This window comes from Maridesulfovibrio spiralis (SeqCode) (genome assembly GCF_048571135.1).
In the GTDB taxonomy this organism is placed as follows: domain Bacteria; phylum Desulfobacterota; class Desulfovibrionia; order Desulfovibrionales; family Desulfovibrionaceae; genus Maridesulfovibrio; species Maridesulfovibrio spiralis.
In genome coordinates this window covers 1,089,218-1,204,560 of the sequence record NZ_CP182344.1, presented here as the reverse complement: position 1 = coordinate 1,204,560, position 115,343 = coordinate 1,089,218, and the positions used below count along the sequence as shown (strand labels likewise).

The 115,343-nt window shown below is 51.4% G+C and carries 107 protein-coding genes (2 of these 107 running past the window's edge); 56 read left to right on the top strand and 51 right to left on the bottom strand.

Annotated features, from left to right (window positions below; translation table 11 throughout):
* From ACNI29_RS05435 to ACNI29_RS05360, 16 genes are all read right to left on the bottom strand, one after another.
* A protein-coding gene (locus tag ACNI29_RS05435; RefSeq protein WP_419781182.1) for a methyl-accepting chemotaxis protein crosses the window boundary here: on the bottom strand, positions 1-1,055 show its 5' end (the start). It extends 1,090 nt beyond the left edge of the window; only the first 1,055 of its 2,145 coding nucleotides appear in the window; its start codon is at positions 1,053-1,055; its stop codon lies beyond the left edge, outside the window.
* 51 nt (positions 1,056-1,106) lie between these two features.
* Positions 1,107-2,132 carry a molybdopterin-binding protein gene (locus ACNI29_RS05430; protein WP_419781181.1) on the bottom strand — a complete coding sequence of 342 codons (1,026 nt, stop codon included), beginning with the start codon at positions 2,130-2,132 and terminating at the stop codon, positions 1,107-1,109.
* A 15-nt stretch (positions 2,133-2,147) separates the two neighbouring features.
* The gene (locus ACNI29_RS05425) at positions 2,148-3,710 is read right to left on the bottom strand and encodes a BCCT family transporter (protein WP_419781180.1); all 1,563 of its coding nucleotides are present in this window, start codon (positions 3,708-3,710) and stop codon (positions 2,148-2,150) included.
* A 25-nt stretch (positions 3,711-3,735) separates the two neighbouring features.
* Complete coding sequence (gene yqeC, locus ACNI29_RS05420; RefSeq protein ID WP_419781179.1) at positions 3,736-4,551, bottom strand: selenium cofactor biosynthesis protein YqeC; 816 nt, start codon at positions 4,549-4,551, stop codon at positions 3,736-3,738.
* A 2-nt stretch (positions 4,552-4,553) separates the two neighbouring features.
* A complete protein-coding gene (yqeB, locus tag ACNI29_RS05415; protein ID WP_419781178.1) occupies positions 4,554-5,363 on the bottom strand; it encodes a selenium-dependent molybdenum cofactor biosynthesis protein YqeB in 810 nt (269 codons plus the stop codon).
* A 272-nt stretch (positions 5,364-5,635) separates the two neighbouring features.
* Positions 5,636-6,262, bottom strand: a complete 627-nt coding sequence (locus ACNI29_RS05410) for a nucleotidyltransferase family protein (RefSeq protein WP_419781177.1) — start codon at positions 6,260-6,262, stop codon at positions 5,636-5,638.
* A gap of 19 nt (positions 6,263-6,281) precedes the next feature.
* Complete coding sequence (locus ACNI29_RS05405) at positions 6,282-7,265, bottom strand: FAD binding domain-containing protein (RefSeq protein ID WP_419781176.1); 984 nt, start codon at positions 7,263-7,265, stop codon at positions 6,282-6,284.
* On the bottom strand, positions 7,265-9,634 hold the full coding sequence (locus ACNI29_RS05400; protein WP_419781175.1) for a xanthine dehydrogenase family protein molybdopterin-binding subunit: 2,370 nt from the start codon (positions 9,632-9,634) through the stop codon (positions 7,265-7,267). Before ACNI29_RS05400 ends, ACNI29_RS05405 begins: the two co-directional genes overlap by 1 nt.
* The gene (locus ACNI29_RS05395; RefSeq protein ID WP_419781174.1) at positions 9,634-10,131 is read right to left on the bottom strand and encodes a (2Fe-2S)-binding protein; all 498 of its coding nucleotides are present in this window, start codon (positions 10,129-10,131) and stop codon (positions 9,634-9,636) included. The genes ACNI29_RS05400 and ACNI29_RS05395 overlap by 1 nt, the downstream gene beginning before the upstream one ends.
* A 170-nt stretch (positions 10,132-10,301) precedes the next feature.
* Positions 10,302-11,231, bottom strand: coding sequence for a DMT family transporter (locus tag ACNI29_RS05390; RefSeq protein WP_419781173.1), 930 nt, complete (start codon positions 11,229-11,231; stop codon positions 10,302-10,304).
* 423 nt (positions 11,232-11,654) lie between these two features.
* Positions 11,655-13,019, bottom strand: a complete 1,365-nt coding sequence (locus tag ACNI29_RS05385) for a sigma-54 interaction domain-containing protein (RefSeq protein WP_419781172.1) — start codon at positions 13,017-13,019, stop codon at positions 11,655-11,657.
* A gap of 126 nt (positions 13,020-13,145) precedes the next feature.
* Entirely contained in the window at positions 13,146-13,367 is a 222-nt protein-coding gene (locus tag ACNI29_RS05380; RefSeq protein ID WP_419781171.1) for a hypothetical protein, read from the bottom strand.
* Between the two features lie 357 nt (positions 13,368-13,724).
* A complete protein-coding gene (locus ACNI29_RS05375; protein WP_419781169.1) occupies positions 13,725-14,018 on the bottom strand; it encodes an ErpA-related iron-sulfur cluster insertion protein in 294 nt (97 codons plus the stop codon).
* A gap of 27 nt (positions 14,019-14,045) precedes the next feature.
* Positions 14,046-14,540, bottom strand: a complete 495-nt coding sequence (locus ACNI29_RS05370; RefSeq protein WP_419781168.1) for a C-GCAxxG-C-C family protein — start codon at positions 14,538-14,540, stop codon at positions 14,046-14,048.
* Positions 14,541-14,561: 21 nt separating this feature from the next.
* Positions 14,562-15,455: a glycyl-radical enzyme activating protein gene (locus ACNI29_RS05365; protein ID WP_419781167.1), complete on the bottom strand. Its 894-nt coding sequence runs from the start codon at positions 15,453-15,455 to the stop codon at positions 14,562-14,564.
* Positions 15,456-15,507: 52 nt separating this feature from the next.
* The gene (locus ACNI29_RS05360) at positions 15,508-17,961 is read right to left on the bottom strand and encodes a glycyl radical protein (protein WP_419781166.1); all 2,454 of its coding nucleotides are present in this window, start codon (positions 17,959-17,961) and stop codon (positions 15,508-15,510) included.
* A 334-nt stretch (positions 17,962-18,295) separates the two neighbouring features.
* Here ACNI29_RS05360 and ACNI29_RS05355 point away from each other — a divergent pair, with 334 nt between their 5' ends.
* Positions 18,296-19,795 carry a sigma-54 interaction domain-containing protein gene (locus ACNI29_RS05355; protein WP_419781165.1) on the top strand — a complete coding sequence of 500 codons (1,500 nt, stop codon included), beginning with the start codon at positions 18,296-18,298 and terminating at the stop codon, positions 19,793-19,795.
* 36 nt (positions 19,796-19,831) lie between these two features.
* On the opposite strand, the gene ACNI29_RS05350 is transcribed toward ACNI29_RS05355, so the two are convergent.
* Complete coding sequence (locus ACNI29_RS05350) at positions 19,832-20,566, bottom strand: sulfite exporter TauE/SafE family protein (RefSeq protein WP_419781164.1); 735 nt, start codon at positions 20,564-20,566, stop codon at positions 19,832-19,834.
* A gap of 6 nt (positions 20,567-20,572) precedes the next feature.
* On the bottom strand, positions 20,573-21,133 hold the full coding sequence (locus ACNI29_RS05345) for a DUF4125 family protein (RefSeq protein WP_419781163.1): 561 nt from the start codon (positions 21,131-21,133) through the stop codon (positions 20,573-20,575).
* Between the two features lie 585 nt (positions 21,134-21,718).
* On the opposite strand from ACNI29_RS05345, the gene ACNI29_RS05340 reads away from it, so the two are divergent.
* From ACNI29_RS05340 to ACNI29_RS05290, 11 genes are all read left to right on the top strand, one after another.
* Positions 21,719-23,221 carry an APC family permease gene (locus ACNI29_RS05340; protein WP_419781162.1) on the top strand — a complete coding sequence of 501 codons (1,503 nt, stop codon included), beginning with the start codon at positions 21,719-21,721 and terminating at the stop codon, positions 23,219-23,221.
* A gap of 785 nt (positions 23,222-24,006) precedes the next feature.
* On the top strand, positions 24,007-25,206 hold the full coding sequence (locus tag ACNI29_RS05335) for an MFS transporter (protein WP_419781161.1): 1,200 nt from the start codon (positions 24,007-24,009) through the stop codon (positions 25,204-25,206).
* Positions 25,207-25,486: 280 nt separating this feature from the next.
* The gene (locus ACNI29_RS05330) at positions 25,487-26,830 is read left to right on the top strand and encodes a Na(+)-translocating NADH-quinone reductase subunit A (RefSeq protein ID WP_419781160.1); all 1,344 of its coding nucleotides are present in this window, start codon (positions 25,487-25,489) and stop codon (positions 26,828-26,830) included.
* 4 nt (positions 26,831-26,834) lie between these two features.
* On the top strand, positions 26,835-28,034 hold the full coding sequence (locus ACNI29_RS05325) for an NADH:ubiquinone reductase (Na(+)-transporting) subunit B (RefSeq protein ID WP_419781159.1): 1,200 nt from the start codon (positions 26,835-26,837) through the stop codon (positions 28,032-28,034).
* Positions 28,027-28,806 carry a Na(+)-translocating NADH-quinone reductase subunit C gene (locus ACNI29_RS05320; protein WP_419781158.1) on the top strand — a complete coding sequence of 260 codons (780 nt, stop codon included), beginning with the start codon at positions 28,027-28,029 and terminating at the stop codon, positions 28,804-28,806. Before ACNI29_RS05325 ends, ACNI29_RS05320 begins: the two co-directional genes overlap by 8 nt.
* Positions 28,799-29,416: an NADH:ubiquinone reductase (Na(+)-transporting) subunit D gene (locus ACNI29_RS05315; RefSeq protein WP_419781157.1), complete on the top strand. Its 618-nt coding sequence runs from the start codon at positions 28,799-28,801 to the stop codon at positions 29,414-29,416. The genes ACNI29_RS05320 and ACNI29_RS05315 overlap by 8 nt, the downstream gene beginning before the upstream one ends.
* A gap of 9 nt (positions 29,417-29,425) precedes the next feature.
* Positions 29,426-30,034, top strand: coding sequence for an NADH:ubiquinone reductase (Na(+)-transporting) subunit E (gene nqrE / locus ACNI29_RS05310; RefSeq protein WP_419781156.1), 609 nt, complete (start codon positions 29,426-29,428; stop codon positions 30,032-30,034).
* Between the two features lie 57 nt (positions 30,035-30,091).
* A complete protein-coding gene (gene nqrF, locus ACNI29_RS05305) occupies positions 30,092-31,318 on the top strand; it encodes an NADH:ubiquinone reductase (Na(+)-transporting) subunit F (RefSeq protein ID WP_419781154.1) in 1,227 nt (408 codons plus the stop codon).
* Positions 31,319-31,477: 159 nt separating this feature from the next.
* Positions 31,478-32,509, top strand: coding sequence for an FAD:protein FMN transferase (locus ACNI29_RS05300; RefSeq protein WP_419781153.1), 1,032 nt, complete (start codon positions 31,478-31,480; stop codon positions 32,507-32,509).
* An 11-nt stretch (positions 32,510-32,520) separates the two neighbouring features.
* On the top strand, positions 32,521-32,724 hold the full coding sequence (locus tag ACNI29_RS05295) for a hypothetical protein (RefSeq protein ID WP_419781152.1): 204 nt from the start codon (positions 32,521-32,523) through the stop codon (positions 32,722-32,724).
* A 21-nt stretch (positions 32,725-32,745) separates the two neighbouring features.
* Positions 32,746-33,207, top strand: a complete 462-nt coding sequence (locus ACNI29_RS05290; protein WP_419781151.1) for a hypothetical protein — start codon at positions 32,746-32,748, stop codon at positions 33,205-33,207.
* 98 nt (positions 33,208-33,305) lie between these two features.
* On the opposite strand, the gene ACNI29_RS05285 is transcribed toward ACNI29_RS05290, so the two are convergent.
* The 3 genes from ACNI29_RS05285 to ACNI29_RS05275 all read right to left on the bottom strand — a co-directional run bounded on the left by ACNI29_RS05285 (position 33,306) and on the right by ACNI29_RS05275 (position 38,285).
* Entirely contained in the window at positions 33,306-34,340 is a 1,035-nt protein-coding gene (locus ACNI29_RS05285; protein ID WP_419781150.1) for a tRNA dihydrouridine synthase, read from the bottom strand.
* A gap of 100 nt (positions 34,341-34,440) precedes the next feature.
* Positions 34,441-35,850, bottom strand: a complete 1,410-nt coding sequence (locus ACNI29_RS05280; protein WP_419781149.1) for a sigma-54-dependent transcriptional regulator — start codon at positions 35,848-35,850, stop codon at positions 34,441-34,443.
* Positions 35,850-38,285 carry a c-type heme family protein gene (locus ACNI29_RS05275; protein ID WP_419781148.1) on the bottom strand — a complete coding sequence of 812 codons (2,436 nt, stop codon included), beginning with the start codon at positions 38,283-38,285 and terminating at the stop codon, positions 35,850-35,852. Before ACNI29_RS05275 ends, ACNI29_RS05280 begins: the two co-directional genes overlap by 1 nt.
* A gap of 137 nt (positions 38,286-38,422) precedes the next feature.
* Between ACNI29_RS05275 and ACNI29_RS05270 the strand changes: the two genes are divergently transcribed.
* Positions 38,423-38,767: a hypothetical protein gene (locus ACNI29_RS05270; protein ID WP_419781147.1), complete on the top strand. Its 345-nt coding sequence runs from the start codon at positions 38,423-38,425 to the stop codon at positions 38,765-38,767.
* Positions 38,768-38,878: 111 nt separating this feature from the next.
* Here the strand turns inward: ACNI29_RS05270 and ACNI29_RS05265 are convergent, their stop codons facing one another.
* Together ACNI29_RS05265 and ACNI29_RS05260 are read right to left on the bottom strand one after the other, a co-directional pair.
* The gene (locus ACNI29_RS05265; protein ID WP_419781146.1) at positions 38,879-39,133 is read right to left on the bottom strand and encodes a hypothetical protein; all 255 of its coding nucleotides are present in this window, start codon (positions 39,131-39,133) and stop codon (positions 38,879-38,881) included.
* Positions 39,134-39,213: 80 nt separating this feature from the next.
* On the bottom strand, positions 39,214-40,965 hold the full coding sequence (locus ACNI29_RS05260; protein WP_419781145.1) for a YeiH family protein: 1,752 nt from the start codon (positions 40,963-40,965) through the stop codon (positions 39,214-39,216).
* A 346-nt stretch (positions 40,966-41,311) separates the two neighbouring features.
* On the opposite strand from ACNI29_RS05260, the gene ACNI29_RS05255 reads away from it, so the two are divergent.
* Complete coding sequence (locus ACNI29_RS05255) at positions 41,312-41,701, top strand: hotdog domain-containing protein (protein WP_419781144.1); 390 nt, start codon at positions 41,312-41,314, stop codon at positions 41,699-41,701.
* A 69-nt stretch (positions 41,702-41,770) separates the two neighbouring features.
* Here ACNI29_RS05255 and ACNI29_RS05250 read toward each other — a convergent pair whose 3' ends face one another.
* From ACNI29_RS05250 to ACNI29_RS05240, 3 genes are all read right to left on the bottom strand, one after another.
* Positions 41,771-42,745, bottom strand: coding sequence for a glycyl-radical enzyme activating protein (locus ACNI29_RS05250; protein ID WP_419781143.1), 975 nt, complete (start codon positions 42,743-42,745; stop codon positions 41,771-41,773).
* A 282-nt stretch (positions 42,746-43,027) separates the two neighbouring features.
* Positions 43,028-45,418, bottom strand: coding sequence for a glycyl radical protein (locus ACNI29_RS05245; protein WP_419781142.1), 2,391 nt, complete (start codon positions 45,416-45,418; stop codon positions 43,028-43,030).
* Positions 45,419-45,445: 27 nt separating this feature from the next.
* Complete coding sequence (locus ACNI29_RS05240; protein WP_419781141.1) at positions 45,446-45,847, bottom strand: GlcG/HbpS family heme-binding protein; 402 nt, start codon at positions 45,845-45,847, stop codon at positions 45,446-45,448.
* Positions 45,848-46,256: 409 nt separating this feature from the next.
* Between ACNI29_RS05240 and ACNI29_RS05235 the strand changes: the two genes are divergently transcribed.
* Both ACNI29_RS05235 and ACNI29_RS05230 read left to right on the top strand, forming a co-directional pair.
* Positions 46,257-48,140, top strand: a complete 1,884-nt coding sequence (locus tag ACNI29_RS05235) for a PocR ligand-binding domain-containing protein (protein WP_419781140.1) — start codon at positions 46,257-46,259, stop codon at positions 48,138-48,140.
* Complete coding sequence (locus tag ACNI29_RS05230; RefSeq protein WP_419781139.1) at positions 48,133-49,548, top strand: sigma-54-dependent transcriptional regulator; 1,416 nt, start codon at positions 48,133-48,135, stop codon at positions 49,546-49,548. The genes ACNI29_RS05235 and ACNI29_RS05230 overlap by 8 nt, the downstream gene beginning before the upstream one ends.
* Positions 49,549-49,578: 30 nt before the next feature.
* Here ACNI29_RS05230 and ACNI29_RS05225 read toward each other — a convergent pair whose 3' ends face one another.
* From ACNI29_RS05225 to ACNI29_RS05205, 5 genes are all read right to left on the bottom strand, one after another.
* Positions 49,579-50,508 carry a glycerophosphodiester phosphodiesterase gene (locus ACNI29_RS05225; RefSeq protein WP_419781138.1) on the bottom strand — a complete coding sequence of 310 codons (930 nt, stop codon included), beginning with the start codon at positions 50,506-50,508 and terminating at the stop codon, positions 49,579-49,581.
* 14 nt (positions 50,509-50,522) lie between these two features.
* Positions 50,523-51,803, bottom strand: coding sequence for a TRAP transporter large permease (locus tag ACNI29_RS05220; RefSeq protein ID WP_419781137.1), 1,281 nt, complete (start codon positions 51,801-51,803; stop codon positions 50,523-50,525).
* 3 nt (positions 51,804-51,806) lie between these two features.
* Entirely contained in the window at positions 51,807-52,298 is a 492-nt protein-coding gene (locus tag ACNI29_RS05215; protein ID WP_419781136.1) for a TRAP transporter small permease, read from the bottom strand.
* A gap of 54 nt (positions 52,299-52,352) precedes the next feature.
* Positions 52,353-53,360: a C4-dicarboxylate TRAP transporter substrate-binding protein gene (locus tag ACNI29_RS05210; protein WP_419781135.1), complete on the bottom strand. Its 1,008-nt coding sequence runs from the start codon at positions 53,358-53,360 to the stop codon at positions 52,353-52,355.
* A 67-nt stretch (positions 53,361-53,427) separates the two neighbouring features.
* Positions 53,428-54,465: a LacI family DNA-binding transcriptional regulator gene (locus ACNI29_RS05205; protein ID WP_419781134.1), complete on the bottom strand. Its 1,038-nt coding sequence runs from the start codon at positions 54,463-54,465 to the stop codon at positions 53,428-53,430.
* Positions 54,466-54,667: 202 nt separating this feature from the next.
* Here ACNI29_RS05205 and ACNI29_RS05200 point away from each other — a divergent pair, with 202 nt between their 5' ends.
* The 5 genes from ACNI29_RS05200 to ACNI29_RS05180 all read left to right on the top strand — a co-directional run bounded on the left by ACNI29_RS05200 (position 54,668) and on the right by ACNI29_RS05180 (position 58,996).
* On the top strand, positions 54,668-55,966 hold the full coding sequence (locus ACNI29_RS05200) for an MBL fold metallo-hydrolase (protein ID WP_419781133.1): 1,299 nt from the start codon (positions 54,668-54,670) through the stop codon (positions 55,964-55,966).
* Positions 55,967-56,165: 199 nt separating this feature from the next.
* Positions 56,166-57,113 (top strand): DMT family transporter, encoded by a 948-nt coding sequence (locus ACNI29_RS05195; RefSeq protein ID WP_419781132.1) that lies wholly within the window; start codon positions 56,166-56,168, stop codon positions 57,111-57,113.
* A 211-nt stretch (positions 57,114-57,324) separates the two neighbouring features.
* The gene (locus tag ACNI29_RS05190; protein WP_419781131.1) at positions 57,325-58,011 is read left to right on the top strand and encodes a hypothetical protein; all 687 of its coding nucleotides are present in this window, start codon (positions 57,325-57,327) and stop codon (positions 58,009-58,011) included.
* Positions 58,012-58,149: 138 nt separating this feature from the next.
* Entirely contained in the window at positions 58,150-58,611 is a 462-nt protein-coding gene (locus tag ACNI29_RS05185) for a Fur family transcriptional regulator (protein WP_419781130.1), read from the top strand.
* Between the two features lie 157 nt (positions 58,612-58,768).
* Positions 58,769-58,996: a hypothetical protein gene (locus ACNI29_RS05180; protein ID WP_419781129.1), complete on the top strand. Its 228-nt coding sequence runs from the start codon at positions 58,769-58,771 to the stop codon at positions 58,994-58,996.
* A 55-nt stretch (positions 58,997-59,051) separates the two neighbouring features.
* On the opposite strand, the gene ACNI29_RS05175 is transcribed toward ACNI29_RS05180, so the two are convergent.
* The 6 genes from ACNI29_RS05175 to ACNI29_RS05150 form a co-directional block, all read right to left on the bottom strand.
* Positions 59,052-59,537 (bottom strand): YbaK/EbsC family protein, encoded by a 486-nt coding sequence (locus ACNI29_RS05175; protein ID WP_419781128.1) that lies wholly within the window; start codon positions 59,535-59,537, stop codon positions 59,052-59,054.
* 21 nt (positions 59,538-59,558) lie between these two features.
* Positions 59,559-60,437 (bottom strand): M14 family metallopeptidase, encoded by an 879-nt coding sequence (locus ACNI29_RS05170; protein WP_419781127.1) that lies wholly within the window; start codon positions 60,435-60,437, stop codon positions 59,559-59,561.
* A 155-nt stretch (positions 60,438-60,592) separates the two neighbouring features.
* Positions 60,593-61,351 (bottom strand): DUF362 domain-containing protein, encoded by a 759-nt coding sequence (locus tag ACNI29_RS05165; protein ID WP_419781126.1) that lies wholly within the window; start codon positions 61,349-61,351, stop codon positions 60,593-60,595.
* Positions 61,352-61,507: 156 nt separating this feature from the next.
* Positions 61,508-62,359 (bottom strand): choline utilization transcriptional activator, encoded by an 852-nt coding sequence (locus ACNI29_RS05160; RefSeq protein ID WP_419781125.1) that lies wholly within the window; start codon positions 62,357-62,359, stop codon positions 61,508-61,510.
* A gap of 143 nt (positions 62,360-62,502) precedes the next feature.
* Entirely contained in the window at positions 62,503-62,769 is a 267-nt protein-coding gene (locus ACNI29_RS05155) for a hypothetical protein (protein ID WP_419781124.1), read from the bottom strand.
* Positions 62,769-63,854 carry a hypothetical protein gene (locus ACNI29_RS05150; protein ID WP_419781123.1) on the bottom strand — a complete coding sequence of 362 codons (1,086 nt, stop codon included), beginning with the start codon at positions 63,852-63,854 and terminating at the stop codon, positions 62,769-62,771. Before ACNI29_RS05150 ends, ACNI29_RS05155 begins: the two co-directional genes overlap by 1 nt.
* Before the next feature lie 752 nt (positions 63,855-64,606).
* Between ACNI29_RS05150 and ACNI29_RS20130 the strand changes: the two genes are divergently transcribed.
* The 19 genes from ACNI29_RS20130 (at position 64,607) to ACNI29_RS05050 (ending at position 81,335) form a co-directional block, all read left to right on the top strand.
* Positions 64,607-65,221 (top strand): BMC-T shell protein, encoded by a 615-nt coding sequence (locus tag ACNI29_RS20130; RefSeq protein ID WP_426803763.1) that lies wholly within the window; start codon positions 64,607-64,609, stop codon positions 65,219-65,221.
* 108 nt (positions 65,222-65,329) lie between these two features.
* On the top strand, positions 65,330-66,817 hold the full coding sequence (locus tag ACNI29_RS05135) for an aldehyde dehydrogenase family protein (RefSeq protein ID WP_419781122.1): 1,488 nt from the start codon (positions 65,330-65,332) through the stop codon (positions 66,815-66,817).
* A gap of 31 nt (positions 66,818-66,848) precedes the next feature.
* Positions 66,849-69,404, top strand: coding sequence for a choline trimethylamine-lyase (gene cutC / locus ACNI29_RS05130; protein WP_419781121.1), 2,556 nt, complete (start codon positions 66,849-66,851; stop codon positions 69,402-69,404).
* 67 nt (positions 69,405-69,471) lie between these two features.
* Positions 69,472-70,401, top strand: coding sequence for a choline TMA-lyase-activating enzyme (gene cutD / locus ACNI29_RS05125; RefSeq protein WP_419781120.1), 930 nt, complete (start codon positions 69,472-69,474; stop codon positions 70,399-70,401).
* Between the two features lie 95 nt (positions 70,402-70,496).
* The gene (locus ACNI29_RS05120; protein WP_419781119.1) at positions 70,497-71,147 is read left to right on the top strand and encodes a BMC domain-containing protein; all 651 of its coding nucleotides are present in this window, start codon (positions 70,497-70,499) and stop codon (positions 71,145-71,147) included.
* Between the two features lie 16 nt (positions 71,148-71,163).
* Positions 71,164-72,609 (top strand): acetaldehyde dehydrogenase (acetylating), encoded by a 1,446-nt coding sequence (locus ACNI29_RS05115; protein WP_419781118.1) that lies wholly within the window; start codon positions 71,164-71,166, stop codon positions 72,607-72,609.
* Positions 72,610-72,713: 104 nt separating this feature from the next.
* Positions 72,714-72,998: an ethanolamine utilization microcompartment protein EutM gene (gene eutM / locus ACNI29_RS05110; RefSeq protein ID WP_015850358.1), complete on the top strand. Its 285-nt coding sequence runs from the start codon at positions 72,714-72,716 to the stop codon at positions 72,996-72,998.
* Between the two features lie 113 nt (positions 72,999-73,111).
* Positions 73,112-73,783, top strand: a complete 672-nt coding sequence (locus ACNI29_RS05105) for a phosphate propanoyltransferase (protein WP_419781117.1) — start codon at positions 73,112-73,114, stop codon at positions 73,781-73,783.
* A gap of 124 nt (positions 73,784-73,907) precedes the next feature.
* Positions 73,908-74,723, top strand: coding sequence for an ethanolamine utilization protein EutJ (gene eutJ, locus ACNI29_RS05100; protein ID WP_419781116.1), 816 nt, complete (start codon positions 73,908-73,910; stop codon positions 74,721-74,723).
* Between the two features lie 126 nt (positions 74,724-74,849).
* Positions 74,850-75,449 (top strand): hypothetical protein, encoded by a 600-nt coding sequence (locus tag ACNI29_RS05095; protein WP_419781115.1) that lies wholly within the window; start codon positions 74,850-74,852, stop codon positions 75,447-75,449.
* Between the two features lie 10 nt (positions 75,450-75,459).
* Positions 75,460-75,729 carry a EutN/CcmL family microcompartment protein gene (locus tag ACNI29_RS05090; protein ID WP_419781114.1) on the top strand — a complete coding sequence of 90 codons (270 nt, stop codon included), beginning with the start codon at positions 75,460-75,462 and terminating at the stop codon, positions 75,727-75,729.
* 3 nt (positions 75,730-75,732) lie between these two features.
* The gene (locus ACNI29_RS05085) at positions 75,733-76,281 is read left to right on the top strand and encodes a BMC domain-containing protein (RefSeq protein ID WP_419781113.1); all 549 of its coding nucleotides are present in this window, start codon (positions 75,733-75,735) and stop codon (positions 76,279-76,281) included.
* A gap of 2 nt (positions 76,282-76,283) precedes the next feature.
* Entirely contained in the window at positions 76,284-76,628 is a 345-nt protein-coding gene (locus ACNI29_RS05080) for a hypothetical protein (RefSeq protein ID WP_419781112.1), read from the top strand.
* 24 nt (positions 76,629-76,652) lie between these two features.
* Positions 76,653-76,937, top strand: coding sequence for a BMC domain-containing protein (locus ACNI29_RS05075; protein ID WP_419781111.1), 285 nt, complete (start codon positions 76,653-76,655; stop codon positions 76,935-76,937).
* Between the two features lie 106 nt (positions 76,938-77,043).
* Positions 77,044-78,153, top strand: a complete 1,110-nt coding sequence (locus tag ACNI29_RS05070) for a 1-propanol dehydrogenase PduQ (protein WP_419781110.1) — start codon at positions 77,044-77,046, stop codon at positions 78,151-78,153.
* A 145-nt stretch (positions 78,154-78,298) separates the two neighbouring features.
* Positions 78,299-79,624: a 4Fe-4S dicluster domain-containing protein gene (locus ACNI29_RS05065; RefSeq protein WP_419781109.1), complete on the top strand. Its 1,326-nt coding sequence runs from the start codon at positions 78,299-78,301 to the stop codon at positions 79,622-79,624.
* 115 nt (positions 79,625-79,739) lie between these two features.
* On the top strand, positions 79,740-80,291 hold the full coding sequence (locus ACNI29_RS05060) for a BMC domain-containing protein (protein ID WP_419781108.1): 552 nt from the start codon (positions 79,740-79,742) through the stop codon (positions 80,289-80,291).
* Positions 80,292-80,455: 164 nt separating this feature from the next.
* The gene (locus tag ACNI29_RS05055) at positions 80,456-80,806 is read left to right on the top strand and encodes a BMC domain-containing protein (RefSeq protein ID WP_419781107.1); all 351 of its coding nucleotides are present in this window, start codon (positions 80,456-80,458) and stop codon (positions 80,804-80,806) included.
* Positions 80,807-80,912: 106 nt separating this feature from the next.
* Positions 80,913-81,335 carry a EutP/PduV family microcompartment system protein gene (locus ACNI29_RS05050; protein WP_419781106.1) on the top strand — a complete coding sequence of 141 codons (423 nt, stop codon included), beginning with the start codon at positions 80,913-80,915 and terminating at the stop codon, positions 81,333-81,335.
* Positions 81,336-81,476: 141 nt separating this feature from the next.
* On the opposite strand, the gene larB is transcribed toward ACNI29_RS05050, so the two are convergent.
* The 4 genes from larB to ACNI29_RS05030 form a co-directional block, all read right to left on the bottom strand.
* Positions 81,477-82,229 carry a nickel pincer cofactor biosynthesis protein LarB gene (larB, locus tag ACNI29_RS05045; RefSeq protein WP_419781105.1) on the bottom strand — a complete coding sequence of 251 codons (753 nt, stop codon included), beginning with the start codon at positions 82,227-82,229 and terminating at the stop codon, positions 81,477-81,479.
* A gap of 171 nt (positions 82,230-82,400) precedes the next feature.
* Complete coding sequence (gene larE, locus ACNI29_RS05040; RefSeq protein WP_419781104.1) at positions 82,401-83,201, bottom strand: ATP-dependent sacrificial sulfur transferase LarE; 801 nt, start codon at positions 83,199-83,201, stop codon at positions 82,401-82,403.
* Between the two features lie 120 nt (positions 83,202-83,321).
* Positions 83,322-84,611, bottom strand: a complete 1,290-nt coding sequence (gene larC, locus ACNI29_RS05035) for a nickel pincer cofactor biosynthesis protein LarC (RefSeq protein WP_419781103.1) — start codon at positions 84,609-84,611, stop codon at positions 83,322-83,324.
* Between the two features lie 61 nt (positions 84,612-84,672).
* Positions 84,673-85,866 (bottom strand): aldo/keto reductase, encoded by a 1,194-nt coding sequence (locus tag ACNI29_RS05030; RefSeq protein WP_419782088.1) that lies wholly within the window; start codon positions 85,864-85,866, stop codon positions 84,673-84,675.
* 441 nt (positions 85,867-86,307) lie between these two features.
* On the opposite strand from ACNI29_RS05030, the gene ACNI29_RS05025 reads away from it, so the two are divergent.
* The 8 genes from ACNI29_RS05025 to ACNI29_RS04990 all read left to right on the top strand — a co-directional run bounded on the left by ACNI29_RS05025 (position 86,308) and on the right by ACNI29_RS04990 (position 94,033).
* Positions 86,308-87,537 (top strand): patatin-like phospholipase family protein, encoded by a 1,230-nt coding sequence (locus tag ACNI29_RS05025; protein ID WP_419781102.1) that lies wholly within the window; start codon positions 86,308-86,310, stop codon positions 87,535-87,537.
* Positions 87,538-87,636: 99 nt separating this feature from the next.
* On the top strand, positions 87,637-88,545 hold the full coding sequence (locus ACNI29_RS05020) for a hypothetical protein (protein WP_419781101.1): 909 nt from the start codon (positions 87,637-87,639) through the stop codon (positions 88,543-88,545).
* Positions 88,546-88,602: 57 nt separating this feature from the next.
* A complete protein-coding gene (locus ACNI29_RS05015) occupies positions 88,603-88,809 on the top strand; it encodes a hypothetical protein (RefSeq protein ID WP_419781100.1) in 207 nt (68 codons plus the stop codon).
* Positions 88,810-88,876: 67 nt separating this feature from the next.
* Positions 88,877-89,539, top strand: a complete 663-nt coding sequence (locus tag ACNI29_RS05010; RefSeq protein WP_419781099.1) for an HAD family hydrolase — start codon at positions 88,877-88,879, stop codon at positions 89,537-89,539.
* Between the two features lie 132 nt (positions 89,540-89,671).
* Positions 89,672-90,895, top strand: coding sequence for an HDOD domain-containing protein (locus ACNI29_RS05005; RefSeq protein ID WP_419781098.1), 1,224 nt, complete (start codon positions 89,672-89,674; stop codon positions 90,893-90,895).
* Position 90,896: 1 nt separating this feature from the next.
* Positions 90,897-92,534: a sensor histidine kinase gene (locus ACNI29_RS05000; protein WP_419781097.1), complete on the top strand. Its 1,638-nt coding sequence runs from the start codon at positions 90,897-90,899 to the stop codon at positions 92,532-92,534.
* 97 nt (positions 92,535-92,631) lie between these two features.
* Entirely contained in the window at positions 92,632-93,036 is a 405-nt protein-coding gene (locus tag ACNI29_RS04995; protein WP_419781096.1) for a response regulator, read from the top strand.
* Entirely contained in the window at positions 93,029-94,033 is a 1,005-nt protein-coding gene (locus ACNI29_RS04990) for an ATP-binding response regulator (protein WP_419781095.1), read from the top strand. Before ACNI29_RS04995 ends, ACNI29_RS04990 begins: the two co-directional genes overlap by 8 nt.
* A gap of 59 nt (positions 94,034-94,092) precedes the next feature.
* On the opposite strand, the gene ACNI29_RS04985 is transcribed toward ACNI29_RS04990, so the two are convergent.
* From ACNI29_RS04985 to ACNI29_RS04940, 10 genes are all read right to left on the bottom strand, one after another.
* Entirely contained in the window at positions 94,093-94,764 is a 672-nt protein-coding gene (locus ACNI29_RS04985) for a D-lyxose/D-mannose family sugar isomerase (protein WP_419781093.1), read from the bottom strand.
* A 22-nt stretch (positions 94,765-94,786) separates the two neighbouring features.
* Entirely contained in the window at positions 94,787-95,671 is an 885-nt protein-coding gene (locus ACNI29_RS04980; RefSeq protein WP_419781091.1) for a PfkB family carbohydrate kinase, read from the bottom strand.
* 300 nt (positions 95,672-95,971) lie between these two features.
* Positions 95,972-96,811 (bottom strand): carbohydrate ABC transporter permease, encoded by an 840-nt coding sequence (locus tag ACNI29_RS04975; protein WP_419781090.1) that lies wholly within the window; start codon positions 96,809-96,811, stop codon positions 95,972-95,974.
* Between the two features lie 3 nt (positions 96,812-96,814).
* Positions 96,815-97,933, bottom strand: a complete 1,119-nt coding sequence (locus tag ACNI29_RS04970) for a carbohydrate ABC transporter permease (protein ID WP_419781089.1) — start codon at positions 97,931-97,933, stop codon at positions 96,815-96,817.
* Positions 97,934-98,025: 92 nt separating this feature from the next.
* Positions 98,026-99,288: an ABC transporter substrate-binding protein gene (locus ACNI29_RS04965; protein WP_419781088.1), complete on the bottom strand. Its 1,263-nt coding sequence runs from the start codon at positions 99,286-99,288 to the stop codon at positions 98,026-98,028.
* Positions 99,289-99,497: 209 nt separating this feature from the next.
* Positions 99,498-100,595 (bottom strand): ABC transporter ATP-binding protein, encoded by a 1,098-nt coding sequence (locus ACNI29_RS04960; RefSeq protein ID WP_419781087.1) that lies wholly within the window; start codon positions 100,593-100,595, stop codon positions 99,498-99,500.
* Between the two features lie 13 nt (positions 100,596-100,608).
* Positions 100,609-101,661 carry an aldose epimerase family protein gene (locus ACNI29_RS04955; protein ID WP_419781086.1) on the bottom strand — a complete coding sequence of 351 codons (1,053 nt, stop codon included), beginning with the start codon at positions 101,659-101,661 and terminating at the stop codon, positions 100,609-100,611.
* A complete protein-coding gene (locus ACNI29_RS04950) occupies positions 101,661-102,683 on the bottom strand; it encodes a LacI family DNA-binding transcriptional regulator (RefSeq protein ID WP_419781085.1) in 1,023 nt (340 codons plus the stop codon). The genes ACNI29_RS04955 and ACNI29_RS04950 overlap by 1 nt, the downstream gene beginning before the upstream one ends.
* 1 nt (position 102,684) lies before the next feature.
* Positions 102,685-104,019, bottom strand: coding sequence for a galactokinase (locus ACNI29_RS04945; RefSeq protein ID WP_419781084.1), 1,335 nt, complete (start codon positions 104,017-104,019; stop codon positions 102,685-102,687).
* Between the two features lies 1 nt (position 104,020).
* The gene (locus ACNI29_RS04940; protein WP_419781083.1) at positions 104,021-105,067 is read right to left on the bottom strand and encodes a UDP-glucose--hexose-1-phosphate uridylyltransferase; all 1,047 of its coding nucleotides are present in this window, start codon (positions 105,065-105,067) and stop codon (positions 104,021-104,023) included.
* Between the two features lie 646 nt (positions 105,068-105,713).
* Between ACNI29_RS04940 and ACNI29_RS04935 the strand changes: the two genes are divergently transcribed.
* The 8 genes from ACNI29_RS04935 to ade all read left to right on the top strand — a co-directional run.
* On the top strand, positions 105,714-106,289 hold the full coding sequence (locus ACNI29_RS04935) for an RNA polymerase sigma factor (RefSeq protein ID WP_419781082.1): 576 nt from the start codon (positions 105,714-105,716) through the stop codon (positions 106,287-106,289).
* Between the two features lie 38 nt (positions 106,290-106,327).
* Positions 106,328-106,678, top strand: a complete 351-nt coding sequence (locus tag ACNI29_RS04930; protein ID WP_419781081.1) for an anti-sigma factor family protein — start codon at positions 106,328-106,330, stop codon at positions 106,676-106,678.
* 193 nt (positions 106,679-106,871) lie between these two features.
* Positions 106,872-107,534, top strand: coding sequence for a flagellar hook assembly protein FlgD (locus ACNI29_RS04925; RefSeq protein WP_419781080.1), 663 nt, complete (start codon positions 106,872-106,874; stop codon positions 107,532-107,534).
* A 27-nt stretch (positions 107,535-107,561) separates the two neighbouring features.
* On the top strand, positions 107,562-109,151 hold the full coding sequence (locus ACNI29_RS04920) for a flagellar hook protein FlgE (protein WP_419781079.1): 1,590 nt from the start codon (positions 107,562-107,564) through the stop codon (positions 109,149-109,151).
* 299 nt (positions 109,152-109,450) lie between these two features.
* Positions 109,451-111,535 carry a flagellar hook-associated protein FlgK gene (flgK, locus tag ACNI29_RS04915; RefSeq protein WP_419781078.1) on the top strand — a complete coding sequence of 695 codons (2,085 nt, stop codon included), beginning with the start codon at positions 109,451-109,453 and terminating at the stop codon, positions 111,533-111,535.
* 9 nt (positions 111,536-111,544) lie between these two features.
* Entirely contained in the window at positions 111,545-113,035 is a 1,491-nt protein-coding gene (locus ACNI29_RS04910; RefSeq protein WP_419781077.1) for a flagellin N-terminal helical domain-containing protein, read from the top strand.
* Positions 113,036-113,046: 11 nt separating this feature from the next.
* A complete protein-coding gene (fliD, locus tag ACNI29_RS04905) occupies positions 113,047-114,783 on the top strand; it encodes a flagellar filament capping protein FliD (RefSeq protein WP_419781076.1) in 1,737 nt (578 codons plus the stop codon).
* 93 nt (positions 114,784-114,876) lie between these two features.
* Positions 114,877-115,343, top strand: the 5' end (the start) of a protein-coding gene (ade, locus tag ACNI29_RS04900) for an adenine deaminase (protein WP_419781075.1). The gene runs 1,231 nt beyond the window's last position; 467 of the gene's 1,698 nt are visible here — the first part of the coding sequence; it begins with the start codon at positions 114,877-114,879; its stop codon lies beyond the right edge, outside the window.

Sequence of the window (115,343 nt, the reverse complement as noted above, 5' to 3'; positions counted from 1 at the left end):
GCGGCAATTTTGAGGATCGGCCGGCTGATCATCCCGCCTAGCAGAAACAGAATGGCAAGGAGAGCGACAACTGAGACCGCACTTACTATCATACTGTTGTGTGCAATGGCGTTGGCCTGAGCCTCGACCTTTTTCATCGGGATGACTAGTGCAATACTCCATGGAAAAGCGGTTTTACCCACTTTAATGGGGGCATATGTGACAAATTCCCTTTTCCCGCTTTCAGGGGAAACACGCACATATGAATAATTCCGGCCGTTTTTAATGGCCCGCAGGATGTCGTGCTTCTGCTCTTCGCGCATGAAATCGTTAATATTCTTGGCTTGAAGTTCTTCATCCGGGTGGGCAACAATATTCCCTTTGTTGGTAACCAGAAATGCGTATCCGGTTTCAAAGGGTTTGATTGCAAGAACGTCTTCCTGCAAATCATTGAGATAAAAATCAACGCCGACACAGCCGATGTTGCGGCCGTTTTTCTTGATGGGATATCCGGTCGAGCTGAGCCAGTATGTTTTGTCACCAACTTTCCACGGGTACGGCTCGGTCAGGGTTTCAACATTACCTGCCATGGGGGCTTTGAACCATGCCGCCTGTTCCATTCCCTTGCCGCCGGTAAAGCGTTCGGCAATGGTTCCGTTTTTGCGGTGATACCAGTTCAGGTAAGTACCCTTGTATTTATCCATGTACTTTGCTTCGCGGCCGTCAAACTGGTTCGGCGGGAAGCCGCACCAGATCGCGGCCAGTCCGGGATGCATTTTCAGGGTTTTTACGAGTACGGAGTCCAGATATTCCCTGTCCGGAATGGGATCATAGTTGGTTCCCATCTCGAACATGGCGGCGATGGTTCTTGTTGCGGTCAGGGCCTTGCTCAAGGTTTCCGCAATTTGGTAGCCGTGTCCTTTGGCGATAGCTTGTGCATTTTCAGTAGCCTGCTTAACGGCTAAGTCGCGGGCCTGAGTGGTCATTATCCATGTGCTGGCCATGAGGATAGCGACGACCACAAAGAAAGTGGGGATAATAATTTTGGTTTTTAAATTCCAATCTCTAAATTTCATTGATTTACCTTTCCCATCTCCTATCCAATGATTCAGGATCTGGGGCTGTTGTTAAATTCCTTTGCCGAAACCGCAGACCGGGTAGCGGCATTCAGCGCATCCTTCGCAGTAACCGCCATGACCGAGTCCGATGATGTCTTCACGGGTGACTTCTTTCCCGGCAATTATGCGCGGCACGATCAGGTCGAAAATGCTGGCCTTGTAGTACATGACGCAGCCGGGCAGCCCCACGATGGGAACATCGCCGAGTCTGGCGTACATGAACATGGCCCCGGGGAAGGTGGGCGCACCGTAGGTGATGATTTCCGCTCCGGTGGCACGGATGGATGCCGGGGTCTGGTCGTCGGGATCAACTGACATTCCACCGGTAACGACGATGAAATCGGCTCCCTGGGATATGAAATCTTCAATAGCTTTGACTGTCATTTCCTGTTCATCGGAAACAAAGGTCTGGCCGACGATCAAGCTTCCGTAACTTTCGAATTTTTTTCTGACTACCGGACCGAATTTGTCCTTGATGCGTCCATTGTAAACCTCGCTTCCGGTAGTGACGATGCCGACCTTGCAGCTCTTCAACGGGCGGACCTGAATAAGCGGGGGATACCGGCGCAGAATTTCTTCCGCTGCCCGGATGGTGTCTTCATGCACCACCAGCGGGATTACCCTTGTTCCGGCAAGACCGCGCCCCTTTTTGACCAGCTGGTTGTTATGGATGGTCCCGAAGATCACATCCTGCACTGAGTTGAGCTTGAACAGGGTGTTGGTGTCGATATCCAGCAGCCCGTCACAGGCAGCAGTGAAGTTGATTTTGCCTTCACTGGGAGAGCTGAGTTCAATGCCCGGTCCGGCGGCGGCTTCGGCGATGCGTCCGGCGGCATCGTCTTCATGCACGTAGCCGTCTTCAGGATCGAAAACATAAAGGTGTTCCTTGCCGATATCGAGCAGGTTCGGAATGTCATCTTCAGTAACAATATGGCCTCTGCGGAAAGCAGGGCCTTTGTCCTCTCCGGGTACGATGCGGGTTATGTCGTGGCAGAGGACTGTGCCTATGGCGTCTTTTACATGTATGGTTTTCATTATTTGTCTCCGGTTCTAACTCTTGCAGCGTGTTACCACCCAGCCGGTACGCTGGTATTCCTTCAGGAACGAGGCCACCCCGATGGCGACAATGCCCAGTACCGGCAGTCCGACTACGATGGATGCGGTCTGGAGTACCGAGAGCGGACCGTCGATGAGCATGATTCCGGTGGGGACCATTCCCAGTGATATCGCCCAGAACAGCCTGTTCCAGCGGGCAGGTTCTTCTTCCGGGGAGAGCATGGTCGTGGTTGTGGCGGCAAGGGCGAATGAAACAGCATCGAAGGTGGTCGCCATGGAAATAGCTGTCACAGTGGCGAAAACCAGTTTGTAGAGCGGGGCAAAGGGCAGGAAATCGGCAATGGCCATGATCACGGTGGCCCCTTTCATCTGGGTAACCATGCTGACGGCATCAAGCTGTCCGGTCATTTGCAGGAACAGGCCGAAGTTACCGAAGATGAGATAGAAACATCCGCAGCCGAAAGAGGCGATGATGATCGGCCCGAGCACCACCTGCCGCACGGTGCGCCCGCGTGATATTTTGGCGATGAACAGGCTCATGAACGGGGCATAGGCCACGAACCATGCGTAATAGAAAATGGTCCAGTCCTGAGTGAACCCTTTGCCGCCTACCGGGTCCATCCATGTTGCCATGGTTATGAAGTTCGAGATCATCAGTCCCAGCGAGGAAATCGCCATGTCAGTGAGGAATACCGTCGGTCCGGCAATAAAGACGAAAAGCATCAAGCCCATGGCGATGTAGACATTGAAATCGGACAGCCTGCTCAAGCCTTTTTTCAACCCCAAACAGGATGTTACCGAGAAAATGAGAGTCACCAGCACAAGAATCCCGAATTCCAGCAGGAATGAGTGGTCCATTCCGGTCACTGACACAACCCCGGCGGCGACAATAGGAATGCCCAGTCCCAGCGCGGTTGCCGACCCGGCTACCAGACCGGTCATGAACATGATGTCGATGACTTTGCCCTGCCAGCCGTGGACCTTGTTTCCCAGCAAGCCTTTGCAGGCCTGTGAAATATTCAGGATGGGGACTTTTTTTACGTAGTAGCTATAGCCGATGGGGATGGCGAGGATGGCGTAGATGGACCAGCAGACAGGCCCCCAGTGGAACATGCCGTAGGCAGTGCCCCATTCGGCAGCTTTCCACGATCCGGCTGGTTCTCCATGCATGGGGTAGGCCATGTAGTAGGCCCAGTCGATGGAGCCGCCGAACATGATCCCGGCCCCGACCCCGGCGCAGAAGAGCATGCCGATCCATGAGAAGGTCGAGTATTCAACTTTGTCGCCCAGCCTCTTGGAGCTCAAGGGACCGAAGGCGAACCAGAGAATGAGTGAAAATGCTCCCAGCGCGGCAAGCATGTACAACCAGCCCATTTCCACAGTGATGAACTTGAAAAGTGTGTTGATGACCTGTTTTCCCTCAGCCGGGTAGAGCATGAGCGGAATGCAGGTGGCGAGGATGAGCGAAAAGGCCCCGTAAAAACATATTTTACAGACTCCGCTTTGGCCTGTGGGACAGGTGGCGATCAGTTCTTCGGTCTTTTTTGGATGGTCCATAATTACTTTCTCCCTTTCAGAGCAATTATGAAAATGCAAGCTGCATTTCCCGTTCAAGCGGCAGTTCCGGGTCCGTCTGCGAAAGCGCGAAAATTTTCTTGTCACGTACGCTTCCGGCGAACCACTTTATGTCCGGCCTGTTTGTTTCCGCTAAATGGCGTATAAATTCATCCGCCAGCTCCATTCCTCCGGGGCTGTCGGTTTTGTTAAGGAAAACCGCTTTTGAGCAGTCCGCAGGAACCCCTTTGAATATTCCCACCTCGGACTCCGCCAGTTTGATCAGGTGGCGCGGCCTGATCACATTCCTTTTGTCTGCTCCGGTTATTTTTGCGAAAATCGTGCTGCGGTGTACGCTGCTTTCGCTCAGGATGCGGTAAACCGCATCAAGACCCATGACACCGATGCAGAGGTCTGTTTCATGCGGGATTACCGGCTCATGATCTGCCGGGGCTTTCAGCGGCTTGCGGGCCGCTCCGTCACCTTCAACTAAAATTACATCCGCCAGCCTTGAATTATGCAGTTTTGAAACTGTCTCCCGGCTGATGCCGAGCAGTTTTCCTGAATCCGGGTCGTAGTCGCGGGCAATTGTGAATCCTGAAACAGTGGCAAAGGCGGTCCGGACCCGATCGATTAAATCGGGACCGTCCGCCTCTAAAACAATATGGCCTCCGCTGGGCGGGAGGATTTTCGTTGTAGTAGTGGTTATGGCTCGCTTTCTGTTTGACTTGAAAAACGATTCCAACCAGTGCGACAGCGAAGTTTTTCCTCCCGCTCCGGTGAGGGTGATCAGCCTCTGCTCAGGCTGTATGAGTTCATTAAGACCTATGCTGTCCAGACCCATTGTCAGTCCTTGGAAAAAATGTGCGCGCAGACTGCTTCCAGTATCCCGCCGCCGATGGAGAGTGCTTTGTCCGAAACCTCCCCGCAATATGATTTGCTGGCCCGGGGATCTATGTCGCCCAGTTTGGTTCGCCTGCGCACCGGAGTGCCGTTGCGCAATATGCCCCGGAGTACCCCGGAAATTTTGGCAATCACCGGGGTTCCGTCCACATCCCCCAGCCTGTCGCCTTCTGAGATTTCGTCGCCGATATCAAATGTGGTGCTGAAAACACCGCCATGTTCAGCCCAGTAGACCCGCTCGACAGTGAATCCTTTCACACTGCCGGGAATCCCGGTGTTCGGTTCGGCTGCACCTTCATGAATGACCCTGCTCATGTGATGCCCGCGTTTGGTTTCAATGACCTTGTGCACATCTTCCCCGGCGGTGAAGCCCGGACCCAGCCCGATTACCAGCGGGGCCATGTGCTTTTCCGTGCCGAGGTTTTTCTTGGCGATGATGGCGTCAATGAGAACTTCCGGGTTGATTTCACCTATCCTGAGCAGGCAGGGATCACACATGATTGCGATGCCCTGTTTTTCCCAGACGGCAGCGGCTTCTTCCATGTCTTCAGCAAAGATCGCGGAGACGCCTTCAACCTGTACTTCGCCGTGATAAACGGCTTCGGAAAAGGCCACCGTGCGGCGCACAGCCAGCGGATGCCCGGTCTCAAGCATGACGATGCGTTTAAGTCCGGCCCGGTAAAGGCGCATGGCAATGCCTGTGGCAAGGTCGCCTGCGCCGCGAATGGCGATTAATGGTGATTGTTTATTCATGGTTTGCCTCCGGCGGTCCTACCGGGAGTCTCTCCGAGGGCCAAAGAAACTTTTTGGAAAAAGTTTCTCTGGACTCTTCAAAAACTTTTATTAGGGCTTCGCCGATGTGTTATTTAATAGCGCTAGTTATAAGTTAAACTTAAACACTCCCCCAACTAACGCGTTTTGGGAAAGGGGAGAGGAGTCCAGAGGAGAGGGGAAAACACTTTTTGGCGGTAGCAAAAGGGTTTTTCCCTCTCCTCTGGTCCCGCTGAAAGCGCCGCCGGAGGCATCTATGCACTCCGTTCGTAGCGATCCAGTAGTTGCCGGTATTCCAGCTCGGTATCAATGTCGATAAACGGGCCTACTTCGTGAATGCGTACCAGCCTTAAGGCCAGTCCGGGAGCGGCCAGCAGCGGACGTGCTCCGGTATCGCCTTCCAGTTCCAGCGCGCGGTCAAACCAGCTACGGGGAATGGTGATGGGATTGCCGCGCATTCCTTCCTGAATGGGGGCAACCCAGCATTGCGGTTCCTGCGAAAAAGCCCAGACCAGCCTGTCGATTGTTTCCGGCTCGATAAGCGGCTGGTCGCCGAGAAAGAACATGGCTCCCTGTACCCGGTCTTTGACGTTGCGCAGTCCTGCCTTGAAGGATTCGGCCTGGCCTTTGTCGCGCTGCGGGCTGGTGACCACCTCGCAACCTTCAAGGTCGAGGATGCTATGCAGCTCGGATCCTTCCGGCAGCACCACGGTAACGTTGCTGAGTTGTGAGGCCCGCGCAGCGTCGATTACGTGCTGGACCATAGGCTTGCCCCGGAAGGGCAGGGACAATTTGTCCCTGCCCATGCGGGATGCCTTCCCGGCTGCGAGGATAATGCCGGAAGTCTTTGCTATTTCCTGTCTGAAGCTCTGATCTGCCATATGGCTAACCTTCCTGCGCTTACTTGGCGCACTCCATGAGGGTGTCGGCTACGATTGTTTTGGACATCTGGACTTTGTGGATGTTCTGGAAGAGCGGTTTTGCTTCCGCTACTGCCAGTTCTCCGGCCTGTGCCGCCAGCTCTTCGGTAAGGGCATTGCCGATGAGTGCTTCCTCGGATGTTTCACAGCGGCGGGGGTTGTTATGAACCCCGTTCAGGCAGATGCGGGCTGCGCTGATTTTCCCGTCTGTGACGGTTAATGAAGCCGAGCAGTTGACGATGGCGAAGTCGATGGACTTGCGGTAGGCGATTTTCATGAACGCGCTGCTGCTGCCTGCTTCCGGGCGGGGTACGAAGATTTCAGTTACGATTTCATCGCGTTCCAGCACGGTCGATCCTGCTCCGTTTTCAGCGGAGAAGAATTCGTCAATGGGAATCCGGCGTTTGGTGGTGTTGATGGTCGCGCCAAGTGCTACAAAGGCAGGAGCGGTATCGCTGGGGTTTACGGCGATACATTTGTTTACCGCCCCGAAGATGGAATGGAAACGGTGATCTCCGGGTACGGCGAGGCAGCGTTTTCCGCCCTTGCGGACACAATCGATGCGTCCACCGATTTTGTCCGGGTAGCGGTAGTACCAGCAACGGTTTTCCTGACAGATGTTCCCGGCAACGGTTCCCATGTTGCGCAGCAGGGGAGATGCTGTGCGACGGGCCGCTTCTGCAAGGCCGGGCCATGTTTCTTTAACGGCTGTGGATTCGGAGAGTTCGGTGAGAGTCACCAGTGCTCCGATGTGCAGACCGTCATCCTCGACTCTTATCTCATTCAGTCCGGGGATTGTTTTCAGGTTGATGATCGCCTCGGGATATTTCATCCAGAGGTTGTCTTTGAGGCAGCCCATGAGGTCGCTGCCGCCTGCAATTACATAGGAGGAATCTTTGTATTCCTGCAAAAGGGCTACGGCTTCCTCAATGCTGGAAGCATCAAAGTGGTTGAAACGTCTCATTATTTCTTCCTCCTTTTGGGCTGAATCTTGCCGAGGCCCTCAAGGATTTTATCGGGGGTGAACGGGGTTTCGATGATTCTTACGCCGATTGCGTTGTAGATTGCGTTGGAGAAGGCTGCCAAAGAGGGACAGGCCGCACCTTCACCGCAGGCGGTGGCTCCGAAGGGGTGGGTTGGGTCGCCCGGCTTTTCGATAACGATGGGTTCAACGTCGCATTCCATGGCAGTGGAGTGGCGGTAATCAACCCAGTTCGGGGTCATCAGCCAGCCGTTGCGTTTGTCCACGATACAGTCGTTGCCGAGGATGGCGTTTTCCACTCCGTGGCGGGAGGTGGAGAGCTGTCCGGCGACGATTTTCGGGTTCAGGGCCTTACCCACGTTCTGGGCCATGATGACTTTGACGTTGGAGATCATTCCTGTCTCGGTGTCCACATCAAGGGTGATGAACTGCGCGCCCTTTTCTTTGGGGATGTAAACCTGATCTTCCTTGCCGTCTTTGAGGCCGTTGGGATGCGGTGAATTGTTGACGTAGTATCCGGTTACTTCGTGGATACCGCCGTAGTGGCCGCGTGCGCCGAATGCTTCGGCAAAGTTCAGTTTCTTTTCCGGTTCGGCAGTGACGAAAACGCCGTCTTCGCCCATGGAAAGGGTCTGTGCGGGGACTTCCAGCTGTGCAGCGGCGAGGTCGAGGACCTGACGCTTGGCATCAAGGGCGGCTTCGTAAGTGGCCCAGCCCTGAATCCATGTTCCGCAGCTGTTGGCAACGAGTGTTGCAAAGGGGGTGGAGTCGGTGTCGTGGCAGACAAGACCGATTTTTTCATAAGGAATGCCCAGCACGTCGGCGACGATCTGGCACTGAACTGTGTGCTGGCCCTGACCGATATCAGCGACGGCGCAGACCAGTGCGGCAGATCCGTCGGGGTAGATCTTGACCATGGCTTCACTGGAGTTGCCCGGACCGGGGCGTCCTGCGCCCATGGCGAAGATGGCTACGCCCATACCGTTGCGGATACGGCCTTCTTTCTTGCTGGGATGCTGCCATTTGTTTTTCCAGTCGATGAATTCTGCCCCGGCATCAAGGCAGTCGCGGATACCGGAAGAGGAAATGTAGCAGGATTTATAGATCAGCGGGTCCCAGCCGGAGTCGATGTCCCCGGTGCGCATGCAGTTTTTCTTGCGGATTTCAACCGGGTCCATGCCCATCTGTTCGGCGGCGATATCCATGGTGGTTTCCACGGCAAATACGCCTTCGGGTGCGCCGTAACCCTGCCAGCCTGCGGCGGGGAAGCGGTTGGTGTTCACGTAGCGGATCTTGCCGCGCAGGTGTTCGCAGTTATGGGAATACATAACCGCGCCAGTGGCGAGCATGGCGTTTTTGGCGGGATATTTATCGCCGCCTGCCCCGGTTTCCTGCCAGTGGGCGAGGTCCATTGTGGTCAGGGTTCCGTCTTTTTTGAAACCGATCTTTACGTCACCGATGCTGCCGCGAGACCAGCCGGAAACCATTTCCTCTTCACGGGAATAGGGGCAGTGTACGGGCTTCTTGAGGTCAAGGCAGGCCAGACCGGCGATGACCAGATAGTGGGACGCGATGTTGCGGTCCAGCGGGAAAGCGTTCTTGCCGCCGAAGCTTGATCCGGTGAACGGGGAAACATAGTTGAGCATGGTGGCACTGATGCCCAGAGCCTGCGCAAGGCAGAGCTTTTCATCATGCAGTCCCTGAGAGTGGGTGTAGACATGGAGCTTGGTTCCGTCGAAGTTGGCGGAACAGCCGCGCGGTTCCATTGCCGGACCTTTGCAGTAGGCGTATTTGAGTCCTTTCTGTTCGACAACCACGTCCGCTTCGGCAAATCCTTTATCAATGTCGCCGAAACCGTTGTATTCGGCCGGGGTCTTGGTTTTGAACAGGCGAGATTCGGGATCACGGTCACTCAGGATGGCATGGAAAGCCCAGTCCTGACAGTTGTCCACGCCTTCGAAAACCTGCGGGGAGTCTTCTTTGATTCCGTCCTCAATGCTTAGTACCGGCTTCTTCTTTTCGTATTCAACTTCAATGAGTTCCATGGCCTCAAGGGCAATGGTTTCGTCATCGGCAACTACAGCGGCTACAAGGTCGCCAACGTAGTAGAGAGTCTTGCGGAAAGCCTTGGGATAGTTCTCGTGGGTCATGACCAGATGTACGCCTTCCACTTTCTCGGCCGCGCTGGTGTCGATGGATACGATATCGGCAGCGGGGTAGGGGGAACGCAGGATGCGGATCTGGAGCATGCCCGGAAAGATAAAGTCAGCGTAATATTTTGCGGAACCGGTTACGCGGGCCGGGCCGTCCTTCTGGCGGACGGAGGTTCCGATGGAGTTGGTTTTAATCATTAGCACTGTTCCTTGGACATTTTCTTTGCAGCACTGCGCACGGCATTGATGATGTGTTCGTAGTTGCTGCAGATACAGATGTTTCCGCTGATGGCTTCCTTGATTTCATCATCGCTGGGGGCCGGGTTCTTCAGCAGCAGGGCCTTGGTGGACATGATCATGCCCGGAGAGCAGAATCCGCACTGGGAACCGTATTCTTCAAGCCATGCTTCCTGAATGGGATGCAGTTTGCCGTCTTTGGAGAGTCCTTCGATGGTTTCAATTTCCTTGCCCTGCTGTTCCACGGCGAGAACCATGCAGGCGGGCACTGCGACAGAGTCGATGAGCACGGTGCAGGAGCCGCAGGCTCCCTCGCCGCAACCTTCTTTTGTCCCGGTATGACCGCAGTCATTGCGCAGAACTCTGGAAAGGGTCCAGTGCGGCTCTACATGCAGTGAAACGGTCTCTCCGTTCACATTGAGATGAATGAGCTTTTTCTGTTGTTCGTCGCGATTCATTATCCAATTCCTTAAGTGGTTAGTTATTCCTGAACGGTCTTTTCAGACCTTGATTTGATGTGCGGGGGACGCACCCCTCCTGTTCCCGGAGGCATGGCGGCCTCCGGGTGTACAAGGATTCTGGCAGGGCGGACCTCTGGTCTGCCCCTGATCTTATGGAGTCAAGGTGCTTAAGATTCGTTTGTTGCCAGCTCTGCGGCAGTCACTTCCTTTGGACCCCGGCTGGACCAGATGATACCGCCGATGATCAGGATACCGGAGATGAAGTGTACGGAATTCATGGTTTCGCCGAGGAAAACAAAGGCGAACAGGCCGCCCCAAAGGGGAAGGCTGTAGTAGATCATGCCGGAAGTTGCCGGACCTGCGTGTTCAATACCGATGTTCCAGGTCAGCCATGCGATTACGGATGAGCAGACAGCGGAGAAGACGATACTGAAGAAAACAACTCCGTTCATGTTGAAGACCATGCTTGGCTGAGTGGATTCCCAGATAACGCAGGGGATGAGCATGAGTACTGCGAAGAAGGACATGAGAGTCATGACGGTCAGCTGTGACAGTCCTTCGGGGATTTTACGCAGGATCAGGCTGTAGACTGCAAAACCGACAGCTGCGAGCAGCATGAGAATGTCGCCGGAAGCAAAGTGCAGTCCGAGGAGCTGCTGGAGATCGCCGCCGGAAACAAGATAGAAAGAACCGATCAGCGCGATGGTACAGCCGATCCATGTGTTCATGGACTGCTTCTGGCCGAGCACAGAAGATATGATAACGATGAAGATCGGTGAAGTTACTGAGATAAGGGAAAGGTTGATGGCTGATGTTGTCTGGGCTGCAAAGTAGCTCAGGGGGGAGTAAGCCGCCACACCGGTCAGGGCTGCCGCAATAATCTGAGGCAGGAATTTTTTAGCTACGGGCCATTCGCGTTTCACTCTGGGCATGGTGAAAGCACACAGGATGAGCAGGGCAATAAACCAGCGGCTGGCTCCAAGAGTCATGGGTGAAATCTGTCCCACCGCCAGTCTGGCAACAACAAAAGCACCGGCCCAAAGCATTGTCGCAAGCAGGGCACAGGCCATCCCGTAATATCTTTTATCTTTAAACATACAGTCATCTCCCTTGAAAGTTAATACACCTCTTTAATTCGCCGCATACGCTCACTGCTGCGGCTGCCTCCACAAACACAATTGTGATGCTGTTGCCTTATACGAAACCAAACACCCCGTTTGTCCGTATTGAGCCGCTACCTCCATAACAACTCATCTTCCCACGGCGGACATTGCATCTGTCGAATTCGAATATGTGTTAGTGTTACTTGAGCAAGTGATGTGCCAATGAAAAGTTATAGTTTTCACGATCAAAAATGCTTAAAAAACAGAATGTTAAGAGATATAACGGCTGTATGATCATTCAATCAATAAAATTGAATTGAGTCGATTGTGACTCATTATTAAATAAAGCCCTTGTCTGGCGGGTTGTTTCAGGTATTGAGTCTATATTGACTCGGTGAGTTGGAAGCGACTCGATATTTAAGGCTTTGAATTACCGATGTATTTTCTGATCAAGCGGGATGCGCGGGACTGGCTGATCTTCAAGGCTGCGGCAACTTTGCGGCTGCTGCCATGCTTGGTGACTGCGTCCATGATAAGCTGGCGTTCCACTGCCTCAAGGGCATCATCGAGGTTGCCTGCTGATGTAAGCGGCGAAATAGGTATGGCAGTGGTTTCGTAGATGGAAGACGGAAGGTGGTCCATAGTTATGATTTCGTCTTCCACTGTAACGACCAAACGTTCTACAAGGTGGGCAAGTTCCCGTATGTTGCCCGGCCATGAATACTGGCAGAGCAGGTTCTGGGCTTCGGAAGAAAGGCGCTTGCCTTTGCCGTGGGTCTTGCCGTAGCGGTTGAAAAAGTAATGCAGCAGGGGGATCAGGTCTTCCTGACGGTCACGCAGGGGCGGGATGACGATATCAAAGACATTTAAACGGAAATATAAATCCTGTCTGAAGGCTCCGGTTTCGACCATGCGTTCCATGTTTCGGTTGGAGGCCGCAAGGATGCGCACATCGGCCTTAACAGCAGAAGAACTTCCAACAGGACGGTATTCCAGCTCCTGCACGGCGTAGAGAAGCTTGGCCTGCATGGACAATGGAAGTTCTGAAATTTCATCAAGGAAAAGAGTCCCGCCTTCGGCTTTTGCAAAGAGACCGCCACGGGTTTTGGTGGCCCCGGAAAAAGCACCCTCAACGTGTCCGAAAAGCTCTGATTCGAAAAGTTCCTGCGGGATAGCCGCGCAGTTGACGACCACGAAAGGCTTGCCGGATCGGTTGCTGTTGGCGTGGATGAATTTGGCCAGCAGGCTTTTACCACATCCTGATTCGCCCAGCAGCAGGCAGGGTGCGCTGATTGAGCCTACCTTGCGTGCGGCTATGACCGCCTGTTCCATTAAGGAACTGCGGTAAATCAGGTCTTCGGGTTTAGCCGAGTCGGGATCTTCATTGGTTGCAATATCTTCCGGGTGGCGTATGCGCCCTTCATGGAAGTTGTCGCGGATGCTTAGCAGCACGTATTCAACTTCCTGATCCTGATCAAGCAGGGGAACTGCGATGGTCAGAACTTCCAATCCCAGATATGTTTTCTGTTCCTGCTTGGCCGGAATTTTGTTTTCATAAACGATGGGCAGGATCGGACGATCCCATGAGTTGTGCTTTTGCACCACATCCCAGAAAGGCATGTTGATCATTTCCTGCTGGGTGAAACCGTAGTGGCGTTCACAGGCCTTGTTCACGTAGAGCATGCGATAGTTGTTGTCGTAGATGATGATTTCATCATGGAGATTGTCGATAAGTCTCGCAAATGTTTCGAAATCCAGACCGAAATGTTCTGTCTTGCCCATGCTGAATAGCTCCACGTTGTTTGCCGTTAAAAACTACCTGTAAGTAGTTCCGGGTGGAGGAATAAGTCAAATGGCTTTTGCGGATTGCGTAAAGGGGAGATGTCTGCTGCCGTTTGAAGTTAAAAATCAGTCTGTCGTGGAATGCTGTGTTTTGTAATCGTTGAATATGCTGAGTTGTTCTTTATTCATTTGTGTCTTCGAAGCCGCCAGCATGTCCAGTAGTGCTCCGGCAAATTTATTCTTGATGGCAATACTCACAGAGCAGGCCATAAGCAGGCTGGCGATATCGGAATCACGGTTGATGCAGTCTTTAAAGACTTTCAGGGCTTCCTGTGGTGTATAACGCACCGTAGCCAGAGCATAATCATAACCGTGGGCCGTCTGCCCAGCATTGTTCAGCAGAATATTAAAGTGCCACGGTTTGGGATTCAGCTTGTCGGAGTGGCCCGGATAAATGGCTACGTCTATCTAAGTATCTTCTTTGTTGCAGTCGGCTTCGTTATGAATCAGGCATTTGTGCCCTGCCAGTTCAATGCTGAGCGCAAGGCTCAGAAATTTTCAAGATACCAATTACGTAACGCAAGGCCCATCTTATATATAAAGGGGTATCGGCAGGATTCAAAAAGCAAATCCCCCTGAAGGGAGTATCAGGGGGATTATTTGCGAACGGGGTATTCGCGTAAGGGGTGTGCTTTTGCCGTGGATTTATGCGCTGAGCGCAGTAAGCACGACTTCTTTATTCTCGTTGAAAACAAGGGAAAAATCTTTGCCGTACTTGGTGAGGAAGTCCTCTTCGGCGATGAAAGGGACATCGCTTACTTCAATCTGTACGTCTTCGTCTTCATCCGCTTCGTCAATGCCCAGACCGAGCACGATTTTAGCGTGTCAGCCGCCGCCTACCTTGTATTCCCTGAGGCGGACACAGGACTCTTCATCTTCGTCTTCAAGCATGTCCCGCAGCTTATCAAGCATTTCTTCGGGAACGGTAACATTAAACATATTCTCTCTCTCCATTAATGGTTTCGGTTATATCAAAGCGGTTGCTGCCGCTGTTGATTCTTTCTTTATCTGATCCGGTGCGAGCAGAATTTGGGTGCAGATGGCTGCTGCGGACTCCACATAATCAAGGCAGATGCCTTTGTCGCCGGATTCATGGTCGCGTTCCCGGCTCAAAGTCCGGCAGCAGACCGAGCCGTGTTCGGCCAGAAAGCGGTCGTGCAGTTGTTTTGAAAGTTTGCGCACTTGCTCATCGTCAGCGGGGTGCTGCCCTTTGCCGAGGATCAGGGACAAGGCCATCACCGCACCAGACAAAGCTCCGCAGACACAGCCCGCATCACCTATTCCGCCGCAGAAACCTTTACTGAGCGCGAGAGTCAGGCTTTGGCTCAACCCGCCGTCGAAATCACTGTTAACAGCCCAAAGCACAGCTTCGGAGCAGCACATGACATCACTGGCGTAGAGTTCTCTAGCTTCGCGTCCGATGTTTTCGCAGATCAGGCTTCTGGTCAGTGAGCAGTTCATTTTTAATCGCGTCTGTAAAAATTAGATAATTTCGGTCTTCAAACCGTGTTTCTCAAATCTCGCGAAAACCAAATCCAGCTGTTCAGGAGAGTATTCGCGGTCCATTTTGTATTCCCAGCCGAGTGCGGCGTATTTGTTGCGCCCGAATGCATGGCAGGGCATCACTTCGACCTTATTGCGTCCGTACTGCTTCAGGAATTGGGCCATGGCTGCGATGTTCTCGTCCGAGTCATTCATTCCCGGCATGAGCGGCATGCGCACCCGTACTTCTTTGCTGGATGAAAGTGCCGCACCCAGATTGCGCAGGATGATTTTATTATCCACTCCGGTCAGCTTTTTATGTTCTGCCGGGTCCATGTGCTTGCAGTCGAACAGGAACAGGTCTGCAAGCGCGATGGTCTTGTCGAAACGTTCTTCAGGGCAGTAACCGCAGGTGTCCACGGTGCTGTGATAGCCTCCGTTTACCGCAGCTTCGAGCATGTCTAGGAAGAACTGTCCGCCTGAGGTAGGTTCTCCGCCCCCGAAAGTGACCCCGCCGCCGGAGTTGTCGTAGAAGAGGGCGTCCTTGCGCACCACATTCATAACTTCTTCAACGGTCATGGTTTTGCCGGACATTTCGCGGGCCTTGCCGGAACAGTTTTCGGTGCAGGCTCCGCAGTTGGTGCATTTTTCAGTGTCGCGTCCGAACCTGCCGTCAATCTCGGTGACTGCCCCGTTGGGACAGACTTCAGCGCAGTGTCCGCATCCGGTGCAGAGTTCGGAAAAGCACATCATCTGCGGTTTCAGCTGCTGCGATTCCGGGTTGCTGCACCATAAGCAGCTCAGGGGACAGCCTTTCAAAAATACAGTGGTGCGCAGCCCCGGTCCGTCATGGAGCGACATGCGCTGGATATTATAGATCATGCCTTGGGACATGGTTGCCTCCGAGAAAGGAGAGAGTGCGAAACACTCTCTCCTATTATTTATACTAGCAACGGCCAGCGTCGTATTCGGTACGTTTGATGATTTCGTTTTGAACGCCGCAATCGAGGCGGGTGAAGTAGGCACTGAATCCTGCAACACGTACAATCAGGTCTGGGTATTCCTGCGGGTTCTGCTGCGCGTGCTTCAGGGTGTCGGAGCTTACGCAGTTAAACTGGATGTGGGAGCCGCCGAAATCGCAGTAGGTCTTGATCAGGGATATCAGGGTTTTCGCGCCCTGCGGACCTTCCAGAACGGAGGGGGAGAACTTCACGTTGAAGTGGTTAGCGCCGTACCGGACGGTGTCGATTGCTTCAGCACCGGATTTGATCAGTGCGGTGATACCTTCCTTGTCTGTGCCGGGCATTGCGGAAACACTACCGTCAGTGAGGGCTACGCCTGCTTTACGTCCGTTGGGCAGAGCACCCATGAGTCCGCCGAAGTAGTTGTGGTAAGACAGGGAGTATGCATCAAGCGGGGTGCGCTGTCCGAAGCAGTCCGGTCCCTGTGCGTGGTGGATTGCGTCCACGTCACGGTAGAAACGTTTAACAATGGCCTGAACTTCATCGTAGTCGTTGCCGTGCTTTGGTGCGTCAAAGCACATCTGGCGGATTTCTTCGTAACCGTCAAAGTTGGCTTTGAGTGCTTCAAGCAGCTCTTCCATGGTGATTTTCTTGGTGTCGAAAACAAGATGTTTGATGGCGAGAATGGAGTTCGCGGCATCAACACCGGCAGTCATGATCGGGTTAACCTGCGGGTAGCGGGTTCCGCCTGCTTCCTCGCACATGCCTTTTTCGATGCAGCCGTCATACATGGCGGAGCGGAATACACTCGGTACAACCTGAAGGCGGGCCATCTGGCTGAGGTCGGAGTGGGCGCGGGAAATGCGGAACAGGTTGTCCAGCTGGCCTTTCACTGCTTCGTAAAGATCTTCGAAAGTTTCGAAAGTTGTGGGGTCTCCGGTTTCTGCGCCGACCTTCTTCTTGGTCACCGGGCATTTACCGTTGTTGAGCACCAGTTCCACAACTTTAGCGAGACAGGGCTGGTCTTCCTGAGTGATGAAGCTGCCTTTGCCGCATACGCCGGTGGATACGCAGCCGTAGTTACCGCAGTTACGGGCATCTTCGAGGGTGATACCGTCGGGGTACTGGGCGAAACGGGCGAGGGTACGCTGTATAACGGCGTTGTTGTTCAGGATCTGGGGTTGGCCGGAACCGCCGCGGATGCATTCAACAACCTTCTGCATGTAGGAGTCTTTCAGTTTCGGGTGGTAGAGCAGGGTCAGGGTCGGCTGGATGCTCTTCATATTGATCTGGGTTTCGAGCATCAGCTCTTCCAGTTCTGTGGAGGCATCTTCGCCATTGGCATCCACACCGCCGATGGTCATGGACTGTCCGGTGTGTCCGGAAAGGGTCAGGGCGTATGAGTTACCCTGATATTCGCCCAGCTCGAGGTGGCGGATCCACTGGAATTTGAGCATGGTCAGGACCTGCTCACGGGTCAGGTTGCCTTCATCAATGTCTTTCTTGAAGAAGGGATACATGTACTGTCCGTAACGTCCGGGGGAAACTGCGCAGGCCATCTGCTCGGTTGCTACGCAGAGGTGGGTGAACCAGAAGGACTGGATAGCTTCACGGAAGTTGCGGGCCGGGTGTTCGGGAACGCGGCGGCATACTTCTGCGATTTCGAGCAGCTCTTCTTTAATCTTGGGATCGGATTCTTCCGCCGCAGTCTGCTCTGCCAGATCCGCATAACGGTGAGAGTGTTTGATTACCGCGTCAAAGGTGATCAGCATGGAGCGGTAAAGGTCGATCTTATCGCGGTTGGCAAGGATGTTAGGGGTTTCAGTAAGACGGGTTCTTACGTCTTCGATAAGATGGCGGATACCTTTGTTCAGCACCAGACCGTAATCAGCGATACCGGAACCGGAAGCAACGGAAACGTTCTCGTAGTACATGCCTGCTTTGGCGTACTTCTTTGCGCTCTCGCCGTACTTCTCTTTGTACATTTTGTTGTTCTGGTCGATGCAGGTGCGGCCTTTCCAGAGCTTGTAGGTCTTTTCCAGCAGTTCCTGTGTTTCGGCGGGAATCTTCATTTCGCCCAGAGAAGCCATTTTGGCCATCTGCATTTCTTCTTTAATCCAGGAAACGTTCCATTCGGGATAAGCGTAAACACCAGCACGAACACCGGTGAGGGTTCCGACGATGGGGTTGCCGTCGAGAAAGATTTTTTTCTGGGTCAGAACGCGCTCCAGAACTTTTGCGCGGATATATACTACAGGTTCACCCTGATGTTTCTCGTAAATTTCGTTCAGGAACTTGAGACGCTCAGGGTCCATAACCTGCGGAGCGTTCATGAGAAAATCTTTGAGTTCCTTGGCGCGGTCTTCGGCTGTATCCCAGTTAATGCCGTAACCTTGGGCAGTCTGGGTCTCTTCTTTTGCAGACAGAGTAGTATTCATTTCCATCTCCTGTGATTGTGCTATTGTTTTTGGGCTTTTAGGTAGATTGAAAGTGTAAATCGTTCGCTTGTTAATTTCGTCACTAGCACGGGGTGTGCCAGAGATGTGTTTTGGTTCTAAAAAACGTGCTAATATATTGATATAAATGTGTTTAATTATGAACAAGCAAGTGAGTCGGGAGTCTGAAGGGTAAAAAGAGAAAAGAAAGAAATTTTTCTTTTTTGAAAAAAAATTTGATTTGCTAAAAGATATTTTTTTAATTATCGACCCAATCAGCAGCCGGAGGTTTTGGACAGGTTTCAGATTTTCCGGGGATAAATGGAGGTTGTGAAAAATGTATTTTAGCAGGGAAAAATTTCATAATGTCAGTCGGCGCAGTATGCTGACTCCGGAAATGACAGCGATCTGGGATGATCTGGGACTCGGTGTGGCTGTGGTGGATGCTGAAGGATATTGCGAATACATGAATCCCATCCAGCGCAAGGTGGACGGTTTTTCACGGATTCATGTGGAAGGGCAGCACATTACCAAACTCTATGTCCCGCACGAACTTGATTGTATCCCGACCATTGAATGTTTGCGCGAGAGCAGGCCCATTCTCAAGAAAAGTTACCTGTACAAGACAACAAATAATTATCTCGCTGGGACTGTTTCCGACTTTTTTCCACTCTATGACCAGGGCCGCAAAGACGGGGTGCTGACTTTTACCCTCTGGACCGGGGCCGTTCCGCTGGGCGATCCTAACAAGAGGTCGCGCAGGTCCAAAACACGCGATAAAAGCTATTCCTATTACACTTTTGATTCACTCGTAGGACAGGACGATTCGTTACGTGAGGTTCTGGCTGAGGCTCGCACTGCCGCAATGTCTTCTTCGCATGTCATGATCTGGGGTGAGAGCGGCACTGGTAAAGAGGTTTTCGCACAGGCCATCCACATGGAAAGCGAGCGGCGCGAAAAGCCGTTTATTGCCGAGAACTGCGCCGCAATACCGGAAAATCTGCTCGAAGCGATTCTTTTCGGAACTTCGAAAGGGGCTTACACCGATGCTCCTGAAAAACCAGGACTTTTTGAGGAAGCCAACGGCGGAACACTGCTGCTTGACGAGCTGAATTCCATGCCGCTTGGTTTACAGGCCAAGCTTTTGCGTGTGTTGCAGGAAAAGCGGGTTCGCCGACTTGGTTCGCAAAAAGAAATTCCTGTAGATGTGCGCGTGATCAGCATTCTCAACGAAGCTCCGCTCAACGCTGTCAGCGAGGGCATTTTGCGCAGTGATTTATTCTATCGGCTGGCGGTGGTTGGATTGGCCGTGCCGCCATTACGGGAACGCAAGATGGATCTGACTGTGTTGATGCGTTCTTTTATCTCCCGTTCTGAACAGGTCAAAAGTCCCGGTCTGATCGGTGTTGAGCCGGATGTTGTGCAGATGTTTTTCGATTACGACTGGCCGGGTAATGTTCGTGAATTATTGCATGTTATCGAAGGTAGTCTGGCCCTTCTCGGAGAGCGGACATCTATCAGTGTGGAAAATCTGCCCCGCCATTTTCGCGAAGCACACGAGAAATCACTTATGACCGGGCTTTCGCAGTCAGAAACGGCTGTGCCTGATCAGGAAAATGAGTCCATGCTGGGCAAAAACTTTTTCGACTATAACAGTATCAAGCGCAACAGCGTTGTACCGCTTAAAAGCTGCGTGCAGCAGTATGAAACCGAGTGCATCAGGAACGTGCTGCGTGTGACAGGCGGGAACGTCGCCAAGGCTGCCCGGATCATGCAGATCACCGGGGCGGGGCTGCGCTACAAAATCCAGCAGCTCGGCATAGGGGATGATTTTTAGGAAGCATCCGGCGGGACTACCGCCGGATGCATTAAATTACAGAAAAGATCGAACCAGACAGACTATTCCTGCCAAGGCAATTACAGTCATGAGGACTTTGCGGAACAGGTCCTGATTGATGTGTTTGATGACCGGGAAGGAGAGCAGTGTCCCTATGGCGACAGCGGGTGCTCCGTAGAGGGCGTAGTCGATTACAGTCGGGGTGATCAGCCCGGCTCCTGCCTGCAGGATGCAGGTGAAAGTTGCCCTGATGACGAAAAAGACCCCGAGGGTTCCGAGAAATACCCGCGGCTGCCAGCCGACATATAGCCCGTAGGCTCCGATGGGCGGTCCGTCGAAAGATATGGCGGTCCCGAGCAGGCTGGCCCCGAATCCGGCGGCACTGCCCCGCGACCATGATTCCGGGTGGGTCTTTTCGACTTTGTAGGTCAGCTGCCAGTAGACGTAATAGATGAGCAGCGCGCCTACTGCTCCTTGCAGGATGGTGCTGGAGACAAAGGTCAGGATGTAGAGTCCGGCAAATGCACCGGGGATGGAGCCGACCAGCAACGGTTTAAGCGCGGACCAGCGGCAGTGTCGGAAATGCATGGCCGCGATACTGCCGTCCATGATGACATTGAGCAGGCAGGCGAGGGGGACAAGCTCCTGCATGGGAATGAACATGGCCGCTGCCGGAACAGCGACCATGGCCCCGCCGATACCGCTGACACCGGAAACAAATCCGCCGATCAGCCAAAGCAGGAATACTAAAACGTGGGGTGATTCAAACATTAAATTCTACTTTTTGCCGCTGGCAATGGATTCCTCGCAATGGGTGAGAGAATCGTAACCCAGCTTGCGCATGAGAATCTCATATCTTTCGCGTACGAGATTGCCTCCGTTGTGCTGGGTCTTGCGGGCGTAATTGAGGTAAAAGATCAGGGTTTTGGGGGAGTAGGTCTGCAATTCACCGTTAAGGTAGGTGCAGAAGGATTCGTGACCGTCGGGATGCACTGAAAGAGGAAACTGCGCGGAAACTTCTTTGCGCCAGTTACTTTCGATCTGCACCAGCTCAGAAATGGCCTGTGAGTCATTCTGCACCGGGATAATCCCTTCCATGAGCGCGTATTTTTCGGTCATGAGATTGCGCTTGTCGGCCACGGCCTGTTTGAGGTCGGCGAGATATGATTCAAGGTATTCGATAGGCATTACGGCATGGGTCATGTGGCGCATGATGCGAAAAGAATCGGGCTGCTCCTGACATGATGCAGTTCCGCCACGGTTCTTGACAGCGAGGAACATTTCCAGTTCCTGCGCGATTATTTCATCAATTAATTGCAGGCGTGCTTCTTCGGCCATGTGGTTCTCCTTAATGAAAAAAGTAACGAGCTTGGATTTGCAAACCTGATGCCTTTTTATCGTTTTGGGGCAAGATGGTTGCATTTATTTTACTATCATCCCGAATTGATTGCCCAAGTCAAGGATAAAGAGTTTGCGGGTGAGTAGTTGTGTGTCGGTAATTGGGATTTGTGGCTACTAAAAAAAATTTTAAAAAAAGAAAAAAAACTTTCGAAAAAGAACAAATTTTAAAAAATGGTTTATTGACGATGTTGATGGGTTAATTATTTAAACCTGTTATTTCTGGATATTATGGAGTTGGTGAAGAAATTCACGAATTGGCATCGGGTTTGCTTAGGGTAGACGGCGGCAGTGGTAGAACCGCCGATTCAGGTAGATTGAAAGTATTTTAGTAATCGTTCGCTCTTTGGAAGGAGAGGAGGGCCATGTCGCTTTATGCGTGCACATGGCGTGATGTGTCCGGGATGGCTTGTATTTCGGAGCACACAGCAGGCGGCTGTCTTTTGGTTAGAGGAGGAGCAGTCGCCGGGGCTGGAGACTATTTAAGGTTCCTGCCGCGAACTCATAAAACAAAGAGATAATCTGATGTCACAAGAACAACTGGAATTAGAAAAATCAATGTCGCCCTCTCAGGTTTGGGCGCTGGCACTGGGGTCAATCGTAGGTTGGGGGTGTTTTGTTCTTCCCGGGGATATGTTTCTTCCGCAGGCCGGTATTCTGGGTACACTTATCGGCTTCGGCGTAGGTGCTTTTCTTATTTGTTTCGTAGCGGTCTGCTACAGCTACATGATTAAATATGCTCCGGTTGCGGGCGGAGCATTTGCATATGCCTATGTCGGCTTTGGGCCGAGTGCGGCTTTTGTCTGCGGGTGGGCACTCGTACTTGGTTACATAGCCATCATCGGTATCGACGTTGCCGCGTTGGCGTTGATTTTCCGTTTCCTGTTTCCGGGGGTTTTTGAATTCGGGGCATTGTATTCCATTGCCGGCTGGCAGGTTTATACCGGCGAGGTAATTCTGATGACCGCCGCAACAGTGCTGTTCGGCTGGATGAATTATCGCGGAAACAGCTTTGCGGGTAAATTTCAGGTTATGCTGACTTTCCTGCTGACCGTCGGCATTGTTTCCCTTTTTACCGGTTCCGCATCCCTTGAAACCGCTGAGGTCGGAAACCTGCTCCCGCTTTTCGCAGAGCATCGTTCCATGATTTCCTGCGTACTGATTATTTTTGCGATTTCTCCCTTCCTTTTTGCCGGGTTCGATACTGTCCCGCAGGCTGCTGAAGAATTTACTTTTGAACCTGGCCGTGCACGCAACATCATGATTATCGCGATTTTGTGCGGTTTTGTGCTTTATGCTCTGGTGACTCTCGCAGTCGGTGTTGCCATTCCCGTTCCTGAAATGCTGGCTAAGATGGATGCCATGCGTGCTGCCGGAGGTACTGCCTGGGCCACTGGCGAAGTTGCGGCTATGGCTTTTGGTAAACTTGGTGCTGTCATTCTGGCCTGTGCGGTTATGGGCGCGGTCTGCACCGGGATTAATGGTTTCTACATCGCCACTTCCCGCCTGCTGCTGAGTATGGCGCGTGGTGGCATCATGCCCGCTTGGTTCGGTGATATCCACCCGAAGTACCGCACACCTTACAAAGCTATTCTTTTTACCATCGCCATTGTCCTGCTGACCCCTTTTGCAGGACGTTCCGTTATCGTCTGGATTGTTGATATGAGTTCTGTAGGAACAGGTATCGGTTACCTGTTTTCCTGCCTTGCGGCCCGCCGTGTGATTCTCGGTTCTACAGATGTAGACCAGCGGGCAGTGAAGCTGTTCTGCTGTGGAATGGGGACACTGGCTTCCGTTCTTTGTATCGTACTGCTGCTTATTCCCGGTTCCCCGGCTTACATCAGTGAAGCTTCCCGCTGGTGCATGGTCGCCTGGGTTGCAATGGGTGTTTTCTTTTACTTCTCCAACAAGAGTGCTTGGGCAGAACTTCCCGAAGCCCAGATGCGTAAAAATGTTTTGGGCAGTGATAAAATCCCGGTTTTCTACAAAGGAGCCGCTCAGGGCCAGCCCCAGACTGCAACAGAATAATTAACCTCATTCATATATAAACAATGCAAATCCCCCTTCGAATAAGTTCGAAGGGGGATTTTTTGCAATAAATGGAGGGTATCGGCAACTAAACACAAAAAGTTGTGATACATTGTCGGTGTTTCTTGAGCTTTTTTAAACATAATTCAATGTCGTAAAGCTATAAGGAAGGGGTATATTTGTTAAATACTTTCTTTTGATGCTTAAAAATAATTATATTCACTCTCCAGTTCTTTTCTTTGGTTAGTGTAAAGTCATCCCCACGATGCCTTTACAAAGGGAACCCACCCAACGCAGGATTGTAACACAAAAGCAAAAAACGAACCAAGTGGCTTTGCTTTGGAATATCAGTCGATTATGATTCTAAAGACTTTCCTGCTGTGGTTCCTTTTTTCGCGGGTGTTACATAATTATTGTAAAATTCTGCAACGTTCTAGTGTAACGGAAATTGCCTCAGCCCCTTTGTTTAGGGGAGATGAGGGTGTTATTGACTTATTAACACACTTTCCCGGGCTTTGTGAGTCAAAGTGACACCGTAAGCAGATTGTCACTTTTAGGCGTCAGTTCAAGTTTGGTCAGGCAATTAGAAAAGTAGAATTTTTGGGTTATGATTAGTTGTTACAGGTGTTTATGGTTGCTTTGTTTTTGTTAAAATACTCTTATGATTTTGATTGTTAATCTCATAACATAAAAAATGCTGGCATAAAACAGAAAATACTGGCTCTCTTATGCGATGCTGAATCTGGAATTTACGATAGAAATCTTTTGTACGAAGAGTACTGTGAATGAATAATATCGAAGCGTTATTCAGGATGACTGTTCTGCGTGAATGCCATGACTCGAAGCGTAAGGATGCCGAAGGGGTGCTTGCTGCGGCCTTTTTTTCCACGCTCGGAGTCGGTGCTTTTACTTTCGCCCTTTCTTTGGGAGCCCGTTCGGCCGGGGTTTCTGCTGCATGGCTGGGGCTTGCTTTTTCCGGTTACTTTTTTGCCCGTCTGATTTTGGCCCCGTTTGCTGGGTATGCCGCTGATTCCATTGGCTCCCGGCCTTTATTGCTGGGTGCTTCAGGATTAGGGGTGGTAGTGCCCTTCTTTTATATTTTTCATCCGGCAGTGGAGACTCTCGGCATTATCCAGATCTGTTTGGGATTTTGTTCAGGTATAATCAAGCCTGTGAGCATGGGGTTACTCGGTGATTGCGTTCCTGAAAGCAGTCGGGGTCGCTTGTTTGGAGCTTACAATACCTGCATGTACGGCGCGTTGGTGCTTGGTCCGCTTGCAGGAGGTGCGGCGGTGGGCATACAGGGACTGATAGGGGAGCTGAGTCTTCTTTGGCCTGTTCTGGGCATGGGGTTTTCTTTTCTTGCTTTTGCGCGGAGCAGGATGGGAACAGCCCCGGCACGCGATAAAAAAGGTGCTACGCAAAGATTGCCGTGGCGTAATCCTTTTTTTGCGGTTTTGTTACTGGCTGTGCTGGGCAGGACTGCCGGAGCCTCTGTCGTGATAACTTTTCTGCCCCGGCTGATAAATGAATCCTACGGCTTGGACGGTATGCAGGCCGGGCTTCTTTTTGCCTTGCCCAGCCTTGTCCTTATAGCCGTAACTCCGCTCACCGGAAAGTGGGCCGACCTGCGCGACCGGGCCGGGCTTACTTTTTTGGGGATGGGTCTTTGCGCTGCTTGTTTGTTCGGATACGGGCAGGTTGCTCACCTGTGGATGTTTTGCCTTCTGGCAGCGGGAATGGGCCTTGGCTCTGCTTTGTCGCTTCCTGCTTCCATGTCGATGGCCGCTGATATGGGCCGGGGCCGGGTCATGGGAATTTTTCTTGGTGTCTCAAATCTGGGATTCGTTTTAGGCCCTGCTTTGGCCGGTTTTGCAGCTGAAGCCGGGGGCATGGCAGATGCCTTTGAGTTGACAGCATTGTTCAGTGGATTTTGTCTGCTGCCCATTTTTCTGGTTATGAGCCGTAAGCTTTATGTGTCTTGATTTTAGATGTTTATCCAGTTTTAGATTATGGATAAAGAAATATTTCACAACCGGTTGACCTTTTTTCTTGTTCTAGTTAGGAAATAAGTCCAACGCAAAAAAACTTCGTGCGTTTTTACCCCACACTTTCCGGATTTCCTATCTGGAGCGCTACGAAGGTTTAGATTCATTCCATACCCACCCAATCAAGGAGACGTCCCGGCGCATGCGCTGTGGCGAGTTGTTCTGTTGCACCCGTTTTTAGGTCCGTTAACCTTTTCAAGGACAAGGTGTATTCTCCATGATTAAGCTCAAAAAAGGACTTGATGTTCCTATCTCGGGCGAGCCTGCACTGGATATTATCGAAGAAAAATATCCGGGCCGCGTGGCCGTACTCGGAGGCGACTATGTCGGCATGAAACCGACCATGGACGTTTGCGAGGGTGATACGGTCAAGCTGGGCCAGCCCATCTTTTCAGATAAAAAGATCGACGGAGTCGTCTTTACCGCTCCGGGAGCCGGAAAGGTCGTTGCTGTTAACCGTGGTGAGCGCAGGGTATTGCAATCTGTGGTCATCGAACTTGATGAAGCGGCCGGCGAAGTGGAGTTCCCGGCGTATGATTCAGATAAACTGACTTCCCTCGACGGTGATAAGGTTGTCGAGAATCTCGTGAATTCAGGAATGTGGACCGCGTTTCGGACGCGTCCTTTCAGCAAGACTCCGGCCCCGGCTACAAGACCCCGTTCTATTTTCGTCACCGCAATGGATACCAATCCGCTTGCTTTCGACCCTGCTCCTATTCTCTGGAAAGAGTCGGATGCATGGCTGGACGGCCTGCGTGTGCTGACCTGCTTAAGTGAAGGCGCAGTAAATGTCTGCGCTGCCGGAGGGGCGACCCTTCCGCTTATTCAGGAAGTTGATCTGCACATGTTTTCCGGTCCACACCCTGCGGGACTCCCCGGAACCCACATCCATTTTATTGATCCGGTCGGTCCGGCAAAGACCAACTGGCACATTGGCTATCAGGACGTTATTGCAATAGGCAAACTGTTCGCCACAGGTCGTCTTGCTACAGAACGTTACGTGGCTCTCGGCGGTCCTATGGTCAACCGTCCCCGGATTATCAAAACCCGTCTGGGGGCCAGCCTCGAAGAACTGCTGGCTGGAGAACTCAAGAATGGAGCTGTCCGTCCTATTTCCGGCTCAGTGCTTTCCGGCACAAAGGCCGAAGGTCCGCTGGCATTTCTTGGTCGTTTTCACAATCAGATTTCAGCGGTTGAAGAAGGCGGCAAGCAGGACTTCATGGGTTGGGTGGCTCCGGGCCGGGATAAGTTCTCGGTTAAGTCCGTATTCGCTTCAGCTTTCAGCAAAAAGAAAAAGTTATTTGACTTGAACACCCTGCTGGGCGGCAGCCATCGCGCCATCTTCCCCACCGGGGCTTTTGATCAGGTTATGCCGCTGGATATCCTGCCGACCTATCTGGTCCGGGCTATGGCGGTGATGGATACAGACGAAGCCCAGGCTCTGGGCTGCCTTGAATTGGATGAGGAAGATCTCGCCCTGTTATCCTTCGTGGATTGCGGCAAAAACGATTTCGGGTTCATGCTGCGCGAAGTCCTCACTCAGATCGAGAAGGAAGGGTAGGGATATGAGAAAATTACTTGATAAAATGCACGGTGCGGTCACCGGAGACGGGAAATACACAAAGTATTATCCCGTTTACGAGATGATCGATACCTTTTTGTATTCACCCACGGAGACCAGCTCCGGATCGCCTCATGTGCGCGATGCCATCGACCTGAAAAGGGTCATGATCACAGTGGTATTCGCCTTGATCCCCTGTTTCTACATGGCTATGTGGAATACTGGGTATCAGGCCAATGCCGCGCTGGCTTCCATGGGACTGGAGGCCGGAACAGGCTGGCGCTGGTCGGTCATGACCGGGCTTGGCCTTTCCGCTGATCCCGAATGCTTCGGGGCCAATCTCCTGCTTGGCTCGCTCTACTTCTTTCCCATCTACATCGTCTGCAACATTGCAGGCGGCTTTTGGGAAACCCTGTTCGCGGTTATCCGCAAACACGAAATCAACGAAGGTTTTCTGGTAACCGGATCATTGATCCCGCTCATAGTTCCCCCGCATATTCCGCTCTGGCAGGTGGCTCTGGCTACCAGTTTCGGCGTGGTTATCGGTAAGGAAATCTTCGGCGGAACCGGAAAGAACATTCTTAACCCGGCCCTGCTGGCCCGCGCATTCCTGTTCTTCGCCTATCCGGGCCAGATTTCAGGTAACAGCGTCTGGGTTCCGGTGGACGGCTTTTCCGGCGCAACCCCGCTGGCCCTTGCTTCCGAGGGCGGCATCAATGCGGTTACCGCGAAATATTCATGGTGGGACTGCTTCATCGGAACCATCCCCGGATCACTTGGTGAAACCTCCACACTGGCCTGCCTCATCGGCGGTGCTGTGCTGATCATCACCGGAATCGCATCATGGCGGATTATGGTTTCCCTGCTTGCCGGGGCCTTTGCCACCGCAGTAATCTTCAACGGAGTGGGCAGTGCCACCAACCCCATGATGACTGTCAGCCCGCTCTGGCATCTGGTCATGGGCGGACTGGCCTTCGGTATGGTCTACATGGCTACCGACCCGGTTTCATCTTCCATGACGCCTAAAGGGCAGTTCTATTACGGCGCGCTTATCGGGGTCATGATCATCCTGATCCGTACGGTCAACCCGGCCTATCCCGAAGGCGTCATGCTGGCGATTCTTTTCGGTAACGTGTTTGCCCCGCTTATAGACAACTACGTGATGCGGGCCAACATCAAGCGAAGGATGGTGCGCAGTGTCTAACGATTCCACTAAAAAAATATTCACTGTGGCCTTTTCCCTGTGCCTTGTCTGCTCGCTGCTGGTTTCGACTGCTGCGGTGGGACTGAAATCCATTCAGGAAGACAATAAGGTCAAGGAACGTAAGGAAAACATACTCAAAGCCGCGGGTATCTATAACGAAGATGAATCCGTGGATGAACTTTATAAACAGATTGTGCCCAAGGTGGTTGATCTGGCTACCGGTGAATATGTCGACATGGACGCCGCAGCATACGATCAGCGCAAGGCCGCCAAAGACCCGGCCTCAAGCGTTGCCATTTCGTCCGACAATGATCTGGCCGGAATCGGCAAGCGGGCCAAGCTCGCCAGCGTCTACCTGCTCAAGGAAGGCGATAAGCTCAAGCGCGTGGTCCTGCCCCTGCACGGTAAGGGACTCTGGTCCACCATGTACGGATTTATCGCTCTTGCCCCGGACTTCAACACCGTCAAGAACTTCGGTTTCTATGAACATGCTGAAACCCCCGGTCTCGGCGGCGAAGTGGATAACCCTAACTGGAAAATTCTCTGGGTGGACAAGAAAGTCTACAACGACAAGCATGAACCGGTCATCGACGTGATCAAAGGTAACGTCAGCACTACAGATCCGGCAGCGGAGTTTAAAGTGGACGGCATTGCCGGGGCCACGCTGACTGCCAACGGTGTAGAAAATCTGGTGCGTTACTGGCTTGGTAAGGGCGGCTTCGGTCTCTATCTCAAGCGTCTGGCAACAGAGGGAGGTGAGCATAATGGCTAAATTCAGGGAAGTTCTCTTAAAGCCGCTGGTGGAAGATAACCCCATCGCGGTCCAGATCTTAGGCATCTGCTCTGCTCTTGCGGTTACCACTAAGCTTGAGACCGCTTTTGTCATGAGTCTCGCGGTTGTTTTTGTTACCGCAGCCTCCAACGTCTCGGTCAGCTCCATCAGGCAGCACATTCCTTCGAGCATCCGCATCATCGTCATGATGACCATCATCGCGACGCTGGTAATTATCGTGGACCAGTTCCTGAAAGCTTTTGCCTACGGAATCAGCAAACAGCTTTCGGTTTTTGTCGGACTTATCATCACCAACTGCATCGTCATGGGCCGTGCTGAGGCTTTCGCCATGCAGAACACCCCGAAGATGAGTCTTGCCGACGGTATCGGTAACGGTTTGGGCTACGGTCTGGTTCTGGTGACTGTTGCATTCCTGCGTGAACTTTTCGGTTCAGGCAAGATCTTCGGGCTGACCATCTTCAAACTGGAATCAGCAGGTGGCTGGTACGAGCCGAACGGGCTCATGCTCCTGCCGCCCAGTGCCTTCTTTATCATCGGCCTGCTCATCTGGGGCGTTAATGTCTACGAAAAACGCAAGGCTAAACGCTAGGAGGATGCTGTGGAAAACTTAATCAATATATTCGTTAGATCTATCTTCATAGAAAACCTTGCTCTGGCCTTCTTCTTAGGCATGTGCACCTATCTTGCGGTGTCCAAGAAAGTCCAGACATCAATGGGTCTTGGCGTGGCTGTTATCGTGGTCATGACCATCACCGTTCCGGTGAACAACCTGCTCTACAACTACTTCCTGCGCGAAGGCGCGCTGGCCTGGGCCGGGTTCGGGAATACCGACCTGACCTTTGTGGGACTAATCTCCTACATCGGAGTTATCGCGGCTATTGTCCAGATTCTGGAAATGGCACTCGATAAGTACGTGCCGTCGCTATACAACGCGCTGGGTATCTTCCTGCCGTTGATCACGGTTAACTGCGCCATCCTCGGGGCCTCCCTGTTCATGGTCGAGCGTGATTACAACTTCGTGGAATCGGTGACCTTCGGTTTCGGTTCCGGCGTGGGCTGGGCACTGGCTATCGTGCTGCTGGCCGGTATCCGCGAGAAGATGAAGTATTCTGATGTACCTGAAGAACTTGAGGGACTGGGGATCACTTTTATCGTGGTCGGACTCATGTCTTTCGGTTTCCTGTCATTTTCAGGAATTCAGATGTAGGCGGGCCGGGCGTGAATTTAGCCCGTTGTTTTAACCGTTAAACTATGGGGAAGAACCATGGTTGAAATAATACTCGGTGTGGTGATGTTTACCGGCGTGGTCCTTGCGCTGTGCGTGTTCATCCTTCTGGCCCGGGCCAAGCTGGTCCCGAGCGGAGAGGTGAACATTGAAATCAACGGTGATCCGGAAAAGACCGTCGTGGTCCGGCCCGGAAGCAAGCTTCTCGGTGCTCTTGCGGAGAAAGAAATATATGTTCCCTCGGCCTGCGGTGGCGGTGGTTCCTGCGGTCAGTGCAAGTGCCATGTCCATGAGGGCGGAGGCGATATCCTGCCTACTGAAACCTCGTTCATCACCAAGCGTGAGGCCCGTGAGGGAATGCGTCTGGCCTGTCAGGTCAACGTGAAGCAGGATATGAAGATCGAGGTCCCGGCTGAAATCTTCGATATCAAGAAATGGGAGTGCACAGTTAAATCCAACATCCCCCGCGCAACCTTTATCAAGGAACTTACCCTTGAGTTGCCTGCGGGTGAGAACGTTGATTTCCGTGCCGGCGGTTACATCCAGATTGAAGCCCCGGCCCATACTGTCAACTACAAGGATTTTGAAGTTGGCGATAAGTTCCGCGAGGATTGGGACAAGTTCGATCTCTGGCGTTACACCTCAGTGGTTAAGGAACCCATTGTCCGGGCTTATTCCATGGCCAACTATCCTGAGGAAGAGGGCATTATCATGCTTAACGTGCGTGTCTGCCCGCCGCCTCCGTTTGCTCCTGATGCCCCTCCGGGCCAGATGTCTTCTTTCATCTACAGCCTCAAGCCCGGCGACAAGGTGACCATCTCCGGTCCTTACGGCGAGTTCTTTGCCCGCGATACCGATGCCGAGATGATCTTTATCGGCGGTGGTGCGGGTATGGCTCCCATGCGTTCACACATCTTCGATCAGCTCCGCCGTCTCGCATCGACCCGCAAGATCAGCTACTGGTACGGTGCGCGAAGTCTGCGTGAGATGTTCTATGTGGAAGAGTTCGACAAGCTGGCTGAAGACTGCCCGAACTTCACATGGCATGTGGCCCTATCCGATCCGCTGCCTGAAGATAACTGGACCGGATATACCGGATTCATCCATCAGGTGCTTTATGAAAACTATATCAAGGAACATCCCGCTCCCGAAGATTGCGAATTCTACATGTGCGGACCGCCGATGATGGCTTCCGCTGTGGAGAAAATGCTCATGGATCAGGGCGTGGAAAAAGAAAATATAATGTACGACGATTTCGGCGGCTAAGAAGCCTCCGGCGGGCCTCCCGGCGGGCGCTTTCAGCGGGACCAGAAGGCCGAGGGCCCTCTGGACTCCCCGGTAAGGCTTCGCCGCTGGAGGCTCCGCGCCGTACCGTAAAATTGCAAACCGTTTACCCGCGTTCGGGTGGGATAAGAAGGAATTGGAATGAGAAAAGTTTCGGGGTTGCCGCGATGGGCCGTTTTAGCAGGCCTTTTGTTCATACTTGCCGGATGCGGCAGTGATTCAACCCCTGTGAAATTGCAGGGTAGAGCCATCGGCACGACTTATTCCATCGTGGCGTACAATCTGCCGGACAGTCTTGATGCGCAGCAGATGCAGAAAGGCTTGGAGCAGGTTGTGGCCGGTGTGAATTCTGTTATGTCCCTCTTTAATCCCGGTTCCGAGCTGTCCCGTTTTAATGCGTACAAAGGTGAAGACTGGTTTCAGGTTTCAAAGGAACTTGCTGTGGTGGTCAGGACCGCCAAGACCATAAGTCTGCTCACTGGTGGGGCTTTCGATATCACCGTGGCTCCGCTGGTCAATCTCTGGGGCTTCGGTCCGGATGCCCGACCTGAGAGAATTCCGTCAGCTGAACAGATTGCTGCTGCGCAGGGCGGAATCGGATTTGATTTTGTTCAGGTGCGTACTGATCCTCCGGCTTTGAAGAAAGTAAAGCCGGGCATCACCATTGATTTGGCGGCTATCGCCAAAGGTTATTGCGTTGATGCCGTGGCTGATTGGCTGGAGCAGAGCGGAGTCTCTGATTTCATGGTTGAAATCGGCGGTGAAATCAGGACCGGAGGATCAAAACCGGGCAAGACTCCGTGGTTGATAGGTGTTGAAAAGCCGACTTCCGGCGGTCGTGCCGTGCAGGCCGTGATTGAACTCAGTGGGCGGGCCATGGCTACTTCCGGTGATTACCGCAACTATTTTGAGGCGGACGGGAAACGTTATTCCCATATCATCGATCCGGTCAGCGGCAAGCCTGTTTCACATAGCCTTGTTTCGGTCAGCGTGGTGGAGGATTCCTGTACCATGGCCGATGCCTTAGCCACCGGGCTGATGGTACTGGGGCCGGAACAAGGTATAAAACTGGCGGAAAAGCATAAGCTTTCAGCATTTTTTATTGTGAAAACTGCTGATGGTTTTGCTGAAACAGCCACAGGCAATTTCCCTGAACACAAAACATTGAAGTGAGGATAGATTCCATGGAAAATATAATCTTGGCTGCCGTTGTTTTCGGGCTGGTGTTTCTGGCTCTGGCTATCGGGGTCATTTTCAAACGCAATTGCATCCGCGGTTCCTGCCAGGGGTCTATTCAGGCCGGGGACGGATCTGGCTGCCGTTGCGGTAAATATGATTTCGAAAAGAAACTTATCGACAAGAACCATTCGTCACTCAAGCCGCTGTAAAAGCGACCGGGAGAAAATGTTATGATGACAACAATTCAGACTGCAAAGGATGTAATTGAGCAGACTCGAGCTTTTCACAACAGGCTGGTTTCGTTTTACAAAGATCTCTCCTATCAGGTCGATAAGGAAAGGGCGAAACTTCTTCTGGAATACATGAGCCGTCACCACGAAAATCTTGTGGAAATCATGGATGAATACGGTTCAGGTGTTTCCCAACATATTCTGGATACATGGTTCATGTACGTGCATAAGGAGTGCGACTTGTCTCCGTTTTTCAGTGCCGATCTGGGGCCGGATATGACTGCCCAGCAGGTCATGAAGCTTGCCGTTGATCTGGACAAGTGCCTGCTCGAAACATATGAAGCCATGCTCCAGAACGATATTCCTGATGATGTCAGCGAAGTCTTTCAGGGGCTTCTTGATCTGGAAAAGCGGGAAAAAATCAAGATGGCCAAGAGTGCCCTCAAGATCGAAACATTGTAATTAAAACTTAATCCTTCCAAGAAATATGAAAGTGGAAAGCCTCACATTGCGCTGGTGCAATGTGAGGCTTTTTGTTTCTCTTTTTCGCGTCTGGCGGATCAGAGGCTGTATAAATTCATGTTCGGAGTGATGCTGAGTTCCATGTCCGGCCTGATGTGTTCCTTCGCCTTGGAGCGAACATCGTTCATGTCCTTGGCGGTGGAAAAGGTGGCCTGCAGGCTGTGTCCGTACCTGAAGTTGGCTGCGAAATAGATCATGAACAGCCTGAACCGTTTAAGGGCCCGGATGGGATCGAAGTCTTCTTCAAGGGCATCGGCCAGACGGATGACATAATCCTGAAAAACATTCTCATCCGGCGTGAAACCTGCGGTCCATTCCGCAAACAGCCACGGACGGGCCATAGCCATGCGGCCTATGGAAATTCCGTCACATCCGGTCTTGTCGAGCATGCTCCGGCAGTGCTTCGGAGTCGTTACATCTCCATTACCGAAGACCGGTATTGAGACAGCTTCTTTTATGTAGCGGATATGATCAATTCTGGGTGGGCGGGTACGTTTGTCCGGGGCCACACGGGGGTGGAAAACCAGACATCCGGCTCCTGCCGATTCGAAACTTTTTGCCAGATCAACAGCCGGGCCGATATCGGTGGACCATCCGGTGCGGTATTTGACGAAAACCGGGATGGATACGGCTTCCCGCACCGCTTCCACAATTTTCAGAGCCATGTCCGGTGTCTTGAGCAGGGCGGCTCCGGCTTCGCGTTTGATCATGCCTCGTGCCGAGCAGCCCATGTTGATATCAACTCCGAAAAAACCTTCATCTTCAACTCGCTTGGCTGCGATGACCATTTCTTCCGGGGTGGCACCGACCAGCTGGCAGACCAGATTAGGCAGTTCATATTCATGCCAATTGAAAACCGGGGAAACTCCGGGTTTTTCTGTGGGTACAGCTTTGGCGCTGCACATTTCAGTAAACATCAATCCGCAGGAGCCGTAATGGGCAAGAACCTTACGGAATGCACTGTGGGTCAATCCGGCCATAGGGGCCAGCCACAAGCGGTTGGAAACAGTCTTTCCGCCGATGGTGACGGGGGCCGCAAGTTTGCTTAAATCCGGAGCAGTGGAATTGTTCATAGAAGCCGTGAAACAGGTTGCTGGTTAATTGATTGCAGCATTGCGTATACTGTTGCGGCCCGTGGGGCAAGTCCTGTTAGTGTGATAACGGATTTTGCGGTCATACCTGTTTGTTTTTGAAGGTAGCGGGGTCCAGATTAAATCTGGTCAGCATCTTCTGCACTGCGACCCGCGAAAGTCCGGAGTTGCGGGCCGCTTCTGAAATATTGCCGTTGGTCCGCGTAAGAATGTCACTGATATAGCTTCTGCTGAAGCTGTCCACCAATTGCTGCTTGGCGCCTTTAAAAGGCAGGGTGGCAGTGGAATCGGCAGCTGTTTCCAAAGGCATTTTTCCTGCGGCCATGTCTACAGCCAGCATGGTGATGGATTTCCCGGCACTGAAGACAGCCAGCTTGCGCATGGTATTTTGCAGTTCACGCACATTTCCGGTCCATTTCTGGGCACTCAAATGTCCTACAACAGCAGGGTCCAGCTCTTTTTCCGGCAGGCCGAGTTCAAAGCAGGCCTTGCGGGCAAAATAGCGGGCCAGCAGCGGGATATCGCCGGGACGGTCTTTCAGTGGCGGCAAAGTCAGCGGGAGAACATTCAAACGGTGATAGAGGTCTTCGCGGAATGTTTTTTCCGCAACACGCCGGGGCAGGTCCTGATTGGTTGAGGCCAGCACGCGTACGTCGATATTCTTAGAGCGGTCCGAGCCGACCGGCCTGATTTCGCCTTCCTGCAACACGCGTAACAGCTTGGCTTGCGTTTCTAAGGGAATATCGCCGATTTCATCGAGCAGTATCGTGCCGCCGTCGGCGCGCATGAATAAACCTTCGCGGTCACTGTCCGCGCCGCTGAAGGCTCCTTTGATGTGTCCGAAAAGTTCGCTTTCAAGAAGATTGTCCGGGATAGCCGTGCAGTTGACTGTTACGTATGGTTTTTCGGCTCGGGAACTAAGGTCGCGGACCATCTTGGCTACCAGTTCTTTACCTGTACCGGATTCGCCCATGATCAGCACATTGTAGTCGGTGCGTGCTACAGCCCCGATGGACTGTTTTAGCTGCTGCATGACTGGGCTCTGTCCCAGCAACCGGTCTTTGCGCTGTTCGATTTGATCCCGAAGCAGACGGTTTTCCTCAAGCAGACGGCTTCTTTCCAGCCCTTTGTTGATGACCCGGAAAAGGTTTGCCTGTTCAATGGGCTTGGTCACAAAGTCATATGCACCAACCTTGAGTGCTTCGACTGCGGTCTCCACTGTACCGTGGGCAGTAAGCATGACCACGGACAGGGCGTCATTTTTCGCCAGTGCAGTATCCAAAAGTTGCAGTCCGCTCATGCCCGGCATCTGGAGGTCGCTGACCATCAGGTTGATCGGCTGGGCTTTGAGAATGGCGAGTGCTTTTGGGCCGTCATAAGCCACAAAGACTTCGTGTTCGGGGAAAGCTCCTTCAATCAGCCTTTTTATGCCCCGCGCAAAGTCCTCCTGATCATCGACAATGAGTATTTTCTGCTGCTGGATTTCAGCCATTAATCATCCTTTTCATTCAGGGGAAATTTCAGGGTGAAAACAGCCCCGTTCATTTCTCCGTCAATATTGCTGCCGTTTTCCACTGCAATGGAGCCGCCGATATCACTCATGAAGCCGAATACCACGGCCAGTCCCAATCCTGAACCCTTGTTTATTTCTTTGGTGGTGTAGAAGGGATCGAAAATATATTGCAGGTCTTCTTCGGCGATGCCGGGACCGTTGTCCATTACTTTGAGCACCGCCTGTCCCGTGGGATCGTTTTCAAGGGAGATTTTAAGCTTGCCCACATTTTCCGGCACAGCGTCAAGGCCGTTCAAAAGCAGGTTGGCTACAATGTGTTCAAGTGCTTGCGGGGCAACGTTGAGACCCGGAGTAGAGTCATCCAGCTCAAGCGTTATCTCCGCACCCTGCTTATCGGCTTGAATACGGAAAACATCGGCCACATCCTTGATTATTTGAGCAAAGTCGGTCCCGGTTGCGGCCAGAACTTTCGGGCGGGCAAAATTGAGCAGGTCTTTCAGAACCGATTGGGCCTGCCGGGTATGCTTGAGGATTACATCTATATCTTCGCTGCTCTGTCCGCTGGCATCTTTCTTGAGCAGTTCGGCATAGCAGAGGATGACTCCCAGCGGGTTGTTAATCTCATGGGCCAGTCCTGCAGAGAGCTTGCCGACTGTGGCCATTTTTTCGGCCTGAGTCATCTGGGCCAGCATCTGTTTCTGTGCGGTTGTCTCGTGGACGTAGACAACAACCCTGCGTTCTACAGGACTTTCCGCATCGTGGATGGGATAAATGTTTATGGCAAAGGAACGTCCTTCCGGCAGCGATACCTCCCGCGAAATGGCTTCGTTCAGGGACAGGGATTTTGAAATTCCGCAGTTGCCTGAATCTCCGGGGCCGTGGCAGAGCAGGGTCACAACTCCGCCGTCGGTGATGGCTCCGCCGGAAAGCTCCGCACCCAGTTTTCGCGCTGATTCATTGGCGACAACAGGTGTTCCGGTCCCGTCCGCCAGCAGCAGCGGATCACTGATACCTTCGAAAATTGATTGCAGGTTTGTGTTGTGGCGCACGATGCTGTCCAGTGCGGAAATATTATCGGCAGCAATACCCAGCTGACGCCCGATGGCCCGCAGAACGGTCTTGTCTTTTTTGCTGAACGGTTCGTTTTCGCCACAGAAGAGGCAAAGCAGCCCTTCGGCACTTCCCGGAGAGGATTCCACCGGAAGATAGGCCCGGTCATTTTCAACCAGAGGCATTGATTCGGTGAGCAGTTCAACCCAGTTTTCGGGCAGTTCCGGTCTTTGCTGATTGTCGGGGTAGGAATAAAAGTTCCTGCTGGAAAATGTGCATACGTAAGCTGCCCGTTCAAGATTGAATCTCTTGCGGATCAGGGGCAGGGTCGCTCTCCACAACTCCTCGCGTGAGTGGCTGCGGCTGGACCCGGCCAGAAGCTGGACAAAAAGCTCCACGTCAGACTGGCGCGCATGGGCGGCCTTTTCGAGGTCCCCGGTGCGTTCTTCAACCATTTTTTCCAGATTGGCGGCATAATCCTGTAGCTGTTGGCGGGCGTCAAACATGTAATCGCTCAGCTTTTCGATTCCGCCGATCATTTCACCGATTTCGTCTTCCTGCTCCACCTCGCGGAACAGGGCCACGCCTTTTTCATCACTGAAATTGCGCCTGAAATTGGTCGTCAGGATGCGGATGTTGTTGGCGACAATCCGCTTGAAAAGGATGTTGGTGGCTCCGAGATAAAGCAGTACAGCCAGCAGGAACACCCCGATATAGGTCATGATGGTGTCCTGAATGCGGGCCACGGAGGCACTGACCGGAAGGCCGACAAAATCGACTCCGGCGATGCTGTCCACCGGATGTCCGAAACCGCGGTTGCCGTAAAGCTCGACCAGCTCTACCGGGGCGGATTCTATTTTACCGTGGCAACGCAGGCAGCTTTCTTTGAAGATAGCCGGACGGGCCATGATGAAATGTTTTTCCCCGTGGATGTTCGTGTAGCCTTCCCAGAAGTTTTGTCCGGGATTTTTCCGGAAATGGTTGATCAGCTCCAGTTCTATTCCTTTAGCTTCATAATCGGGATTACGCGCTCCTTCGGCAACTCGGCGATAGGTGAATCCTGCTGAGCCGTCTTCTTTCCGGGCCATGATGTTGCGGGTGACAAATGAGGAAGACATGGCCTGAATAACGAATTTGTCCGGCAGTTCTTCATACATCTGGGGCCGTAGCACGCCGCGCACGTAGTTCTGCACCGAATCAACCTGACCGAAAACCATGCGTGCTTTTTCGCGTACCACGTTTTCAAGCACATTGCTCATGTGCATGGAAAAGCCGGCGAACAGAACGCCCCCGATGATCAGGGAGGTCAGGATCAGGCTTAAAAGAAATTTACTTTGAATCGAGTATGGTCTGGGGAGTTTCATACTTTGCCGCATCCTCACAGTTTATAACCGACCTTTGTGATGTCAAGCTGTTAGTCTTGACCGTTAAAGCATGGGCAGGGTATCCTTGTGCAAAACAGGCAATCTATCTTTTGAACTGATTATACGCAGGGGGAGCCATGAACAGTTTTTTTCTTTTTATTGCAGCGGTTCTGGCAGGTATAATCAGTGCGGATATGTTTGTCCGCGCATGGAACGGTTTTCTCGAATGCGCGGCCTGCTTAGTTCTTTTGGTTCAGAAAAAAATCCCGTCCCAAGTGTTTTTCTCCCGTCTGGGAAGATCAATCCCGCTGACAATTCTTTGTTTCCTGCTGCTGATTCTTTGCTTCAAGGTCTACTTTTCCGTGCTTGGATACGGACGGGCAGAGCTTGAGCAGTTGGGCTATTTCCTTGGAGCCGTGCCCCGCACCGGGTTCTATCTTGTTTCAGCAGGCAGAATGATCGACGCCATGTTCAAGCCTTGATTCAGAGGCGGCGAAGCCCAGATAAAAGTTTTAGGAGAGTCCAGAGAACCCTTTTTCAAAAGGGGTTCTTTGGCCCCCGGAGGGACTCGCGGTAGTGCCGCCGGAGGCCAACTATTCCGGTCCTGGACCGTGGGGCAGATATTCCATGGAGCTGCGGGCGTTGTGGTCCGCGTGTCCGACGATTTCCACGTCCGTATAGTAAAATTCACCGGTTTCAATATCCGATTCGACAACGAAATCTGCCAGTGTGCGGAAGGCAGGGGTTGTGTCTATGAGCATTGGCCCTGCCACAAAAACCATGGCCCAGATTACGGCACAGGTGGCGAAGAAAGATGTGATTCTAAAATAGATGCTTTTGTTTTCCATTGTTTTATTCCTCTTTCCTCTGTTCGGGAGGGAGGCGGATGGGGCCTCCCTCCTTAACAGGGGTGAATCAAAATCCGTGGTTAGATTTTGGAAGTAATATCAGGGAAGACTACGTAGAACATGAGGTAAGCCATGACGAGGGTCAGGCACAGGTTGAGGGACTGACCGCATACGTAGAGGATGAGCGGCTTGCCGCCTTTGAAGTAGTGCTTGAGCTCGCGGAAGTTGGTAGCCAGTCCGATTGCAGCAAAGGACAGGCAGAAGAACCAGCCGCGGAAGATGCGGGAGAAGCCGCGCAGCACACCCTGGTCGATCATGGTGAAACCGGCATCGGAACCGAGGGATGAGTATACGATGGAGAAGATTACGGACGCGGTCAGGAAGCCGAGTACGAACTTGGGAAAGCGGTGCCAGATTTCCATGGCGTGTACTTTCTGGCCTTCGACTGCTTCGACCTTGGTGGCCCAGAAGATGGCGATACCGAAAGCGGTTACACCGATGAGTACGTTTTGGATCATCTTGATGGTCGCAGCTACGTAGAGTGCTTTTTCGGAAAGGAATGCACCTGCTGCTGCAACAGCACCGGTGGCGTCAATGGTTCCGCCCATCCATGCTCCGCCGAGGATGAAAGGCATTCCGGTTCCCTTAATGATTGCGGGCATTACAATCATCATGATGGATGTGAATACGAGGGAAAGGCCGATTGCTAGAGTCAGCTCTTCTTTTTTCGCTTTACAGGCTGCCGCCGCTGCAATTGCTGCAGAAGTACCGCAAACGGACATGTCGGCGGAGATAACCATGTTCAAAGTTTTCGAAGGCATCTTGATTACTTTCTGACCGAAAATGAAGGTAGTGATCAGAACTACCGGGGTAACAACCCACGCTACGAAGATACCGGGAATACCGATAGCAACAACTTTGTTGAACAGAACTTCAGCACCGAGAAGAACCAGACCGGTCTTAATGAAGAATTCGACCTGAAGTGCTTTTTTAGCCCATTCCGGTGTACCGATAGTGTTGGAGATGACCAGCCCGATGGCGATTGCCCATGCAGCGTAACCGATACCGTACTGCTTCATGGTTGCCTGGTTGGCCATGAGGTAGGATGCGATTGCAACAGCGAAGACCAGGCCGAAACCTTTGAGGAAGGTCTTGGCGTCGCCGTCGATGAAACGCATACCGATTGCGAAGAACAGTCCGAAGCCGATCATCAGGGCGAGCAGCGAGGGAATCAGGTTAAAAGGCTTGTTTTTGATTTTCTTTTTGGCGGAAGACTCTTTGGCGCGCAGTTTCAGCCATGATTCAATAGAGGCGGAAGTTGCTGTGTTGAGCTCAGCATTTTTAAAACCGGCCTGTTCCGCTTTCAGCTGTGCAGCTAGAGCGGCAGTCTTGGCGGCAGTAGCAGCGGCTTTTGCTTTTTCATACTTAGGCATGGCTGCAGCATTTTTCGCATCAGCCTGTTCCTGAGTCTGGATAAAAGCGTCCAGCGGGTTGGTGGTCCACTTTTTAGGTTTAGCCATAAATCCTTTGATGGCTTTACCTATGGGCTGGTTCTTGGCCTTGATTTTTTCCTTGGCGGTCTGGGCGTCGTACCACGCTACGGTTTTAAAGGGAGCCCGTGCGGCCTCCTCGGTCATGATAGCGTTCTGCTTGGCGAACTTGGCTTCCATGTCCGCAGGTTTGTTATTGAAGAAGATTATTGCGCCGACGGTCAGGATCAGGAATCCCAGCCAGATGGCCCAGTAATCTTCTTTTTTCCAGAGGTCGGACCATGAGCTGGTTGCCTTGTCGACCACAACATTGTTGTCTTGCTGAACTGCATTTTCTGCCATTTCTAAACATTCCTCCAAATTTTATTTGAAAACAGGCCGAAACCTGTCTGTCTCTTTGCAGGCTCATATAGGCAAAACGCGGGCCAGAATTTAGCAACTCTCAACATGTTGTAATTTAATGATAAGTTAATAGGGATATGCTTACTGCTGATTGCAGTGGCAGGGTGTGGGGTGTAAAGTCAGGTTTGCAGTTTGCGGTAGGCAGACTATAGTTTTCCGGAATCTAATCATCGAAATAGTCGCGATTTGCGTTTATCATATGTGTGGACATGAAAAGCACAAGAAACCGCACAGCCGCCTGAATTGTATTCAGTATAATAAATAAACAAATTGGATGGAGAAAATTATGGATATTAATACACATGAGCAGATTGACCGTTCGCTGTGTGGTGAACCGGTAGCACTGGCGGAAGGAAGCAGTGAAGTTCGTCTTATATGTACCCAGAAAATGGCTGCGGATAAGAGCGGGCTGGTTCACGGCGGCTTTATCTTCGGCATGGCCGATTACGCAGCGATGCTTTCTGTGAACCATCCCAACGTGGTACTGGCCGGAGCGGAAAGCCGTTTTCTGAAGCCCTCCAAGGTCGGTGATGTTCTGGTTGCCAAGGCAGAGGTGCAGGAAAAAGACGGTCGCAAGCATATCGTTAAAGTAGATGTGTCCTGCGGTTTCGAAGTGGTTTTCAGCGCTACTTTCACCTGCTTCGTGACTAAAGAGCACGTTCTCGCCGGTGCGTAACGTTTTTTTTATTAAATGAAAAAGCCGAAGCCCGTTTACGGACTTCGGCTTTTTTGCTGTTTGCCTCTGTTAGCCACCCACTGAAACATTAGCACAGTGAGGAACTACAAGTTCTTTCAGAGCAAGAACATGCTCCCGTTCGGGAGGCTTCACCCCGCTTAATAAATATTCGCGGTCCAGCTGTTCCCATTTGGGTTCGCCAAGGCGGTGGTAGGGCAGGATATCCAGACCCTCTACGCTGTCACCCAGCGACTCAACAAATTTCGCAGTGGCTTTGATGTTCTCTGCCGAGTCATTGCAACCGGGGATAAGCGGAATCCTGATCCTTAGTTTTTTGCGCATCCGGGCCGCCATGCTGATGTTTTCAAGAATCTGCTTGTTAGGCATCCCGGTCAATTCTTCATGTTTACCGGAATCCATGTGCTTGATGTCGGTCAGAACAAGGTCGGTGTGTTTCAGCACTTCCTGAAAAGTTGCCGGGGCGCACATGCAGCAGGATTCAATGGCCGTATGCAAGCCGCGCTCTTGGGCGTCCTGCAAGGCTTCGATCAAGAATGCGGACTGCATGGTCGGTTCGCCGCCTGAAAAAGTAACTCCGCCCTGCGAAGTGTTATAGAAAGGACGGTCCCGTTCAACCTCTTCCATCAGCTCATCAACTGTCAGGTAACGGCCCACGATAGTCATGGACCCGGCGTAGCATTTTTCCACGCATTCGCCGCAAAGGTTGCATTTATCGCGATCAATGAAGACCCCGTCTTCCCGGTATTCAATGGCCTGTTCCGGGCAGAGGGATGCACATTTCACGCAGCTGATACAGTGGTGCGGAATACGCATGATCTCGGGCTTGATGCTCATGGATTCAGGGTTCTGGCACCATTTGCAGCTCAAAGGACAGCCCTTCAAAAAGACCAGTGTCCGAATACCGCCGCCGTCATGCACCGCGAAACGCTGAATATCAAAAACCAACCCCGTAAGATCGGCCTTGTTTTTGTCGTCCAAACTAAATTTATGCTGCCGCTCTTTCCATCTCATAGATATACTCACTTTTGAATGCCTCCGGCGGCCCTTCGGGGACCAAAGAACCCTTTTGTAAAAGGGTTCTCTGGACTCTCCTAAAACTTTTATTAGGCTTCGCGTCCGTTGCTCGTTAAGTTGTGACGATTTTCAACTCAAAATTTATATTGGGGATAATTTTTCTCCACCCCTGTACAAAACCTCCGTCCCCAGCGGCGAAGCCCTATTAAAAGGTTCTGAAGGGGATGGGGTCTGGGGAAGGGGAAACTCTTGCAAGAGTTTCCCCTTCCCCAGCCGCCGGAGGCATCTTCTTTAGAAGTTCTGTTCAGTTCTTGCCAGGATGTCATCCTGCAGGGATTTATCGAGCGCGGTGAAGAATGCGCTGTATCCTGCCACGCGGACAACGAGTCCTTTGTGTTTTTCGGGATTGGCCTGTGCATCGAGCAGGGTGTCCCGGCTGATGACGTTGTACTGAACGTGGAATCCGCCGTTCTGGAAATATGCTTCAGTAACGGCCTTGAGGTTTTCCAGTCCCTTTTCGCCTTCGATTGCGGAGGGGTGGAATTTCTGGTTCAGCAGAGTTCCGTTGGATGCGATTTCGTGGTCCAGTTTGGCAACCGAGAGAACGGAAGCGGTGGGACCGCAGGAATCGTAACCGGAGATCGGGGATACGCCGTCTGCCAGAGGAGACCATGCTTTACGTCCGTCGGGGGTAGCCATAACCACGGAACCCAGAGGTACGTTTGCGGATGCGGGATACAGACCGGGCTGGAATTTACCGCCACGGGGGTTGGTGTATTTGTTAACTTCTTCGCAGTAGATGAGTGCTGCGTCTTTGGCGATTTCATCAGCGTAGTCGTCATCGTTGCCGTATTTGGGAGCGCGGTTGACGAGCATCATGCGCAGGTCTTCCTGACCTTCAAAGTCATTGGCCAGTGCTGCGTGCAGGTCTTTAAGGGTGATTGCTTCTTCATCGAAAACGAGCTTCTTGATAGCGGTCAGGGAGTCACCGGCGTTGGCAACACCTACGCCCTGAGGTCCGGTGAAGTTGTAGTGCGCTCCGCCTTCCTGCAATGATTTTGCATCGGCGATGCAGTCGTCGACGAGAGAGGAGAGGAAAGGCAGCGGGCAGTGCTTGCCGTGGGTCATGTCCACAGCGTTGTCGGCGGCAGCCATGAGCTTGACGAAGTAGGAAGTCTGCTGGGTGTACGCCTCCATGACGTCATCAAAGGATTTGAACTTATCCATCTTACCGGACTTGGGACCGATCTGCTTACCTGTGCGTTGGTCAACGCCGTCGTTAAGAGCCAGTTCGATGATTTTGGACATGTTGTAGAAAGCTGCATCATGCCAGCCTTCGGTCTTGCCGCCCACCTGAGGCTCAACACAACCGATGATACCGTAGTCGCGGGCATCTTCACGCTCAAGGCCACGGGCCAGCAGCGCGGGGACGATCACGCGGTCATTGTAGTATGCGGGGTAACCCATACCCATGCGGCTGAGTTCTGCTGCTTTTTTGTACAGCGGATCAGGGGTGCCTTCGTGAATGCGGATGGACAGTGAAGGAGCGTAAAGCTTGGTGTTCGCACCAGCCTGCAGAACGAGGTAGGACATGGCGTTGGTGGCATCTGAACCGTCACGTTTCTGTCCGCCAACGATCAGGTTCATGAACATGGGGTAACCAGCGAAGGCCATGGTGGAGTTTTCGTCGCGGACCTTGTTCAGTTCTGCGAATTTGATCCAGAGCATATCCAGCATTTCCTGAGCCTGTTCGATGGAGATATTGTCTTTCTGCAGGAAGGGGTTCATGTATTGGTCAAAGCGCATGGGGGAGATGGAGTGACCGTTGGATTCGATCTGGATAACCAGATGTACGAACCAGAAAGCCTGCAATGCTTCCTGAAAGTTCTCGGCAGGCTGTGCCGGAACCTTGCGGCAGATGCGTGCTATTTCATTCAGTTCAAGTTTGCGGGTCGGCTCTTCGCATGCGGAGGCCATCTTTTCAGCCAGCTCGGCAAAACGTTCTGCGAAAGCAACAACTGCTTTGTTGGCGGTGATGACAGAGTTGAGGAAATGCATCTGGTTCAGCTGTTCGCCGTCTGCGAAATCAAGTGTCGCCAGTTTGTCTTCAGCCTGCTTGATGATGGCATCGATACCGACATTGAGAACTTTTTCGTAGTTGGCGGAAATATGGCCGACGCCGTTGTAGAAGTAGTTACCGACGGTGTAGACAACGTCGTTGTGGGCTTCGAGAGATTCGGCAGGCATGAGCTGGGATGCGATTTCGTTAACGGTCTTGCCGTCCCAATAGGTAAATGCTTCGCGCAGTTTGGATTTTACGTCTTCGGAGATGAGGAAAACGTCAGCGGTTCTTTTTTCGAGGCGGTCCAGTTCGTCTTCAACCCATTTGCAGGAAAATTCAGGGAAAATGGGCGCGGAGCGGGGCATGGAGCACTGGTTACCGACGATGAGTTCATCGTCCTGAATGAAGATGGACATGCCGGAAAGGATCTTTTCCAGAGCCTTTGCGCGACGGATAGGCATGGGCTGGCCTTCGGTTTCCTTGTACGATTCGGTGATCAGCACCGCACGTTCCGCGCAGACAGCCGGGGCTGTATTCAGGAAACGGTCAAGGGTTTTGGTAACTCTGCCGGATGCGCCTACTGTTTTGGGGATTTCAACACTGGGTTTGTTCTTAGTCATTTTTCCATTCCTTATAATTGATAAAATTTATTTAAAAGCCGCAAGACCTGCTTCCGCACAGGCTGTGTCTTGGGCCACACTTCCACCACTGACACCGATTCCACCGATGACTTTTCCGTTTTTTTCAATGGGCAGTCCGCCGCCGAAAATGACAATGCGTCCATTGTCTGCGTTGTGGATGCCGTATAGTTCTCCGCCGGGTTGACTCACCGAGCATAGGGTTTCGGTGCTCATCTTGGCGGCTACGGCGGTGTAAGCCTTGTTTATGGACAGGTCGATGCTAACCAGAAGGGCATCATCCATGCGCACATGGGCTAAAAGATTTCCGCCCTGATCAACCACGGCAATGACCATGGGCACACCGATTTCTTCCGCTTTGTTTTGTGCTGCTGCGATCATGCGCAGGGCAATCTCTGTTGTTACCGGCATCGGTTTTCCTTCGTTAAAAATTTGAGTTGTCTCCGTACACCTTCCATCACGTTACGGTCTCCCTAAAGAGAAAAACATGCCATGCATGGTTCTGGCTTGTATTGCGGACAGTTAGCGGTGTTTGGTTACTGGCGGGGCATAATTAATGGAAATGCGGGCTGTCATCTCTGGTTGACAGGTGGGGTGGCGTGTAAAGCTGTTTCGTGATGTTGTGATTGATATTCAGGGTGTTTATGATTCGATTGTTAGTTTGGTTGACAGTAGGTTTACCGTGGTTGTCATGCGGGCGCTGTTCGGGGGCATGAAAGCATGGATTGCGCAGTGCGGGCGGATATGTTTACCTTGTTTAAAGGCTTGTGCGGGACTGGCATTGAAAGTGCTGTGCTTTGTAGAACAAGGTGGAATTGTAATGGCAGAAGATAAAGATATGGATAGCGGCGTGCATGAGGATTTTATCGAGGAGCTGAATACCCTGCGTGGACGGGTTGCAGAGCTTGAGGAATCCCATTTCAGGTGTGAAAATTTCGGTACCAACCAGCGGTTGAAACCCCTAGTGCCTGATTCGCAGGATGAGACCAGGCAGCACCGTTTTGAAGATTATTTTGATGTGGAAGCCATTCAGCGCATTCAGGATGCCTTTTCCGAGGCTACCCGTGTTGCTTCAGTCATTACTGATCTGGACGGTCGTCCCATTACCAAACCCAGCCGCTTCTGCCGCTTTTGCGATCTGATCCGGGCGACGGACATGGGTCTTAAAAACTGTATGCGCTCCGATGCCTCCTTTGGGACCAAAAGCCCGCTGGAACCAATCATGCGTCCCTGTTTGAGCGGAGGTCTCTGGGACGGCGGGACCAGTTTTTATGTCGGGGACCGCCATATCGCCAACTGGATCATCGGGCAGGTGCGCTGCCCTCCTACGAATGATGACCGCATCAAACGTTATGCCCGTGAGATTGGCGCGGACGAGAATCAGCTAATGGAGGCTCTCTCTGAAGTTCCGGCCATGACCCGCGAGCAGTTTTTGAGCGTCTGCAACGCGCTTTGCCTTATCGCCAACCAGATGTCTATTCTGGCGCGCAAGAATTTCCTGCAGGCACAGGCTATTGCCCGGCGCAGGGCGGTGGAGATTGCCCTGCGTGAAAGTGAAGAACGTTTCCGTCAGCTTTCGCAATCCACCTTCGAAGCTATTTTCATCCACCATCAGGGTGAAATTCTGACCGCCAACCGCGCCGGGCTGAACATGTTCGGCTACTCGCAGGAGGAATTGGCCGGACTCAATATTGATGATCTGGCTGACCCCGATTACCGGGAAATAGTGCAGCAGCACACTTCCCGTACGCGTAAAAGCCGTTTCGATGCCAATTTCCGTTGCCGGGACGGACGCATGCTGATCTGTGAAATTCAGCAGCGCGAAATTATTTTTCAAGGTGAAAAGGTCGGGGTTTGCGCTATCCGCGATATTACCGAGCGCGTGGAATCCGAGCGTCAGGCCAAGGAAAAAGAGCAACAGCTCATTCAGGCCGACAAAATGGTTTCACTGGGTGTGCTTGTTTCCGGCATGGCCCACGAGATCAACAATCCCAACAGCTTCATGACTCTAAACCTGCCGTTGCTGGAGGAAATCTGGCGCGACATTACTCCTATTCTCGAAGACTACTACCATGAAAACGGGGACTTTCTGGCCGGGGGGCTGGAGTACAATGAACTGCGTGATTTTATGCCCGACCTGCTGGCGAGGATGCAGGAAGGTTCCAGCCGGATCAGCGGAATCGTGAACAGCCTAAAGGATTATTCCCGCTTGCAGCCCGGAGAGTTGATGTGGGAGGTTGATCTGGTAGATGTTATTAATAATTCATTGCGCCTGCTGGAGAATTTGATCAGTCAGAAGACCACAAGCTTCGAGCTGGACCTTACCGCCGAGCTGCCGCAGGTTCGCGGAAATTCGCAACGTCTCTCGCAAGTGCTGATCAACCTGCTGGTTAACTCCTGCGAGGCCCTCACTGATCGCAATCAGGGAATCCACCTGTCTTCTAAATTCGTGAAAGAGGAGAATCTGGTTGAGATTATCGTCCGCGACCAAGGGGTGGGCATAGCCGAAGAACATTTGAAGAAGATCACCGATCCGTTCTTTACCACCAAGCGAACCTGCGGCGGAACCGGGCTGGGCTTGTCGGTGTCGTCTACCATCGTGCAGGAGCATGGCGGCAAATTGGAATTTTCAGCCAACCCCGGAGGAGGGACCGTTGCCCGGTTCTCAATTCCGGTAATTAACGACGGGGATGACAATGAATAAAAGCACGGGTTTGACCCCAAGATTTCCATTGTTGCTGGTAGATGATGAGGATTCATGGCTGCAAAGTTTCCGGGCCACCCTGCGCTCACAGGGGATTGACAATGTGGTCCTGCTTAATGACGGAACCAGGGTCATGGAAACATTGGCAGAGCGTAAGTTCTGCGCCGTGGCAGTGGATCTTATGATGCCCCATGTTTCGGGCGAGGACTTGATCCCGCAGATTGTGGAAGAGTACCCGGAACTCCCGGTGCTGGTTATCTCCGGCCTGAATGAGATCAAGGCTGTGGTTAACTGTATCCGTAAAGGTGCTTTTGATTTTATTGTCAAAACCGAGGACCGCAATACACTCATTGCCGGGGTGCGTCATGCCATTGAGATTTTCGAACTCCGGCAGGAAAACAAATCCTTGCAAAAGCGTTTTTTCAAGGATTCCCCGGACCGTCCGGAATTGTTCGCGGAGATTGTGACCGCGCACAAGGATATGATCTCTATCTTTAAGTATATTGAAGCCATCGCCGAAACTTCCCGTCCGGTGCTTATTACCGGGGAATCCGGTGTGGGCAAGGAGCTTATCGCCCGTGCGGTTCACAATGCCAGCGGGCGCAAGGGTGATTTTGTTGCCGTGAATATCGCCGGGCTGGATGATAATGTTTTTTCCGACACTCTTTTCGGGCACAAGAAGGGAGCTTTTACCGGGGCCACTGAAGCGCGTATCGGCTTGGTGGAGAAAGCCAAGAACGGGACCCTGTTTCTGGATGAAATTGGAGATCTCAGTCCGGCTTCACAGACCAAGCTGCTGCGACTGTTGCAGGAGCACGAATTCATGCCTCTTGGATCAGATATGTCCAAGCGGTCCAGCGCAAGGATCATAACCGCCACCCATCAGTCCATCACCGGGATGCAGGAGCAGGGTAAATTCCGCAAGGATCTATTTTTCAGGTTGCGCGGGCATATGCTTAACATCCCGCCGCTTAAGGAACGCAGGGGAGACCTGCCGCTTTTGATTTCGCATTTTCTTGATGAAGTGCGTCTTGATTCCGGCAACGAGGTTGAAGCGGATGTACATGAAATATCGGCTTTTCTGGAGAGCTATCCCTTTCCGGGAAATGTGCGGGAGTTACAGCATCTGGTCCATGATGCGGCCAGCATCTGCGGCTACAAGGAATTGAAAACCGAACACTTCAGGAAGCTGCTGGTGGTTCCGGGAGAAAATGTTGAATATGTGGATGTGCTGGCGGACCCCGGCGAAAGTGTAACTTTTGGGACCCGGCTGCCCACATTGCAGGAGGTGCGCGCCCGGCTCATTGATGAAGCCTTGCGGCGTACTAAAGGGAATCAATCCTCAGCTGCGCAGCTTATCGGGGTCACCCGGCAGGCGGTGAGTAAATATTTGAAAAAGAACGGGTAGGGTCTCTACCCGTTCTTTTAATTTGGTTTTTTATGAAAACGCGCGAACTGCGTCGGCGTAAAAATCGGTGAAGATTCCATCCACGCCCATATCATCAAGTTCTTTCCATTCTTCTGGCTGGTTGGCGGTGTAAACAAATACTGCCAGATCGCGCGTATGGGCTTTCTCAATGAATTCGCGGGAGATGGTCCGGTACCAGAGGTTCACCGAAGTCGCTTTCATGGCAGTTGCGCTATCCAGCAGCTCGTCAGTGTAATATTTACCGTTCAGGCAATCGGCCAGTTCTCCGGCAAGCTGGGAATGGATTTTGGCGTCCATGCAGATTTTATCAAGCAGTTCCATGTTCTCCGGCAGGGTCGGAAATTTCGGGAGCATGTAATCTTCATTGCCGTAAGCAAAAAACTCCGCAAAATATTTTTCCGCTTCAGGTCCTGTTTTTTTGAGCAGCAGGTCACGTCTGATTGCCCCGTCCAGCAGGGCTATCTTTGCTTCAGGACAGATTTCCCGCAGTGCTTCCAGTTCCGCCCAGTTGAACGAACTGGCCAGCATGTCTGCAGTGGCGAGTCTTCCGGCTGCAACGTACTCATTAAAAAGTACCCCGGCCTTTCTACCCGTGTTGTTGCCCTTCAATTCCATGTGAATCGACGGACGTTTGTCCTCAGCACAGGATGCAAAGAAGTCAAATACATCCGCAAGAAAAGGAATACGGTCTTTTCCCTGATTCGGGTCCCCGGCGAAAAGCTCTTTCAGCGCAGCTGAATCAGTGCTTGAAACTTCTCCTTTGCCGGTAGAAACCTCTTCCAGATCAAGGTTGTGCACAACCACCAGTTCGCCATCAGCACTGAGCTGAACGTCAAATTCAATAGCCGGGACACCCTCGGAAGTTACCTTCTCAAATGACCGGATAGTATTCTGGTTAAAGCCGGGATATTTGCAGCCCCGATGCCCAATGAGAATCATATATTTACTCCAAATTACAATAAATTAGGCAGGAACATTACTACTGCGGGCATGTAGGTGACGATGACCAGCACCACGAGCAGGGCGAGGATGAAGGGCCAGATTTCTTTGCAGAACTGCCCGACTGTCGATCCGGTGATGGCACAGGTGGTGAACATCATTGACCCGAACGGAGGGGTGATGCCGCCGATCATGATGTTTACGATCATAATCAGCCCGAAGTGGATGAGGTCGATGCCCATTGTCTTCATCAGCGGCACCAGCAGCGGTGCTACGATAATCAGCAGCGCGCCGCCCTCAAGGAACATTCCTAAGAAAAGCAGCAGGAAGTTGATGACTATCAGAATGATCCACGGGGAATCGGAGATTGCCAGAATCGCACCGGTCAGCTGATGCGGAATGCGTTCCCAGCTCATGTACTGCCCGAAAACAGATGCCGCAATGATGATCAGCATGACTGAGCTTGTGCCCAGAATGGTGTTCTTCATGATAATGGGAAAATGTTCCCAGCGCAGTTTTTTGTAGAAGAACACACCGATGATAATGCAGAAAAGAACGGCCATGGCTCCGGCTTCAGTGGGGGTGAATACACCGAAGCGGATACCGGCAATGATTCCCAGCGGCAGCAGCAGTCCCCATATTGATTCACGGGCCTGCTTGAGGATTTCCTTGCCGGAAGCCATTTTTTCGCGGGAAGGTTTGTAGTTCCTTTTTTTAGCGATGAAATGCACGGTCAGCATCAGGCCGAAGCACATGAGGATACCCGGTGTGTAACCGCCGATGAACATCTTGGCTACGGAGACCTGTGCGATGAGGGCGTAGATGATCAGGTTGATGCCCGGAGGAATGACCGGGGCAATGGCAGATGATGCTGCGGTGATGGCAGTAGCGAAAGACGCACTGTAACCGCGCTTGGTCATTTGTGGTACAAGGATCTTGGACTGCATGGCGGCGTCCGCGTTGGCGGAACCGGAGATTCCACCCATGAGGGTGGAAAGCAGCACGTTGACCTGTGCCAGACCGCCGCGCAGGTGTCCGGTCAGGACATCAGCCATTTTCATGAGACTTGAGCTGATTCCTGAGAAGTTCATGATTTCCCCGGCCATGATGAAAAAAGGAATGGCCAGAAGTGGAAAGGAAGCGGTGGAAGTGATGAACTTCTGCAGGATCAGATCCGGCGGTGTGCCCACATCGCCGAAAGTGAAATATGCCAGCCCGGCGGCGAGCAGGGCGAAGGCGATGGGAATGCTGGTAAAATACAGCGCCATTACGATGGTAACCGGAAAGGTAAGCATCTTTTATTCTCCTTCTGCCTTAGAGCCGACAAGTTTCCGCAGGTCTCCGTACAGGAATCCAAGGGCGTAGATGGCCATGAGTGAAAAGCCCACAGTGAGGGCGAGGTTTACATAGATGGCCGGAATATCCAGAACCGGGGTCCGCTTCAGCTTGTTGGCCTGAATGTAGAGCACACTGAGGTAGACGATGTAACCGTTGATGATGAACATCAGCAGGTCGATTACTACCGCAATGAAATTACGCCATAGCTTGGGGCCGATCTGGCTGATCATGTCGATGCCGATATGCATTTTGTAGCGGTAGGCTGCTGCTGATCCAACGAATACAGACCAGATGAAAGCCGTGGTGGAGACTTCCTCAGCCCAGAAAAGACCGCCCTGAAAAAGATAGCGCAGCCCGACATTGACGATGACCACTGCAACGGTGATGCAGAGAAAAAAACCGCTGACGAAAAGGTCGAAATTTTTGAATAGAAATTTTGATGCTTCAGACATTGTTACCACCCAAAACGGCGCATGGAAGCAGTACTTCCATGCGCCGTAAGGTTTTTATTTTCTCATTGCGTCGAGTTCTTTGAAGATGGACTGGAAAACGCCGGGGGTCATGCCTTTCTGCTCCTTATAAAGGGGCTTCAGGGCTGCGCGGAAAGCGTCACCGTCAACTTCGTTGAATTTTACGCCGTAGGATTCGAGTTCTTCAACCACGCCGCCGTGCTGGGACTTGAGCAGGTTGACCATGTGGTCTGCACCATTGGTGAATTCATCCTGAATGATCTTCTGGTACTTTGCAGGAATGTCGTTCCAGACCTTGGTGGAGATGTATACACCACAGGTACCGAGGATGTGGCGGGTATTCGCTACGTTCTTGGTGGGGCCTTCGTATACTTTGGTACCGATGTTGGTGAATTCGGAACCTTCGAGGCCGTCAACTACGCCCTGCTGGACTGCGGAAAGGGTTTCACCCCAGGGCAGGGGAGTTGCAACAGCGCCCATGGCGTTGAGGGTGTCGATGTAGGATTTGGAACCGGGGGTACGGATTTTCATACCTTTGAGATCAGCAGGAGTCTTGATGACTTTCTGGGTGATCAGGTTACGGAAACCATAGATGAAATCGAGAGCAAGAATTTTGATTCCCTGCTTTTCAGCTTCGGCCTGCATTTTTTTAACGAGGTCGGACTGGGTCAGCTTAACGTATTCGTCAAAGCTGCGGTAAAGCATGGGAGCGTAGAGTGCCTTGAAATCGGGAACGTAGTCGCCGATGAAAGAGGGGTCTTCAACAGAGATAAAGCGTGCGCCGCGAACAACCTGCTCAACACCTTCCTTATACGCGGGAAGCTGTGCCTGCGGAAAAGTCTGGATGTTGATTGCGCCGTCGGTTTTCTTGTAGATGGAATCTGCAACAGCATCCATGGATTTGGAAAGCTGTTCAGCCGGACTGAATACGTGGCTCAGTTTCAGGGTCAGTTTGTAGTCGTCGCCGGCTATACATACGGCGGACATGGACAGAAGCAGGATAGCTCCTGCACAAAGCACGGAAAGGGTTTTCTTGAAGCTCATTTCAATCTTCCTCCTAAAGGTTCCTCACTTATTAAGAATTACGGCAACTGTTGCTGCAATTCTTTAGCTACTGCTTGTCCATATTGTCCCCGGCAGCGGCATCGTTTGCTATGGCTGCAGTGGATTCCCGGACAACCAGTTTGGTCTCCATCATGTGCTGCATGACCAATGTAGGGTCCTCCATGATCTGCAGCAAAATTTCACAGGCTGTTCTACCCATTTCATAGGCAGGCTGGTTGATAGTGGTCAGTGCCGGGATCATGTATGAGGCGGTGGGCATATCATCAAAACCCACAATGGAAAGGTCTTCGGGCAGGGTTAGTCCCGCCTGCATCGCACCTTTGATTGCTCCCAAAGCTAGGTAGTCATTGGAACAGAAAACTGCGCTGGGCGGTGCGTCCAGTTGCAGCAGTTTCCCAATGGAATCCCGGCCTCCCTCAAGGGAGTATTCGGTCTGGATCAGCAATTGACTGTCGTAGGGAATGTTGTTGTCCTTGAGGCATTGCCTGTATCCGTGCCAGCGGTGGTGGGCCCTATCGCTGATGGCGAAGTTTCCGGAAACCATACCGATTCTGCGGTGTCCCAGCGAGATGAGATGTTCGGTTGCTTCATAACCGCCCCGGTAGTTATCGACTCCGACGGCGGAAATAGGGCCGGGTTTGATTGTGCTGAAAAGCAGCACGATGGGAACGTTTTCTTCGGTGAGTGATTTGATCAGTTTTCCTTTGGGATCGGTGGAAGTGATAATCAGCCCGTCGACCTGACTTTCGCGCAGGGCCTTGATAACACTTTGTTCCTGCTCGGCATCGTATGAAGTATTACCGAGAATGACCTTGATGTTCTTGCTGTTGGCGTATTCCTGAACTCCGAGGGTGGATTCGGCAAAAACGGGGTTGTTGATATTGGGAATGATCAGGCCGATGGTGTTTGATTTTTTGGTGACAAACCCACGGGCCAAGGCGTTATACTTATAGTTGCACATCTTCATCGCCCGGAGGACTTTCTTCCGGGTGGATTCACGCACTGTCTCAGGGGAATTGATTACCCTCGACACCGTGGCGGTGGAAACTTGTGCCAGTCTGGCAACGTCAAGAATTGTGCTCACTGCAACCTCTGATGTAAACGTTTACATTCTGGTATCAGTTGGCGTTTTTCAGTGTCAACAACTTTATGGATAAACATTTTAATGTCTTGTAATTATTTAATTTTTATATTCTATATGTTTCGGCTTTGCACGGCTTGATGTGACGTTTTTCTTTCGCTAGGGTTACAGCAATGTAAACATATACATTCGGATGGAATTATTGATGACCAGAAGCAGCTTAAGAGAATTGACCGGAGGTGTCCGGCGCATTGAATATTGCTCCATGAGTGTTGATCTTGTGAGTACAGGTAAAGGGACTGTGCGCGTTGGCAGCATGCCGGATGTGGTCAAGTTTCTGAACGAACACGGTTTCCGGGAGGAGATCGTGGTGGTTCTACCGTGGGAAGTTTCCATGTCCGGGGATAGCCGCACCGGTGAAGAGTTTGTTCTCTGGCAGGCCCAGATCAGGGGCGGTATTTTAAAGGAATATGTCGGGCTTAAGCAGAATGTCGGGCAGCTGGAGCATAATCTTGAGCGCATCTTCCCTTACTTCTTTGATGAGCAGAACTTTTCTGTGGTGCGCAAGGACTGGCTTGGAAAATGGTTTCATTCCAATGTTGCCGACCCCTGTTGCAAATTCGGCACGCTGGAAATATGTTGCGCTGACGATGACGTGGTCATCACCGAAGATGGGAAGGTTGTATACCGGCGCAGTGATTTCCCTCCGGCGGGCAATCCTGACAAAGAAGTGGAAGCCGTGCTGGAGACCGTTGCCCGTGACGGCAAAGAGCGTGAACATCTTGAAGTTGTTCCCGTCGGTTGCGGTAACGGGGTGATCGGAACTGTTGCGAATTCCATTGTCCGTTTCGGGGAATATGTGATCTGGATCGACCCCTGCGGTTATCCGGCGCAGACTCTGGCGCGACATGGAATCCACTGGGACGATGTCACTCATTATCTGTTTACCCACAACCATGAAGACCATGTACAGGGCTTTACTGCCTGCATTGAGCGGGCGCGTAAACACGGCCGCAAATTGAACCTTATCCTTGCCGACAATGTTTTCCGGGTGATGGAAGATTTGTACTCACCGCTTTTTCCTGATCTGGAAGACCATGTGCAGCGCTTTTCATTGCAGCCGGGAACCCCTTTGACTCTTGGGCCTGTCAGTATTGAAAGCCGCTGGAACCACCATATCCTGCCTTACGGTTCCATCGGGCTGAAGATCTGTGCTGGCGGGAAAAGTTTCGGCTACTCCGGTGACACCAAGTATGATGAAGAGATCAATAAAATCCTCAACCGTCCTGAACTCGAAGCCGAGTGGTTCGCTGATTGTGATCTTGTTTTTCACGAAATAGAATTTGATAACCCTGACAGTGTTCATTCCCACTGGAAACAGGTGGAGGCTCTGCAAAGCAAGATCAACGGAAAGGTGCTTGGTTACCATTGCTCCCGATTGGAAAATTCTCCTTTTCCGCTGGCAGAGGAAGGGCTTTGGTATGTGCTGAGTGACCTTTTGTAAGGTTCTGTACCTTTTGTAAGGTTCTGTACCTTTTGTGATGTTGCATTGTTGCATCTCTACCCATTTGATTTTTCCCGAAAATCAGCCTTGTACAGCTTTATTTTGCAGTTTTGAGCATGCTTGTGCATGGAATGTAACTTGCTTGGCTCAAGCTGTTCATTTGTGTCGATTTTACGTTTTACATACAAGGTGTTGTTTTATGGGTGATAGCAGGGAAGTTGCTGTTGTGAGTGGATGCAAATCAGCAACCGGTGTTGCAAAGTGGAATCATTTTTTGAGTATATCACCATTGTTGTTTGTTGTTCTTGGTGCGGTTTGCATCAGCTTTTCTGCTGTTTTCGCTAAACTTTCGACTACTCATGCCGATGTTTCGGCATTTTACCGGGTCTTCATAGGCGGTTTCTGTCTGCTGGCTATCGCGGCGAAATTCGATAGGGCATCGCTTTTGAAAGTTCTGCAACGGCATTTTATGCTGATTATTAGCGGCGGTGTCTGCCTTACACTGGATCTGATGTGCTGGCACAGGTCGATAAATATTCTAGGTCCGGGTGTTGCAACAATCCTGATCAATTTTCAGGTCTTCATTTTGGCACTTGCCGGATGGCTGTTCTTTAACGAAAGGCTTTCCATGCGTTTTGCGCTGGCTATCCCGCTTGCCCTGATAGGCCTTTGCCTGCTCATAGGCATTACGCCTGCCACGCTTTTAAATAGTGACATGGGCGGGGCCGGGCTGGGTCTCAGTGCGGCGTTCTGGCTGGCAATGTACACTCTCGCTATCCGCTATATTCAAATGCTGTCACCCGATATCCCGGCGGTTTGTGTTGTGGCTCTGGTCACATTGGCTTCTGCTGCCAGCATGGGGATTTTCTTTCTTTGGGAATCCACATCCATCGCTATTCCGACATCAGATGATATTCTCTGGCTGGTTCTATACGGCATTGTCTCGCAGGCTTTGGGCTGGTTCATGATTTCCAAAGGTCTGCCGGGAATCAGCAGCGCGCAGGCAGGGTTGACCATTCTGATTATGCCGGCTCTCTCTTACGTCTGGGATATGCTCATTTTCGGTAAGCCTGCAGGGTTTATTGAGTTGAGCGGGGCGGTGATTGCTCTTGCGGCCATCTGGATGGGAACTGCTACAAGAAAGTAAAGTTTATTTGTGAACAGCAATAAGCTCCTTGTGCTGGTTTGTACGGCTGGGGGCTTGGATAAAAAAGAAATCCGCTGGTAAATTAAGTGGAATTTTCTTCTAAACTCACTTATTCAGCTGAGGCACGGAATTCATTTTGCATTATCGGCGATTGAATTTCGTTAGAATCACAAAAAGACTACTATTCTTCAGCCTGCTTAAGGGAGTTTGCATGAAACGTTCGGATTATATTGTTTTAAGCGTAATTGCGCTGCTATTTGTATGGATTGCCTGCCAGCCGCATCCTATTGATACTTTTCAGCTATACACCAAAGAACATGGCTATATTTTAAGCTTCATCAAATTTGCCGTGCTCGCCACCTTCGGGGAATGCGTTGCTTTGCGTATCGTGGATGGCCGTTACTGGCGTCCCGGCTTCGGACTGATTGCGAGGGCGGTCATGTGGGGATTTATCGGGCTGTTTCTCAAGGCCTGCTTTTCCGTTTTTGCGGTCGGCTCCCCGGCAGTACTGACTTCTTTCGGCTGGAATGTTAGCGCGGAAGATGGATTCTTTGCCCGCTTGTTGATTTCCTTTACCACCAGCGTAATGCTCAACACGGTTTTTGCCCCGGTACTGATGATCCTGCATAAGATTTATGACGATCATATTCAGGTCCATAATGGGAGCGTGCGGGCCTTGATTGCTCCGGTGGATGTCGCGGCCCGTCTGGCGGCCATTAACTGGGATAACATGTGGGGTTTTGTACTTAAGAAGACAGTGCCTGTTTTCTGGATTCCGGCCCAGACTGTGACTTTCATGCTTCCGCCTGATATGCGCATTATCTTTGCAGCTTTCCTCGGCGGTGTGCTCGGTGTCATTCTGGCCTTTGCAAGCCTTAAGAGCCGGGCAGCGCAATAGCCCGCAAAGTATTTTAAACACAGAACCCCGCAATGCTGGTGTATTGCGGGGTTTTGTGTTTTGAGCAGGCAAGATGTTTTGGCAGTTTGGAAACTTCCTGAATATTAAATTTTGAAAGGGCTTGACATGTGTGTGAAAATGGATTTCATTTTCACCATGTCAGAAGAAGCAAGAAAAATATTTGTAGATTACCTAGCACGAAACGGGTTGAGCATGACTCCCCAGCGTAAGGTGATAGTCGAGACTTTCCTTGATACCGAAGGACATTTTTCAGCTGAGGATCTTTTGAATCTGGTGCAGCAGAATGTTCCGGAAGTAGGCTTGGCAACAGTATACAGGACGCTGAAACTACTTGTTGATAGCGGTCTGGCCGACAGCCTTGATTTTGGTTGCGGTGTTGCTCTTTATGAGCATTCTTTCGGCCATGCACACCACGACCATCTTATTTGCACCCGTTGCGATAGAAAAGTGGAAGTCCTTGATGAAACCATTGAACGCAAGCAGGAAGAGTTGGCCCGGAAAAATGGTTATATCCTGACCCGCCATCGTATGATTCTGTTCGGTTTGTGTCCTGAATGCCAGAACCTTGAAGAAGAATAGCGTTCTGGCATATTTTTGAAATTGGTAGTCAACGTCTCGGTTTTACAGATAAATTTTCAAAGTATAAATATACTCATATCAAATTGATAAAAATTGACCGGAGTCGGAATTTTAAACCGCTGCGCCATGTGCCCGGCGTGCAGGAGGAGTATATTATATGAGTCTTGGAAGAATTGCGCTTGTTGCGGCAGGTTCTGTTGTCGGTGGACTGGTTTGCTATGCTGCTTATAAGTCTGAAACTGTGAGATCTGTAACCAAATCAGCTGTCCGGACCGGAGTGAAAGCCAAGGACTGGGTAGTGGATTCCTACCAGAAAAGCACCGAAGAATTCAAAGAAATAGTTAGGGACGCCAAAGCTGAAGCTGAACTTGAGGCTGAAACATAGTTGAATTGGTCTCGTAATAGAAGAATCCCCGGAAATATTTATTTCCGGGGATTTCTTATTCCTGTTTCAGATTGAGCCAATTACCCTTGGTAAGCTCTTCCAGCGAAGTCGGGGTCAGTTGGAACACTGAATGGGGAGTTCCCGCTGCGGCCCAGATTTCAACGTACTGCTGCAGGTCTTCATCAAGTATGGTCTGCAATTGTTCTGTGTGAGCTATCGGTGGAATGCCGCCGATGGCAAACCCGGTTTTTTCTTTAACCAGATCAGCCTTTGCCTGTTTGAGCTTGAAGCCGACGGACTTGCTGATTTTTTTGGTATCCACGCGGTTGCTGCCGGAAGCTATGATCAGCACTAATTCGTCGGTCTTTTTGTCTTGAAAAATAAGTGATTTTGCTATCTGCCCCACTTCGCAGCCAATGCTATCCGCAGCATCGGCGGCTGTTCTGGTGGAGCTGGAGAATTCCCTGACTTCAAAATCGTTGCCGGATCTTGAAAGATACTCCTGTACCCGGAGCAAGCTGCTGCTTGAATTATCTGCCATGATTTACTCCTCTATGAAAATTTAGATCACGTAATCCAAACCGCTTTTAATGACCGCGAGCTGTCCGTCAATGCAGGCCTGCCGGGTCATCCAATCGCCGTCGGGGTAGATTTCGGTGGTGGTGTGGTAGGGGGCATTGGTCAACATGCCGCTTAATCCAAGTTCTTGCATGGGGTAATATATCACCCCGTGGTCCTTGGCAGGTTTGCCGAGAATCTTCCCTTCTTCATCTTCAGGAGCGATTGGTGTTACCGCTTCAACAGCTTTAATTATTGCTTTCTGGAAATCAAGTTCCGGTCTTTCTTCGTCTGCCACAAGGTAGAAGCCCTGCGGGATAGTATCGTTATCGCATTCCACACCGTCTCTTGCTGCCAGTGCGGGCCGGAATACGGTTTTGTCGCGGTCAGTTGTTTCATGCAGGTCGATGTGGATCAGAATATCGCCCGGTATGTTGGTTACGAATTTCTTGAGCAGAGTGGATTCTTCGGCTTCCCCGTTGGCGAAGGAGCGGTTCGGGTCCACGGTGTAAGGATTCCAGCGGTTGTTGGTTTCATAACCCCAAGGGCTTACGCAGGGTACAACCGCCAGATTGAATTTCCCGGCATAATCCTGAGCCATGCTTTCCAGAAATTCCAGTGCTGAATAAATGCCCCCGGTTTCATAACCATGTACCCCGGCAGTAATAAGTGCGGTGGGTAGCTCTGCAGACCAGTCTGCGGATAAAATTCCGTAAATCGGGTAGCGTTCAGGGTCGTATGAGAGCTGGCCGTATTTCTCCATGCGCAGTGTCTCCGGCAGGGCGAAGATCCTGTCCAGCACGTCTTTTTTATAGTCTTTTTCAAAAACGGCTTGCTTCAGCCACTTGCTTTTTTCTTCAGTTCCCCATTTGCTTTTACTCATGACAATCCTTTTATTCAAAAAAATAAGGTGGTATGCACAGTGCATACCACCTTATTTCATCTATTAAAAGAGGACTGAAGAGTAGAAAAATCAGGTTTGAATCTCTTTTCCGGGCCTTGCCCGGTTTCGTGGCTTCTTTGGAAATCTGCAACGACTTAATCGCGCAGATGACCGATATCGCGCCAGTTCAGGCCGAGGAGTTCCGCCGCCCTGCGGTCAAGTGCAAAGGGATCGAAGCTGGCAAGTATCAGTTCCGGGGCCGGATCGCAGAGTGCGCCGCCCAGATGGTAGTCGGCAAGTCCGACACTGGCGTCCATTACTGAAAGCCAAGGGGGGATTACCATGTTCAGTTCTTTCACTGATTGCTGCATCTGCCGGTGGAAAAATGATTTCTTCCAGCTTCCGGTGTCGTAGTGGGCCGGGGGCGCATAGCCCATCATGTTTTTCATGGCTCCGGTAATCCCGGCCAGCGAGTGCGCTTTCAGGTTGGGCAGGGAGATTGTCTTATGGGTGAAAGCTATTTCCGGCAGGTATATTTTTGGAAAGACCTTGGCTCCTTCAATCTCTTTTTTGCAGAGCGGGGCGTGGTTCAAATCAAGCAGTTCAACCCCGCATTCTTGAGCCATGCGTTCGTAACCGAGGATCTTGAAAATTTCACCTGTTTCATATCCCTTGTCCCCGCACCCTTCGCCGATAATGATCTGTGCTTGCGGGTTGGCCGCCTGTACATATTCTATTACCGCACGAAAGAACTCCGGGTTAGTAGTTACCGGGGGCGGGGAGCTGTTGACCAGATTGGGTTTGAGCAGAATCTTGTCTTCGGCTGCGATCAGCCCGGCTGCTCCGATTTTATCCAATGCTTCTTTAACAGAACAACGATAGTCGGTGTATTTTACTTCTGCTACGGACTGCATGTCTTTCCTTGTTATATGGGAACGTATTGCTGCTGAATTGCCATGAGTGGGTGTTTGCTTAAGTTTAAAATCTATTCAGTCAAAAGTGAAGTACATTAAAAAAGGCCCGCTTCCAAAAGGAAACAGGCCATAGTTGTATGCGTGGTTGGTTTGCAGTTAAATATCCTGATCTCCGTGGCGCGAGCATTTGATCAGGATTTCAGTCACGAATTTCTCGCTGTTGCTGGTGGTCCAGTAGTCAGTCACGTAGCGCTCAAATGATTCTTCCCCAAGCAGGTAACCGCTGTTGGCTGCCCAGCGTTCCATCTTCATATAAGTCTTATGGATGTCTTCGTGGGCGCCGAGATGGTAGCAGGAGAGCATCATGTCCCCGCCGAATTCATAAGTGTTCTCTTCGCTGCAGGGGATGACCGTTTTCTGCAGCATCCTGATGTTCTGGTTTTCACCTTCGATGCGGTCTTTGCGGGATGAAAAATTGATAATCACAGGTCCGGTGATTTCGTTGTTCACATCTTCCACATGCTGGGTGAATTCAAGGTTGATGATTGACCATTGCAGGTCGTTTTCAAACAGCTGGTCCTGAAAGAGCAGGTCACTGCTCTCGATGTATTTGACCGAAACCTGATTGATGTTGTTATCAATTGCCATTTCCGCTTCGCGAACCAGTTCGTACCAGTCTTTGACGGATACGTGTCTGCGCCGGATTTTTTCCTGTTCCTCTTCAAGTTCCCTGATCTTGGCCCGGAACGAGTGCTGTATGGACTTAAAAACATGTTGCGCACTACCCTCGATGAATTCTTTCATTTCTTCGAGGGTGAAACCCATCTGTTTGTAGTATTTGATTACCGGGACAGATAGCAGGGACTCCCGGGTATAATACCTGTAGTTGTTATAGTCGTGCCGCTGCGAGGGGATGAGATTGATCTGATCGTAGTAACGTAGTGCTTTCTTGGATATGTTGCAAATCTTGCTCATGTCCCCGATGAAATAACGTTCCTTGTACTTCACTGGTCCTCTCCTCCAGTCTTTATGGTCCGGTATTTGGGAGATTAATTCAACTGAATTTTTACCTGCGGTCATGCACGTTGTATTCCATATGAAAGCGGGGAGTGCCTTTGTGAGACACTCCCCTTGCTTCGGTGAGGTATAGATTAACCTTTAATGTATTTATTGATTGTTTCGGCTCCTTCCTCGTGGGCGCGGTAGTATACGCGCAACTCCTGATTGGAGTCGAGGTCGAAGCGGGACTCTTCGAGGAGTCCGTTTGCTTCGGCAGTCATCAGGGCGTTGATGATTGAAGGCTTCTTAAAAGCCTTGAAGGAACCGTATTCATTTTTAAGGGCTTCCATGACGCAGTCTGCGCAGGCTTCTTCAACTTTAGTGAAGTGCTTCAGGATAGCGTAGTTAAGTGGGATCATTATGCATTCTCCTCGTTATTCTTGAACAGGTCCATGGGGTTCATGGAGATGATGAAGATACCGATGACCATGATTACAGCTGCTGCCCATGCGATGGGAGGCATATCCCAGCCTTCCATACCCATGGCAACACCAAGGATGATCCAGCAGCAGAAGGGACCCCAGAAGGAGAAGGTTCCGTTGCAGGACATACCCAGAGCTGCGCCGCACATTGCGTTTCCTTTATACCAGTACATGAAGGTCAGGTATGCGGAAAGACCTGCGAGAACGAACCAGATCATTGCTTCGCTGTCGGTGAAAGACTGTACAACCATGCCGAAAGCATCAACGTGAGCGATGAAGCCGAACAGGGGTACGAGGATGAAAAGGTTGGAGAAGCCGGCGGTAACCTGACGGATGGTGATGCCGATTTCAGGGTCGATCATGGAAGTGCCGTAACCGCAGACACAACCTTCGATACCCCAGCATACAGCCGCGAGGAAACCGAAGAAGAGTCCGAGCATCATGTTGGGGCCGCCTGAGCCGTCGAGGCTGGTGGAGCCGATCATGAAGCTTGCGCCGAAGCAGATGGCGATACCGAACAGCATACGGGCGTTAAGTTTCTGTTTGAAGAGGAAACGGCCGAGGATTGCACCGACTGCAGGGCAGAGGGCTGCAATGGGAACTACCAGGGAGCCGGCAAGCTGAAGACCTACTACGTAAGCGGTACTTGCAAGAGGTCCGCCGATAATTGCAGCGGCGACCATTACCATGCCGGGTTTGGTTTTGATGCAGCGAACAAAGTCTGCGAAACGCCCGCGGAAGCCAGCAATACCTACAGCCCAGAGAGCGCTGCATGTGTCGGTGGTTGCCGCGCCGATTGCGCTCAAGAGATACATAACTGTAAAAGCGGAAAGGCCGGAGTTTTCACCGTACCAGTCAATCCAAATCCCTTTAGACATTCCGAGAGTCATAAAGGCAGTGTAAAAACCATACAGCAGTCCGGAAAGAAGGGCGATTACGATTCCCTTTCTTTTAAAGCTGCTAGCCAGCTTGTGCTTTGCAGCGACGGCTGCCGGGTTGGTTGCAACAGTTGCTTCCCCCATGGTCGTCTCCTTATTCATTAAAAGTTAATCAAAAATTCACACCCTGATCCCTGCTTCCTAATTGAATGCATATGAACTTACTGCCACATCGCAGGGAGAGAACATCCTTACCCTAACGGGAAGGTCCTAGTTCTTAAATTTATATCCTTTCCCTTAAGGGGAAGGTCAACGCGGTTTTTTTGATTATCTGATGAAATAGCCTGATATCGGAGATGGGGCTGTAGGTAAAATTATAAAATAGTCCCTAAATACGGTGGTTTATGCTAAGTCAATTGAAAATAGAAAAAAATTATCCAAATTACCTCCCAGTCTACTATGCAAATGATAAAAAGCAAGCGCTCAGCGTTACATTTAAGTGACATATTGGTTTTGCTGTTCAGTTTGGTGAGAACACATCTAAACCGACAAATTTGGCGCTTTTGACGATACTGACATATGAAACTGAATTCTGGTTCAAGCCAGAAACCATTGATTGAGAACTAAACTCAGGGGAGAGTATTGCCTCTATAAGCCTGTTGATTCTGAGAATCATGCACTTTTTGTCGTGACGGAATTGTCATATCCAAAACATCAATGTCTTCAGCTGTTTATGAAAAAAGTTGCTAAAATTGTGAAAAGCTTATTGACCTTCCCCCTTAGGTCAGGGGCTAGGCTGTGTGAAGGATGTGGAAAAGGTGGATTCTTAAGACAAGCATCCGTCAAAAGTCATAAGTCATGGTTTTGAACTGAAATACCAGCTCAATGGAGATTACATGAGGTATCAAGGCGAAGAGGCTCTCGGGCTTATCGAAACTCTCGGAATGGTTCCGTCCATCGGTGGCGCGGACCAGATGTTGAAAACAGCAGATGTTAAGCTCGTCGGTTATGAAAACATCGGTTCAACCCTCGTGGCCGTAATGGTCAAGGGTGATGTTGCGGCGGTTAAGGCTTCTGTTGAAGCAGGTGCTGCAACCGCAGCAGAAATTGGCGAACTTACCGCTCAGAACGTAATGCCCCGCCCCATTCGTGGCGTCGGCGACATCGTGTCAGTCCACGGTGTGGAGACCGCAGACTCCGATGCATCCGGCCCCCGTCCGCGGGCAATGGGTCTGATTGAAACATTCGGTATTGTTTTTATCCTTGAAGCAGCAGACGCGATGATGAAAGCCGCTGATGTAGAACTCATCGGCTATGAAAACGTTGCTTCCGGATACATTTCTGTTCTGGTTCAAGGTGATGTGGCAGCCTGTCAGGCCGCTGTTGAAGCCGGAGTGAAGGCTGTGGAACAGATGGACGCGAAAGTATACGCATCCCTGGTTATCCCAACTCCTCACCACGACCTGGAGCAGATCACTAAGATTTACGCAATCGACAACCTGCTTCCCTAGTGGCAGCCGCTTTTAGATTCAGTTCCTGAATTTAAAAAAACGGACACAAGACGCAGGCAAATGCCGGGTAGTTAAATAACGTTTCAGTCACAGGTAAAGGGGTAAGCGATGATTGTTGACAACGATTTACTCTCCATCCAGCAGGCCAGAATTCTGGCCGAAAACGGGTTCGAAGCCCAGAAAAAGCTGGCAACCTTTCCGCAGGAAAAGCTTGATGAAATAGTCGAGCACATTGCGGATGCGGTTGAGGAGCATGCCGAAGAGCTGGCGCTCATGTCTCACGAAGAGACTGACGGCGGCAGATGGCAGGACAAACTGGTTAAGAACCGTTTTGTCTGTAATCAGGTTCGCAAGGAGCTGCGCGGTATGCGTTGTGTGGGGGTCATTAATGAAGACCCGCAGAAACAGATTACCGACATTGGCGTTCCCGTTGGGGTTATCGCCGCCCTTTGTCCGGTGACAGGACCGGTTTCTACTACGGTCTACAATACTCTGATTGCGTTAAAATCCGGAAACGGTGTTATTTTTTCCCCCCATCCCGCTGCTGTAAAAAGCATCGGCCGGGTTCTGGATATTATGATCGAAGCCGGAGAAGCCTGTGGGCTTCCCGAGGGCTGTATTTCCTATCTGGAAACAGTCACCAAGAGCGGAACCTGTGAGCTTATGAACCACAGGAACGTTTCACTGGTCATGGTTACCGGAGTCCCCGGGATGATTGAGTATGCTCAGCAAACAGGTAAACCGGTCATTTACGGGGGAACCGGCAACGGTCCGGCTTTCATCGAACGAACTGCCGACATTGGGCAGGCTGTTCAAGACATCATTGCAAGCAAGACTTTTGATAACGGGATTGCTCCTTCAGCGGAGCAATCCATCGTTGTCGATTCCTGCGTTGCCAATGATGTGCGTCGTTCCCTGATTTCCTGCGGGGCATACTTCATGTCTGAAAGTGAGGCCGATTCCCTGGCTGAACTGTTCATTGCGCCCGACGGGCAGCGCAGAAAGGGGATGGCCGGACAATCAGCGCAGGTGCTGGCCCTTAGAGCCGGTTTCAGCATCCCCGAAAATACCACCGTTCTGGTGGCGGAACGCAAATACGTATCCGACACCGACCCCTACTATAGAGAATTTCTTTCTCCGGTACTGGCCCTCTACGTGGAAGACGACTGGATGCATGCCTGTGAAAAGTGCATCGAACTTCTTCTTCATGAAAGGAACGCCCACACTCTGGTTATTCACTCCGCAGATGAGGACGTGATTCTCCAGTTCGCACTTAAGAAGCCTGTCGGCCGTCTTCTGGTCAACACTCCGGCTGCTTTCGGCGGCATGGGCGCAACCACTAATCTGTTTCCCTCAATGACTCTGGGCAGTTCTTCTGCCGGTTTCGGCATCACTTCCGATAACGTCTCTCCCAAAAACCTGATCTACGTTAGAAAGGTCGGCCGTGGGGTTAAGAGCGCGGGTGATGTGCTGGGACAGTCCGGCCAGAGCATCGGTCTAAATAAAATAAATGTAAACGATTCCAATGTCGTGCAGGCCATCCAACAGATCCTGCAACAGGCCATTGAAGCCATAGATGATCCTGCGGATCGCTAAAGAATCAAATCCCTTAAACGGAGGAAATACAGTGGATCTTCAAAGTTTTTCCAACAAGCTTGCTGAAGCTACCAAAAACCTTACCGACGCAGAACGTGCCTCGCTGAAGAAAATTTTCGAAGGCGTTTCCGCAGAGGTTTTCAAAGAGGGGGCAGAACAGCCTGCTCCTGCAGCTGCTGCAGCAACCTGCACTGAGACCAAGGGTATTCCCGATGGTCCCACCGAGCGTCACCTTAAACTGAAAGAAAACTTCCTCAAGCATGTTCCTTCTGTCAGTGTTGAGTCCGCTCGTGTAATGACCGAAATCGCTAAGGCAAACCCCGGTATTCCTCCGGCAATCCTTCGCGGTAAAAGCTTTCGCGCAAGCTGCGAACAGGCTCCTCTGATAATTCAGGACCACGAACTCATCGTAGGTAACCCCACCGGTGCTCCCCGTCGCGGTTCCTTCTCTCCTGAAATCGCATGGCGCTGGATGAGAGACGAGCTGGATACCATTGCTTACCGTCCGCAGGACCCCTTCTTTATTTCTGAAGAAGACAAGAAATACATGAAGGAAGAGCTTTTCCCCTTCTGGGAAAGCAAGTCCCTCGACGAGTACTGCGAAGGCCAGTACCGCGAAGCAGGTCTCTGGGAACTCTCCGCTGAGTCCTACGTTTCCGACTGCTCCTACCACGCTGTTAACGGTGGTGGTGACTCCAACCCCGGTTACGATGTTATCCTGATGAAAAAAGGTATGCTCGACATCAAAGCCGAAGCTGAAGCACACCTCGAAGAACTCGATTACGAGAACCCCGAAGATCTCGATAAAATTTACTTTTACAAGTCCGTCATCGACACTGCAGAAGGTGTCATGATCTACGCTAAGCGTATGTCCGAGTACGCAGCTCAGAAAGCCGCTCAGGAAACCGATCCCAAGCGTAAGGCTGAACTGCTCAAAATCTCCGAAGTTAACGCTCGCGTACCTGCTCACAAGCCCGAAACTTTCTGGGAAGCTATTCAGGCAGTATGGACTGTTGAGTCTCTGCTGGTTGTTGAAGAAAACCAGACCGGTATGTCCATCGGCCGTGTTGACCAGTACATGTACCCCTTCTTCAAGGCTGACCTCGAAGCCGGCCGCATGACAGAATACGAAGCTTTTGACCTCGCCGGTTGTATGCTCGTTAAAATGTCTGAAATGATGTGGCTCACCAGTGAAGATGCCTCCAAGTTCTTCGCCGGTTACCAGCCCTTCGTTAACATGTGCGTTGGCGGTGTTACCCGTGAAGGTTTCGACGCAACCAACGATCTGACCTACTTGCTCATGGACGCAGTACGTCACGTTAAAATCTACCAGCCCACACTGGCTACCCGCGTACACAACAAGTCTCCCCAGAAGTACCTGAAGAAGATTGTTGAAGTTATTCGTGCTGGTATGGGATTCCCCGCTGTTCACTTCGACGATGCTCACATCAAGATGATGCTCGCAAAAGGCGTATCCATTGAAGATGCCCGCGATTACTGCCTCATGGGTTGTGTTGAGCCTCAGAAGTCCGGCCGTCTCTACCAGTGGACTTCCACAGCATACACTCAGTGGCCCATCTGCATCGAGCTGGTCATGAACCACGGTGTACCGCTCTGGTACGGCAAGCAGGTTTGCCCGGATTTCGGTCCTCTTGAGTCTTACGACACCTACGAAAAATTCGAAGGTGCTGTTAAGGAAATGATCAAGTACGTGACTAAGTGGACCAGCGTTGCAACTGTAATTTCCCAGCGCGTTCATAGGGATCATGCTCCTAAACCCCTCATGTCCCTCATGTACGAAGGCACCATGGAGTCCGGCAAGGACGTAGCCTCCGGCGGCGCCATGTACAACTTCGGTCCCGGCGTTGTCTGGTCCGGTCTCGCAACCTATGCCGACTCTATGGCAGCCATTAAAAAGCTGGTTTTCGATGATAAGAAGTACTCTCTTGCACAGATTAACGAAGCTCTCGTTGCCGAGTTCAAGGGATACGACCAGATCAAGGCTGACTGCCTCGCAGCACCTAAATACGGTAACGATGACGACTACGTGGATATGATCTGCGCAGACCTCGTTCATTTTACCGAAACTGAGCACCGCAAGTACAAGACCCTGTACTCCGTACTCAGCCACGGAACCCTGTCCATCTCTAACAACACCCCGTTCGGCCAGCTCCTCGGCGCATCCGCTAACGGACGTGACGCATGGATGCCTCTCTCCGACGGTATCAGCCCGACCCAGGGCGCGGACTACAAGGGACCCACTGCGGTTATCAAGTCCGTTTCCAAGATGGCTAACGACATGATGAACATAGGTATGGTTCACAACTTCAAGATCATGTCCGGACTGCTCGACACCACCGAAGGTGAAAATTCCATCATTACCCTGCTGCGCACCGCAAGTGCACTGGGCAACGGTGAAATGCAGTTCAACTACCTTGATAACGCAACTCTTCTCGATGCCCAGAAGCACCCCGAGAAATACCGTGACCTCGTTGTACGCGTAGCAGGTTACTCTGCATTCTTCGTAGAACTCTGCAAAGACGTACAGGATGAGATCATCAGCCGTACCATGATGGACGCAATCTAGGTTCGACTACTGATTGAATGAAAGTCCCTCGGGATTGGAAGTAACAACACAGCAAGAGATAAGTATCGTGATCGAAAGAAAAGCTCAGATATTCAATGTCCAGAAGTACAATATGCATGACGGACCGGGAGTGAGGACTCTCGTATTCTTTCAGGGGTGCCCCCTGCGCTGTGAATGGTGCTCTAATCCCGAGGGACAGTTTAAAAAATACGAGATCCTTTACAAAAAGGAACAGTGTATCAACTGCGGAGCATGTGTCTCCGCCTGTCCCGCCGGAATCCACAAGATGGATGCTGCCGGTGAACACATCATCGACCGCGAGATCGAATGTATCGGTTGTCGTAAATGTGAAAATGCATGTCTCCAGAGTGCACTGGCTATTGTTGGCGAGACAAAGACAATTTCCGAACTGGTAGAGATCATCGAAGAAGACCGCCCGTTTTATGAAACTTCCGGCGGCGGCGTGACACTCGGCGGCGGTGAAGTTCTGTCCCAGCCTGAAGCAGCGGCAAGTCTGCTCCAGACCTGTAAGCAGCGCGGCATTAATACTGCCATTGAGACCTGCGGCTATGCCCGCCCCGAAGTGGTTGCAAAGGTAGCACCCTTCGTGGACCTCTTCCTCTTTGACGTCAAACATATGAATTCTGAACGTCACCGTGAAATTACCGGTGTGCGCAATGAGATGATTCTCCAGAACCTGATCTGGCTCCTTGAGAACAGGTACAACGTCAGAATCAGAATGCCTATGCTCAAAGGCGTCAACGACGGTGAAGACGAAATCCTGCAGCTTGTAGAAATGCTTAAGCCTTATCAGGATCTAAAAAATTTCAAAGGGGTGGATTTGCTTCCCTACCACAAGATGGGCGTCAATAAGTATACCCAGCTTGGCTGGGAATACCCGGTGGAAGGTGACCCCAAACTGAGCGATGCCGATCTCGAACGCATAGAGCAGGCCATCAGCAAGTATAATTTTCCGGTCGCGGTAGTCAGACATTAAGTGCCATTAAGCAAAACCGCATAAGTGTTTTTTGCTTAGAAGAAAGTTTTCGGACGGGACGTTAGTCCAAATCAGTGATGAGGGAGAATAGATCTATGGACGCACTTGGATTCATCGAAACAAAAGGGCTGCTGGCCGCTATTGAGGGTGCAGATGCAATGCTCAAAGCCGCTGCAGTCACCTTGCTGGAGAAGAACATTTCCGGCGGCGGGCTGGTGACTGTAACTGTCTCCGGAGAAGTTTCCGCTGTGCAGGCTTCTGTTGAGGCCGGTGCTGCAGCAATTAACCGCATTGAAGGAACCGAGCTGGTATCTCGTCACGTAATCGCCCGTCCTTACGAAGAACTGAGCAGGATTATCGCTACCAGTGCCCCTGTAAAAGAAGAAAAAGAAATTTCAAGGGAAACAGCACAATCGCCCGCTTCTGCGGAAGAGCAGGCCGAGCCTGCTCCCGTGGAAGAAAAAGCTGAAGCTCCGGAAGCTTTCGAAGAGAAGCCCGAAGCTCCGGCAGTGCAGGAGTCCGCTCCAGAGGCTGAGAAAGAAGTCTCGGCAGCTCCCGAAGTAAAGGAAGCTGCTCCGGTGAAGGAGGAAACCCCGAAATACCGGGCTGCGGAACTCAGGAAAATGAAAATCAGTAAGGTTCGGCAGATTGCCAGAAGCTTGAAAGGTATTTCTCTGACCGATGCAGAGGTCAAGAAGGCCACCAAGAAGACCCTTATTGACGCGATTATAAATGTTACCAGGTAGATAGAGGAGTTATCCAATGGTAGACAAGGATTTATTGTCCATTCAAGAAGCCCGTTCACTGGTCCGTGCAGCAAAGAAAGCTCAGGCTGATTTGGCGGAAATGGGTCAGGAAAAGGTAGACGGCATTGTAAAGGCGATTTCTGAAGCAGCCTACGCTCAGGCAGAAACCCTTGCCGCGCTCGCAGTTGAAGAGACCGGTTTTGGTAAGGTTCAAGACAAGAAAACCAAGAACATTCTTGCCAGTAAGAACCTTTTCGAAGCCATTAAGGATATGAAAACCATCGGTGTGCTTTGCGACAACAAGGAAGATAAGATTGTCGAGATCGCCGTACCCATGGGTGTTATCGCAGGGATCATCCCCTCCACCAACCCCACGTCTACGACTATCTACAAATCAATGATCTCCCTGAAGTCCGGTAACGCTATTGTTTTCACCCCGCATCCCAGTGCAAAGAAATGTATCGGCAAGACCGTTGAGATGATCCGTTCCGTACTGCACGACTGCGGCGTCTGCGAAGATCTGGTCAGTGTAATGAGTGTCCCCTCCCTGCAGGGTAGTGCCGAGCTCATGAAAGTTGCCGACCTCATTCTTGCTACCGGTGGTCCGGGCATGGTCAAGGCTGCATACAGTTCCGGTACCCCCGCATTGGGAGTAGGTGCCGGTAACGTTCCCGCTTACATCGAAAGATCTGCGGACATTAAAGATGCGGTTACCAAGATTTTTGCAAGTAAGACCTTTGACAACGGTACTGTCTGCGCATCTGAGCAGTCTGTGATCACTGAGTCCTGCATTGCTGAGCAGGTTAAGGCCGAGCTCATCGCACAGGGCGGTTACTTCCTTTACGGTGAAGACCTGACCAAGGTTAAAGCAGTTATGGAGCGCGGCAACGGTTCCATGAACCCCGCAATCGTAGGTCGCGACGCCTGTTACATTGCCAAGCTGGCCGGAATTTCCGTGCCTGCAGGAACCCGTCTGCTCATTTCTGATGAAGAAGGCGTGGGCGCAAAGTACCCCTTCTCCAAGGAAAAACTCACCGCGCTGCTTGGTTTCTACGTTGTTGAAGATTGGAAGGGTGCTTGTGAGATGTGCCACGCGTTGCTCGAAAACGGCGGCATCGGCCATTCCCTCGCCATTCATTCCAAGAATGAAGAAGTTATCCGTGAATTCGGTATGAAGAAGCCTGTTTCCAGAATGCTGGTTAACACTCCTTCCACCCACGGTGCTGTGGGCCTTACTACCTCTCTCTTCCCCTCCTTTACCCTTGGTTGCGGTACTGTAGGCGGAAGCTCCACTTCCGATAACGTTACTCCGCTCAACCTCATGAACGTGAGAAGAATGGCTTACGATCTCGGAAATACTACCTGCGAAGCAGCACCTGCAGCATCCGCAGCCGGTTCCGAGTCCATCGATGTTCAGGCAATTACCGCCATGATCGTCGAGCAGCTCAAACAGATGGTATAGCCGGAAGCCAAAGCTTCCCGCTCTAAATAAAAAGCGATTCCCGCATCAGGGAATAGAGGGTGGTCCCTTTAGGGGCCGATAAATCAATTTAAAGGAGAACAAAAATGTCCTCATTGAACGCACTGGGTATGATTGAAACCAAAGGTCTCGTTGGCGCAGTAGAAGCAGCTGACGCAATGGTAAAAGCAGCAAACGTAACTCTGGTCGGTAAGACTCAGGTTGGCGGCGGTCTCGTTACCGTTATGGTTCGCGGCGATGTTGGTGCTGTTAAAGCAGCTACCGACGCAGGCGCAGCAGCTGCACAGAACGTTGGTGAGCTGATCAGCGTTCACGTTATCCCCCGCCCCCACGGCGAAGTTGAAATCATCCTTCCTAAAGCTGAAGGTTAATTAATGCTTGTTTGCCCTAGGTCCGCCTAAGGCATCAGGGCCGGGAAAGGTAAGTTCTGCCCGCATGCGCTTTCCTTTCCCGGCCAAATCAAACAACAAAATTTTACCAAGACATGAGCATGAACGAACAAGCCATCAATAATATTCTGGAAGGGGTCATCAAGGGCGTAATCGACCAGCTGAAGACCGAAGCTCCCCATGTATCCGTTTCCAGCGGAGCAACCGGACCTATCCCCGTAGAACTTTCCGCCCGCCACGTTCACCTCAGCGAGCAGGATGCTCTTGAACTTTTCGGTAAACCCCTGACCGCGGTACGGGAACTTTCCCAGCCCGGGCAGTTTCTCTGTGAAGAGCGGGTGCGCCTCATCGGCCCCAAAGGCGTTATGGATAACGTCGCTGTACTCGGCCCCGCACGTCCCGCATCACAGGTAGAAATTTCCAACACCGAAGCGCGTTCCCTGGGCATCAAAGCCCCGGTCCGCCAGTCAGGCGACACCAAAGGAACTCCCGGTATCATCCTCGCTTCCCAGACCGGCATCGTCGGCCTTGAAGAAGGTGTTATCGTAGCAGCCCGCCATATCCACATGTCCCCCGAAGATGGAGACAAGTTCGGCGTGAAAGACAATGACCGCGTAAGCGTGCGCCTCGAGAGCGACCGCCCGGTTATCCTCGAAGACGTGGTTTGCCGCGTCCACCCCGAATTCAAGCTGGCTATGCACATCGACCCCGATGAAGGCAACAGCGCAGGCTGGAACAAGTCCGTTACCGGTAAGATTGTAAAGTAAGATATGCCTCCGGCGGCCCTGCCGGGGGCCTTAAACCCTTTTGCAAAAGGGTTTAAGAATCCCAAAACCTTTTGTTAAGGCTTCGCCGCTTAGTTTCAAGCAGTGCGGGGAGAGAGTTTAGACCATGGATTTTACAGCTATTGACCAGCAGATCAGCGAACTTGAGAACTGCATTGAGAACACCGTTGCCGTCAGCCATGACGAAGAGCTTCTGGTGGGTGTGGACCTCGGAACCGCTTATATTGTGGTGGTCGTCCTGAACAGCAAAAAGCAACCCGTGGCCTGCGCCATGGAATTCGCTCGCGTCATCAAGGACGGTCTGGTTGTTGATTACATGGGGGCTACCCGCATCACCCGCAAGCTGGTCGGCGAGCTTGAAGAAAGACTGGGTCGCAAACTTGAACGTGCGGCCATCGCGGTTCCTCCCGGAACCGGTAAAAAAGATATCACCACCCACCAGTACGTGGTGGAGGGGGCCGGACTGGAAGTCACCAATGTGCTCGACGAGCCCACCGCAGCCAACGCTGTGCTCGGGCTTGAAAACGGTGTCATCGTTGATATCGGAGGTGGCACAACAGGTCTTTCCGTTCTGGAGGATGGTGAAGTCACTTATGTAGCTGACGAAGCAACCGGTGGAACCCATGTGACTCTGGTTCTCTCCGGTAACTACAAAGTCAGCTTCGAAGAAGCGGAAGATTTGAAAAAAGATTTGAAACGACAGGCCGAGATCCTGCCTGTCGTTCGTCCGGTGGTTCAGAAGATGGGTTCCATCGTGAAGAACCATATCAAGGATCGTGATATTTCAGCCATCTACCTTGTCGGCGGTACCTGCTGCCTCAAGGATATGGAAAAAGTGGTGGAAAAAGAAGTGGGCATTCCGGTCTACAAACCGGCCAACCCGTTTCTGGTAACCCCGCTGGGCATTGCCCTTAACTGCTAAAAAACAGCAGGCTGTAAGAACCAAAGAGGCGAAGCCTTAATAAAAGTTTTTGGGATTCTTAAACCCTTTTTTCAAAAAGGGTTTAAGCCCTCGGAGAGGCCCCCGGCAGGGCCGTCGGAGACAGACATGAGCATAGACATCAACGAACTTGTTCAATCCATCGCAACGGAAGTGCTGAAACAGCTTCAGCCTGACTCGCAGAAATCCTGCGTGCTGGTCATTGCTGAGCGCGACTGCCTTGTTGCCGACAAAGTCCGCAGCATGGTCGGTGATGAATATGAATACTACTTCTTCGGCGAAGAGAATCCCTGCACAGAGTTCTGCCGCTACATTGTTCCTTCACTTTGTGTCTGCGAGATGTCCGATCTTGCGGTGGGTAAAGCGCACGGCAGGATCATGACCGAAGTTCTGAGGCAGTTGCTGCTGGGGCATAAGGTGGAAGTTCTTGCTTTCGGATACGAAGATTACAGCCAGACAGCTCCCGGTCCTCTTTACGCTCTGTACCAGAAGCATGAAGAGACGCTCAAAGGCTTCGGCCTGAACAGATTTCAACCCAAGGCGCCCGAGTCCCTGAAATTCAGGGAATCACTGATCACCGAAAAGGTGGTCAGTGATGCCGCGGGCAAGGGTGCAAAAGAACTGGTGGTTCTTCCTGCTGCACGGGTGACCCCGCTGGCTGAGGAAGCTGCCAGAGAATTAAACATCAACATCAGCAAGACCCTCTAAGGATTGTTACATGATTATCTGTAAAGTTGTCGGCAATGTTTGGGCCACCCGCAAGAATGATGATTTGAGCGGTGAAAAGCTGATGGTCGTTCAGCGGCTTGATATCGAAGAAAAGGGCAGTGATGAAGTTTTCGTAGCTGTTGATTGCGTTGGAGCCGGTATCGGCGAGCAGGTTCTGGTTACCACCGGAAGCTCCGCACGCATGGCTGTACGGAACCATGAAGCCCCGGTTGATGCTTCCATCGTGGGCATCATCGATGAAGTTCAGGCACAGGTTTAAGCAATGGATACGCTGGGTATAGTTGAGTGCATAAGCATCGCCGCCGGAGTGCGCATAGCCGATGCGATGATGAAAGCTGCGGACGTTGAACTCGTCCGGGCCGCTCCGATCTGTTCCGGCAGATACCTGATCTTTATTTCCGGTGAACGCGCAGCGGTTGCAGCCGGTGTGCAGGCAGCTGAAAACGATGGCAGCCGTCTTAAAGGCAGCTTCGTGATTTCCAGCCTTTCACCGGAAGTGGCAGCAGTGCTTAAAAATCCGGTTGTGCTGGATAATGTCCGCGCCATCGGGGTTATTGAATGCCGCAGTGTTTCTTCTGGCGTTGTTGCTGCTGATGCAGCTGTCAAACGGTCCGGAGTTGAACTGGCCCGCTTTGTTTCAGGGCAGGGCATTAACGGCAAATCATATTTCGTTATGAGCGGCGATGTCGCAGCGGTTCAGGAAGCCGCAGAAGCAGCATCGGCCGCTTTGGGCAACAATCTTGTTGAGGCGGTCGTCATCCCCGGACCCGACGCCTCGGTCGTAAAGGCCTTAGTACGGGGAACGAGGTAAAGATGAAAAAGAAACTTATCGAAGCGGGCAATCTTGATTCATTTATCTGCCCGGACAGTAACACTATCTACGTGGATAAGACCATGATCCTTACTCCCGGTGCCAAAGATGCGCTCCGTCAGAGAAAGATCAGCATTACTCGCGTGGAAGACGCCGCAGCAGCTGTAGCTGAAGCAGGTAACGGCGGATGCGGAAACCCTGACTGCACCAAGGACGTTTGTGACGGGTGCGAAGATCTGGTCATGGGTATCGCGGTTGTGCTTAAGGAAGAATACGGAATCACCGATCTTGCTCAGCTCAAGGAAATGAGCTTCAAGCTTGCTGAAGCCGTTAAAGGCAATATCTAAAGAATTTTTTAAGAGGAGAAAGCTATGTCTAACAATGCTCTCGGAATGGTAGAAACAAAAGGTCTGGTTGGTTCTGTTGAAGCAGCCGATGCTATGGTTAAAGCTGCAAATGTAACTCTCGTTGGCCGTGAACAGGTCGGCGGCGGTCTCGTAACCGTAATGGTTCGCGGCGACGTTGGTGCTGTTAAAGCCGCAGTTGATGCTGGTGCAGCAGCTGCAGAACGCGTTGGTGAACTGCGCAGCGTACACGTAATACCCCGTCCTCACAGCGAAGTGGAAGTTATTCTTCCCAAGTGCGCTGTAAAATAAGGACATAAGGGGCGCGGGTACCCCTCACCCCTCACTCCCGCGCCCCTATACAAATTTTGAGTTGTACAAGTTTTAATCCTTATATTTTGATTTATTGGAGAAAAGGGTGACACAGTTCTACGGCAAAACAAAAATCTGCTACGGCGAAGATGCTCTGGATAATCTGGAGACCATCCCGGCCACGCGGGCTTTTATTGTTACCGATTCTTTTATGGTTAAGACCGGTTTTGTTGACCGCGTCCGTACCCATCTGGATCGCAATGGGATTCCCTATATCATTTTTGATGAGGTTGAACCTGATCCTTCCCTTGAGACTGTTACCAGGGGAGCACAGATTTTCCTTAAAAATCAGGCTGACCTGATTATTGCCCTCGGCGGTGGTTCACCCATTGACGCGGCAAAGTCCATTTCATTCTTTGCCGGGAAGGCCCTTGAAGGCAAGGCTAAACCGACACTGGTTGCCATTCCTACCACCAGCGGTACCGGGGCTGAAGTCACCAGCATCGCCGTGGTCACTGACAAGGTGAATGAAGTCAAGATTCCGCTTAATGATGAGATGCTCATCCCGGATATGGCTATTCTCGATGCCCGTTTCACCCGTTCGCTGCCTCCGCATGTTACCGGGGCAACCGGGATGGATGTGCTGACCCACGCCATCGAGGCTTACACTTCACGTCAGGCCAACGCTTTTACTTCTATCTACGCCAGATACGCTATCCGTTACGTATTCAAGTATCTCAAGCGGGCCTACATCAACGGGGATGACATGGAAGCACGCGAGCATATGCTGCTCGGGTCCTGCATGGCGGGTATGGCTTTTAATAACAGCGGGCTGGGCATTACCCATTCCATCGCACATTCCCTTGGCGGAATTTTCCATGTGCCGCACGGTCTGGCAAACGCAGTGGTTCTGCCGCACGTAATCAAGTTCAACAGCTTTGACGTGGGCATCCGCTACCATGAAATCGCCACCATGCTGAAACTGCCCGCCGCAACAGTCGAAGAAGGAACCCGTTCCCTCATCGATGCGGTCAGCGAACTCAATGAGTCCATGGGCATTCCCAACAATATCGGCGCATTGAAGATCGATGAAAGTGTTTTTAAATCCAGCCTGAACACCATTGCCCGCAACGTGCTCGATGATATCTGCACCGCAGGCAACCCCAGAATCCCTTCCCGCGATGATGTGAAGGGACTTCTGCTCAAGGCCTGGTAATACTATGATTTGATGCGCTGTCGCGCTTTTGGATAATTTGATTTCGCCTCCGGCGGCCAAAGGGGATAATCCCCTTTGGAATCCTTAACAGGTTTTTCTTTGTTTATTTTCGAAGTGAATCTAAACCTTTGAAAGGTGTAAACAAATGGCTGTAAATATAGTTGATATTATTCGCGAAACAGGTGTTGTCGGAGCAGGGGGGGCAGGTCTGCCTACCCATGTTAAGGCTGAAGCCAACGTAGACACCGTTCTGGTTAACGGAGCTTCCTGTGAACCGCTGCTCATGAGCGACCCTTATCTCATGGAAGCGGAAGTGGACACCATGATCCGTGGTCTGGAAGCAATCATGGATTGCACCGGAGCCAAGAAAGGGGTCATTTGTCTCAAGGGTAAGCATGCCAAGGCAGTAAAAGCTGTTCAGGAAGCTGTTGCCCGTGACGGTTCCGGACGCCTTGAGTGTTTCGTTCTTAAAGATTTCTATCCTGCCGGTGATGAGCAGGTGCTGGTTTATGAAGTTCTGGGACGCACTGTTCCCGAACGCGGCATCCCTCTCCAGGTCGGTGCTGTGGTCAGCAACACCGAGTCCCTGTTCAACGTGGCTCTCGCGCTGGACGGCAAACCGGTAACCCACCGCTACCTGACTGTTGCCGGGGAAATCAAAAATCCCATGGTTGTTAAAGTTCCCGTGGGAACTCTGGTTTCCGATGTGCTCGAATTCGCAGGCGGACCGACTATTTCCGACTACAAGGTAGTTGACGGCGGCCCCATGATGGGCCGGGTTCTGCCTGACACCAATCAGCCGGTGACCAAGACCACCAGCGGGCTTCTGGTCCTGCCCCCGAACCATAACGTTGTTGCGGGCAAGGTCATGGACCCCGAAAAGATCCGTCGCATCACCAACACAGTCTGCTGCCAGTGTTCCCGCTGTACAGATCTCTGTCCGCGTAACCTGCTCGGCCATTCCCTGCATCCTCACAAGCTGATGCGTGTAATCGCCAAAAACGAGCTGGACACTGAAGTCGCTAAAGAAGCACTGCTTTGTTCCGAGTGCGGCATCTGTGAAAAATTCGCCTGCCCCATGATGATTTCACCGCGTGAGGTCAATGCCCAGATCAAACAGGTTCTGATGAAAGAACGCGTTACCTGGGAATCCAAGGGCAATGAACTGAAGGCCAACCCCTTCCGTGAAAGCAGGGCTATTCCGACCAAGCGTCTGATCCAGCGTCTGAACCTTTCCAAGTATGACGGTCATCCCGAATACGCAGGTGAGTTTACTCCCTCAGTGGTCAACATCCGCCTTGGACAGCACATCGGTGCTCCGGCACAGTGTGTTGTTTCCGCAGGAGCCAAAGTCAGCTGCGGCGACCTGCTCGGTGAAATTCCCGAAGGTGCAATGGGTGCAAGGGTTCATGCCAGCATCGACGGCACAGTCGAAAGCATCGAAAACGGTGTAGTAGTTATCAGGAAATAACTAATAAAAGTTTTTGGGATTCTTAAACCCTTTTTTCAAAAAGGGTTTAAGCCGCCGGAGGCGAAATCAATTCGTCTTAAGCGCGAAGCGCATCCCCTCCCCAAGGAGATATAAAATGGATTTACGTACAATCGGTTGTGTAGAACTGAACAGCGTTGCCCTCGGCATCCACGTGGCAGATGAAATGCTCAAGGCAGCATCTGTAGAGCTGGTCATGGCCCGCCCCACCTGCCCGGGCAGGTACATCGTTGTTGTTTGCGGTGATACCGGAGCTGTTAAAAGCTCTGTTGAAGTGGGCTGTGAAATCGGCGCAGACATGGTTGTTGATCATTTCACCATCCCCAGTATCCATGAGGATGTCATCCCCGCACTCAGTGGAACTTCCATCGTGCCCAGAATCAATGCCCTTGGCGTGATTGAAACCTACACTATCGCTTCCTGTATCCTCGCAGCTGACGCAGCTGCAAAGGCAGCAGATGTGAGCCTGATCGAAGTCCGCATGGCTGCTGGTCTCGCTGGTAAAGCTTTCGTAACCATGACCGGTGATGTCGGTTCCGTGAAAGCTGCTGTTGAAGCCGGAATCGAAGGCGTTGCCGAATCCGGACCGGTTCACAGCCACGTGGTTATTCCTTCCCCCAGCGAAGGCATTAAAGCTCAGTTGATTTAATAAGATTGCCTCCGGCGGCCCTTCGGGGACCCTGCCGGGGGCCTCTCCGAGGGCCAGAGAAACTTTTTGGAAAAAGTTTCTCTGGACTCTTCAAAAACTTTCATTTGGGCTTCGCCGCTTCGGATGGCAAAAAGTATATTTAATTTCAGAGGAGTTCCTTTAAGATGGACAATGACGACAAGCAGCGCATTATTCAGGAATACGTTCCCGGTAAGCAGGTTACCCTTGCCCATCTGATCGCCAGTCCCCACCGGGATATTTATCTCAAACTCGGCCTTGATGATAATTCATCCGGGGCCATCGGCATCATGACCATCACACCCAGTGAAGGTGTGATCATCGCCTCTGATGTTGCCACCAAGGCTGCGTCTGTTGAAATCGGATTTCTGGACCGTTTCGGCGGTTCCCTGCTTATTCTCGGTGACGTGGCAAGTGTGGAAGCTTCGCTTCGGGCTGTGCTCGACTACTTTGAAGGCACACTGCACTATTCTTCTGTCGAGCTGACCAGATCTTAAACGGCGAAGCCATAACAAAAGGTTTTGGGATTCTTAAACCCTTTTGCAAAAGGGTTTAAGCCGCCGGAGGCAAACTCAAATATTTCTTAAAACGCGAAGCGTACAAATGAAAAAAACTATGTTCGTGGGCGAGACCCGATCCGGTAAAAGCTCGCTTATAAAAGTCCTTTCCGGGGAATCCTACACTCCGCGCCGGGCCATGGCTGTGGAGTTTTTCGGACCGTTCATCAATACTCCCGGTGAATTCCTTGAAAACAGCTGGTTCTACAACGCCCTGATTACCTCCTCCGCAGATTGCGAAGTGCTGGCTGTCGTTCAGGACAGCACCCGCCGCACCAGTCTTTTTCCGCCCCTTTTCGCTTCCATGTTCAACCGCAGGGTTATCGGCCTTGTTTCCAAGGTTGATGATCCCAATTCCGATCCCGCTCTGGCCGAACGCTTTTTAAGGCAGGCCGGAGCAAAAGAAATCATCCGCACAAGCACAGTAACAGGCGAAGGGATAGAGGAAATTTTAGAGGTCATCTCCTGATCATTAGGTCCAAAAAAATTTCATAAACAAAGGCCGTAATATCAGATCTGATATTACGGCCTTTGTTTTGTGGGAGATATATAGAGCTGAATGCGAAGCTCTATTAAAACGTCTTTCGGGAAGAGGGGATGGGGAAGGCTTCTACTTATCAATAGCCTTATTAATCTTGCAGGCCGCGCAGGCTGCACCGAATCCGTTATCAATATTCACAACAGTCACCCCGCTGGCGCAGGAAGTGAGCATGCCGAGCAGCGCAGAGAGTCCTGAGAAGTTCGCTCCGTAGCCCACTGAGGTCGGTACGGCGATGATGGGCTGATCGACCATTCCGCCGATGACGCTGGAAAGCGCGCCTTCCATTCCCGCTATCACGATGAGCACAGAGAATCTGCGGATTTCTTCGATGCGGTCGAATAATCTGTGAATTCCGGCAACCCCGATATCGGAGATGATTTCGGATCTGCTGCCCAGCATATCGCAGGTGACCAATGCTTCTTCGGCAACATTGAGATCCGATGTTCCGGCGGTGATGATCCCGACCATGCCGCTGTTGTATTCAATTGCACGGCTCTTGCAGTTCAGGGTGTTGGCTGTGGCATTGTATTCCACCTGCGGCAGACGTCCGGTAACGTATTCAGCCATTTCCGGGCTGACCCGGGTGGCGAGAACGTTATTTCGCTCGCACATGTGTTCGAAAATATCGCCGACCTGCTGCGGAGTTTTGCCCGCGGCGTAGATCACTTCCGGGAAGCCGTTTCGCAAGCCCCGGTGATGGTCAATCTTGGTGTGGCCGATGTCCTGATAAGGCAGGTCGCGCAGGCTCTCCAAGCCCTGATCCACTTCCATGCTGCCGTCTTTTATGGCCTTTAATATATTTTTAAGATTGTCGTTGGTCATATTTATGCCTCCATTGCAGGCCTCCGGCGGCCTCGCGGGGCGTGGATTTGATGCGCTGCCGCGCTTTTGTTGAAAAGATTTTGCCTCCGGCGGCTCAAACCCTTTTTTCAAAAAGGGTTTAAGGATCCCAAAAACTTTTAATAGGGCTTCGCCGTTTTATATGACAAACTGTTATGCTTTCATATTCAGGCTGCCCATCTGGTAGCCGCCTAAATCCAGAGTTACGTGCTTGTAGCCGAATTCTTTTAATGTGTTGTTAAAATCGTATGTTTCGCTGGCTTTAATGAAATCCTGCAATTGCTCTGCCGGGATTTCGATGCGGGCTATTTCGCCATGATGGCGTACCCGCACCGCGGGGAAGCCTGTTTTCATGAGAAATACTTCGGCTTGTTCCACCTGTTGCAAAGCTTCGTCTGTCACTTCGATGCCAACGGGCATGCGCGAAAGTAAACAGGCGAATGACGGTTTATCCCATGTGGGCAGGTCGAATTTGCGGGAAAGCTCACGGATTTCGGCCTTGGTCAATTCAGCTTCAACAAACGGGCTGCGGATTTCAAGTTCGCGCAGGGCCTTGATGCCGGGGCGGTAGTCGCTGAGGTCGTCGATATTTGTTCCTTCAAGGATGTGCGCAATATTTAGTTGTTCAGCCAGCTCCTGCAGCTTGGTGAACAGAATCTTTTTGCAGGTGTAGCAGTGCTCCGGGGGATTGCTGCGCAGTTCTGCGGGGAAATCCAATTTCAGCCGTACCTGCTCCACACCAAGTTTTTGCGCTAACTCTTTTGCCTCCCCCTGTTCCCATTGCGGGACATAGGGAGTGGCGATGGAAGCGGCAATGGCTTTATCGCCAAGGGCATGCCTGGCTGCAAGCAGCAGCAGGCTGCTATCAACTCCACCGGAAAAAGCGACAACAGCACCGCCGGTTTCAGCAAGGACCTCAAGCAATCGGTTATATTTTAAAGTCAGTTCATCCATTTAATATACAATCCAAAACTATTAAAAGGTTTTGGGATTCTTAAACCCTTTTGCAAAAGGGTTTAAGCCGCCGGAGGCGAAATGTGATCGGCAAAAGCGCAATAGCGCATCAAAAATGCTTTAACTATTTCTAACCTTCCCGATCTGCAGATAAACTTCGCTCAGAGGAATACCGTGCTCTTTAGCCAGTGCACGGCAATCTTCGAGTTCCGGCTTGGAGCGGATTATCTCACCATCGAGAATCGCGTTTTTCATGGTTACTGTTCCGAGCGGTGTTTCGAGTATATCGAAAGAGACTCCGAGGATGGTTTTTTCGATATCAATACTTTTGATGCCCAGTGTGGTAGTATGTTTGAAGATCAGCCGTTTGAATTTGTCCTCGTCCTCTGCTGAACAGAGCAGGGAGAGAGTTGTCGCCGGGCGGTTCTTCTTCATGACGATGGGTGTGAAATGCACATCCATAGCCCCGTCTTCCATGAGCTGATCAAGAGCTGCGCCGAGCATTTCCCCGGTCATGTCGTCGATGTTGCATTGTAGCATGCGCGACGGGACTGTGGGCAGGGATGAATTAAGTCTGCCTGCTTCTGCGGTTAGCTCAACTTCTGCCAGCTGCACGCGGAGCACGTTGGGGATTTCGTTATCCCGATGCCCGATGCCGTAGGCGGTTTTCTGCACGACCATGCGCGGTGAATCGGAATAATTATCAACCAGCTCGGCAAGTAGCGCCGCTCCGGTGGGAGTGGTGGTCTCTTTGGGGACTGCTCCCTGTGTTGTGGGCTTTCCGGCCAGAATTTCGGAAGTAGCCGGGGCGGGTACAGGCATTTTCCCGTGTGCACAATTAACGAAACCGCCGCCAAGCTCAATGGTCGAACACCATACCCCGTCGATCTCCAGCTCATGAAAACAGATAGCCGCACCGACAATGTCTACTATTGAATCGGTAGCACCTACTTCGTGGAAATGAACTTCATAAAGAGTGCTGCCGTGAATCTTGGCTTCGGCTTCGGCAACGCGCTTGAAAATGGCTAGGCTGGTGGCTTTAACCTTGTCGCCGAGTGCACTGGAGTTGATCAGCTCTTCGATGTCTTTCAGATTGCGGTGCTCATGATGGTGGCCGTGTTCGTGTGTATGACTGTGGGCATGTCCATGATGCTTGTGTGAATGCTCCTGATCGTGTGAGTGGCTGTCGTCATGGCTGTGATGATGTTCGTGGGCAAGTTCCACATCCACACGGGTTCCGAAGATGCCCTTGCGGGAATCACGGGAGATATTGAGGGAGAATTCGTCTTTGAGGCCGAGCTTGGCAAGTTCGGTTTTGAGCATTTCCGGGTCAACACCCAGCTCAATCATGGCGGCGAGGTTCATGTCGCCGCTGATACCTGAAAAGCAATCGTAGTAGAGTATCTTCATTTTAGATGCCGTTTAATGCGGGAACCTTTTTTACTGGTCCCCGCCAAATATTGTTATATTTTTAGCTCTTGCCGACCAGCGCGTTGACCTTGGCCTGCATGTCATCCTGCTCAAAATAGTCAACGACCCGTTTGAGCTGTTCAGGGATGGCGATATGCTGGGGACAATGTTCTTCACATTGCCCGCATTCCACGCACTGGGAAGCGTAAGCTGGTTCCCCGGCCATTTCTTCACTGAAGAAAACTGCATACTGGAATTTTAAGTGCTCCGCCTTATCCTTGAACATATGAGCACTGTTAAAAAGCTCAAAATTGCCCGGAATTCTTACACCAACGGGGCAGGGCATGCAGTACGCACACCCGGTGCAGGGAACCTGCATGAGTTCCTTGTACCTTGCAGCCCCCTTGTTCACAATAGCGAGTTCCGCATCGGTCAGGGATTTTGCTTCTGCTTCCGAAGCAATGGCGAGGTTCTGCCTGATGTGCTCATCATCGTTCATGCCGGAAAGAACCACGGTAACTTCGGGGTGGTCCCAGACCCAGCGCAAGGCCCATTCAACGGGAGCACGGCTGGTCTCGGCTTCATCAAAAATTTCCTGAACTCCGTCCGGGGGAGTGGGTGCGCTCAGGTTTCCGCCGCGCAGGGGTTCCATGATCATGACCGCGAGGTCTTTGGAAGCTGCGTACTGGAGTCCGGAAGTTCCCGCCTGGTTTTCGGTATCCAGAAAATTGTACTGAATCTGGCAGAAGGTCCAAGGGTAAGCATCCACAATGCGTTTGAAATCTGCGGGAATGCCGTGGAAGGAGAAACCGGCGTATCTGATTTTTCCGGATTCAATAGCCTTGTCCAGAAAATCCTCCACTCCCAGTTCAACACAGCGGTCCCATGAATTACCTTCAACAGCATGGATGAGATAATAGTCGATACAGTCCACCTCGAGACGCTTGAGCTGCTCGTCCAGAATTCCGTCCATCTGCTCACGGGATTCGACCAGAAACTGGGGCAGTTTGTCAGCAATGACTACTTTTTCACGGTAGCCCTCTTTGAGGGCCTTGCCGACGATAATTTCACTCTGACCGCCGTGGTAAGGCCATGCGGTGTCAACGTAGTTCACGCCGTTGTCGATGCATTCACGTATCTGGGCGATGGCTTTTTCTTCATCAATGGTTTTGCCATCGATCATGGGCAGACGCATTGCGCCGAAGCCCAGAATGGAGAGTTCCTCTCCGGTTTTGGGGACCTTGCGGTAAAGCATGTTTGTCATCCTTAATTCTTTTACAGTGTTTGTTTTTGTAAAAAACAAATTAAGTATACATCAAAGCACCGCCTTATGATCAGACAAAAATCTGAATCCTTATACATCTTTCTACCTAAAAGATGTCTGTTTTAAGCCTGATGCTTTGCGGTGCGGAAAGTCTATCCCCGTTTTGGGAGGACTTCTCTGCTAAGCATTAGGTTGGGCCTTTGATTCTTCTGTGGTGTTCTTATGTGTCTGGTATAATTGTGCTTGTTTTGTAAAAAACAATGTGTTGACGCAACATATTGAGTTGTGTGAGGCAGTATATTACGACTACGCAATATACTGCACCCGTTGGTTGGGGGCTTTATACACACGAATCCGGGTCTCCTGAGTTTAAGGATGGAATCCCTGATAATCCCCGGCCATGCAGGAAATCAAAAGTTATGTGAGAATAAAATGGAAATTTCAAAAATATGTGAAAATACTATGGGCAGGACCATTCTCTTTTTCCTGCTGCTGGTTATACTGGCAGGATGCGGCCTGCAGCGTAATCCTATTCCGGTTGAGATGCAGCCCCATGCCGACCTGCTGGGTTATGACGAAGTTCGTTTTTTTGGGGATACCACCCCGAAACACATGGACAGGGTTATGCAGAAATGGGCAGAGATGAGTAAAAACAACCAGCTTCCCGATGAAGTCAGTTTTCTTTCGCTGTCCGGCGGTGGTGCAGACGGAGCTTTCGGTGCCGGGTTTCTTTGCGGATGGACTGCACGGGGGGACCGTCCCACTTTCGGTCTGGTCACGGGAATCAGTACCGGCGCACTCATCGCTCCTTTTGCATTCATGGGGGCGGATTATGATCCTTTTATTGAAATGTTTTATACAACTTTTGAAACCAGTGATCTGGTGCAGCAACGCTCATATGTTTCTGCAATATCAGGAGACTCCGTTTACAGCACCCAGCCGTTGAAAGATGCCCTTAAAAAATTCTTAAATTCCGAATTCATTGCCAAAATCTCTGTAGAACACCGCAAAGGACGCAGGCTCCTGATCGGAACAACCAACCTTGATGCCATGCGTCCTGTTTATTGGGATATAGGTGCGCTGGCCCAGTACGGCACGCCTGAGGCAGACCAGCTCATCCGGGATGTTGTCCTTGCTTCTGCTTCGGTTCCGGTGGCTTTTCCTCCGGTTTACTTCAAGGTTAAGGCCGGGGGAAAAGTCTATGATGAAATGCACGTTGACGGCGGTGTCTGCAATCAGGTCTTCTCCTATCCGCCCAGTGTTCATTTAGCCGAGGAGTTGGATAAAATCGGTGAGACAAGGAAAATTACTCTCTACGTTATCCGCAACGATGCCCTTATTACTGAAGGTGTGCAGGTGGAGCCTTATATCGTCGGCATAGCCGCACGTTCCCTTGCCGGGCTGATTAGAAATCAGGGTATCGGTGATCTTTACCGCATGTATTACACAGCCCAGCGGGACGGCATTGATTTCAAACTGACTTTTATTCCCCCTGATTATAACGAAGAATCAGATGAACTCTTCAGTCCGGTTTACATGAGCAAACTGTTCGTTCTGGGCAAGAGCATGGCCCAATCTACTGAGCCGTGGCATTCCGCACCGCCTTCAACTACTGTTCGAAAGGGGGCGGACGCTATCCCTGCGGAAGTGATTATTAAATGATGTGGCTAAATTGATGAAACTTATTTATATCACAATAAATTCATACAGAAATCGTAGCGGTAATCCCGGTTTTAATGCCGTGTCAACGGAGTAGAGTGCATGAGTAAGGTCGATGTCATAATCAGCGTCTGCGGAAAACCCCTGCAGACTTGTCTAGCTCTTCTTTCCCTTGAACGGGCGAGCGGGCAGCATATAGATAAGATTTATTTTATTGAAGAAAATACGCAGACAAAGGGTATTAATGCGGGGTGTCACCAGTATGTGCTGGATGCCCTTGCCCATAAAATTGAATACTATATGCCCAAGTACTGGAACTACTGCTTTCCCATTGAATGGGACCGGATCGATGATGAGGAGTACCGCCATTCTGTGCGCTACCAGTACGGCTGGGAAAAAAGCGACAAGGATTATGTACTGATCATCCATAATGATGCAATTTTCCGGCAGGATATCATCGGGGCAATGGTCGAGGGCATCGGAGACCACGTGGCAGCCGGACATATCGGGCAGTGCTGGTATTGCCCCGCCGCGTTTTCAGGTAAGTGTACCCCGGATACCTACATGGAATACCGGCCCGATTTCCGGGAACTGGTCGAACTGTATCGTGGCGCACAACCGCCGGAAGGCAAGCAGGTCCGCGCCTATCACCTGCCGCGCATGCACGATATCTTTTTCAAGCAGCCCTGGCCCCTGCCGGAATGCCGGGTTAATGAATGGTGCTGTCTGGTCAACATGAAGATTGCCCGCAAGATGACCATGCCTGTCGGCAAGGTTACGCCCTTCGGCGCGTTCATCAATGTCGGCAAGCAGATTCTGGACGTGGGTTGCCAATGGTTCCGCGAAATGCATCTGCGCAACAAGACCTGCCTAAATTTCGACATCTATAAATATATGTACCACGATGTCCCGCCCACCGGACAGCCGACGCTCATAGACAAAGATAAATACAAGACCAAAGAGCAACTCGCACTGGAAGTACTGCGGGCGGATTTTGATTACCCCGGATAAAACTTGTTCTACGCATGTAATTTAGATCCCCGTCAGTTTATGCTGGCGGGGATTTTTATGTCAGTTAAAGTGTCCGTTAAGATGAAAGAGGCGTGCGCTGTGCGGCTGCATCCAGTGGATTTCACTCCGCCGCAGTTGATCCTCATGTCCGTGCGGATTGAGGATGCCGGCTATACGTTGCTTTCCATGATAAATATGTCTACAGCTTTATTCAAAATGGAGAGCGGGACATATGATTTCAGCCGAGATCATGAGAACCGGTAGATTTGCATGTTCCGGTCGGTCGGTAGGAAGATTATATTATTAACTCAAAAAAAGATCGGTCATAACTATGGAATGTTCACTTGATTTTTCCGCTGTAATTTTTGATCTGGACGGAACTTTACTGGATACTCTGGGTGAGATTGCCGCCGCAGGGAACGCAGCACTGGAGCGCATGGGTTATGCTACCCATCCGGTGGATGACTACCGTACATTTGTCGGGGCCGGAGCCAAAAAGCTGGCATGGCGTGTTCTTCCTGCGGAACACCGGAATCAAGAAGTATATGACCATTTTGTGCCGGTGCTGCTGGAAGAGTTTGATCAGAGACTGAATACCATATCCAAGCCTTATGCCGGGATTCCTGAAGTTCTGGCTGATTTTTCAGCTGCCGGCAAGAAGATGGCCATATTGTCAAATAAACCCCATGAATTCACTGTCGCGGCAGTCAAAAAGTGTTTGCCGGATGTAGATTTTTTCGCAGTTTACGGCGGACGCAAAGATGTGCCTTTGAAGCCGGAGCCGGAGGTGGCACTTGAACTTGCAGAAGGAATGGGAGCAGACCCGCACCGTACTTTGTTTATCGGTGATTCCGATGTTGACATTAAAACCGGGGTCAATGCGGGGATGATTGCCGTCGGTGCCGGCTGGGGCTTTCGGGGGGAAGGTGAATTGGTCAAAGCCGGGGCGAATATTGTGCTCGATACCCCCGCAGATCTGGTGTCGCTGCTTTAAATATTGTTCAACCTGTTTTATCAAGTCCGCAGTCCGCAGTCCGCAGTCCGCAGTCTGCAGTCCGCACTGCGTACTTTGTCTTTTGTTTAGATTATACCGGGATGCTTTGACGGTTCGGTATGAGGGTAGTGTATGAAAGTTTTTGTCGCAGACATAAAAGCGGGAATGCGTCTTATTGAAGATGTTAATGGAAATAACGGCAGGTTTCTTCTTGCCGCAGGCTCCGTCATTGAGGAAAGGCATCTGCGTATATTTAATATCTGGGGTGTCAGTGAAGTTGAAGTTGAGGCTTGCGGACTGGGAGCAGGGGCAACCGCTTCAGACCGGAAGTTGCAGATTCTTGCTGAGGAGCATGCAGAGCGAATCTTTTTCCATGCTGATACCACTGTGGAGCCTTTTCAGATATTGAAGAATATTTGTACCAAGCAGTATGCCGCAACCTTGGCTGACGGGGGCACGCTGAAGGCTTTGCCGGACTGCGGCAATGAGATTCATGAGGTTCCGCATGTTCCTATTTATACCGACGTAGCGTCATTTATTACCAGCGGTGTCCGTCTGGCTTCCTTTCCTGATATCTATTACAAAATTATGGACGCCATCAATGACCCGAGTACCACCTCGGAGAATCTTGCAGATATAATTTCAAAAGATTCGGGACTCAGCGCAAAACTGCTCAGTCTGGTGAACAGCCCTATGTATGGGTTCAGTCTTCAGGTTGATTCTTTGAGTCGCGCCGTCTCCTTGGTAGGCCGGGCCGGTCTTTCCCAGCTGGCACTTAGTGTTTCAGTCATGGAATCTTTTAAAGGGAAAGGGAAGAGCGTTCTTTTCATGGAAGATTTCTGGAAGCACTCTTTGGCCTGTGCTGTTTTTTGCCGCATTCTTGCTTCCCAGATTCCCGGCGCATCTCAGGATAAGTGTTTTGTCGTTGGCATGCTGCATGACCTGGGACGGTTGGTCCTGATGCAGCATCATCCGGATGAGGTCTGCAGTTCATTTCGTATGAGCATGGTCCACGGGTTGAGTATCTGCGAGGCGGAGTCTAAGGTTTTCGGATTTGACCATTGCGAATTGGCCGGGGGCCTTTTTGAGGACTGGAATTTCCCGTCATCCATAATCGACGCCGTATCTGGGCATCACGGGTCTCGTGACCGGGACTTTTCAATTGAATCTGCGATATGCACCGTTGCCGAAGCACTGTCTGTGGGGTTGCAGTACGGGTGCGACGGTTCCGGTTTGGTTGGTGATCTATACCCCGGAGCATGGGATTCGCTGGGACTTTCCGGGGGAGCACTTGCAACAACGGTTCTCAAGGCAAAACGCCAGATAGCGGATATCCAGATTATTTTCGGAGTTTAAATTGGACGATAAAATGTTGATCAACTTCCAGCGGCAGCAGATCAGAAGCCTGCAGGAAGAGAAAAATGCTGTGCTGGAGTCTCTTGATTTGGCCCGCGAGCTGGGAGCCCTGACCACTATGGCACAGGGAAAGCCTTCTCTTGATAATCTGCTGCAGGAAATATGTGTCCGCGCCAATCACATGATTCCATTCAAGTCTTGCGCTATGTATCTGGTGGATGAAGAAACGCAGGATTTTGTACAGGCGCGCTCCTATCCTGATACCGCTGCTACCGGTTTGGAGCGGGAAGTGGATCTGCTTATCAAAGATCAGTCCTTTGCTTATGCTTTGCAGACTGATGGTCCGGTCTTTTTTCTTGATTCAACGGGAAACAGCCACATTGTGCTGCATGTTCTTGCCACTCCTTATTCAATGCGGGGAATGTTTGTAGGGTTGATGCTCCAGAATAAGGATGAAGTTCTGGATACGACCATGAAGTTGTTTTCCGTTTTTATGCTTTTGGCTGTAAATGCTCTTGAAAACTGTGAAACCCATGAATTCATGCGTAATCACAGCAGCGAGCTGGAGCGCATGGTCCAGAAAAGAACCCGGGAGCTGGCTGATGCCAATGAAAGGTTGAACATAACCCTGAACGGCATGCAGGCCGGGGTAATGATTATCAAGGCTGATGGGTTTGAAGTTGTCGAGGCCAATCCGAAGGCATTGGAAATTCTGGGCCGAACCCAAGAAGAGTTGCTAGGCTGTAAATGTTTCAATGTTATCTGTTCGGATTTGCAGGGTAAATGTCCTATTGTAGACCTTGGCATGCAGGAGAACAACGGGGAGTTTGTTGTTGTGCGCAAGGATGGGGAGGCTGTTCCGATCCAGAAGGCTGTCAGCAGGGTGATGATCGACGGTGAGTTGCATCTGGTAGAGAATTTCATCGATATAGCGGAGCAGAAAAAGCTGGCTGATTTGAAAGAAGATGTGGACCGCATTATGCGTCACGATTTGAAAAGTCCGTTGAACGGAATTATCGGCCTGCCTGAAATGTTGCTGGTCAATACGGATGAACCCCTTTCTGAAAGTCAGCGGGAGATTTTGGAATATATACAGGTTTCCGGGTATAAGTTACTGAATATGATCAATCTTTCTCTCGACCTCTACAAAATGGAAACCGGATCGTATCAATATTTTCCGGCTGTGGCGGATATATACACAATAGCCCGGTCCGCGGTTAAGGATTTGTCAGAACTCATTAATTACAAGAAAATTGAAATCAGAGAACTCTTTGAAGGCAAAGAGATTGATGAAGGTTTTTCCTTTAATGTTCGTTGTGATGAGTTCCTGACTTATTCGCTTGTGTCCAACCTGCTCAAAAATGCGGTAGAAGCATCTCCTGATGGAGAACCAATTATCATCGAAGTTAATCCTGACTGTGGTTATATGCGTATGCGGGTTCATAATCAGGGAGAAATTCCAGACAGTATCAGGGAAACATTTTTTGAAAAATACGTGACTGCCGACAAGTCCGGTGGAACCGGGCTGGGTACATATTCGGCCAAGCTAATGGTCGAAACTATGGGAGGGCGCATTTATTTTGAAAGCTCCCGTGAAGCCGGAACGGATATATTTATAGAATTGCCAAGAGCTGGCTGATAATATGAGTTTGTGATTATAGGGTGTTTGAAAAGTAACGGGTGCCATGCTAGGCTGCTTCACTGTCTTTTTGTAACTCCAGTCCATGAGGTGGCGTATGAAAATATTGGTTGCTGAGGATGATTTTGCTTCACGGAATTTTTTGCAGCTCTTTCTCAGAAAATACGGTGAAGTAGATGTCGCTGTTAACGGTTCTGAAGCTTTGGATGTATTCAAAGCTGCACTGGATGAAAATGCTCCGTACAAGTATGTGTTCATGGACATCATGATGCCTGAGAAAAATGGGTTGGACGCTGCCAGAGAGATCAGAGAAATTGAGCGCGAGTTCAATGTCTCACCCGCAGATGAAGCCGTAATTGTAATGGCTACCGCGCTTTCGGATGTAAAAACAGTATTTGAAGCTTTCAACAAAAGCGAAGCCACAGAATATATAACTAAACCACTGACCGTGGAAGCCCTGACGGTCAAGCTGAAGGAAATAGGACTGATCAAAGATGAGTGAAGGATTTGAGCCTGATTTGTTTCTTACCGACTTCGTGAATGAATGCCGAGAAGCCACTGATCTTGCAGTTCAGGACGTCCTGAATTTAGAAGAAATGCACGATCAGGAAACCGTGGATCGAATTTTCAGAGCCTTGCATAGCATCAAGGGGAATTCATCTATGCTGGGGCTTATGGAGCTTTCTAAATTTGTGCATAAGGTTGAAGATGCCTGTTCAGATATCCGCTCCGGTCAGAGGGAAATTGACAAGAAAGCTATTTCCGTACTTCTCAAGAGTTTTGATAAGATAGATGAAGGCTTTGATAATATTGTAGATAACGGCAATGATCATATTGACTACAGTGCCGGATACAGTCTTTTGCAGGATATGCAGTCTCCGGCTGCTGAAGCCGGGCAGGTGGCTCTCAAACCGGAAGTACCTGAAAGCAAGCCAGAACGGGTGTTAACCGAGCAGGAATTTCTCGATACAATTGTCGCGGTTGAACCGGAACCGGTTTCTGAAACGAATGAACCAGCAGTTCAAGAAGCCGAAGCCGCAGAACAGCAGGATGCATTTGAAGTTGATGGGATCGGGTTGCGGGCTGAGCCTACCGCTCTTATTGTTGATGATGATTTTGCCAGCCGGAAGATTCTCTCCACTTTTCTTTCCAGATACATGCCCTGCTATGTTGCCAAGGATGGGGTAGAAGCCATTCAGGCTGTTTCGGAAAGTCTTGCCGGAAATTCTCCCCGCTTTGATGTGATCATGCTTGATATCATGATGCCCAACATTGATGGCTTGCAGGCCTGCAAGGCTATCCGTCAGTTGGAGCGCAGCAGGAATATTGATTCCTTCGGCACTGAAGCCAAAATTTTTATTGTCAGCAGTTTGAGCGATGAAAAGACTATCCACAAGGCAGTCTACGAATGCCAGGCCGACAGCTACATAGTTAAGCCGGTCATGTTCGACAAGATCGAAAAGCAATTGGTACGTTTCAGATTGATTGACCCTAAATAAAAAGATCAGCAGCCAATTTAAAATCCCGGTCAGAACTTCTTCTGACCGGGATTTTTTCGTTAAATATACCGGGTGTAATCGGTGACCAGCAGGTGGATCGGCTCTTCGTCTTCGTCCACCTCCGGGAAGCGGGGCAGCGGCTCGTGGAAACGGTTGTCGATGTTGTCATCATTCACCGCGCTGACTTCACCGACCATGACATCCCCTGTTCCTTCTTCGCAATAGAAGCAATGGTACATGCCCGGTTCAAGGCAGATGGATTCGCCCGGTTCAAGAACGATCTCGCCGCCGGGCTGCACTGTGCGCACAAATCCGTCCACACTGACTTCAAGCGGCTGGTCGGACATGGATTCATCTTCATTGGAGCCGTAAAGTTTAATGACCAGATTGCCGCCCGCACGGTTGATGATATCTTCCCGTTTCGACCAGTGAAAATGCATGGGGCAGAGCTGGCCTTCGCGCAGGATCATGATTTTTTCCGCATATGGTTTGGGATCGCCGGTCTGGAGGTTTCCGTTGCGGATGGTGAACAGGATCAGGCCCAGCTTTTCAAAGTCGCCTTTGCCGTAATCGGTCAGGTCCCAGCCCAGCATGTTGCGTACAACTTCGCTGTCGCCTTTGCCCTTCCATTCTTCCGGGCCCCAGAAAGCCCATTTGGGAAGGTTGAATTTATGTCCGGCGTAAAATTCCTTGGCCTTTACGATCAGGGCGTTGATTTCGCTTCTTTTCATGATGTTGTCCTGTATTAAAATTTTATTTGATCAATTTGAATTCAGCCGGAATTGCGGGCATTGCCCCTTTGCAGGAACAGACATGGGCGGCAAGCCTGTTTGCATGTTCGCTGATCTGTTCCAGAGGCAGTTCCATGAGCAAGCCGATGGCGACTGAGGCCGTAAATGAATCCCCGGCTCCGATGGTATCGGCAATCACCTTTACTTCAACGCCGGAATGTTCGACTTCTTCCGCTCCTTTGATGATCAGGCTGCCTCTGTCTCCCCGGGTCAGCACTGCGCATTTCAGTTCGAACCTATCCTGCAATGTTCGCAGCATGTCCCGCCCGCTGCCTTTAAGTCCGAACATGGGAGCCACCACCGCGATTTCTTCGTCATTCAGCTTAAGCACATCCGCACGTTCAAGGGATTGCGCGATGATCTCCTTGCTGTAAAATTTCTGGCGAAGGTTCATGTCATAGACTTTCAAAGCTTGCGGGGCTGCGTCCAGAAAAGCATGGATCGCTTTTCTGCTTTCCTCGCTGCGCTGGGCAAGGGTCCCGAAACAGACCGCATCAACTTCAGCTGCAAAGTCCATTGCTGCATCATTCAATTTCAAATGATCCCAGGCGATGTCGTCCGGGAAATGATAGCTGGCTACGCCTTGCCCATCCACGCGGGCTTCCACGTATCCGGTCGCATGATCCCGGTCAATGCTCACTCCTGAAAGGCACAGTTCTCGGCTCATCAATTCACTGCTGGCCCGCCGGCCGCGGTCATCATTTCCAATGGTCGAAATGGCTGCACCGTCTGCGCCCAGTCTGCCCGCATGATATGCAAAATTGACCGGAGCACCTCCGATTTCTTCGGAATCAGCCAGTACGTCAAATAAAATTTCACCAAGCCCTGCAATAAAAAATTGTTTCATGTCTGCCTCCGGCGGCGCTTTCAGCGGGACCAGAGGAGAGGGGAAAACCCTTTTGCTGCCGCCAAAAAGTGTTTTCCCCTCTCCTCTGGACTCCTCTCCCCTTTCCCAAAACGCGTTAGTTGGGGATTGTTTTAAATTAAATATTTAATTGCGATGTAAGATTACGCAACGGCGAAGCCCCATCAAAAGTTTTTGAAGAGTCCAGAGAAACTTTTTCCAAAAAGTTTCTTTGGCCCCCGGAGGGCCGCCGGAGGCAAGTTCTTTTCATCAAAGAGCGCGTAGCGCATCAAATAATTGTTTCTATTCTTTTACTGAACCAGCCAAAAGACCACGGATAAAATAACGTCCCAGAAAGATATAGATCATAAGCACGGGAAATGCGGCCATGATTGATCCTGCCATGGGCAGGTTCCAGCTTACAGCCTGTCCGCCTGCCAGCTGCGCCAATCCCACGGTGATGGGGTTGTCTTCGTGTCTGGTCAGGCAGATCCCCCAGAGGAATTCGTTCCAGATCTGGGTAACCTGCCAGAGACTGGTTACAACAAAGCCGGGAATAGACAGCGGGAATACAATTTTGGCGTAGATGGAAAAGAACCCGGCCCCGTCCAGCCTTGCCGATTCCACCAGCGCGGTGGGAATCTGGGCATAGAAGTTACGGAAAATGAGCGAGGTGATCGGCAGTCCGTAAACAACATGGGCGAGGATCAGCCCCGGCAGACCGCCGTAGAGATTCATGGCTCTGAGGGTCTGGAAGAGCGGAATCAGGATAACCTGATAGGGGATGAACATGCCGAACAGGAACAGGGTGAAAATGAGTTCACTGCCTTTGAATTTCCATTTGGAAAAGACATAGCCGTTCAGGGAGCCGAGTACCGTGGAAAGCGCGGTGGCGCAGACGGTCAGCACCAGAGAACTTGCGATATTGGACTTGAGCAGTTTAAAGGCCTGCGGGAAACTTCCCCAATTGAATTTGTCGGGCAGTTCCCATGCCGTGGGCAGGCTGATAGTCGCCGGGTCCTTGAGCGCGGTGACTATCGCCATGTACGCGGGCATGAGAAAAAACAGGGCCAGTACGAAAAGTGAACCGTAAAGCAGGATGGAGCCGGGGGTGATGGCTGATTTTCGGATAGTGGTACTCATGGTTTATCCCCTTCTCCTTTGTTTGTACTGGCCGATCACGTAAGGCACAATGAATGTGCCCGCCACGAGGAAAAGTACTATTGCGATAGCCGCGCCCTGAGCGAAGTTGTTGGCCCGGAAGGTGGTCATGTACATGTTCAGGGCCGGGTGTCCGGTCTGTGCGTTGTCCGGCCCGGTCATGGCGAAAATGATGTCGAACATTTTCAGCGAAATGTGCGAGAGGATGATTACCGCGCTGATGGTGATCGGCTTGAGCATGGGAATGGCTACGTGGCGGTAGTAGTCGGTGGAACTTGCGCCGTCGAGCATGGCCGCGTCGCGCAGGTCCTGTGAAATTCCATTGAATCCGGCAAGGTACAGGGCCATTGTGTAGCCCGAGTACTGCCAGACTGTGGCGATGATGATGCCCAGTGTGGCGAGGTTGAAACCGTGCATCTCTTCCATGAACAGGGCCTGGGGAAGCAGGGAGCCGCCCAGCCATGCAAAAGCACCGATTGCCACACCGGGACCGAGCCAGCGTTTGACCGCTTTCTGCGGGTCGGACTTGAGCAGAAACAATCCTGCAAGAATGAGGATGAAGGCCGCAACGTAAAGCAGGATCTGGAACAGGTTCTGCCAGTTGAATTCAAGGATGGCTTTGGTGGATGAGGTCCACTGGAAATCAAGGGCATCGAATCCGAAATAGGTGGGCAGAACGTTGACCCCGCCCTGCGGAGCCAGCAGCCATCTCCAGATCGTGCCGGACACGATGAAGGAAAGGGACATGGGGTAGAGGAAGATTGTGCGCAGCACGTCTTCGCCCTTGGGTTTCTGGTCCAGCAGGATGGCGATAAACATGCCCAGCCCGATGGCCCCGGCCAGCAGCATGATCGAGTAGTAGACCGCGTTGACAAGGTCCTGCCTGAAACCGCTGGAAAGGAACCCGTTGAACAGTTCCATGTAATTATCCAGACCGATGAAATTTTTCTGCGGATCAAGAGCCAGTGCGCCCGAACCGCCCCAGTCGGTCATGGAAATCCAGATGGTATTGCCGATAAAACCGTAGACAAATACGGCCACCAGGATGATTGACGGCAGAAGGGTCAAAAACGCCTTCAGCCTGTCCCGTGATGCTTCCCTCATAATGCCAGAACCCCTTTGGGACCGCGCCGGATATGAATCCGGCGCGGTTTTATTTTGTCTGAGATGTCTCTAATTTAAAACCAAGGTGTTCCTTATTTGCCGATCTGGGCTTTGTCAGCCAGCTGCTGGCAGGCCATGGCGGTTGCCTTGGCGTTTTTGGTCTTCAGGAACATTTCCATGACCTTTGCGAATCCGCCCATGAAGGTTTCGTTGGCTGCTGCGCCGTGTGCAAGAGATGCAACCACGCGGTCTTTACCGAAGTCCTTGGCGGCGGACTGCAGGTAACCGTTGTATTTGCTCAGGTCGGTGTCTTTGCGTGCGGAGATGGAACCCTTCAGGGGGTTGAAGGTATCGCTGCCTTCTTTGGAACCGAGAACTTTCAGCCATGCAATGGCGTTGTCACGGTTGGGTGCGCCCTTGGGCAGACCGAAGGAGTCAGCGAGGAACATGAATTCACCGTTGGTGTCGGGGGATGCGGACCAGCCGAAATCCTTGCCCGGAGCCATTTTCTTGGTGGTAACCATGTAACCGGCGGCCCAGTCGCCCATGATGTTGAATGCTGCGCGGCCGTCGATAACCATGTCGGTTGCCTGCTGCCATGAAAGGGAAGCTGCATCCTTGTTGGTGTACTTCAGGATTTTACCGAAAAGTTCCCATGCCTTGACAACTTCAGGGCTGTTGAACTTCAGCTTTCCGGACCAGAGATCGTCCCACTTTTCAGCACCGAGAGAGCCGAGTGCAACGGATTCCCAAAGGTGGTTGGCAGTCCAGTTCTGAGCCAGTGCGAGGGGCACGATGCCTTCTTTCTGAAGCTTGGGTGCGATTTTCAGGAAATCTTCCCAGCTTTCAGGTGCTGCAACGCCCCATTTTTTCAGGTTTGCAGGGATGTACCACATTACGTTGGAACGGTGGATGTTTACCGGAACGGACCAGATACCTTTGTCAGTACCGATCAGTTTAACCAGACCTGCGGGGAAAACGTCCATCCAGCCCTGCTCTTTGAAGAGGGGAGTGAGGTCTTCCATGCGGTCGGACTTAACCCATGTACCGATGAGTTCCTGACCTGCGTGAACCTGAAAGCTGTCCGGCGGCTCACCACCGAGCATACGGGTTTTCAGAACTGCTTTTGCGTTAACACCGGAACCGCCGGTAACGGTTGCGTCGATGACCTTAACGTTGGGGTTCTGGTTTTTGTAGATGCCGATCAGGGCCTGCAAAGCCGGACCTTCGTCACCTGCCCACCAAGAGAAAATTTCCAGGTCGCCTTTAAGTTCCTTGGCCTGAGAGACCTGCGGAACTGCCAGCAACATAACTGCCGCGAAAACCAAGCATAATTTAATCAGGGACTGTTTCATGTTTCCTCCTAAATAGTTAAAACAATCAAAAATTATCCTTAAGCCTTTATAAAATGTCGCTTGTAGGGAAATTCCCATGAAGCGTCTTCAGCCAGAACAAATTCCAAAATTGGGCAGCGAAGCTTATTAAAAAGTTTTGGGATTCTTAAACCCTTTTCCCAAAAGGGTTTAAGGCCCCCGGCAGGGCCTGCCGGGAGGCATCGCTTAATTTAATAAAGTGCTTCCTGCGTTTCAGGATCAAAAAGGACCATGCGGTCGAATTCGAATCCGATGGGCACAGTTTCGCCGGGATGGGCGATCACCCGTCCTTCGACTTCGGCGATGAGTTCGTTTTCGCCGTCAATGATGATTTCGAGCAGTGAATGAGCACCGAGGACTTCGGAAACCACCACTTCGCCGCTGCACCACCAGTCTTTTTGCAGCCGTTCGATGTTGTCGCCCATCTTGATGCAGTCCGGGCGTAGTCCGGCCAGAACCGGATCGCCGTCTTTAAGGTTTGGTCCTTGATGGTCCTGCACCGGGAATTTTGTGCTGCCTTTGACCACATACCGTTTGCCGTCAATAACTTTAAGCTCCCCTTCAAGTATATTCATGGGCGGGTTGCCGATAAACTGGGCAACAAATACGTTGTTGGGCTTTTCGAAAACCTCCACCGGAGTTCCGACCTGCTGAATGTATCCGTCCTTGAGGATGACAATGCGGTCTGCAAGGGTCATGGCCTCAATCTGGTCATGGGTTACGTAGATGGTGGTGGTTTTGAGGCGCATGTGCATCTTGCGCAGTTCCATGCGCATCTGGGTGCGCAGCTGGGCATCAAGGTTGGAAAGCGGTTCGTCGAAAAGGAATACATCCGGATTGCGGACCATGGCCCGACCCATTGCCACACGCTGACGCTGACCGCCGGAAAGTTCAGAGGGCTTGCGGTGCAGGTAAGGTTCCAGTTCGAGAATCTTGGCCACATCGTTTACGCGCTGCTGAATTTCTTCCTTGGACTTTTTGTGCATTTTCAGCGAGAAGCCCATGTTTTCGGCTACAGTCATGTGCGGATAAAGGGCATAGTTTTGAAAAACCATGGCCACGTTGCGGTCCTTGGGGGAGACGTTGGTCACCAACCGTTCACCGATGGCAATATCGCCGCCGCTGATGTCTTCAAGTCCGGCCACCATGCGTAAAAGGGTGGACTTGCCGCATCCCGAAGGGCCGACCAGCACTATAAATTCGTTGTCCTTTACGGAAAGGTCCACACCGTGGATAACCTCGACTGATCCATAACGCTTGATGACGTTCTTAAGTTCTACGTTTGCCATGCTTCATCTCGCCTTAATTGTTTTCAGGTGCTGCCGTGTAATTGCGGAACCTGTACTCGGTTGAATGATAGTATTTTTCTCCGGGATTAAGGATCACGGAGGGAAATTCCTGTCTGTTGACCGCATCGGGGTAGCCCATAGGCTCAATACAGAATCCGCATCTGGAGCCGTATTCAAGTCCGTTTTTGCCGTGGATTCCGTTTATCACACCGTCCGCAGTGTAGAGCTGCACGCCTCGCTGGTTGGTGCGGACTTCAAGTTCCAATCCTGATTCATTGCAGCGTGCGACAGCTGCCGGGACGAGCTTCTCCTGATCGTTTTCGAGGATGAAGAAACGGTCCTGCGCGTTTTTTCCGATTAGGACAAAGTTGGAGAAATCTGATTTTGTGCCGGCAGTATTTATGATTTCCCCATTTGGAAGGAGAGAGTTGTCCAGCTTTATGGATTCAGTGGAGAAAATATTCAATTCGTGGTTGTCGATCGGGGAGCCTGCTCCGGCAAGGTTGAAATACGGGTGCGAGGTGATATTCAGCGGGGTCGGTTTATCGCACTCGGCGCGGTAGCTTATGTTCAGGTCTGTGCCAAGCAGGGTGAATGTTGCTTGGACGTGCAGGTTGCCGGGGTAGCCTCCGCTGCCATGCGGGCTGTGAAGGGAAAGGGTTATGGATGGATTTTCCTCATACGGCCGGATAGCTGCAATTTCCCATATTTGGTTGTGAAAACCGGTATTGCCTCCGTGCAGGTGACTGTTTCCTTCATTGGCATCAAGAATGAATTCCTGTCCATCAAGCGTGAAGGTTGCACCTGAAATGCGTCCGGCAACCCTTCCTATGCTGGCGCCCATGTAATTGGAGTCGTCAATGTATTCACGCAGATAATCAAAACCGAGGACAACATCGACCATTTGGGAGCCGACAGGAACCTCCAGTCCGGTTAGGGTGGCTCCGTAGTTAGAGATACGCGCCCTGTATCCGGCGCTGTTCTCCAGAGTAAACAGCTGTATTTCTCTTTCGGGAAAATCAGCCCCTGCGGGGAAATATCCCCATGTTTTGCGGCTGATACCCATCACCTATCCTCCATGTAGCTCGAACCGCGAATAAGCAGTTCTGTTTCAAGAGTAATGGTTTCGGGTCGAAAATTATCTTTGTCTTTTAACTGCTTGAGCAAAAGTGCTGCTGCTGTTTTGCCCATTTCAAAAGCCGGTTGGGCAACGGAACTCAAGGCCGGTTCGATCAGGGCCGACTCCGGTGAACCGGAAAAACCGGCCAGAGCAACATCCTGGGGGATGCGCCAGCCTTCTTCGCGGAAACGGCAGAACGCTCCCACGGCCACAGGGTCGTTGATGCACAATATCGCATCCGGGGGATTCTCCATTTTGATATACTCTTCGGCCCCGACACGTCCGTTGCTGCCCCGGCAGCCGCCGATATTGATGTTCAGCTCCGGGTAAAAGGGGACGTTGTGGTTTTTCAGAGCTTGCAGATAGCCGTTGAAGCGCAGCCGGTTCATGGAAATCCCTTCGCGCCCGGCCAGAAATCCGATGCGTTTGTATCCCCGGTCAATGAGATGGGAGGTCATTCGATAGGCAGCCCGGAAATCATCGATAACGACCTTGCCTGTGTCCAGCTCATTAACCACCCGGTCAAACTGGACCAGCGGAATTCCCTGACGTATCACTGAGCGCATGTGCTCGTTGCTGGTGGTCTCAAGGGAGATAGCCATAAGGATTCCGGCGACCCGGTTGGCAGCCAGTGCTTTGGTGGTCATGATCTCTCGGCTCAGGGTTTCGTTGGACTGGCAGACCATGATGATATACCCGGCCTCATAGGCAACTTCTTCGATTCCGCTGATGACCGTGGCAAAAAAATTGTGGCGTATTTCCGGGACGATAACCCCGATAATCTTGCTGCTTTGTTTCTTCAGGCTCTGGGCGATGGGGTTGGGCTGGTAACCGTATTTTTCCGCAGCTTCCATGACCAGCTTTTTGGTTTTATCACTGATGTCGGGGTGGTCGTGCAGGGCGCGCGAAACCGTTGATGCGGAGATGCCCAGCTTGGCGGCGAGGTCTTTTAAAGTCATGTGTCCCATATTACGCTCCGGCCTTTGTTTGTTGCGGTTCCGGTAAGGCCAGGAATTCATTGCCCGGCTGGCGGATGGAAAGTTCTATGACTGAATCTGCACCGAAGACTTTTTCCATGGCATGGCAGTACCGATCGAAATCTGAATCGTGGATATAAGTCTGAATGGTTCCGGCAAAGCCTCCGCCGTGCACCCGTCCCACTCCGTTTGAACCGAGTATATGCTCCGTTAATGTCAGTGCCAGCGGGATGGGTTGGTTTTTCGGTGCGCTGGGGCTGTAGCCGTTTTGCAGCAGATCGCTTGAGGATCGGCCTGAGCTGGTGACCAGACGCAGGAATTCATCCATATTTCCATCGTGCAGGGCTTTTGCCTGCTGCAAGGCCCGGCGGTCTTCATCAATAAAATGGAAGAGCCGCAGCACGGCCCGGTCCCCGGCTTTGTTGCGGATGCTGTCCATGTTTTCCAGAATCATGTCCAGATTCAGTCCTCTGGCCTGATCCAGTCCGCACTCTTTTGCGGCTTGAAACATCTCTGCCGGGATTGCTGCGTAGTCCGGGGTAAGGTCCGCGTGGCTGCCTCCGGTATCAATGACACACAGCCGGTATCCGGTTCCGTAAAATCCATGCCCCTCTCCAGAATTAAATCCCGGCTCAACTCTGGTCACTCCCGGATTTGCCGGGTCGTTGAAATCTATGGAGAGAATTCCTTCGAATGAGCAGGCCATCTGATCCATGAACCCGCAGGGCTTGCCGAAGTGGATGTTTTCCGCCTGTTTGGCAATGCTTGCGATTTCAAGGGGACCGATGCTTTTCCCGTTGTATAAGTAGCTGAATATACGTCCGACCAGAACTTCAAAAGCCGCTGATGAACTCAAGCCCGCGCCGGAGGGGATTATACTGTGTACGCAGGCATTGAACCCGCCGACCTTGAGTCCCAGTTTGCGGAATCCGTCTGCTACGCCGCGCACAATGGCTGCGCTGGATTCTTTTTCTTCCGCACGCGGCCCGGTCTCTGAAATATCTACGCGGATAGGATCGTAGCCTTCGGAAATAATGGTAACTACGTTGCTGTCGGCCTTGGAAAAAGCAGCCAGACAGTCGAGGTTAACGGCAGCGGCCAGCACGTGCCCGTGGTTATGATCGGTGTGGTTGCCGCCCAGCTCGGTGCGTCCGGGAGCACTGGCGAAGCAGATTTCCTGCCCGCTGAATTTCTCGGACATGCATTGCAGCAATCCACCCATGCGGTGGCGAGATTCCTCTATTCTGGAGCCGGAATGGATCTGGGCAAAGACCGCATCAAAACCGCCCTGTTCCAGATATTCCCGGTAAGCCGCCACGGAATGCATGCTAGTCCTCCCGGTCCAGAAAATGGATTTCGGAAAGTTCGCGCAGCCGCTGGGCACTTTGTTCGGCGGTAATGTCCCGCTGGGGCATGCCCAGCATTTCAAAACCGACCATGAATTTTTTTACTGTGGCTGAGCGCAGCAGGGGCGGATAGTAGTGGATGTGCCAGTGCCAGTGGTCATTTTCGCCGTGCGTGGGCCGCTGGTGGATGCCCATGGAGTAGGGGAAGGATGTCTCAAAAAGATTGTCGTAGCGGATGCCCATGCGAATCAGCGCGTCAGCAAGGTCGTCGCGCTGGGTTGGAGTCATGTCGGTGATGGCTCCCATGTGGGCTTTGGGCAGGAGTATGGTCTCAAAGGGCCAGACAGCCCAGAAAGGCACAAGGGCGATGAAAGAGTCGTTCTCGAAAACTACGCGCTCCTTGTTTTCCTGTTCCCGTTCCGTATAGCGGCAGAGCAGACATTTCCCTTTACTTTCCAGATATTCCTGCTGGCGTTTATCTTCTGTTTCAGGGATTACCGGGACAGAGCGGGTGGCCCAGATCTGGCCGTGGGGATGGGGATTGGAACAGCCCATGATGTCGCCGCGGTTTTCAAAAATCTGTACGTAGCCGATGTCTTCGCGTGCACTCAGGTCTGCGTACTGATCACACCATGCATCAACCACCTTGCGGACCCCTTTCCGCTCCATGCGTGAAATGGTCAGGTCGTGACGGGGCGAAAAGCAGACTACCCGGCAGGTTCCGCTCTCAGGTTCTATTTTAAAAAGATCATCACTGTCGCTTTGGGGGGATACGGAATCGTTCAGCAGGGCCGGAAAATCGTTGTCGAAAATAAAGACGTCTGGATAGTCGGGGTTGGAAGCACCCTGATTGCGGGTGTTTCCGGGGCAGAGATAACATTTGCCATCGTAGGAGGGCAGGGTGTCTGCGGATGTTTTTTCCTGTTTGCCCTGCCATGGTCGTTTGGTGCGGTGTGGAGAAACCAGCACCCATTCCCCGGTTAGGGGATTGAATCTTTTATGCGGATGGTCCTGAAATTCTTTGCTCATTTTGTTCTCAGCTTATTCTGTTTTCCGGGCTATGCAAACGATTGTGCAAACGTAACCGCAAACGTTTTCGAAAATAGTGCCCAAAGCTGTTTATCTTGTCAATAAGCTGTAACAAAAAAGGCAATTCCAGTTGTTGTATTGGGTTAAATCAGCTTAAAAATTGAAGAATTAAAAGTGGTTTATGTGAGGAGATGTCCGACAGGAAACAGGAAGAGAATCCGTTAATGTACGGAAAATATTGCCTATTGTGCTGGGCAGTGAACTTATTTATGGTGCTTGTACAACCAACCCGGCGAAATTCATTTTCGCCATTTTTAAGTAAGCTGACCCCTTTTTGATTTCATTCAAGTTCAAATACGCATTCCGTATTTACGGCATGAACTTACTTTGAAAAATCAGCTTCGCGCAGGATTTATTGAGTAAGGGAGATGAGTCTTTAACCCTCGGTAAAATATTACCGTTAAGGCCTTGGTTTGACTTGTAAAAATTAAGATTAGTTAAATTTTATCAAGTTTTGATTAAGACGGTGGGGATGTTTCTGGTTTTTTCTACGTATACAGTAATAAGACTGCCTATGGAGGCAATCAGCCTGTAATGATGAAGGGAAAACATCAAGAAGCATTAAAAAAGACAGCGGGTAATTGTTTTGAGCATTGAACAAAATTCAGTAATCAATATTATCACAAAGTGTATTGAAGGTGATAAATCTTCTTGGGATACTTTTGTAGAAAAATATTCCGGTATAATTTATTTTACTATCAATAACACATTGCAAAGCAAACTTAGTTATTGCTCTCAACACTATGTAGATGACATCTGCCAGAATGTTTTCTTGCGTCTTGTGCAGAATGATAGAAGTCTGTTAAGACGTTACGATCCCGAAAAATCGAAAATTACAACTTGGCTGATGGTCATCGCCAGAAGCGTAACAATGGATTTTTTACGTAAGGGCGTATATTGTTTAGCCCCTTTGGATGATTTCATTGATGAACTTGAAGCTCCAATGGTTCCGGTCAAGGAAGGACTGGATATCCCGGAGCAGCTTCTTTCGCCCCGTCAGAAGCTTGTAGTGAAGCTGTTTTTTGAGGACGGGCTTGATATTTCAGAAATTTCCGATTTTATCGGAATAAAGGAACAGTCGGTCAGAAGTGCCAAACACAAGGCCCTGACCAAACTGCGTTCTTATCATGGGGTCAGCGGGGAGACATATGCGCTGACCTGATAGCGGATGCTATCAAAGTCATACAACCCTGCCGGAACATGGATGGACCGGCGGAAACAACAACCAAGAGGTGTTCCATGGATGGAACCAAGAGTAATTTTTGTAGAGAGGAGAAGGACCTTCCTTTCGGACCTACTCCCGACTGCCCTGAAATCGATGAGATATGCATGTATCTCGACGGCACTGCTTCCGAAGAACTGGTAAGCAGACTTGAAGCCCATCTGGCCGATTGCCTTTCCTGCCGGAAGGCGGTCATGGAGATGCGGCGCAACCTAAACGGAGCGGTTGTCTGCCCTTTCGGCGGACACTGCACTGACAAAGCCAAGGAGCTTGTTCAGGAAAAAGATTCTGATAATGACCAAGACCGGGAGTACAAGGCCATGGCGTGATAGAAAGACCTCCCTAACCCACTTCCTCTCATGCCTGCACATCGGGAAACAGTAATCCCTTCATCAACTGTGACCTGCCCGCCTTGTTTTTTGCCGACTCCCGAATAACAGGCTGATTGCCTCCTGCGGCACATAGTCTTGCCCTGCGCGTTTTGCGCCGGACCAAAACTGTTGTGCAGAACAGGAGGAAATCATGATCGACGCCACTGCTTATTTAAATAATGTAAATCAAAATTCCACGCCCAAGCCTCCGAGCAAGGAGCTTGGCAAAGACGCGTTCCTGAAACTTTTCGTTACCCAGCTTAAAAATCAGGACCCCGTCAATCCCATGCAGGAAAAAGAACAGCTGGCCCAGCTGGCTCAGTTCTCTTCCCTTGAAAGACTCACCAACATTTCCAAAGCAATGGAAGGGTTGGCCAAGACTGTAAATACCGTAGTCGGACTTACATCCACCGGATACATCGGTAAAAACGTCATGGCCAAGGGCATCAGTGTGTCCAAAGATGGAGAGGAAGCCACCTCTGCCGCCATTTCCCTCCCGGCCTCCTGCAAATCCGTTTACGTAGATATTTTCGATAAAAAAGGCGTACTTGTCCGCTCCGTTGAAATGGGCAGCAGGGACGCCGGAAAATTCGATTTTAAATGGGACGGCAAAGATAAGGACGGCAAAGCAGCAGCCGACGGACAATACCGCATCGCGGTCCGTGCGGAATCTCCCTCAGGAAAAAAAGTACTCGCCGAGATTGAAGTCTCCGGAAAGGTCAAAGCCGTGAATACGGCTGGAGGCCAGCATGTTCTGGAACTTGAAGACGGACGCAAGGTGCTCCTGTCCAACGTGACAAGAGTTGTCGCTTAATCACTTTTTTACCGCAAGGAGATCAGCATGGGCTTAAAAGGATCAATGTTTAACGGTATCAGCGGCATCCGTGCTCACAGTCAGGCTATGAGCATCATCGGCAACAACCTCGCCAACGGCAGCACCATCGGCTTCAAGGGTTCCCGTACTTCTTTTGAGGACACTTTCTACAGCGCGGTGAATACCGGGGCCGGAATCGGCCATGTCGGTCACGGCGTAGGCCTTGCCTCCATCTATGGCGATTTCAAGCAGGGGCCGTTCGAGCCTTCATCAGAAGCAACTAACGTTGCTATCGGCGGCAAGGGATTTTTCTCTGTCCGCCATCCGGAAACTGACGCTACCTATTACACCCGCGCCGGGAATTTTATTTTCAACAAACAGGGTGTACTCACCGACCCGCATGGCTACGTCGTGCAGGGTTGGAAGGTCAATCCCAACTCGGAATCGGGCAAGCCGGACACCATCGGCACGCCTACGGACATCAAGCTGGACCGTTTCCAGTCGCCTCCGGTGCGGACTTCCGAAATCGCCATGAACGTAAACCTCAGCTCAAAGGCCGAGGATAAATGCGACGTGACCGGGCAGCCGTTCTTTTCCCTGCATCAGACCTGGAATGCCAATAATACCCCGCCCATTCCGGCGGACCGGTACGCTTTCCAGAACACCATTAAAACTTTCGATGAAAGCGGAACCTCCCACGATCTGACCATCTATTTCGATCCGGTCAAAGAAGAAAACGTGACCAAGGACGCCGCTGGAAACAGGGTTTATGAATTCATAGTTACCGTACCTCCGGGTGAGGACGGCAGGACCATCAATGGAACTGCCCTGAAAACATCATCCGCTGCCGGGTTGCTTATGACCGGAACCATGACTTTCAATCCGCGCGGGGAAATGATCGGCATGAGTTCTTTTTCCCTCAAGAGCGGAGCGACCGGAAGCCTGAAGGATCTCAGCAACTGGACTCCTTCACCCATGTCCGAGACCGGCAAGCCCATATTCACTGCCAACTTTCTCGGTAAGGCCAATGCAAATATGCCCACAGACAAGGATGCAAACCCGATTACCCTTGATTTCGGGCTGACCAACGGCAGTAACCCGCCCAGTTGGACGACACCCGCAACCACTGATGCTTCTGTGGTCGGTTCCAATTTATCAAGCATACCGAATTTCACCAATCCAAAGCGCAGTGCGTCATATTCCACGTCTTACGATACCGGAAACGCGCGCAATTCCCAGTCACAGGATGGTTATGGAGCAGGGTTCCTGCAAGCCGTGGAAGTGGACCGGGACGGCGTTGTAACCGGACGCTATTCCAACGGGCAGGTGCTCGATCTCTACGTACTTACACTTGCCAACTTCAATAACCAGTACGGACTGCGCCGCGAAGGGGGAAACCTGTTCTCCAAGACCCGCGATTCCGGTCCCGCACTGACCGGACGCGCCGGAACAGGACCGCTCGGTTCCATTGCCTCCAACAAACTCGAACAGTCCAATGTCGATGTAGGAGATGAAATGGTGCGGATGATAACCACCCAGCGCGGCTTTCAGGCCAACAGTAAAGTTATCACTACGGCTGACCAGTTGCTTGGCGAACTTATTCAATTGAAGAGATAGCTGGAATGCCTCCGGCGGCTGGGGAAGGGGAACTTTTGGAAAAAGTTCCATCTCTGCTCTCCATATCCGTAAGATTCGAAGCAAAGCTTCTCATCTAACGGCTAGCGGGCCTTCCCCAGACCCCATCCCCTCAAAACTTTTCAATATGGCTTCGCCGCTTCGTTTTAGCTGTTGTGCGAAAACATGGACGCGAAGCATAATAAAAGTTTTTGGGATTCTTAAACCCTTTTTACAAAAAGGGTTTGAGGCCCCCGGCAGGGACCGTCGGTAGACCCGCCGGAGGCATAAGGAGCACCAAAATGCTTGGTAATTTATTTTCAATAGGCCGTGGTGCCATGCAGAACGCCCAGACCGGGCTGACAGTTCATGGCAACAACGTGTCCAACTTAAAGACCCCCGGGTACCGTCGCAGATCGGTAATTCAGGACGAGAGCATGGTGATCAGGGAAGGTCGCTGGTCCGTCGGTACCGGGGCTTCCATTGAGGGCATCAGGCGCAACTTGAGCATGTTTCTGGAGCGCGGTGTTCTGGATAAATCACCGGAATTCGCCCGTTGGAGCGCGGAGAGCGGCAACCTTTCCATGGTCGAGAAATTCTTTGTGGAAAGCAAGGAAGCCGGGGTCAGCAAATCCATGTCCGATATGTGGGCCGCGTGGCAGGCTCTGGCCAACAACCCGCAGCTGGGAGCCAACAGGGTAGCCCTTGCGGGAGCGGCGGAGAGATTTACAGCGCAGCTGAATTCGGTTGTGGGTGATTTGCGCCGCCAGCAGGACCTGATCACTTCGCATTTGAAGCAGGAAGTGGGCAAAGCCAATGACGCCATCAAGGAACTTGCCCTGCTCAATAAGCGGATCATCGCCAACCCGGACGATAACACCCTGCTGGACCGCAGGGATGTTGTACTGCGCGGCTTGTCTTCGCTGGTTGATATCAGCGTGCAGGAAGAAGAGTCCGGGCAGGTCATTGTTTCACTGGGCGAGGGCCAGAAGCTGGTCGAGGGCGATAAGGCTTTTGAACTGAAGTTTGAAGAAGGCGGGGTGCGTAATTCTCTGGTTCCCGGTTCGCAGTTCAAGGATGAAATTCATTTCAGCGGTCAGAGCGGAGAGGAATTAACCATTCAGGTGGTCAGTGGGGGGAATGCTTCCGGCGCGGCCCCGGCGGCGCAGTTTAAAGTTTCGCGTGACGGCGGCAAAACCTGGATCAGCAACCCGGACGGTAGCGAAAAACTGTTCAAGGCCGGGCCTGAAAATGATGCCGTGACCGTGGGCGGGGTTAAATTCTGGTTCGGTAAGGCCGGCAGCAGTGCAGCAGCGGCGACCACCCAGCTCAAAGACGGTGACCGCTTTACGCTTACTCCCAAGAGCGAAGTTCGCTGGTACCGCAACAGCTCCACCTCCGAATCAGTCAGCCCTGTTCCGGGTAATGACGGATCGCGTCGTCTGAAAGGCGGTTCCATTGCCGGATTGCTGCGGGCGCGGGATGAAAAAATCGGGTCGTATATTGATAAGTTGAACGGATTTGCCAAGGCAATGGTCTGGGAAGTCAACCGCGCCCATTCACAGGGAGCAGGGTTGGTCAACCACGCCAATGTGATTGGCTCTTACGGCGTTCGTGACAGCTCCGTGCCGCTGGCAATGAGTAACCTTCCTTACGCGGACAAGCTGGGCGAGGGCAGTTTCAGCATGGCTTTCTACAACGCCAAGACCGGGAAAAAGGTTTCGGTTTCTGCAGTTGATTTTTCTTCCATCGCACCGGGCAAAAAGAATTTCGATCCTGCGGTTCATTCCCTTGAAAACGTGCGTGACGCGATCAATGCCAGTTTTGGCGGCAAGGCTCAGGCTGTGATCACCAACGGCAAACTTTCCATCAAAGGCGTGGGCGATAACCGTTTCCAGTTTTCCAATGACAGCAGCGGTGTGCTGGCTGGGCTGGGTATGAATACTTTTTTTGAAGGCTCGGACGCCGCATCAATCAAGCTCCATTCTAGTATCAAAGCCGACCCTTCAAATATAGCTGCCGCCCATGTGAACGGGGCCGGGGAAGTGAACAAGGGGGATAACAGTACCGCGCGCGCCGTGGCAGCACTGGCCGGAAAAAAGAACGTTGCTTTCAAGACCGCAGGCGTAAGCAGCGAAACCAGTTTCAATGATTTCTACTCCTCGCTGGTGGCGACGGTGGGGTCCGATGCCGCAGATGCCAAGGCCAATATGGCTATTTCCCGGACCGTGCTCAAGGGGCTGGTGGATAAGCAGGAATCCGTAGGCGGGGTCAATCTTGATGAAGAGATGCAGCATATCATGAGCTACCAGCAGTCCTACAAGTCAGCGGCGCAGCTGATCAAGACCGCCAATGAAATGTTCGACGTATTGCTGGGACTTAAATAGGGGGCAGAAATGAGAGTATCAACCAACCAGATTTTTAATATGTCGCTGGGCAACTTGAACTCAGCCATGAGCCGCATGGCGGAAGCCTCCATGCGCAACTCGGCCCAGAAGCGGGTGCTGGTTCCTTCCGATGACCCGGCAGCAATGGGTGGAATTATCAACTGCCGCTCCTTCGGGCTGGAAACCAAGCAGTTCATCAAGAACATCAAGACCGCATCCAGCTGGCTCAGCCTCGCTGACGGCGTACTGCAACAGACGAGTACCGATATCGGGCGCATCAAGACTCTGGCAGAACAGGCCGCAACCGGAACCCTGACCGCTGAACAACGTCGTTCCATCGGCAAGAACCTGCGCGGTATTCTGGGCAACCTGCTTAATAAATCCAACACCGAATTCGGGGGCAAATCCATTTTTGCCGGACATAAGCTGGAGCAGAATGCTTACGAGCAAACCCTGCATGCCACCACAACCGATCCGAACCTTCCGGCAGGCAGCGTAGTTGCGGTGAAGGGCGCATCGGAAACTTCAATTGATGTGCGTTTTACTTCCGGCGGCACAGTGGGAACAGACTCGATCACCTATAAGTACAGTTCTGACGGCGGCAAGACATGGAAGAACGGAACCCTTGCCCCCGGTAACAGCAAGCTCGACCTCGGCCCGGCCAGTATGGATTTGAAGACCGGGACAGCGGTCACTGAACATACCGACAAAGGCGGAACCCGGCTCATCTTGCGTCCGGCACTTGAATACAAAGGAGATGATAATGATGACCTGAATGTCATCAAATACGGAACCACGCAGGTTGATGCCAAGGCGGAGGGCAAATTCTACAGTGATGTGCTGGTGCGCATTGATAAGAACGGTGATGTGAATACTCCGCCGATAACCTATTCGTACAGTCTGGATAACGGAAACAGCTGGGTTCAATCCAATGTTTCCGCAGATACGCGCATTGAAGTTCCCGGGGGCAGCCTGACCCTTTCCCCCGGTGCGGGAAGCACGGTCAGCAAGGGCGACCAGTTTGTGATCCGCCCTAATACTGCTGACTTGCGGCTTGATATTTCCCAAAGCCGCTCCATCCGGGTCAACAACGTGGGTAAGGAAATATTCGGCGGCATCTACACCAAGCCCGGAGAAACCAACCCGGCCCCTTCTCCTGACGACAAAAACAGCAACCTTTTTGAAACTCTGGGCCGGCTGATCGGATTCGTGGAGACCAATGACAAGAATGGTATCGGGGATTGTGTGGCGGAGCTGAAAAAGGTCCACGAACATGTAGAGATGAAAGCCGCAGAAATCGGGGCGCGCATGAATCGCGCAGCAAGTGCGGAGAAGCTGGCGGAAATCCGTAAAGACAATAATACCGAATTGCTCAGCCGTCTTGAGGATGCAGATCTCGGAGAGCTGCTCAGTGAATTGAACCAGAGTAAATTGATTTATGAGGCCGTGGCCCGTAGCTCACGGATGATTTCTGAAATGTCTATCCTCAGCTTCATGTAAGGAGACTAATCATGGCAGATGTCGGAAAAGTCGGGGCACAGGTCTCCACCGCAGGAACGACTTCCAGTTACTGGTCCGGGAAAACCAAGTTTGAAAAGCTCGGTAACGGTACTGATTTCGGGCAGATTGTTGAGAATACCATCAAACAGCAGGGTTTCCACCAGCGTAGGCTTGAGAATTGGAGAGCGCAGTGGGAACAGAAACAGAAAAGCCTCAAGGAGCTTAACTCCCAGATGACCGCCTTGAGTACCTCATTGAAAAAGATGGACTCCATCGGTGAATTCATGGGCCGGGTGACTTCTTCGTCCGATAGCTCTTGCGTGACCGCAACGGCAGACAGCACCGCCCCTACTTCTCCGTACAAAGTTGAAATCAAGCAGCTGGCCCGGAATGATATATGGACATCTAGTAGCGGGTTCGCGTCTGAAACCGCTGTGGTTTCTCCTTCAGCCAGCAGGATCAGCATCAGTTGCGGGGGCAATACCGCCAATCTGGATGTCCCGGCCGGAACAACGGTTCAGGGTCTGGTCAAAATGCTTAATGCTACAACCGAGCTTAAAGGTAGTGTCCATGTGGAAGCCATTAAGACCGGAAGTGAATATAGGCTTAAATTCAGCAGCCTGAAGATGGGGGAGGCCAACCGTATTACTTTTAACGGTTCCACAACCCTTGCCGTCCTTGCTCCTGCTTCCATGAGCAATTTGCAGCAGGGGCAGAACTCCAAGATCAAGATCGATGGTTTCCCGGAAGGTGCGGATAAGTGGATCGAGCGCGAGACCAATACGGTAACCGATGGCTCCAAGGGTTTGACCCTGAACTTGAAAAAGCCCACTTCGCCGGGATCGGTAATCGTGAACGTAAACACGGATACTGAAAAAATCATCGAGAACGTGCGTAAATTTGTGGAAGAGGTCAACATTGTCCGCAAGGCCTTACGCGATATAGCCAAGGTCAATACAGACACCAAGAAAGGCTCGATCCTGACCGGGAACTACGGTGTGCAGCTGGCCTCGCAGCGTTTTAAGGATCTGACCGCAACTCAGGGTATGGGTTTTAATAATTACGATTCAGCAACCGGAGCCGGGGACAAGTACAATACACTGCGGACTCTGGGCATTGAGACAGAAACGGATCAGGGTTCTGTTAATTTCGGTCTGCTCAAGATTGATGAAGAAAAGTTCACGAAGGCCATGAAGGATGATCCCGAAGGCGTAGCCAAGCTATTTTCCGCGGACTATGAACCGGGCACAAGTTCTCCTAATTTCAGTGTGAAGTCATTGATCAAAGGCGTGACCAAGCCCGGAACACATGAGGTTTCCTATACTGTTTCCGGCGGTAAAATCACCGCTGCCACCATTAACGGCAGGGCTGCCAGAATAAACGGTTGGGAAATCACTGCCGATGATTTGAATGGAATGGGGCTGGCTGTGCGGGTTAATAATCATGTGGACGGCACATATTCGGGTACGGCAGGCATTAAAGCCGGAAAAACTATAGAGATGATTGAAGCCCTTAAGGATATGACCAATGCCAAGACCGGTATCCTGAACATTATCAGTGAAAACTACAGCGGCATCATCAAGAACATTGATAAAAAACTTGATTATGAAAAAGAACGCCTTGATAGACTGGAGAAAACATTGAAAGCAAAATATGCCCGCCTTGATGCCGTGCTGGCAAAGTACAGCGGCAAAATGCAGATGTTGCAGGGGCAGGTTGCCAAGCTGGGAGGTTCAAGCAAAAAGTAATGTTTTTTACATGATTGAATTGTCCTGCATAGTCCAAAGATGTTAGGTTCAGGAGTATGTATCCTGTCCTGCTTTTTTAACATCGGAGGGTTTATGCAGCTGGTCCATATGATTGATCAGGCCCGTGGTTTGAAAGATGCGGATCTGGTTATCCGTAACTGCCGGGTGGTCAATGTTCTCAGCGGGGAGATTCATGATGCGGACGTCGGCGTGAGCCGGGGTGTTTTCCTTGGATTCGGTGACTATAATGCTGAGCGGGAATTTGATGCCCAAGGTCGCTTCCTGCTGCCCGGACTGGTTGAAGGGCATATCCATATTGAATCAACGCTGCTGACCCCGCCCCGCTTTGCGCAGGCAGTTGCCGCCCACGGCACAGCCGCAGTGGTCTGCGATCCCCATGAAATCGCAAATGTGCTGGGTCGTGCGGGTGTGGAGTACATGCTTAAAAGCTCTCATGATCTGCCTGTTTCCATATTTTTCATGTTCCCTTCATGCGTACCGTCCACCGGGCTGGAGGATTCCGGGGCCAGACTTAATTCGGTGGATGTTGAACATTTTCT

Bases quoted from the DNA above. Each gene is read 5' to 3' on its own strand.
- ACNI29_RS04920 (WP_419781079.1), top strand. From the start codon at position 107,562: ATGGGCTTAAAAGGATCAATGTTTAACGGTATCAGCGGCATCCGTGCT.
- ACNI29_RS05280 (WP_419781149.1), bottom strand. From the start codon at position 35,850: ATGGCTGAAATCCAGCAGCAGAAAATACTCATTGTCGATGATCAGGAG.
- nqrF (WP_419781154.1), top strand. From the start codon at position 30,092: ATGGTTGAAATAATACTCGGTGTGGTGATGTTTACCGGCGTGGTCCTT.
- eutJ (WP_419781116.1), top strand. From the start codon at position 73,908: ATGGATTTTACAGCTATTGACCAGCAGATCAGCGAACTTGAGAACTGC.
- ACNI29_RS04995 (WP_419781096.1), top strand. From the start codon at position 92,632: ATGAAAATATTGGTTGCTGAGGATGATTTTGCTTCACGGAATTTTTTG.
- ACNI29_RS05240 (WP_419781141.1), bottom strand. From the start codon at position 45,847: ATGCCGGTAACAACAGAGATTGCCCTGCGCATGATCGCAGCAGCACAA.
- ACNI29_RS05290 (WP_419781151.1), top strand. From the start codon at position 32,746: ATGATGACAACAATTCAGACTGCAAAGGATGTAATTGAGCAGACTCGA.
- ACNI29_RS04970 (WP_419781089.1), bottom strand. From the start codon at position 97,933: ATGAGGGAAGCATCACGGGACAGGCTGAAGGCGTTTTTGACCCTTCTG.
- yqeC (WP_419781179.1), bottom strand. From the start codon at position 4,551: ATGGGTCTGGACAGCATAGGTCTTAATGAACTCATACAGCCTGAGCAG.
- ACNI29_RS05010 (WP_419781099.1), top strand. From the start codon at position 88,877: ATGGAATGTTCACTTGATTTTTCCGCTGTAATTTTTGATCTGGACGGA.
- ACNI29_RS04975 (WP_419781090.1), bottom strand. From the start codon at position 96,811: ATGAGTACCACTATCCGAAAATCAGCCATCACCCCCGGCTCCATCCTG.
- ACNI29_RS05355 (WP_419781165.1), top strand. From the start codon at position 18,296: ATGTATTTTAGCAGGGAAAAATTTCATAATGTCAGTCGGCGCAGTATG.
- ACNI29_RS05165 (WP_419781126.1), bottom strand. From the start codon at position 61,351: ATGCAGTCCGTAGCAGAAGTAAAATACACCGACTATCGTTGTTCTGTT.
- ACNI29_RS05135 (WP_419781122.1), top strand. From the start codon at position 65,330: ATGATTGTTGACAACGATTTACTCTCCATCCAGCAGGCCAGAATTCTG.
- ACNI29_RS04980 (WP_419781091.1), bottom strand. From the start codon at position 95,671: ATGAAACAATTTTTTATTGCAGGGCTTGGTGAAATTTTATTTGACGTA.
- ACNI29_RS05300 (WP_419781153.1), top strand. From the start codon at position 31,478: ATGAGAAAAGTTTCGGGGTTGCCGCGATGGGCCGTTTTAGCAGGCCTT.
- ACNI29_RS05345 (WP_419781163.1), bottom strand. From the start codon at position 21,133: ATGGCCGAAGAAGCACGCCTGCAATTAATTGATGAAATAATCGCGCAG.
- ACNI29_RS05195 (WP_419781132.1), top strand. From the start codon at position 56,166: ATGGGTGATAGCAGGGAAGTTGCTGTTGTGAGTGGATGCAAATCAGCA.
- larB (WP_419781105.1), bottom strand. From the start codon at position 82,229: ATGACCAACGACAATCTTAAAAATATATTAAAGGCCATAAAAGACGGC.
- ACNI29_RS05150 (WP_419781123.1), bottom strand. From the start codon at position 63,854: ATGGGGGAAGCAACTGTTGCAACCAACCCGGCAGCCGTCGCTGCAAAG.
- ACNI29_RS05175 (WP_419781128.1), bottom strand. From the start codon at position 59,537: ATGGCAGATAATTCAAGCAGCAGCTTGCTCCGGGTACAGGAGTATCTT.
- ACNI29_RS05365 (WP_419781167.1), bottom strand. From the start codon at position 15,455: ATGTCCCAAGGCATGATCTATAATATCCAGCGCATGTCGCTCCATGAC.
- ACNI29_RS05030 (WP_419782088.1), bottom strand. From the start codon at position 85,866: ATGCTTTACCGCAAGGTCCCCAAAACCGGAGAGGAACTCTCCATTCTG.
- ACNI29_RS05340 (WP_419781162.1), top strand. From the start codon at position 21,719: ATGTCACAAGAACAACTGGAATTAGAAAAATCAATGTCGCCCTCTCAG.
- ACNI29_RS05220 (WP_419781137.1), bottom strand. From the start codon at position 51,803: ATGCTTACCTTTCCGGTTACCATCGTAATGGCGCTGTATTTTACCAGC.
- ACNI29_RS05215 (WP_419781136.1), bottom strand. From the start codon at position 52,298: ATGTCTGAAGCATCAAAATTTCTATTCAAAAATTTCGACCTTTTCGTC.
- ACNI29_RS04910 (WP_419781077.1), top strand. From the start codon at position 111,545: ATGAGAGTATCAACCAACCAGATTTTTAATATGTCGCTGGGCAACTTG.
- ACNI29_RS05225 (WP_419781138.1), bottom strand. From the start codon at position 50,508: ATGATTCTCATTGGGCATCGGGGCTGCAAATATCCCGGCTTTAACCAG.
- ACNI29_RS05185 (WP_419781130.1), top strand. From the start codon at position 58,150: ATGGATTTCATTTTCACCATGTCAGAAGAAGCAAGAAAAATATTTGTA.
- ACNI29_RS04990 (WP_419781095.1), top strand. From the start codon at position 93,029: ATGAGTGAAGGATTTGAGCCTGATTTGTTTCTTACCGACTTCGTGAAT.
- fliD (WP_419781076.1), top strand. From the start codon at position 113,047: ATGGCAGATGTCGGAAAAGTCGGGGCACAGGTCTCCACCGCAGGAACG.
- ACNI29_RS05155 (WP_419781124.1), bottom strand. From the start codon at position 62,769: ATGATCCCACTTAACTACGCTATCCTGAAGCACTTCACTAAAGTTGAA.
- ACNI29_RS05115 (WP_419781118.1), top strand. From the start codon at position 71,164: ATGGTAGACAAGGATTTATTGTCCATTCAAGAAGCCCGTTCACTGGTC.
- ACNI29_RS05235 (WP_419781140.1), top strand. From the start codon at position 46,257: ATGGCAGAAGATAAAGATATGGATAGCGGCGTGCATGAGGATTTTATC.
- ACNI29_RS05085 (WP_419781113.1), top strand. From the start codon at position 75,733: ATGGATACGCTGGGTATAGTTGAGTGCATAAGCATCGCCGCCGGAGTG.
- ACNI29_RS05050 (WP_419781106.1), top strand. From the start codon at position 80,913: ATGAAAAAAACTATGTTCGTGGGCGAGACCCGATCCGGTAAAAGCTCG.
- ACNI29_RS05350 (WP_419781164.1), bottom strand. From the start codon at position 20,566: ATGTTTGAATCACCCCACGTTTTAGTATTCCTGCTTTGGCTGATCGGC.
- ACNI29_RS04930 (WP_419781081.1), top strand. From the start codon at position 106,328: ATGGATGGACCGGCGGAAACAACAACCAAGAGGTGTTCCATGGATGGA.
- ACNI29_RS05275 (WP_419781148.1), bottom strand. From the start codon at position 38,285: ATGAAACTCCCCAGACCATACTCGATTCAAAGTAAATTTCTTTTAAGC.
- ACNI29_RS05260 (WP_419781145.1), bottom strand. From the start codon at position 40,965: ATGGCAGAAAATGCAGTTCAGCAAGACAACAATGTTGTGGTCGACAAG.
- ACNI29_RS05295 (WP_419781152.1), top strand. From the start codon at position 32,521: ATGGAAAATATAATCTTGGCTGCCGTTGTTTTCGGGCTGGTGTTTCTG.
- ACNI29_RS05390 (WP_419781173.1), bottom strand. From the start codon at position 11,231: ATGTTTAAAGATAAAAGATATTACGGGATGGCCTGTGCCCTGCTTGCG.
- ACNI29_RS04945 (WP_419781084.1), bottom strand. From the start codon at position 104,019: ATGCATTCCGTGGCGGCTTACCGGGAATATCTGGAACAGGGCGGTTTT.
- ACNI29_RS05170 (WP_419781127.1), bottom strand. From the start codon at position 60,437: ATGAGTAAAAGCAAATGGGGAACTGAAGAAAAAAGCAAGTGGCTGAAG.
- ACNI29_RS20130 (WP_426803763.1), top strand. From the start codon at position 64,607: ATGAGGTATCAAGGCGAAGAGGCTCTCGGGCTTATCGAAACTCTCGGA.
- ACNI29_RS04950 (WP_419781085.1), bottom strand. From the start codon at position 102,683: ATGGGACACATGACTTTAAAAGACCTCGCCGCCAAGCTGGGCATCTCC.
- ACNI29_RS05385 (WP_419781172.1), bottom strand. From the start codon at position 13,019: ATGGGCAAGACAGAACATTTCGGTCTGGATTTCGAAACATTTGCGAGA.
- ACNI29_RS05360 (WP_419781166.1), bottom strand. From the start codon at position 17,961: ATGAATACTACTCTGTCTGCAAAAGAAGAGACCCAGACTGCCCAAGGT.
- ACNI29_RS05020 (WP_419781101.1), top strand. From the start codon at position 87,637: ATGAGTAAGGTCGATGTCATAATCAGCGTCTGCGGAAAACCCCTGCAG.
- ACNI29_RS05370 (WP_419781168.1), bottom strand. From the start codon at position 14,540: ATGAACTGCTCACTGACCAGAAGCCTGATCTGCGAAAACATCGGACGC.
- ACNI29_RS05395 (WP_419781174.1), bottom strand. From the start codon at position 10,131: ATGAATCGCGACGAACAACAGAAAAAGCTCATTCATCTCAATGTGAAC.
- ACNI29_RS05315 (WP_419781157.1), top strand. From the start codon at position 28,799: ATGGCTAAATTCAGGGAAGTTCTCTTAAAGCCGCTGGTGGAAGATAAC.
- ACNI29_RS05265 (WP_419781146.1), bottom strand. From the start codon at position 39,133: ATGGAAAACAAAAGCATCTATTTTAGAATCACATCTTTCTTCGCCACC.
- ACNI29_RS05405 (WP_419781176.1), bottom strand. From the start codon at position 7,265: ATGAGACGTTTCAACCACTTTGATGCTTCCAGCATTGAGGAAGCCGTA.
- ACNI29_RS05270 (WP_419781147.1), top strand. From the start codon at position 38,423: ATGAACAGTTTTTTTCTTTTTATTGCAGCGGTTCTGGCAGGTATAATC.
- ACNI29_RS04960 (WP_419781087.1), bottom strand. From the start codon at position 100,595: ATGGCAAACGTAGAACTTAAGAACGTCATCAAGCGTTATGGATCAGTC.
- ACNI29_RS05335 (WP_419781161.1), top strand. From the start codon at position 24,007: ATGAATAATATCGAAGCGTTATTCAGGATGACTGTTCTGCGTGAATGC.
- ACNI29_RS05330 (WP_419781160.1), top strand. From the start codon at position 25,487: ATGATTAAGCTCAAAAAAGGACTTGATGTTCCTATCTCGGGCGAGCCT.
- ACNI29_RS04940 (WP_419781083.1), bottom strand. From the start codon at position 105,067: ATGAGCAAAGAATTTCAGGACCATCCGCATAAAAGATTCAATCCCCTA.
- ACNI29_RS05105 (WP_419781117.1), top strand. From the start codon at position 73,112: ATGAGCATGAACGAACAAGCCATCAATAATATTCTGGAAGGGGTCATC.
- ACNI29_RS05200 (WP_419781133.1), top strand. From the start codon at position 54,668: ATGACCAGAAGCAGCTTAAGAGAATTGACCGGAGGTGTCCGGCGCATT.
- ACNI29_RS05230 (WP_419781139.1), top strand. From the start codon at position 48,133: ATGAATAAAAGCACGGGTTTGACCCCAAGATTTCCATTGTTGCTGGTA.
- eutM (WP_015850358.1), top strand. From the start codon at position 72,714: ATGTCCTCATTGAACGCACTGGGTATGATTGAAACCAAAGGTCTCGTT.
- ACNI29_RS05425 (WP_419781180.1), bottom strand. From the start codon at position 3,710: ATGGACCATCCAAAAAAGACCGAAGAACTGATCGCCACCTGTCCCACA.
- ACNI29_RS04955 (WP_419781086.1), bottom strand. From the start codon at position 101,661: ATGGGTATCAGCCGCAAAACATGGGGATATTTCCCCGCAGGGGCTGAT.
- ACNI29_RS05325 (WP_419781159.1), top strand. From the start codon at position 26,835: ATGAGAAAATTACTTGATAAAATGCACGGTGCGGTCACCGGAGACGGG.
- ACNI29_RS04965 (WP_419781088.1), bottom strand. From the start codon at position 99,288: ATGAAACAGTCCCTGATTAAATTATGCTTGGTTTTCGCGGCAGTTATG.
- ACNI29_RS05055 (WP_419781107.1), top strand. From the start codon at position 80,456: ATGGACAATGACGACAAGCAGCGCATTATTCAGGAATACGTTCCCGGT.
- ACNI29_RS04925 (WP_419781080.1), top strand. From the start codon at position 106,872: ATGATCGACGCCACTGCTTATTTAAATAATGTAAATCAAAATTCCACG.
- ACNI29_RS05430 (WP_419781181.1), bottom strand. From the start codon at position 2,132: ATGAAAACCATACATGTAAAAGACGCCATAGGCACAGTCCTCTGCCAC.
- ACNI29_RS05210 (WP_419781135.1), bottom strand. From the start codon at position 53,360: ATGAGCTTCAAGAAAACCCTTTCCGTGCTTTGTGCAGGAGCTATCCTG.
- ACNI29_RS05090 (WP_419781114.1), top strand. From the start codon at position 75,460: ATGATTATCTGTAAAGTTGTCGGCAATGTTTGGGCCACCCGCAAGAAT.
- ACNI29_RS05065 (WP_419781109.1), top strand. From the start codon at position 78,299: ATGGCTGTAAATATAGTTGATATTATTCGCGAAACAGGTGTTGTCGGA.
- ACNI29_RS05075 (WP_419781111.1), top strand. From the start codon at position 76,653: ATGTCTAACAATGCTCTCGGAATGGTAGAAACAAAAGGTCTGGTTGGT.
- ACNI29_RS05410 (WP_419781177.1), bottom strand. From the start codon at position 6,262: ATGGCAGATCAGAGCTTCAGACAGGAAATAGCAAAGACTTCCGGCATT.
- ACNI29_RS05095 (WP_419781115.1), top strand. From the start codon at position 74,850: ATGAGCATAGACATCAACGAACTTGTTCAATCCATCGCAACGGAAGTG.
- ACNI29_RS05400 (WP_419781175.1), bottom strand. From the start codon at position 9,634: ATGATTAAAACCAACTCCATCGGAACCTCCGTCCGCCAGAAGGACGGC.
- ACNI29_RS05190 (WP_419781131.1), top strand. From the start codon at position 57,325: ATGAAACGTTCGGATTATATTGTTTTAAGCGTAATTGCGCTGCTATTT.
- ACNI29_RS05080 (WP_419781112.1), top strand. From the start codon at position 76,284: ATGAAAAAGAAACTTATCGAAGCGGGCAATCTTGATTCATTTATCTGC.
- larC (WP_419781103.1), bottom strand. From the start codon at position 84,611: ATGAAGATACTCTACTACGATTGCTTTTCAGGTATCAGCGGCGACATG.
- ACNI29_RS05285 (WP_419781150.1), bottom strand. From the start codon at position 34,340: ATGAACAATTCCACTGCTCCGGATTTAAGCAAACTTGCGGCCCCCGTC.
- ACNI29_RS05255 (WP_419781144.1), top strand. From the start codon at position 41,312: ATGGATATTAATACACATGAGCAGATTGACCGTTCGCTGTGTGGTGAA.
- ACNI29_RS05025 (WP_419781102.1), top strand. From the start codon at position 86,308: ATGGAAATTTCAAAAATATGTGAAAATACTATGGGCAGGACCATTCTC.
- ACNI29_RS05245 (WP_419781142.1), bottom strand. From the start codon at position 45,418: ATGACTAAGAACAAACCCAGTGTTGAAATCCCCAAAACAGTAGGCGCA.
- ACNI29_RS05180 (WP_419781129.1), top strand. From the start codon at position 58,769: ATGAGTCTTGGAAGAATTGCGCTTGTTGCGGCAGGTTCTGTTGTCGGT.
- ACNI29_RS05015 (WP_419781100.1), top strand. From the start codon at position 88,603: ATGTCAGTTAAAGTGTCCGTTAAGATGAAAGAGGCGTGCGCTGTGCGG.
- flgK (WP_419781078.1), top strand. From the start codon at position 109,451: ATGCTTGGTAATTTATTTTCAATAGGCCGTGGTGCCATGCAGAACGCC.
- ACNI29_RS05005 (WP_419781098.1), top strand. From the start codon at position 89,672: ATGAAAGTTTTTGTCGCAGACATAAAAGCGGGAATGCGTCTTATTGAA.
- ACNI29_RS04985 (WP_419781093.1), bottom strand. From the start codon at position 94,764: ATGAAAAGAAGCGAAATCAACGCCCTGATCGTAAAGGCCAAGGAATTT.
- ACNI29_RS05060 (WP_419781108.1), top strand. From the start codon at position 79,740: ATGGATTTACGTACAATCGGTTGTGTAGAACTGAACAGCGTTGCCCTC.
- ACNI29_RS05120 (WP_419781119.1), top strand. From the start codon at position 70,497: ATGGACGCACTTGGATTCATCGAAACAAAAGGGCTGCTGGCCGCTATT.
- larE (WP_419781104.1), bottom strand. From the start codon at position 83,201: ATGGATGAACTGACTTTAAAATATAACCGATTGCTTGAGGTCCTTGCT.
- yqeB (WP_419781178.1), bottom strand. From the start codon at position 5,363: ATGAATAAACAATCACCATTAATCGCCATTCGCGGCGCAGGCGACCTT.